This is a genomic window from Uliginosibacterium sp. H1 (assembly GCF_036017065.1).
Taxonomy (GTDB): Bacteria; Pseudomonadota; Gammaproteobacteria; order Burkholderiales; family Rhodocyclaceae; genus Uliginosibacterium.
On record NZ_JAYXHR010000002.1, the window covers coordinates 391,657 to 503,870 of the forward strand.

Below are 112,214 nucleotides of genomic sequence, written 5' to 3' on the forward strand. Positions count from 1 at the left end.
GCAGCCAGGTGCAAGGGATAGGGCCACTTCTGCCCCTCCGCGTCGAAGCCCGCGAGGTCCAGCAGGCGGCGCACGTCCTGCACGTCACCGCGCTGGATGGCGTTGAACAGTTCCAGCGTCGGCTCCGGCTTCTCCGGGCAGGGCTGCGTCTTGCCGTCCCGGCCGATCTCCGTGCAGGCGCGATAGGCGCTGGCGTGCCCCCACTGCTTCGCGGTCAGCCCGCTGAAATCCAGCCGTGTCGAAGCGGAGGACGGCCTGGTCGCAGCAGGAACCGCAGCCGCGGCGGTACAGGTATCCGTCCCCGCGCGACCCCAGGCCTTCAGCCGTGCGGCGACGCGGTCCATCCGCGTCGCGATGCCGTAGGGCGGCTGGTCGGCGCGGATGATGCCGACCAGGTCGCCGAAGGCGTTGAACAGCCCACCCCCGGAGTGCCCGTTCTCGATCAGTGCCGACTCGAAGGTGATCTGCGCGTCGTCGATCTTCGTCACCACGTCGGCGCGCACCGGCACGCGCCAGGCCACGCCCGCCGGGTTGCCCAGCGGATACACCGCATGGCCGCGGCGCAGTGCCGTCGGCCGCTCCAGCTTCATGGCGGGCAGCGCGCAGGGGTCGATGCCCTGCGCAGCCAGACCTTCCACGCGCAGCAATGCGAGATCGTCGGCGACATCCATCTGCGGCAGCGGCATGGCCTTCAACGAGAGGTCCGGCTTCGACTTCAACCGCACCGCCAGCGCGGTACTGGCGTCGCGCCCCTGGCGCAGCACGTGATTGGCCGTCACCACCAGCAGGGCGTCACGCTCGCGTGCCACCACCACGCCCGCACCGAAGCTGCTGCGGTCGCCGAACTGCGCCTCGATGGCGACCACGCCAGCCGCAGCGGCTTCCAGTTCGCGGGTGATCGCGTCCTGCGCGACCGCAAGCGCCGGCAGCAGGCAGGCGCCCGACAGGACGGCCAGCCGACGCCAGCTCATGGTCCGCCCCGCCACCAGTTGCGCAGCGACAGCAGCAGGCCGAACAGGGACAGTACCGAGGCCCACAACAGGGATACCGCGTGGTTGGCCTTCAGCCATTCCAGCCAGCTCGGCATCCAGCTGCGGCCGTGCGATTCGGACCCGCTCTCCATGCCACGCACATCCCCACGGAAGCGCAGTTCGATGCGATCCCCGTCGACCGCGATCGAACGGAATTCGCCGGCCACTTCACGGAAGCGCAGCGGCTCGGCCACCCGCAACACCCGCTCGCGCCCGTCCAGCGCCATGTAGTACAGGCGCCCGGCGCCCAGCGTGGAAACGTGGCGCACCATCAGGTCGCCGTCGTGCGCGATCTGCTCGACGCGCGCCAGTCGCAGTTCATCCACCGGCACCCAGCGCGCGAAGCGCAGGCGCTGCCCGGCCGCCGGTCCAAGCCCGAGATCGGCACGGTCGGCCAGCTTCAGCAGCAGCGTGCGCGTCGTGCCCGGCCACACGCTGCCACGCGCCGTACCGATGCGCACGCAACCGTCGATGACGACGCGCAGCCACATGTCCCCGGGCGACTCCAGTTGCATCGACAGGCGTCCGGCCGACGGCTCGCCCAGGCCGACCAGGGTGGAGGGCGGCAACACCAGCGGCTCCAGGCTGAGACGACCGCTGCATGCCGCGTCGAGGGCGTCCGCGTGCAGCGCCAGGGTGTCGCCCTGCAGGGCAGGCGGCAGCGTGTCGCCCGACAGCTCCGCACGACCGATGCCCGCCACGCCCAGGAAAGCGAGGCTCGCCGGTTCGGTCAGCGCCTGGCCCGTGGCAAGGCGGAAACGCAGCCCCTCCACCGTGGCTTCCAGCTCGATCTCGGTTTTGGAGACGCGCACGAACAGCAGCACGCTGACGACCGCAAGCGCCGCCAGCAGCAACAGAGCCATCGACCAGCGACGGGGGTTTGCGAGTCGATCCATCACGGCCCCTGCAGGTAAAGCCAGGCCTCGGCACTGGAGCTGGCGCCGCTGCGCAGGCGAGCGACGAGCTCCACGCGGAGCACACCGCCGGCGGCCACTTCCGCCGCAGCCAGGGGCACCGTGACCGGACGCTGCGCCGGGTAATAGCCCAGGCCGAGCGGCTCGCTGCGGCGAAGCGTACGACCGGGCCGGCCCGTGGCATCCACCTCGGTCAGCGAGACGAACAGCTCGTCCAGCTCGCCTCCGGGCACGACGACGAGACGAGGCGTGGCCGTCACGGCCGGCGCCCCCTCATGCGCCGCACGCAGCGGCAGGTGGACGTCCCGCTGCACGTCGCCCAGCTTCATCGGAGTCGTCGCCAGCAAACCGAACTCGGCGGCGGGCGGGTCCAGCGAGGCCAGCAACGATGTCGGCCACGCATAAGCCCCGGCGCGCGCCGGTCGCTCGGCATCCATGCGGTAATACACGCGCCGCGTCAGGCTCTGCGCCCGCAGCCGCACGTTGTCGGCAGCGGCCGGCGCACGCCAGGAGAGATTCAGGGGCGCCTTGGCCGCGCGGTCGACGGTGACCGTGGATTCGACGAAGGACACCACCGCCAGCGTGCTGCTGGAAACCTCGCGGATGTAGCGCCCCTCGCAGCGGTCACCGCGCTTGCGGTAACCCAGCGGATCGCCGGCCGACGACGGCAGCAAGGGGTCGCAACGGGGCGGAACATTCGCGGGCTGCGCGTCGACCGCCAGCGGCGACGCCAGCAGCGCGGCACACAGCAGGCTGGCTACGAATGAAGCGGCGGATCGATGAGCATGCAACAAAGGGACTCCTCCTGCGCTCTTCCCGGGCGCAGCAGAAGGATAGTCCACGCACCCGCCGCAGGGGCTCAGCCAGTCGGGCACACAGGGTCCGCCTGCGTGCCGTGAAGGAGGAAGCCCCTCAGGCCGCCGCCGTCGGCAGGCCGAACAGCCGGTCGAAGCACCAGTTGTACACCAGCCCGTACACCACGAAGAACACCACCAGCCCGATCTCCAGCACCAGGGCTTCGACGAGGCCGATGCCCAGCCACCAGGACACCAGCGGCAGCAGCAGCACGACGAGGCCGATCTCGAAGCCCAGCGAATGGGTGATGCGGCGGGCCAGGCTGCGGCCGCGCTTGGTCTGGCGGGCTTCCCAGCTCTCGAACAGGGCGTTGTAGGCCATGTTCCACAGCATGGCGACCACCGAGGTCATGACGGCCAGCGCGGTGGAGCGTCCGGCGCCGGTCCCGGTGGTGAGCATGAAGGCGGTGGTCACGCTGAGGATGGCGAAGAACTCGAAGAAGACGGCGTGGACGATCTTGCGCTTGATGCCTTGCATGGTCGGTAGGGCGGCGGACGGAACGGAAGGTGGTGCACTCTAGGCCAGGCGGACGGCAGCAAGAAGTTACCTGCTGTCAGCATTGCTGATAGGTAACACTGAACTGGCATAAGCTCCATCTTCCCGCCCAGATGAGGATCATCCGTGAGTCGCCCCTCCCCCGTGCTGACCGCGCTGCAGCCGACCGCCGCGCTGACCGCGCAGGACTGGGACGACGTCTGGGCGCTGACCTGCCGCTTCTACGAGACGGAGCGCGCCTACGTGGAGCTGAACCTGCGGCGGCACGCGGAGGTTGCGCTGTTCTGGCGCGGCGGCGCGCTGGTGGGCATGGCGGCGGTGGACGTCTACAGCCTGCGCTTCGAGGAGCGGCCGCGGCGGGTGATCTTCACCTCGCAGGCACTGCTGGACGAGTCGGTCCGCGGCCACAACCTGCTGCAGTGGCTGGGGCTGAGGGTGTTCCTGCGCGAGCGGCTGCGCCATCCGCTGCAACGCATCGACTGGTTCTTCGATACCTTCAGCTACAAGAGCTACTACCTGCTGCCGCGCAACTTCGCCGAGTACTGGCCGCGGCACGACCGCGCGACACCGGCGGACATTGCGACCCTGATGGACCACCTGGCGCTGCGGCGTTACGGGCGGGACTGGCAGGCCGACAGCGGCGTGGTGCGCGGCAGTGGGCACAAGCGCTTGCGCAGCGAGGTGGCCCCGCTGAGCGAGGCTGCCCTGCGCGACCCGCACATCCACTTCTTCGCCAGCCGTAACCCGGGCCACGCCCAGGGGGACCTGCTGGTGTGCCTGTGCCCCCTGCACCTGGCCAACTGGCTGAGCCTGGCGCGGCACGCCCTGCGCCGCGCCTGGCGATTCACGCCCGCTACTTCACGGTGACGTTGGTGGTGGTGCAGCTGGCCACCGGATAGCTGCCGTAGCACACCTGCTTCACGTTGCTGAGCACGCTGTTGCTCAAGGCCGCGGTGGACGCGCTGCTGTCGGCGCGGAACACGTAGCCCGAATCGGCGATGTCGCAGCGGTCGCAGTACAACTGGGTGCGGAAGGTGGTGCCACCGTTCTGGCGGAACACCGCATTCGGCACATTGCGTGCGACGAGGTTCGACACGCGCAAGGTGCCCGGCTGGTTGATCTGGAAGGCACGATCCACCGACTGCGCCACCGTGACGTTGCTGACGGTGACCGTGCCCGAGGCCGCCATACGCACCGCACCGGTATCCGACAGCCTGTTGATGCGCACGTTGTCGAGCGTCGCATTGCCGTAGATGTTGATCCCATCTTGCGGGCCGTCGATGATGACGTTCTTCAGCGTCGCGCCCGCATTGACGCGGAAGATTGGCTGTATGTCCTCGCAGAAGGGACAGCCGCTGGTAGCCAGGTAGGTCTTGCAGCCACCGTCGAAGGTGCTGCCCTCGGCGACGACGATCGGGCCGTTGTCGATTTTCACGCTCACGGTGCCGGTCGACACGCAGCTCGACCCGGTGATGCCGCCGCCGGACGAGGATGTGCTGGAAGACGAGCCCGACGATGAACTCGAGGATGAGCCGCTCGACGAGCTGCTGGAGCTCGACGAGGAACTGCTGGAACTGCTGCTGGAGCTGCTGGAAGAGGAGCTGCTGCCCGGCGGCAGGTCCGGCAGCGGCACCGAGCACTCGTTGGTGCCGCCCGGAAAGCGGTAGCCGTAGAAAGTGGCGGCATTGCAGATGAAGGTGCCGCCCAGTTGCTTGTAGACGAACTGGCCTGCGCGTCCGAAGGCCACGTTCGTCGTGGGCGAACCGGGCAACGTGCAGGTCTTGTTCTCGGTGCACAGGGTCTTGTAGCCGGCGGGGCGGTTGGCGGCGTGGGCGGGCAAACAGGCGAACACCGTCGCCAGCATGGCCGCAGCGATGCTGAAGTACTTCATGGTGTCTTGTCTCCGTTGGGTGCTGCGTTCTGGTGATTCCCTGCGATTCAGTCGCAGGGCGGCGCGTTTCTGACAGCTTTGCCGGCTGTGTGCAGCATCAGCACGGCGCGCGCGCCATTCGTTGTAGCACTGCGCGCGGCGAGGTCAACGGAGATGACAGAAGATACGAGAGCGACGCGGAGCCGGACGCTGCGGGTCCGGCTCCGCACTGTCTCAGCGGTTCTCCAGACGGTTGAAGTCGAGGATGCCGGAGAACACCGGCTCGGTCCGCCGGTAGTCGTCATGCAGCGCGTCGCTGAAGTCCCAGAAGCGCGGGTTGGTCCGGCGCACCGCGAAGCGCTCGGAGAAGCGCGCGTAGTCCGCCTCGGACGACAGCGCCGCCAGTGCCGTGGTGAAGGCCGGCAGCTGCTCCTCGCGCACGCGGTAGAACGCATTGGGGTAGGCCCCAACGATGCCGGGCGCGACGGTCAGCGTGTGCTCCGCCGGCAGTATCTGTTGCGCCTCCAGCATCAGGTGCGACACGTTGAGGTGGCCGGTGTTGCGCAGCAGGCTGACGTAGCGCAGCGGCCGGCCGGCCTGTTCGATGGTCAGGACGCTGTTCTCCGGCAGCCAGCTCAGGGCGGGGCCGTGTACGGCGGCCAGCTTTTCCAGCGTGCCCTGCAGCTTGCCGTCGCCCATCGCCGGTAATCCATACCGGGTATTCACCGCCGGACCCACGTGCTGGCGCAACAGGCCCAGCAACTCCGGCATCGGCTGTTTGGTCTGGTAGCGGATGCCGCTGTCGACCGGCACCTTGGCAATGTCGCCATATACCTGCTCGCGCACCGCCGGCTCGCTGCCGCGATACCAGTGGTCGCGCAGGCGGATGCGTTCGGCCTGCGGCAGCAGCAGCAGGAAGTTGAACTCGCCCTCCATGCGCAGGAAGTCCATGTACAGCCGCGAGTTGATCTGGTGGCCGAGGTTGCCATACACGTCGTAGTTGGCGACCAGCAGGTAGTGGATGCGCTCCAGCAACGGGTACTCGATGAGCCAGGCCGTCTTGGGCGTGTCGCCCACCATGCCCTTCACCACGGTGGCGCTGTCGTTGTGGCGGAAGATGCTCAGCACCGCGTTGTCGTTGCGCTGGCTCGTACCGTCCAGCGCGCCGCCGTCCCACACGTCGCCCAGGCCCGGCAGCCTGCCGTCGGTGAAGTAGCCGGTGAGCGCCTGCGACTTGGCCAGCAGGTAGTTGCGCTGCCGCCCGGCGTACTCGGCCCACGGAATGAGGGCGGCGCTGGTGCTGCGCCCCGTGGGCAGGCTCAGGTGGTCCTGCTCGCGCGCCAGGAAGTCGGTCAGCGTGTCGGTGGGGATGGCGCCGGGTTGCGCGAACACCACCCAGAACTGGTCCTCGATGACGTTGAGCGCCATCTGGCCGCGGCACACCGGCCCCTTGATGAAACCGGAGATGGTGAAGTGCGCCTCCTGCAGCATGAAGCGGTAGCGCGCACCGGCCGGCAGTTCCGCAAAGGTGGCGAAGGGGTTCGCCGCGGTGCTGGCGGAGTAGCCCGGCAGCTTCGTCACGGAGTAGGGCGCATCGAGGAAGAGCTGGCGCCAGAAGGCCATGCGCGCCGCATCGAGGCGGTAGGGCATGTGGGTCTTGACGACGATGCTCTCGCGCTCGGCGACAAGGCGGTAATACGGTCGGTCGACGCCGGGGTCATCCACCGGGCGTGCCGCGCGCACCTCGCGCACCGGCTGCCCCGGCGGCGTGGTGGAGCGCACCAGGCGGAAGAAGCGGCGGCCACTGGCGGCCTCCTGGTCGTCGAAGTACAGCGCGGCGAGGAACAGGTGTTCGTAGGCGTAGCGCGCGAACAGCCGCTCCTTCAGCGAGTCGCCATTGAAGAAGGCCTCCCATTCGGCGACCTTCCGCACCAGGCCGGGTGTCAGCGGCGCCACGCCCTCGTAGGGCGCGCCCATCTCCAGCCACCGGGTGAGTTGCTGGTGCTCCTGCTCCGCCAGACCGGGCAGGCCGTAGGGCATGCCACCGAGCGGGAAGGCACGTTCGTAGGCTTCGATCTCGCCCTCGGCGGGGCAGATCTGCGCGCGGTCGATACGGAAGTCCAGCCCGCCGCCCACGGTGCCGTTGTCCGGCAGCGGGTGCTGCTGCTTGAGCGTCAGCAGGCGATACATGAGGCTGGCCTCGCGCTGGGTCGGCACGTCCTGCGCATGTTCGTTCAGCACCGGCGAGAAACCCAGCTTGCGCCACTCCGAAGCTTTCTCGGCATCGACGTACAGGCGCGCCGGCGTGGCCGCCAGCAGGCGGATGGGGTCATACACCAGGGTCTTGCTGGCGCCGCGGGCCAGCCCCTCCCAGCTCGTCGTCTTCAGCTGGCAGGCGGCGTCGTAGCAGGCGTGGCACACCACGCAGCGCTTGTCGAGGATGGGCTGGATGTCATGCGCATACGACATGCCCACCGGCGGCGTACGCGGATGGTCGAAGCGCGTCGGATCGGCCGGGCCGAACAGGGTGTTGAAGTTGGGGACGAGGTAGTAACCCAGGCTGGCACAACCTGCCAGCAACAGGACGGCGAGCACGGCAGGCAGGCTGCGGAGGCGGGCACGGAGATGACGCATGATTCACCAGGGCGGCAGGGCAATGCCGCCATCTTAGTGCGAGTGCGGTGCTTCGTCCGTTGCGCGCGTGTGACAGGTTGTCCGGCTGGCGACGCCACGACCCTGCTGGCACGAGCCGCGTCCGCCATACAAACGGCTAGCCGGTAAAATCGCGGTCGTTGCCGCCGCCTGCCACCCCGCCATGACGCCCCCTGCCGCCCCGACCTCCACCGCCACGCCCGCCTCTGCGTTCGCCGACTGGCCCGCCCTGCGCACCGCATTGGAGCGCACCGACGGCCGCTACCCCGCCGCCGCGGTCGACGCGCTGCGCGCCGACCGCGCGCGCTACCTGCCCGACATGCTGGTCGAACTGGAACGCCTGGCCGCCGACCCCTCGCCCCTGCTGGCCGATGCGGACGTCATCCTGCACTTCCACCTGATCGCCCTGCTGGCGGAGTTCCGCGAAGCGGCGGCGCTGGCACCGGTCATCGCCCTGGCCCGGCGTGGTGACGAGGACATCGAGGCCATCTTCGGCGACTTCGTCGGCGAGTTGCTGGGCCGCGCGCTGGCCAGCCTGGCCGCCGGCCGCACCGACGAGCTGTCCGCGCTGGCCGGCGATGCCGGCGTGGACCCCTGGGTGCGTTCCGCCGCCGTGGAGGCCATCGCCGTGCTGGCGCTGGAGGGCAACCTGCCGCACGACGAGGCCGTGCGCCGCATCCTCGCCGTCGGTGAAGCGGCAGCGGCGCAGGCATCCGGCGACGGGCCGGACACCCTGGTCACCCTCATCGCCGGCACGCTGGGCGACATGGCGGCCGCCGACGCGCTGCCCACCGTGCGCGACTGGTTCGCGCGCGGCCTGGTGGATCCGCAGGCGCGGGGCGAGCTCGCCGCCATCGAACCCGAATTCGCGGTGCCGCTGGAGGAACGCCGCCGCCAGTTGCAGGCGCTGAAGCGCGGCTACGTCACCAGTGCGTCCGAGGCACTGGCCGAATGGCCGATGTTCAAGCTGCCGGCCGCCGTGGGCGACGTGCTGCACATCGACAACGGCACGCCCTATGCCCGCACCGACGCCAGGGTGGGGCGCAATGACCCCTGCCCCTGTGGCAGCGGCAAGAAGTACAAGAAATGCTGCGGTGCCTGAACCCGGGCAGCTGCCCGCCTGCGGGCCGCGCATGGCGGTCATCCGGCTGGCACAAACTTGCGCCAACCCGGTCATGACCGGCGGGCTCAGCCACTAAAATACCCGCTCGGGCGAACCTTCCCGCCCCGGCCCGCTCCACTCATAGTCCTGTCCGCCCCGCGCGGGTCGGGCGTCCGCTCCATCGGGATACAACAGGAATAACCCAATGCACCTTGGCCCGCTGCTCGCCACCCTCGTCGGTGGCCTCGTCCTCGCCTTCATCTTCGGCGCGCTGGCCCACAAGGCAAAACTGTCACCCCTGGTGGGCTACCTGCTTGCAGGCGTGATCATCGGCCCCTACACACCGGGCTTCGTCGCCGACACCTCACTGGGCATGGAGCTGTCCGAGATCGGCGTCATCCTGCTGATGTTCGGCGTCGGCCTGCACTTCTCCTTCAAGGACCTGCTGGCGGTGCGCAACATCGCCCTGCCCGGCGCCGTGGTGCAGATCGGTGCCGCCACCGCGATGGGCATGGGCCTCGCCCACTTCCTCGGCTGGAGCCTCGCCGGCGGCTTCGTGTTCGGCCTGTCGCTGTCGGTCGCCAGCACGGTGGTGCTGCTGCGCGCCCTGCAGGAACGCCGCCTGGTGGACACCGAGCGCGGCCGCATCGCGGTGGGCTGGCTGATCGTCGAGGACGTGGCGATGGTGCTGGCCCTGGTGCTCATCCCGGCGATTGCCGGCAGCGGTGAGGAAGGCGGCTTCAGCGTGCCAGTGGTGCTCGGCATCACCGTGCTGAAGGTGATCGCCTTCGGCGTGTTCATGATGGTCGTCGGCCGCCGCGTCATCCCCAGCCTGCTGCACTGGGTGGCGCACACCGGCTCGCGCGAGCTGTTCAGCCTGTCGGTGCTGGCTGTCGCGCTGGGCGTGGCCTTCTGCGCCGCCACCCTGTTCGGCGTGTCCTTCGCGCTGGGCGCCTTCTTCGCCGGCATGATCCTGGCGGAATCCACGCTGAGCCACCGCGCGGCGGAAGAATCACTGCCGCTGCGCGACGCCTTCGCGGTGCTGTTCTTCGTCTCCGTCGGCATGCTGTTCGACTGGCGCATCGTGATGCAGGCACCGGTGGCCGTGGCCGCCACGCTGGGCATCATCATCGTCGGCAAGTCGATCGCCGCCTACCTCGTGGTGCGCATGCTGGGCCACAAGCGCACCACGGCGCTGACCATCTCGGCCAGCCTCGCGCAGATCGGCGAGTTCTCCTTCATCCTCGCCGGCCTGGGCGTCACGCTGGACCTGTTCGGCAACGAAGGGCGCGACCTCATCCTCGCCGGCGCCATCTTCTCCATCCTCGCCAATCCGTTCATCTTCAGCCTGTGCGAGCGCATCGCCGGCCGCGAGAAGTTCAACGCCGTGGAGGAGAAGGACAGCGACCCGCGCACCAAGCCGATCGAAGTCGCCGACACCAGCCTGTCCGGTCACCCCGTCATCGTCGGCTACGGCCGCGTCGGCCGCATGATCGGCGAGCGCTTCAAGGCCATGGGCCAGCCCTTCGTGGTCATCGAGGACCGCGACCGCCCCGCCGACGCCGCCCGCGCCGACGGCGGCTTCGTGGTCTTCGCCAACGCCGCCAACCCGCGCGCGCTGCAGGCCGCCAACGTCGTCGATGCCAAATGGCTGTTCGTCGCCATCCCGCAAAGCTTCGAAGCCGGCCAGGTCGTCATGCAGGCCCGCGAAGCCAGCCCCGCCCTGCAGATCATCGCCCGCTCGCATTCGGACGACGAGACGACGCACCTGATGAAGTGCGGCGCCACCGAGACGATCATGGGCGAGCGGGAGATTGCGAAGGGGATGCTGGCGTTGAGCGTGGGGACGGCGTGAGCCCTCTTATGCCGTCGCTCATTGGTTCCAAACCTGGCCAGCCGTCGAAGAAGCGAGAAGGCGATCTATAGCTTCCACCAAATTCGCCACGGTGGATTCTGTGCTTTCAATTTCACTAAGAAGCCGGTCTAAATTATCCGTGACGGCTCGTTTTGACTTATTGAGATCTTTACTCACTCTTGGCAGCCCGGCCGCCGCCTGCCTCATCCCAAGCAATCCTGATTTGGCGGTCACCGCACCCTCTATTGTTCTCAAGAGAGTTTTCCGAAGAGAATGCAATTGCAGTTTGTCCGATTTAAAGTCTTCCATCAGCACGACCGCGCTACTTAATGCTGCGAATGCCTCCTGGCGCGCAGAAGAAAGAAGTGGAATACTCGCCTCTAAAATACTTGCGTACCTAAACATATCCTCGGAGGCACGCTTAACAAGCCGTTTAGCGTGGCCCGGGTCTGATGCATCTCGCGCGTTAATTTCTATAGTCCGCTGAGAAAGCTGCTCGCCTATTCGCACAGTTGCGTCGCTGATAACCTCCATCGCCGCAGTCATATCCTGCGTCCGCATAGTGTAGATTTCTAGACAGTCGAACAGTCCATCTTCTTCATCAGCAATTAATGCTTCAGGCAGGAGCTCTGCGGATTCGAGAGAGATGCTTCTCTCAGGCACCTTTACAAACTGCTGAGCAATTGCAGCAAGATGAGCGCGTAGCGACGCTTCGAAACCCGCAAGGTCCTCAAAAGAGGAATATAGGCCTCCTTTTTCTGGCAGAGAACTTTTGAATTCTTGGAGTGCCAACAACTGGCCCGCCTCAATCCTGGAAGGAGAGAGAGGCGCCTCTTTAAAATAGAGCATTATTTCTGGAACAGACCCTGTTTCCCTGAAACGTTGATAGGCCCGCTCAAACTCCTCCACTGTTCCAGACGCAGCACGACTAGTCCGCGTCCCTAGCCTCGACCAGAATATCCCAATGAATACATCGTAGTCATCAGGAATCTGCGAATTAATTACGGCCTGCGCATCATCAGAAAACCCAGGGCGAACGCTGGTTTCCCACTTTAGGACCTCGAATGAGACTCCAATGCTATTCGCCCAAGTTCTATTCAGCTCTGCAACTACGGAATCTAATACTCCTCGCTCTTCCTCTACATCAGATGGAGAGGCTACGAATACTTGGAGTATTAGATTTTTTCTAGGCATGGTTGCGGTCGGCACTTATTTGAATAGATGGAACAGCACTTCGAGCTTGCGAGCCTCAAAGAAGAGTGTGCAAATTATTCTATCTAATAGTCTCAATAACTTGGGGAAGAATTGACCTTCAGCACACCACTAGCACTAGCGACGAACCCAATTGACTCTCAACAATCAAGAGAACATTCGTCTTGTTACCACCCCAACGGATCCAGCCTGTAATACCCGCTCAAAACCCGGTACAACTCCGGCGCCTGCCCGAACAGACGCGCCGGTCGCTCGAAGAACGCCTCCGTCGCCACCGCGAAGAACTCCGCCGGGTCGGTTGCGCCGTAGGGGTCGATCAGCGGTTCTTCACCATCGAAGCCCATCGCCAGCGTCTGCTCCCGCAGGCGTGCGAATTCGCGGCTGAGCACCGCTGACCACTGCGCGTAATTGCCTCGCCGGCCCAGCAGCGGGGCACCGTTGGCGTGGCCTTTTTCCTGGTCGAGCTGGTGGGCGAATTCGTGCAGGGCGACGTTGTGGCCGTCGTCGATGACGGCGGCGCCTTCCTGGGTGTCGTGCCAGGACAGGATGACCTGGCCATGGCTCCAGGATTCGCCGGACATGACTTCCTCGCCTTCGTGCACCAGGCCGTTGGCTTCGGTGCGTTTGCGTTGCACGCGGAAGCTGCCGGGGTAGACGAGGACCTGGCGCAGTTGCGGGTAGAAGGGCGCGGGGCGGTTGAGGGTGAGCAGGCAGGCGTGGGCAGCGATGGTGACGCGGACGTCGTCGTCGATGTCCTGGCCGGCGCAGCCGATGAAGTCCTTCTCGGCGATGAACACCTGGATGTGTTGCTTGAGGCGCAGCTGCAGTTCGACCGGGAGCTGACGGAACCAGGGCACGCGGTTGCGCAGGATGTGGCGCCAGGCTTCCGGAAACGGCCGGCGGCCGATGCGACGACGGCGGTGCGCGGTGCGCAGCGGTTCGCTGGCGAGCCACAGCACCCACAGCAGGGCGAGACAGGACACCACGACGATCGGCACGGCCGGCTCCTGCTCGTGAAGGGAACGGCTTGTAGCTGGGAGCGGCGCAGGCGGATTTCAAGCCCGCGACCCGGCCCGCCACGACGGACGCGACATCGCCGCCGCCGTCGATCGCGCCGATGGGCCTGCACGCGATTCATGCGCTGGATCAAATGACCAAGGGTTAACCCTCAAGCGCTGGCGAGGCGGACCGTAAGCCCACGTTCACCCGCAGCGGCGCGGGCTGGTGGTCTCTGGTTCATCTTCACGGAAGGTTCTCCCATGTTGTCCAGACTGAGCATCGCCCAGCGCGTCGGCGCGGGCTTTTCCATCCTCATTGCGCTGATGGTGGCGGTGGGCGCCGTCGGCATCTTCGGCATGCATCGCCAGTACACGGAAGTGCGTGGCCTGCTGGAGCGCGACCTCGCCCTCTACCGCACGATCCGCCAGGGACAGTTGCAGCTGGGGCAGATGCACCGCGACGAGAAGGACGTGTTCCTGTCGCTGGGCAGCGAGCAGGAGGTGATGGCCTGGCAGGAAAAATGGCAGGCCTCCTACGACGCGGTGACGGCGACGCTGGTGAGCCTGCGCGAGCTGGTGTCGGCGCAGGACCGTACGGCACTCGAAGCCGCGGAGAAGGCGCTGGGCCAGTACAAGGACGGCCTCGGCGACATGGTGGCGAGCATGATGGGCGCGGAGTATCCGTCCTCGCTGGAAGTGAACCGCGCCTTTGCGCCGCACGCGCAGGCGGCCGGCCAGATGCATGCCGCGCTGGAGGGCGTGGCCCGCCAGGCGGAAGAGCGGGTGCAGGGCATCGAGGGGCAACTGGCGGGCATCCGCAACCGGCTGACCGCGGTGTGTGCCGGCCTGCTGGCACTGGCGGCGCTGCTGGGTGGCGCGGGTGGCTGGGTCGTGAGCAGGCAGGTACGGGTGCCGCTGGCACGCATGCAGTCGGCGATCCAGGAGATCGAGCGCAGCGGACGCATCGGCGTGCGCATGACGGTCGGGTCGCAGGACGAGATCGGCGCGACCTCGCAGGCCATCAACCGCCTGCTGGAGGGAATGTGCACGGTGATCGGCGGGGCCAACCGCGATTCGGAACAACTGGTGGTGGCCGCCCGCACCCTGCACGTGGCGGCCGAGAAGGTCACCGAGGCATCCGGCCAGCAGGCCGGTGCGGCACACGCGACAGCCGCCGCCATCGACGAGCTGACCACCAGCATCGCGCACGTGGCGGAGCGTGCCCACAGCGTGGAGGAGGTGGCGGGCCATGCCGCCGGCACCGCCAGCCGCAACGTGGAAGCCGCGCAGCAGACGGCGGCGCAGATCACCGAAGTGGCCGAGGCCATCCAGCGCTCGGCCGAGCTGGTGGTGTCGCTGAACCAGCGCTCCGACGAGATCGGCGGCATCGTCCAGGTGATCAAGGAGATTGCCGACCAGACCAGCCTGCTGGCGCTCAACGCCGCCATCGAGGCGGCCCGCGCCGGTGAGGAAGGCCGCGGCTTCGCGGTGGTGGCGGACGAGGTGCGCAAGCTGGCGGAGCGCACCACCGCCGCCACGGTGGACATCCAGAGCCGCATCGAAGGCGTGCAACGCGACACCGGCGTGGCCGCCGACGACATGCACGCGGCCAGCGCCGCCATGGCGGCCGGCGTGAGCAGTACCGCCCGCGTGGTGGACGGCCTGCGCGAGATCGAGCAACTGTCGCGCGAAAGTGCGCGCCACACCGCCGACATCGCCCTGGCGATCAAGGAGCAGAGCGCGGCCAGCCAGGACATCACCCGCCACGTCGAACGCATCGCGGCGGCGAGCGCGGCCAACAACGAGGCCGCCGGGCAGACCCACCGGCTGTCCGAACAGCTCGGCGGGATCGCCCGCCAGCTGGACGACACCATCCACCGCTTCACGGTGTGAGCACGGACATGATGCAGCCGGGTTTGTCCTCACCGCGCTGGCGGGGGACAATCCGTGCCGCATCATGAGCACACCTGAAAGACCGGCGCCCACGCGCGTCATTCCCATCCAGCCCCGCGCGGCGGTTGCCACGGCCGACGCGCAGGTGAAGCTGCAAGCGCCGCCCCCGCTCGCGCTGTACATCCACTACCCGTGGTGCGTGCGCAAGTGCCCGTACTGCGACTTCAACTCGCACGCGGTGCGCGACGAAGGCATCCCGGAGGACGCCTACGTCGATGCGCTGATCGCCGACCTGAGCGCCGCGCTGCCACAGGTGTGGGGCCGCCGCGTGGTCAGCATCTTCATCGGTGGGGGCACGCCCAGCCTGATTTCCGCTGCCGGGCTGGACCGCCTGCTGGGCGCGGTGCGCATGCTGCTGCCGCTGGAGCCGGGTTGCGAGATCACCCTGGAGGCCAACCCCGGCACGGTGGAAGCCGGCAAGTTCGCCGACTTCCGCGCCGCCGGGGTGACGCGCGTGTCGCTGGGCATCCAGAGCCTGGACGATGCGCGCCTGCAGGTGCTGGGCCGCATCCACGACAGCCGCGAGGCGCATGCGGCGATGGAACAGGCCGCGCGCCACTTCGACACCTGGAACGCCGACCTGATGTACGCCCTGCCGCAGCAGACGCTGGCACAGGCGCTGGCCGACCTGGACGGCGTGCTGGCGCACGGGCCGAAGCACCTGTCGGCCTATCACCTGACGCTGGAGCCGAACACGCTGTACTACCGGCACCCGCCGGAGCTGCCGGACGACGAGCTGTCGGCCGACATGCAGGAGGCCATCGAGACGCGACTCGCAGGCGCCGGCTTCCAGAACTACGAGACGTCCGCCTTCGCCCTGCCCGGCCACCGCTGCCGCCACAATCTGAACTACTGGCAGTTCGGCGACTACCTGGGCATCGGCGCCGGCGCGCACGGCAAACTGAGCTCGCACGAAGGCATCCGCCGCGAGATGCGCCACAAGCATCCGCAGGCCTATCTGCAGGGTGCCGCGCGTGGCGACTTCGTGCAGGAGGCCAGCAGCGTGGGCGCGGCCGAACTGCCCTTCGAGTTCATGATGAATGCGCTGCGCCTGACCGAGGGCGTGCCGACCAGCCTGTTCGCCGAGCGCACCGGCCTGCCGCTGGAAGCCGTGGCGACGCGCATCGTGGCGGCACGGAAGCAGGGCCTGCTGGAAGCGGACGCCAGCCAGTTGCGCCCCACCCTGCGCGGCAAGCGCTTCCTGAACGACCTGCTGGAACTGTTCCTGGCAGACTGAGCCTGGCGGACTGAAGGGCAGGGGGCGACGGAAGGCGACACCAATTTGCCCGTTGCCACAAACATGGCTGACGGCCCTGGCATATGATGCTGCGTCACCTGCCCATGGGTCGCCCATGCCACAGCATCACAGCCTTCGTCAGCGCTGGTTGATCGCAGTCTGCATCGTCACGGCCCTGATGCCCCTGGTCGTCTGCGCGGTGCTGGGCGTATGGCGCGGCATCCACAGCGCCGAGGTGGACAACCGGCGGCGCGCCGAGCAGTTGCTGCAGGGCACCGGTCGCATCCTCGACCACACGGTGCAGCGCTTGCAGGAACTGCGCTGGACCGCCGCCTCGGCCTGCGAGGACGACGTCATCGAGAAGCTGACCTACGGGGTCTACAACTCGATCTACATCCGCGAGATGGGCGTCTTCGATCCCGACCTCGCCCTCCTGTGCACCAACTTCGGCCGGCTCTATATCAAGGTCTACCAGGACATCAAGCACCGCCTGCCGGAGAGCGGCCTGTTCTACAACGTCATCCAGACGGTGGTGATGAAGGAGCGCTCGGTCATCGTGAACCTGCGCTTCCCGGAAGGCGGCGGCGTCAATGCGCTGATCGACCCGATGGTCTTCGAGGAGCTGGCGCGTACCGCCGGCGTGGCGCGCGTGCGCAGCCTGCAACTGGGCTTCGTGCCCGGCGACAGTATCCTGGAGCGCGACCAGCCGGCGCTGCCGGACAGCCTCTTCAAGCTGCACACCACCGCCGCGCTGGACAAGCACCCGGTGCGCATCGAACTGCATGGCAGCGACGAGGAAGTGTGGGAGGCCATCGAGGACCAGCTGCCCCGCTACCTGCTGGCCGGCGTGGCGCTGTCCCTGCTGGCCGCGTGGTGCCTGCGCCAGGTGTGGAACCGCCTGCAGGCGCCGGAGGAAGCCTTGCGCCAGGCGCTGGCGCGGCGGGAGTTCCTTCCCTACTACCAGCCGATCATCAATCTGGAGACCGGGCTATGCGATGGCGCCGAAGTGCTGATGCGCTGGCGCCATCCGGGCATGGGCCTCATTCCGCCGGACAGCTTCATCCCGATCGCCGAGCGCACCGGCCTCATCAAGCCGATGACCGCCCTGCTGCTGGAACGCGTGTGCGCACAGCTCGGCCCGCTGCTGCGCAACCGCAACCTTTACGTATCGATCAACCTGTCGCGCAGCCACCTGGACGATCTGGACATCGTCGACAGCCTGCTGACCTACTGCCGTCGCTACGAGGTGCCGCCGGCCACCTTCGTGTTCGAGATCACCGAACGGGGCCTGCCCGACGACCCCGGCCATGCCGAAGTAGTGGTGGACGCGCTGCGCGGCCTGGGCTGCCGGGTGTTCATCGACGACTTCGGCACCGGCCACAACGGCCTGGCGCTGCTGCAGCGCCTGACGGTGGACGCCCTGAAGATCGACCGCAGCTTCGTCGAACCGATTGGCGACGAAAGCGCCAAGGCCCGCGTCATCGATTCCATCATCGAACTGGCCGACCGCCAGGGCCTGGCCTTGGTGGCCGAGGGCGTGGAGACCGAGCAGCAACAACGCTACCTGGCCGACCACAAGGTCGCCCACGCCCAGGGCTACCTGTTCGCCGCACCGATGGAGGCCGCGGACCTGGTGCTGTTCCTCGAACGCACCCAGCCGTGGATGCGGGCGGTGACGCGGGACTGAGCCCGGCGAAACGCGACGGACCCGCTCAGGATTCGCCGTGTCCGGTCTTTGCCGGCGCCAGCAACAGCTTGCTGGTGGTCTGTTCGCAACTCTCCGGCTTGACGCCGTAGCGGGGGAGCAGTTCCTGCGATGCCGGCAACAGGGTGCGCTCCAGCGTGGCCAGATGCGGGCTGCCGCGTCTTACCCACACCTCGTTGTGGGCGAAGCACTCCGGCACCATCACGAAATCACGCAGCAAGGCCTCGCCGATTTCCTCCGCACCGAATTCCGTCGGCTTGCTGTTGACCACCACGACGTCGAAGCGCGCTTCCTTGAACTGCGCGATGGCGTGTGCCAGCAGCGCCGGCGAATACTTGTTGTCGTTGAACCAGCGCACGTAGATCTTTCCATTGACGGCGCGCAGGCCGCCGTACAGGAACAGGCCCGGATCGCGACCGAAGAAGAACACCGGCTCGGCGCGCGGTAGCCCGCGTGCGAGCGCTTCGCCGATGGCGCGCGACTCGTTGAAACGATCGCCGGGGTACTTCTTCGCCGACCACTGCCAGGCCTGGTAGGAAACATGGTCCTTGAGCCGCACGCCGGTATAGCCCAGCGCGGCCAACAGGACACTGGCCGCGAGGGCCACGCCGACGGGACGCGGCAGGCGCAGCAGGTAGTGGACACAGAACGCGGTGCCCACCAGCAGGGGGGGAATCCATAGCTGGTAGTAGTGCGCGAAGAAGCGCCCCGGCACCACCACGATGAGGAAGGTCGACCCCAGCCAGGCAAGCATGACCAGCAGCGGCTTCCAGTGGCGGCTCAGCAGGGCGCCGAGCACCCCGACCGCCGTGACAGGCAGGTAGGGATAGAGCGCCCCGGCCGACCAGGCGGGAAAGATCCCCATCCAGTAGGCGCGCTTGATGTTGTACAGCCAGTTGCCGCCATACCCCTCGTTGTAGAGGAAGGCCGCTTCGAAAAAGGGTTTCAGGCTCCCCTGCAACCAGAACACGGCGAAGACCAGCAGCCAGCCGACGCAGCCGACCGCCCCGGTCCATACGGCGATCCGCAGCTGGCGGACGAAGTCCGGTCGCGCAAACAGGGCGGCATGCGTCAGGAATGCCAGCGCGATGGCAATCGGCACGAACACGAAGTGTTGCTTGAAATACGTGGTGACGAAGAACAGGAAGCCCGCCAGGAAGGCCCAGCGATCGCTGACCCAGCGTTCGCTGACGGCGTACCAGAGCAGGATGCCGCCAGCGAACATCGGGTTCACCAGTGCTTCGCTGTTCGGCTGATTGGCCTGCATGTCCATGTCGAAGGACAGCAAGGCCCACAGCACGGCAGCACAGACCGCCGCGAAACGGTTGCGCGTCAGCGCGAGGCCGAGGCCGAAGATCGCCAGCAGGGTGGCCGTGTTGAACACCAGGTTCATCGCCAGGATGTACTGCGGCCCGAAGCCGAAAACCTGGTTGAACGCGGCGTGGATCAGGAAGCTCGCCGGCGGCTTGTGGTTCCACAGGTCCGAATAGAGGGAGCGGCCGTGCAGGAACTCGTTGCCGATGATGGCGTGGATGACGATGTCGCGTTCCAGCGATTCGTCGGCCGTGTGCAGGCGCAGCAGCACCAGCACGGCGACGGCGGCCAGCAGGGCCAGCGCGGTCCACAGCGTGGAGCGCGACAGCAGCGGCCTGGGCAGGGATATCGGGCTGGCTACGGCGGGCATGGATCCAGACATGGGCGGTGCAGCAGGCTACGGATGAAACGGCCTGCCAGTATGCGGTCGTAACGATGCGTCATTCTGAACAGCACCCTCAGGTACGGGCAAGCATCAGGTGCGTAACGGTCATTTCACCGGCATGGCGAGCCCGCCCCCGGGCACTTCAGCTTCCGCCCGCCCGGGCCGTTACCCCGACCACCGCCCGCGTATGCCGGCGCCTGTACCTGTCCTACGGATCCTGATCGCCCCATGTTTCACAGCTTGTGGTCCAGCCTCAGCCGCCTGTTCGCTGACGCTCCGCCGCCCACCGATCCCTCGGCCCGCCGGCGTGATCCGCCCGCTACGGGCACGTCCGCCCCCAGCTCCGTCTTCACCACCGAAAGGCAGGACGAGGGCGCCCCCGGCCTGCTGACCCGCACCGAGGTCATGGATGCGGGGCTGAACATCCGCGGCTACGAATTCGCCCTGCGCGGCGACCTGCGTGAACGGATCCGCGCCCAGGGTCGTCCGGTGCGCGACTTCCTCGACGACATGCTGATCAGCCAGCTCGACACCCATGCCGGCGAGCTGCTGCGCGAACGGCGCGCCTGGCTGCAGCTGTGGGAAGGCAGCCTGCAGCGCGGCATCGCCGAACGCCTGCCGCCGCGCACCTGCCTGTTGCTGGCGCCGGACAACGCCACGCGCCCGGCCCCGCCAGAGACGCGCTCACGCATCGCCAGCCTGCGGGCAGCCGGGTTCGAAGTGTGGCTGGACGACTGTTTCGGCACGCCCTGGTTTGCCAGCGTGGCGGACCACGCCAGCGGCATCGTGCTGCGGATGGCCTGGCGCACGCCCAACGAAACCGGGGCGATGCTCGGCAAGCTGCGCCAGGACTGGCCCGGCCTGCGCCGCGCGGCCTGGGAGGTGGCGAGCTACGAGGACCAGGCGCTGGTCGCCAAGCTGGGCTGCAGCCTGTTCTCCGGCGGCTTCGTGACCCATCGCGGCAACTGGGCGGGCAACCAGCTCTCGCCGCAGGTGCTGCATGTCGCCACCCTCATCAACAAGGTGCGCGCCGACGCCGACAACCGCGAGATGGCTGCGGTGCTGAAGCAGGACCTGGCCATGTCCTACCGCCTGCTGCGTTTCGTGAACACCTCGACGCAGGGCCTCAACCACGCCATCTCGTCGATCGAACAGGGCTTGATGGTGCTGGGCCAGTCGCAGCTCGACCGCTGGCTGACCCTGCTGCTGCTGACCGGCAGTGCCGGAGGTGGCGGCGCGCTGACCGAGATGGCGCTGAGCCGCGCACGCTTCCTCGAACTGCTGGGCCAGGGCCGCTTGAATGCCGCCGATTGCGAACGCCTGTTCGTGCTGGGCCTGTTCTCGATGCTGGACGTGGCGCTGAAGGTGCCACTGGAGGACGCCATCACCCCGCTACGCCTGCCTGATGACATGAACCTGGCCCTGCTGAAGCACAAGGGCCCCTTCGGCGCCTGCCTGGCGCTGGCGGAGGCCTGCGAACGGGGCGAGGCCGCGCGGGTCGAGCAACTGGCGGTGAACATGCGGCTGTCCACCGCACGCATCAACGCACGCCAGATGGAAGCGCTGGCCTGGGTGGCAGCCAACAGCCGCGACACGACCGCAGCCTGAGGCCACCACGGCCTCGCCCGGCAAGAGCGGCTACAGCAGGCTCCCGGGCACGTTGCCGCCGTTGTCGGCGATCTTCTGCAGCACGGTCTTGTGCAGCCACATGTTCATCTGTGCCGAGTCGCCCATCTTGTCCGGCGGGCAACCGAGCTCGACGGCCAGCTCCTTGCGCGCGCCCAGGGTGCTGTCCAGGCCGAGCAGCTTCATCAGGTCGACGATCGAGGTCTTCCAGTTGAGCTTCTCGGGGTTGGCCGCGGCCATGGCTTCCAGCTTGCTCACCACGTCGACGACGCTGACGGCGGCGGGCGCTGCCGGCGCGACGGGCGTGGTTGATACGGGTGCCGCGGCCGGCGCAGGCGCCGGTGCCGGTGCCGGTGCCGGTGCCGCAGGGCTGGCCGGTGCTTCGTCACCGAAGCCGAGTTTCGCCAGGATCTTGCCGAAGATACCCATGACCATGCCCTCCAGTGCGCGCCGCAATATCGCGGCCGAGGTATCGGTATAGCACCGCGTGCCCCGCCTGGAGCATCAAGTTTTCATGACACCCGCAAGACCGGCCCGAGCCGACCGACGCAGTGCGGCTGCCGGGTACTACAGCTTGTCGCCGAACAGTCCCAGCAGGCCGATGATGATCAGGTACAGCGCCACGATGTAGTTGAGCAGGCGCGGCACCGCGAGGATGAGGATGCCGGCGACGAGGGCCACGAGCGGGCCGATGGCAAGGTGTACGTTCATGTTCTTCTCCTTCGTTGCACGCCCGGCGGGCCCGGGCGTGTTGCAGGAGAATTTTCCGACGGCCTGCTGGCGACATCAGCCAGCGGACAGGCCGCCCTGGCGTAAGCCGCAACCTACGCGCGCTCAGCGCGCCACGGCCAGGTCGCTCGCCTTCAGGTTCAGCAGCACGTTGAGCGCCAGGCACACGCCGCCGAACCACACCGCGAAGCTGCCGATGCCCACCAGCGGTGCCAGTTGCGGCTGGCCGAGAAAGACGAGGGCCAGCGCCAGCATGGAGACCGGCACCGCGATGTTGTAGGTCCAGAAGAACGCCTTCGCCAGCTTGGTTTCCGCAAGCTGCGGGAAGCGCGCGAACAGCAGGCCCGCCAGCAGCAGGCAGACCCAGCCCAGCAGGTTGATGTGCGCATGCACCGGCGACAGAGTGTGGTTGTGGGTGGCGCCCATGTACACGCCCAGCGACATGCCGGCGATGAGGTACAGGGCACCCAGTTTGAAACAACGGTTGGCCATCATGGCGAAGACTCCATTCTTGTTGCGGATGCTGCGCCGGCCACACCGCGTGGCCGGCAAGGGGCGCATCGTATGCAGCCTGCGGCAGGGCCACGGTTAAATGATCCGTAAGGGCACCCTAAGAATTTCCTAAGGGCGCCTGGTTGGTGCGCGGCACTATTGCGGCGTGCCGGCCATGACCAGCGCAGGCGCCTGCCTGCCACAGTCCAGCGGCAGGCCGCGGGCCTGCAGCGATGCCGCCGATCTGCCGGGCAAGCCGTCTGCCAGCGCGGGCTGCAGGGCGCTGCCGCGGCGCACCCACACCTCGTTGTGGGCGAAGCAGTCCGGCACCGCCACGAAGTCGCGGTTCAGGGCGTCGTTGATGTGCGTGGCGTTCAGCGTCATCAACGGCGCATTGACGATGACCACGTCGAAGCCGCCCCCCATGAACCGCTCGGTGGTGTCGGCCAGCAAGCGCGTCGACATCAGCGGGTTGTCTGCGAACCAGCGCGCGTAGAGCTTGCCGTTGACCGGACGTAGCCGCCCGTAGAACAGCACCTGCTGGTCATGGCCGAAGAAGAACACCGGGCTGTCCGGCGGCAGGATGGTCGCGAGGTCTTCGCCCAGCAGGCGCGCTTCGCCGAAGCTCTCGGTCGGATACTTGATCCCGGCCCAGTTCCACGCCGGCTGTGCGAACTGCACGGCAAGCCGGTAGGTCGTCAGGCACAGGCATGCGATCACCACGGCCATGGCGAGGCGCCGGCCACCGGGCGGCCACGCCAGCAGGCAATCCAGCAGCAGCGCCACCCCGATGACCATGACCGGCATCCACAGCTGGAAGTAGTGCGGAAAGAACTTGCCCGGCAGTGCCACCATCAGCTCGGTGCTCAGCACCCAGAACAGGAACAGCAACAGCAGCTTCCAGCGTCGCAGCCACAGCATGGCCGCCACGGCCAGTGCGCCGGTGACGACGTAGGGCAGCAGGCCAGCGGCGAACTGCGAGGGGAAGAACCGCTGCCAGTACCAGTGGGCGCCCTTCAGCGTGCGCAGGATGTCGCCGCCGTAACCACGGTTGTAGGTGACGAGGGCGTCGATCAGATCATCCAGCGTCCCCTGCATCCGGAACACCAGCAGCGTGGCCAGCCAGCCGACGAGGCCGACGCCGGCGATGGTCAGTGCCGTGCGCAACTCGGCACGCAGGGCCGCCCGGTCCAGGCATGCGGCATGGATCAGGAACGCCGCCGCCATGCCGGCCGGCATCAGCACGTAGTGCTGCTTCAACAGGCTGGCGGCGAAGAACAGGCCGCCGGCGAGGATCGCCCATTGCGACGGCAGCCTGCGTTCGCTCACCTGGTACCAGCAGTACGCGCCGAACAGCAGCAGTGGCGCCGCCATGGCCTCGCTGTTGGGCTGGTTGGCCTGCAGGTGGATGTCGTCCGACACCAGTACCCACAGCAGGGCCGCGACGAGACCGCAGACCTGCCGACCCGTCAGTGCCCAGGCCAGTGCATGGATGCCCAGCATGGCACCCACATTGAGCAGGATGTTCATGACAAGGAGGTAGTGGGGGCCGTAGCCGAACAGCGCGTTGAACGCGGCGTGCATGAGGAAGGTGCCCGGCGGCTTGTGGTCCCACAGGTCCGAGTACAGCTCGCGGCCCTGCAGGAACTCGTGGCCGATCACGGCGTGGATCGCCAGATCGCGCTCCACCGGCTCCTGCCAGCCATACAGGCGCAGGCCGGTGGCCAGCAGTGCGAGGATCGCCAGCGCGGCGCTGGTCCACCAGCCCGGTTCGCGCACACCTGAAGTCGTTGCCATGGAAAGCCCCTCCCCACCGGGGCGATATCGATTCCGCGACTCGACGATTCCCACGACTCGATTCCCGCGACCCCGCTGGACATAAGCAGAAGCCATGCCGCTGGGCCACGAACCTGGCAACCCTGCCCGACTGTACGAGCAGCGCGCTGTCACAAAGCAGGCGTCCGGTACGTCTGGCATCTGGAGAGCCGGACCGCTCTCCACAACCCCTCATCAGGATGCAAGACTGTCGCCATGGACCGAACCAGACTGGACACCTTCAACTCCCACCGCAAACGCCTGCTCGGTGTCGCCTACCGCATGCTGGGCTCGCGCAGCGACGCCGAGGATGTCGTGCAGGACGCCTGGCTGCGCTGGAACGCCGCGGACGCCGGTACGCTGCAGTCGGCCGAAGCCTGGCTGGTCACCGTGACCACCCGCCTGTGCATCGACCGCCTGCGGGCGGTGCGCCAGGAGCGCGAGCATTACAAAGGCCCCTGGTTGCCGGAGCCGGTCATCGAGACCGAAGACCCCGCGCCCTCGCCCGAGCAGGTGGTGGAACTGGCCAGCGACGTGTCGATGGCTTTTCTCGCCGTGCTGGAACGCCTGTCGCCGGACGAACGCGCGGCCTTCCTGCTGCGCGAGGTGTTCGACCTGGACTACCCCGACATCGCCCGCATGCTGGAACGCAACGAGGCCAGCGTGCGCCAGCTGGTCAGCCGCGCGAAGACCCGCGTGCGCGAGGACCGCCCGCGCATCAGCGTGAGCCGCGACGCGCATCGCTCGCTGCTGGACCGCTTCATCGAGGCCACCCGCAGCGGCCAGCAGGCTGCGCTGCAGGCGCTGTTCGCGGCCGATGCGCAGTTCGTCGCGGACGGCGGCGGCAAGGTGCTGTCGGTGCTCAAGGAGCTGCACGGCGCGGCGCGCATCGTGCGCTTCTTCGAGATGGTCGCCCGCCAGGTCGGCCCGCGCCTCGACTACCGCCACGCGCAGGTGAACGGCGAACCGGGGCTGCTGCGCTACCTGGACGGAAAGTTCGACGCGGCACTCAGCTTCGTCACCGACGGCGACCGCATCCTGGCGTGCCACGTCGTGCGCAATCCGGACAAGCTGCGGCAGGTGCCCGCCGCCCTGCAATCGCTCGCGCCCGCCTCGCCGGACTGACCGCAGCCTGCGCGGCAGTTGTGCCGGCCGCGCCGCGGGTGTTGACTCTCACCTTACGTGAGGCTTCACAAAGCACCCCATGCGCGACGACCCTGCACATTCCGCCCGCCACTACACCGTCAGCCAGGTCGCCCGCCTGTCCGGCGTGTCGGTGCGCGCACTCCATCACTACGACGAGATCGGCCTGCTCAAGCCAGTGGCCGTCGGCACCAACGGCTACCGCTACTACGGCCGCCAGGATCTGTTGCGCCTGCAGCAGATCCTCTTCCATCGCGAGCTGGGCATGCCGCTGGCGGAGATCGGCGCCATCCTCGACGCGCCGGGCTTCGACCGGCTGGACGCCTTGCGCGCGCAGCGGGCACGCGTGGAAGCGGAGGCCGAGCGCCAGCGGCAGTTGCTGGAAACCATCGACCGCACGATCGCCGACCTGGAGGGCGACACCGCCGTGACCGAGAAGCACCTGTTCGAAGGCTTCGGCAGCGAGCGCCAGGCCGAGTACGAAGACTGGCTCATCGACAAGCTGGGCGAGGACGCCCGCCCCCGCATCCGCCGCAGCGCCGCCTTGTTCGCGGACATGGATGTCCATGAGAAGTCCGCCCGCCTGCAGGAATTCGAGCGCATCGCCCACGACCTCGCCGACAGGATGCGCAGGGGTGTGGCGGCCGACGACACCCAGCTCGACCCCTTGCTGCGCGAGCACCACGCCTGGATCTGGCAGGCCTGGGGAACGCGCCCCACCGCGGCGGCCTATGCCGGCCTGGGCGAGCTGTACGCCAGTGCCCACGATTTCGCCAGCCGCTTCGACGCCTGCTCGCCCGGCATGTCCGCGTGGATGCGCGAGGCGATGAAGGCCTACTCGCAACGCGCCCTGTAGGGAGCCGCCAAGATGCAGACGGCATCCATACAAGCGCTCGTGTTCGACACCCTGCTCGTGCTCGCCACGCTGGGCAGCGCGCTGATCGCCGGCGTGTTCTTCGCGTTCTCGAGCTTCGTCATGGGGGCGCTGGCGCGCGTCGCGCCGGAACAGGGCATCGCCGCCATGCAGTCGATCAACGTGGTCGTACTGCGCTCGTGGTTCATGGTCGCGTTCGTGGGGACGGCAGCCATCTGCCTGGCGCTCGCCACCTGGGTGATCGTGGACTGGAATGCGGGGAACGGTGCTGCGGGCATGGCCGTGCTGCTGGGCTGCGCGCTCTACGTGCTGGGCACCTTTGGCAGCACGATCGCCTTCAACGTGCCGCTCAATGACCTGCTCGCCCGCCAGGACATCCGCGACGATGCCGCCAAAGCGGTGTGGGCACGCTACCTGCGCGACTGGACCCGCTGGAATCACCTGCGCAGCCTCAACGGCACGCTGGCGGCCGCGCTGTTCGTGGTGGCTGCCATGCAGCCGGCGGCCTAGTCGGGCGGGAGCGCACCCGCCATGCATCGCCGTCACGTCGCCCACGGCACTGTTTCGGTGGTGCGCCTGCTGCCGGCCACGCCGGGGCAGGTATTCGCGGCCTGGGCGGACAAGAACGCGCGCCAGCGCTGGGACCTGCCCGGCGAAGACTGGCCGGTGGAGTACGAGCGTTTCGATTTCCGGGTCGGTGGGCGTGACCGCCTGCGCTTTGGCAACCCCGGCGGGCCGCTGTATGTCGCCGAGCACTGCTACCACGACATCGTGCCCGACGCCCGCATCGTGGCGTCCCGGGTGACCACCCGTTTCATGACGCACGCAGGTGGGCACCTGGGCGATGGCGCCCGCATGGATGGCCAGCGCGTTTTCGTCGGCCTCGTGACGGCGGAGTTCTATCCAGCGGAGCAGGGCTGCAGGCTGGTGGTGACGGAACAGGGTGCGCAGCTGGACGACACTGTCGCGCCAGCCGGCCTCGCCGAGGCCAGCTTCGCGACGTCGCCCCTGTTCAGCAGTACTGTCTGAGACAGGGAGCGCCGCGGCTTTCGCACCGCGCGATCAAAGCCCGCGCGGTGCGAAAGCCAATGCCGATTCCGTCAGGCAGCGCGAGCGGTCTCGCTGACTTGCGGCAGCTTGCGCGGGGTCAGATCCAGCAGCCGGTTGCGGAACCAGCGGTGGCCCAGGTCATTCTCGCGGGCGCGGTGCCACACCAGGCAGGCATTCACCTTGGGCATGTCCAGCGGCAGGGGCAGGATCTGCAGGCCCAGCATGTCGGCCATCGACTCGGCCAGTTTGCGGGAGATGGCACCCACCAGGTCGGATGCAGCGACCTGGAGCACCAGTTCGTGCTGCGAGCGGGTCATCAGCAGCGGATGCTGCGGCCCCTGGCCGATGGCGACTTCCAGTTCATGCAGGTTGCCGGGGCCCTGGGGCTCGCCATGCACTGCGAAGGATTCGCCGGCGAGTTGCTCGCGCGTGCGCGGGCCGTCGATGCGCGGATGGTTGCGGGCAACGATCATCACCAGTTCGTCTTCCCACAGGGGGACATGCACCAGTTCGTCGTCGCTGGTGTGAACGTGGTCGAGCAGCAGGTCGATGCGGCCTTCGCGCATCAGGCGATGCACTTCCTGGCGGTCGTTGGCCGGATGCAGGACGAGCGAGATGTGCGGCGCCTCTTCGTGCAGGCGTTTCAGCAGATCGCTGCGGAAGCGCGGCCCCGGCGCATAGATGACGGCGAGACGGAAGGTGCGTTCGGAGTTTGCCGGCTCGAAGCCACGCAGGCCACCCACGCTGTCGCGGATCAGGTCCAGCGCCGACTTGATCGGCACGAACAGCTCCTGCGCTGTCGCGGTCGGGGTGATGCCACGTCGGCCGGCAACGAACAGCGGGTCGCGCAAGGCCACGCGCAATCGGCTCACGGCGTTGCTGACAGCCGGTTGCGTCATGCACAGGCGCAGGGCGGCGCGCGTCATGTTGCCCTCTTCGTACACCGCCTCGAAGACCGCGAGAAGATTCAGGTCAAGGCTGCGCAGGTTCACATCCGTCATGGCTACTCACCTCCCGGAAGGCATTGATCTTCAATGCTAGACCATATGCGGCCGTCCTGAGCCTGCCCATGCAGGCGTAATTTTTTCAGGTCAGCCGCAATGCAAGTGGCAGAGGCGACCGGTAGCCTCTATATTCGGTAAAACTGCCGGAGCCGCTGCCATGATCGAACTGCGCCCAGCCACCACACGCGGTCACACCCGGCATGACTGGCTGGAGCGCTGGCACAGTTTTTCCTGTGCCGACTACCGTGATCCTGCCCACCTCCACTGGGGGCCCCTGCGTGCCCTCGACGATGTGTGCATCGCGCCGGGGGCCGGCGTGTCGCCGCATGGTTACCGCGACACGGAAATCATCAGCCTGGTGCTGGCGGGCACACTCGAAATCCGCGACAGCCTGGGCCGCAGCCTGCGTGTCCGCCCCGGCGAAGTGCACCGCCTCAGCGCCGGACACGGCGTGGTGCAGGGAGAAATCAATCCCTCACCGGAGGAGCCGCTGCACTACCTGCAGATCTCGATCATCCCCGACGTGGTGGGCCTGCAGCCGAGCAGCGAACTAACCTGCTTCGGTGACCACGACCGCCACGACCGCCTGTGTCTCCTCGCCAGTTCCGATGGCGAAGCAGGCAGCCTGCATCTCAATCAGGATATTCGCCTGTTTGGCAGTGCCCTGGCTGTAGGAAGTTGCCTACAGCATGTCGTGGCACCGCATCGGCTCGCTTACCTGCATGTCCTGCGCGGAAAGCTCGCGGTGAACGGCCACCCGCTCGGCGCCGGCGATGCGCTGCGCATCGGCGAGGACATCGCGCTGCGGATCGTCGGTGGGGAAGCCGGTGGCGAGCTGTTGCTGTTCGACCTGCCGGCGCAGCGCGCAGGCTTTCAGCGCGAAGGAGCCAGCAAGGCTTCGTAGCGCGCCAGGTCAGCGGCGGAGAAACAGCAGAAGCAGACTTCTTCGACCACGCCCGCATCCGCCACCAGGCTGCGCACGGTATCCACCGCGATACGCGCGGCGCGGTCTGGTGGAAACCGGTACACGCCGGTGCTGATGCAGGGAAAGGCGATGCTGCGCGCGCCGCAGGTTGCGGCGAGTTCCAGTGCGCGTCGGTAGCAGGCTGCCAGCAGCGAGGCTTCGCCCTGCCCACCGCCTTGCCATATCGGCCCGACGGTGTGGATCACGAAGCGCGCAGGCAGGCGGAAGCCCGGCGTCAGTTTGGCGTCACCCGTGGCACAGCCACCGAGCGCGTGGCAGGCCGCCAGCAGCTCCGGTCCGGCAGCACGATGGATGGCGCCATCCACGCCACCCCCGCCCAGCAGCGTGCCATTGGCGGCGTTCACGATGGCGTCGACCGCCAGCGTGGTGATGTCGCCCTGGTGTGCGTACAACTGCGTGGGCGATTCAGACATGAAGCGTCTCCGCGTGGCTGCGCAGCCAGTGCCGGACCCACGCGAGCGCACGCTGGAACAGCGGATGCCACGAGGCATCCGTCGCTGCATCGAGCGGTTGCCAGAAGAACTCGAAGCTGTGCCCGCCGTCGTCGGAGGTACGCCAGCTCCAGCGTTCCGGCAATACGCGCGGCACCTCGCACAACTGGAAGGACCACAGCGCGCCGCCGGGCATGTCGCCGTGCTGGGACGCCCATACGCCCATGTCGGTGACGATCCGCGCGTCGGCGATGCCGGATTCTTCCCGCAACTCGCGCAAGGCCGCCGCCGCGGCCGCCTCGCCGGTTTCGATGCCGCCCTTGACGAGCTGGCAGCCGGCCAGCGGATGCATGAAGGCGAGGATTTCCAGGCCACCTTCGCGGCCACGTCGCAGCACGACCGGGCAGGCCTTGGCAGCGGTGGCGGCGGCTTGCATGCGGCTCAGCCTCCGCTCGGCCCTATCGTCGCCAGCCGCTGGGTCAGCGTGCCGCGGTCGCTGTCGAACAGCCGCGCGTAGATGATGGCGTTGGCCATCACCTTCTTCACGTAGTCGCGCGTCTCGCTGAAGGGGATGGTCTCGGCATAGATGGCGCCCTCCAGCGTGCGCTGCGGGTCGCGCCAGCGACGCGCGCGGCCGGGACCGGCGTTGTACGCGGCCGAGGCCAGCACCGGGCTGCCGCCCAGGTCGTCCAGCACGTTGCGCAGGTAGGCGGTGCCGAGGCGCACATTGCCCTCCACGTCGGTCAGCCAGCCCGCGTGGTAGCCGTCGAAGCCGGCCTTGTTGGCAATCCATTTGCCGGTGGCGGGCATCACCTGCATCAGGCCCTGGGCACCGGCGCTGGAGCGCACCACCGGCTGGAAGCGGCTCTCCTGGCGCACCAGGCCGTACACCCAGGCAATGTCGAGACCACGCGCCTTCGTCTCGACGCTGAACACGTCGTAGTAGGGCGCGAGGTAGCGCAGGCTGTAGTCGTGCTGGGCCTTGGTGCGGTCGGCGGTGTTGATGGCACGGTCATACAGGCCCTCGCGTCGGCCGTACTCGGCGGCGGCGAGCAGCAGGCGGTCATCGGCGTTGCGCAGGCCCCAGTTCCACTCGCGCACGCCCTCAGTGCGCAGGTCCAGGCGATACAGCGTCAGCGCACGTTGCAGCTCGGGCATGGCCTGCACCTTTTCCATCTCGCCGATCGACGCGGGCAGCGCCGGCTCCGGCCAGTCGAAGCGACGGCCCAGGGCCTCGGCGCTGAGGATGCCGTAGAAGTGCGGCTCGCCGGCCTGTCGTTGCAGCAACGTCGTGGCCTCGCGGCTGTGGCCGGTTTCGATGTGGGCACGGGCCAGCCAGTACGTCCACGCGGACTGCTCGCGCAGGCCCTGCGGCATGTGCTCGACCGCACGTCGCACGCGCGCCCAGTCCACGCTGCGCAGCGCCGCACGCACCCGCCAGGCGTGCTGTTCTTCCGCCATCACGATGTTGCCGGCACGGTCGTACCAGGTGTTGGCTTCCGGCAGCTGTCCCTGTGCCCCCAGCCAGGCGAGCTGGCCCCAGGCATAGGCGCGCTCCGGCGCCGGGAAGCGATCCTCGATCTCCTGCCAGCGCCGTGCAGCGTCGCGCACCTCGACACGGGCCTGCCGCGCCACCGCCGCCAGCACCAGCTCGCGCTGGGCGCGGGTGGCGGTCTGGCGCGCACGCGGGCTGGACAGGAAGCGGCCGGGGTTGTCCAGCACCGAGCCGAGCAGGTCCATGGTCTGCGCCGCGTCATTGCCGGTCCAGCCGGCGGCTTCGCGCGCGCCGGACAGGCGCTTGGCCTCCACCAGGCGGCGGAAGCGCGCCCATACGCTTTCCTCGCTGACATGGCCGGCCACCACCAGCGCGCGCAGCGGCGCGTCGCAGGCGTCCGGCGTGTCGGTGAGCGACAGCCATTGGGTTTCGATGGCGCGGGCGTTGCCGCCGGGCCGCTGCATGGCGTGGCACTGCAGCTCCTGGTCGGGCTGTGCAAGACGGCCGTAATGCTCGTCGAACAGACTCCACTGCCCTTCGCGGGCAAGGCGCTTGAGCCAGTCGCTACGCAGGCGCTCGGCCAGCACGCTGCCCTCGTTGTCCGACAGGAAACGCTGCACGCTGTCGACCGGCAGCGGCTCGGTATTGCGGGCGACCTGGGCGGACAGCAGCCAGTAGCCCACGTAGGCGTCCAGCACATGGTTGCTGCGCTGGGCCGCGAGTTGCTGCAGGCGCGGCAGGTTGCCGCGGCTGGCCGCCTCGCGTGCATCGAGGATGCGCTCGTCGCCGGGTGCGGCGAACGTGGCCTGGCTGGCGACGGCCAGCCAGCACAGGGCGGCGATTGCGCTACTGCGGTGAAGCCACAATCCCGGCCTCATGATTCCTGCCTCATGAGCTGCCTCATGACGTAACATCCCCCACCTTTGAGCGGCGCCCAGCTTAGCACGTGAGCCCATCCACCCCTGACGCACCGAACCCGCGCAAAGTTCTGCGCGAGCGCCTCATCGCGGCGCGCTGCGCACTCGATGTGCAGCGCCGTGAGCAGTTCACGGCAGCCATCGCGCAGCACCTGAGTGCACTGCTCGCGCGGCAGGCGCCGACGGTCGTGGGGTTCTGCTGGCCTTACCGCGGCGAGGTGGACCTGCGTGCCGCCGTGGCCGCCTGGCTGGCGGGCGGGCCGGGCCGCGTCGCCGCCTTGCCGGTGGTGGATGAGGCCGGCATGCATTTCAGCGCGTGGGCACCTGACACCGTCATGACGGCGGGGCGCTACGACATTCCGGTACCGGCCGAGGACCGCGCCGTGCAACCGGACTTGCTCCTGGTGCCGGTAAATGCCTTCGATGCGCGCGGCTATCGGCTGGGTTATGGCGGTGGCTACTTCGACCGTTCACTGGCGCGCTGGCTGCCGCGCCCGGTGACGGTGGGCGTCGGCTTCTCGCTGGCCGCTGTCGAGGATTTGCTGGCCGAGGCGCATGACATTCCGATGGACTGGATCGTCACCGAGAACGGTGTGGTAGTGGGGCCACAAGCATGAACCTGCTGGAAAGTATCGACCGCTATTGCGAACGCACCGATGCAAGCTGGTGGTCCGAGCCGGTCAACGCGCTGACCAACCTGGCCTTCGTCCTGGCCGCCTGGTGGCTGCTGCGCCGCCAGTACCCGGCCGACGTGCGCCCGGAGGTGCGGCGCCTGGCCGTGCTGCTGGGGCTGATCGGCGTGTGCAGCGGCATCTTCCACGTCAGCGGCACGGTGCTGGGCGCCATCCTCGACGTGGCCAGCATCGCGCTGTTCATCCTGTTCTACCTGTTCCGCTTCCTGCGACGGGTGCTGTACTGGCAGATGGCGCCGGCCTTCCTCGCCGTGCTGGCGCTGCTCGGCGCGGACCGGGCGGTGGCGGCCATCGGCTCGCTGGGGCTGAACGGCTCGGAGTCCTACATCCCGCCGTGGCTGGCGCTGGTGATGCTGGCCTTCGCCAGCCTGCGGCAGGCACCGTCCGCAGCCGGCTGGCTGTTCGGCGCGGCCCTGCTGTTCCTCGTGTCCTTCTCGCTGCGCGTGCTGGACATGCAGCTGTGCGCGGAATGGCCGCTGGGTACGCACTTCGGCTGGCACGTGCTGAACGCCGCCGTGCTGTACCTCTGCGTACGGGGACTGGCGGCGGGTTGCCGCGACAGGTTGTAGGTTTCTGCGGCCTACCGCGAAGGCACCAAGGGATACCGAGGGCCACGAAGAGAAACCAGCCGGGTGTCCTTCGTGGCCCTTCGCTTTTCTCCATGCCCTCTGCGGCAAGAGCGCGGCCCTTCAGGAACGCAGCCCTTCAGTCGTCCTCGCCCCAGCGCTTCATCAGCGCATGCGGCACGCCCACCTGGTCGAGGATGCGCGCGACGACGAAATCCACCAGGTCGTCGATGGACTGCGGGTGGTGATAGAAGCCGGGGTTTGGCGGCAGGATCACCACACCCATGCGTGACAGGCGCAGCATGTTCTCCAGGTGCAGGGTGGAGAACGGCGTCTCGCGCGGCACCAGCACCAGCTTGCGGCCCTCCTTGAGGCACACGTCGGCCGCACGCTCGATCAGGTTCGACGACAAGCCGGCCGCTATGGCTGCCAGCGTGCCCATCGTGCAGGGGCATACCACCATCGCGTCTGGCGGGTTGGAGCCGGAGGCCAGCGGCGCGAACCATTCCTCGCGGCCATACACCTGCAGGCGCGCCGCATCCACGCCGTAGCGCTCGCACAGCCAGGCCTGGGCGTCCTCCGCACGACCGGGCAGGGCCAGATCAAGCTCCTGCCGCGCCACGATCTGCGCCACCTGCGAGTACAGCACCTGTACCCGGCAGTCCGCCTGCAGCAGGCACTCCACCAGGCGCAGGCCGTAAGGCATGCCGGAAGCGCCGGTCAGGGCGACGGCGATGGTTCGTGGCGCAGTTCTCGGGCTTGCGGTCATGTTTCGTGCTCCCGCGGTCATCCTCCCGGACACTCGCGCGTTGATTTCACACCTTTTTGCGGTCCAACGTACGGGCCGCTGCGTCACCAGCCTCAGTTTGCAGCCAAGCCATCCGCCCACAGAGCGGTTGTCCGAACAGACCAGATCGTTCCATGCACGTCCGTCCGTCCCGTTCCCTGTCCATCGATGCGCTGAAAGCCATCGCCTCGCAGCTCATCGTGCTGCATCACCTCGCATTCTACGGGCCGATGTCCGACGCCGCGCTGGTGCTGGCGCCCGACCTGATTTCCTGGCTGTACGACTACGGCCGCGTAGCGGTGCAGGCCTTCCTCGTGGTGGGTGGCTACCTCGCCGCACAGACGCTGTCCGGCATGGGTGCCCTGCCCGCCGCCGGCCTGGGCCGCCTGCTGTTCCGCCGCTACCTGCGCCTGATCCTGCCCTACCTGGCGGCGCTGCTGCTGGCCATCGCGGCAGCGGCGCTGGCCAGCCGACTGATCGCCCACGAATCCATTCCGGCACCGCCCAGCCTGCCGCAACTGCTGGCCCACCTGTTCCTGATGCACGGGGTGCTGGGTTTCGATGCCTTGTCCGCCGGCGTCTGGTACGTGGCGATCGATTTCCAGCTCTTCGTATTGCTGGCGGTGTGCGCCTGGCTGGGCCGCCGCCTGCCGGGGCCGCTGTCGGGCAGCCTGCTGGTCGGCGCACTGGGCACGGCATCGCTGCTGGTGTTCAACCGTCACACCGCGCTGGACAACTGGGCCATCTACTTCTTCGGCGCCTACGCGCTGGGGGCGGCGGCCTGGTGGGGCAATGCGCAGGTGCTGCAGCCGGGACGGGCCACGCCGGTGCGCCGCCATGCGGGCTGGACGCTGCTGCTCGCCGCAATCGGCCTGCTGGCGCTGTGGGTGGAGTTCCGCCTGCGCATCGCCGTGGCCTTGACGGTGGCCCTGCTGCTGGCCGCCGCCAGCCGCGCCACGAGCTGGCAGGACATGCCGGGGCAGGCCTTGCTGGGCTGGCTGTCGCGCATCGCCTACGCGGTGTTCCTGGTGCACTTCCCGGTGGTGATCCTGTGCAACGCGCTGTTCGCGCGCTTCGCGCCGCCGGACCCGTGGCTCAACGCGGGCGGCATCGTGCTGGCCTGGGCCTTGTCGGTGCTGGCCGGCGCGCTGTTCCACCATTTCGTGGAGCAACGCCTGGGCCGCTGGCAGATGCCGCGCCCGGCAACCGCCTGAGCGGACCTTTATTTACCGCGAAGCACGCTTCACTTCAGCGAACGGTGCCGCACCAGCACGCGGGTGCTTTCGCCGAAATGCGCGGCCAGTGATTCGGCGAGGTACACCGAACGGTGCTGGCCGCCGGTACAGCCGATGCCCACCGTGAGATAGCTGCGGCCGTCGCGCACGAAGGACGGCAACCAGCGCCCGACGAAGTCGCGGATGTCCTCGTACATGCGCAGCACTTCCGGCGTCTTCTGCAGGAAGGCGATCACCGGCTCGTCGCGTCCGGTCAGCGGACGCAGCGCGGGGTCGTAGTAAGGGTTGGGCAGCACCCGCACGTCGAACACGAAGTCGGCGTCCACCGGGATGCCGTGCTTGAAGCCGAAGGATTCGAACAGCAGCGTCAGGCCGCGCTCGGCGTCACCCTGCAGCAGGTCCTTCACCCAGTTGCGCAGCGTGTTGGGATGCAGCTCGCTGGTGTCGATGCGATGGCCCAGCTCGCCGATGCGCGACAGCAGCTCGCGCTCGCGCGCGATGGCCTCTTCCAGCGTGATGCCGTCGTCCGACAGCGGGTGACGACGACGCGTCTCGGAAAAGCGCGCCACCAGTGCGTCGTCACGCGCGTCCAGGAACAGGAAGCGCACGTCCTCCACCATGCCACGCAAGCTGTTCGCCACCTGTGGCATGGCGGCGATGCTGGCGCCGGAACGCACGTCCGCCGCCACGCCGACCTTGGCATAGCCCGCCGCGCGCAAGTGGCTCACCAGTTGCGGCAGCAGGGTGACGGGAAGGTTGTCGACGCAGTAGTAGCCGGCGTCTTCCAGCACCTTGAGCGCAATGCTCTTGCCGGAACCGGACACACCGCTGATGAGGATGAGCTGCATGGGGGGGCGTTGTTGTCGTGCGTTGTTGTCGTTCTGCGGGGCCGCGTCCAGAGCATAGAGAAAAACCCCGACCTGCGTCACCTCGTTGCCGCTATCGGCGCGATACGGAAGGACGTATCGGCGGACACCAGTCCGGGTAGCGCTGCTGGTAGTCGGCGCGACGCGCCACGCACCGCTGCAGCACGGCCGCCCGCTGCGCATCGTCCGCCTGGCTCCAGCCGGTGATCTCGTCCAGCGTGCGGAAGCAACCGACGCAGACATCGCTGTCCGGGTCCAGGCAGCAGTGACGGATGCAGGGTGATGCGACGGTGGCCGGCGAGGGATCGGTCATGGGCAGGCAGGCGGTGCGGGGCACGCAGCATCGGCACGATGCGTGACGGATGCCGTGCCCAGACTGCGGCAAAGACTGTGGCAACAAGTATCGCCTGCCCGCGTGGACGCGGAAAGGCCGGGTGCGCGTCGCTATCATCGCGCAGCCCGCCGGGGGAGGCGGGCAACTCGTTTGCAAAGAACATAAAACATCAGGGGGAAGACCAATGTCCTTGTCCGTACGCATCAGGCAGGCGCTGTTTGCAGCCTGCCTCATCGCCGTGACCACACCGGCGCTTGCAGTGAACATCTTCGTCAACGGCGAGGAAATGATCGTGCATGGCACGCTGGTGGATGGCGATGCCGAGAAGATCCGCGAGGCAGCGAAGCCGGGCGTGAAGTACATCGTGCTGCGCAACCTGGGCACCACCGGCAGCGGCAAGCTGGCGGACGCGATGCAGGTGGCAGACGCCGTCAAGGACGCCGGGCTCGTCACCGTGCTGCATGGTGCTTGTGGCTACGCCTGCGTGCGCATCTTCCTCGCCGGCAGGGAACGCATGGTTTCCGCTGGCGCGCGCCTGGAAGCCAGCTACCTGATGCTCGGTGGCAGCTTCGCCGGCGCCAACGGCACGGCCAGCCCCACGGACTACGCCTACGTGTCCGACCGCACCGACATTCCGTTCGGCACGATGCTCTCCTACTTCCAGCGCCGTGACCGCAAGCTGATGATCTTCCACCCCAAGGCACAGACCTCGAAGGGCAGCGTGCTGGGTTGCCAGGAAACGGTCGCCGTGCCCGATTGCGAACGGCTGGATTCCTTCGATGCCCTGTCCGCCCGGATCATCACCACGGCGGACCTGTACGAATCGGCCAACACGAAGGAAGGCAGCGACCTCAAGCCGCCGGCCGCCAGCAACTTTGCCGCGCTGGCCGACGAGCCGCCCATCGCCACGCTGTCCGACAACTGCCGTGCGAAGTACTACCAGCGCTTCCTCACTTACGACAAGCCGCGCGCCTTCGTGGTCAGCAAGAACAACGGTTGCTACATGGCACCGGCGCAACGCCTGCAACCGCTGCGTGTCGCCATGGACGACTGTGTGAAAGCCCAGCGCAACAACGCCCAGGCCTGCCGCTTCTACGCGGTCGATGACGACGTGGTGTTCAAGCCTTTCTGAAGCTGGCGGACGTGAATGAAAAAGCCGACCCGCGGGTCGGCTTTTTCACGTCTTGCGGCGCCGAGGCGACGACTACTGTTCGCGCCGCAGCGCGATGCCCAGTTGCTTCAGCTTGCGGTACAGGTGGGTGCGCTCCAGCCCGGTCTTCTCCGCCAGCCGCGTGATGTTGCCGTCCTCGAGTTGCAGGTGGTGCTCGAAGTAGATGCGCTCGAAACTCTCGCGCGCTTCGCGCAGCGGCAGGTCCAGCGGCAGTGCGAAGGTGGCGGCAGGGCCGCGCGAGATGTGGCGGATGATGTCGTCACCATCGATCTGCTCTTCCAGCGCCGCCAGCGCCACCGACTTGATGGCCGAGCGCAGCTCCGCGAAGCCACCGCCCCAGGGGCGGTTGCGCAGTGCGTTCAAGGCACCGGTGCTGAGGCTGCGCGTCGGCACTTCGCCGGATTCGACGAGGTGCAGCAGCAACTGCGCGGCGATCTCCGGCACCTCGTCGCGCAGTTCCAGCAAGGAGGGCGGCACCAGCGCGACTTCGAAGACCCGGCGCAGCAGGCCCTCATCCCAGCCTTCGGCCAGCAGTTCTTCGGCGTTGCGCGTGCTGGCCGCCAGCAGGCGCAGGTCGTAGCGGTCCAGACGGTCCAGCGCGAAGGCCAGGTTCTTCTGCTGCGCACGGCCGAGTTGCCCCAGCTCTTCGACGAACAGGATGCCGCCGCGATGATCCTCCAGCAGCTGGATCTCCAGCGGTGCGTTGAGCGCACCGAGGTCCATCCAGTTGGCATTGTCGGCCTGCAGGCTGCGCGCGCACAGCTCGGCGAGCGAACCGGGGCCGACGCGCAGCAGCAGTACGCGCGAACGACCGGCCGCCTGGTCCAGACGTTTCTTGAGGTCGCGCAGCTGCGTGGAGCGCGTGAAGCTCGCCAGCGTCAGCTGGCTGCGCACGCGCGTGGGCTGGCGCTGCAGGCTGCGCTTCACGGTGGCCAGCAGCTTCTGCAGGGCGATGGGTTTCTCGAGGAAATCGGTCGCGCCGAAACGGATCGCTTCGACGGCGGTGTCTATCGTGCCGTGGCCGGACATCATCACCACCGGCATGGTGAGCTGACCACTGCTGGCCCACTCCTTCAGCAGGGTGACGCCGTCGGTGTCGGGCATCCAGATGTCGAGCAGCACGAGGTCCGGCCGCGCGCTGGCGCGCGCGCCGCGCGCCGCGGCGGCATTCTCGGCGAGCTGCACTTCGTAGCCCTCGTCCAGCAGGATCTCGGAGAGCAGTTCGCGGATGCCGATCTCGTCGTCGACAACAAGGATCTTCGTCATGGGGCGAGCCTACCACGGTGCCGGCTGCGCACAACACCGCGCGAGGCGCTTACTTCTGCGCCTCGGCGAGTCGCAGGCGCACACGCACTTCCGCACCACCACCTTCGCGATTGGCGATGTGGATTTCACCGCGGTGGTCCTCGACGATCTTGCGCACGATGGCGAGCCCGAGGCCGGAACCACGCGGCTTGCTGGTGACGTAGGGTTCGAAGGCGCGGGCCAGGATGGCGGCCGGGAATCCGCTGCCGTTGTCGCGCACCGTCAGCTCCACGCGGCGGCCGTCGTAGCGCGTCGCCAGCGTGATGAGGGCGTCGCTGCCACGCTCGGCGGTGGCGTCCTGGGCGTTCTGCAACAGGTTGTGAATGAGCTGCCGCAGCTGGCTGGCGTCGCAGTTGATGTGCGGCAGGCCGTCGGCCAGTTCCACGCGGATGCTGGCCTGTGCGCTCTCGTACAGCACCAGCACTTCGCGGATCAAGGCGTTGAGGTCCAGCTCGGCCAGCGAGGGCGGCGGCAGGCGCGCGTAGTCGCGGAAGCTGTTCACCAGGTTCTTCATCGCCTCCACCTGGTTCACGATGGTCTGGATGGAACGCGACAGCATGGCGCGCGCCTCGTCGCCCAGCTGGCCGGCGAGCTTGTGCTCCAGGCGCTCGGCGGCGAGCTGGATCGGCGTCAGCGGGTTCTTGATCTCATGCGCCAGCCGTCGCGCCACCTCGCCCCATGCCGCGGTGCGTTGCGCGGAGATCAGTTGCGACACGTCGTCGAACACCAGCACGAAGCCGCCGCCACCCGCCTCCGGCAGGCGCGAGCCATGCAGCAGCAGGGTCTGCATGCGGCCTTCGCCACGGTCGATCTCCACCTGGCCCTGCCAGTCCTCCTCGTGTTCCGCGAAGCCGCGCAACACCGCGTCGCGGAAGCTCTGGTGGCGTGGCCAGTCGGCGAGCGCGATGCCTTCGAAGCCGGACAGCTCGTCCTGCAATGCCGCCACCGCGCCACGATTGGCGGCGCGCAGCTGCCCCTCGCTGGAGAACGCCAGCACGCCGGAGGACAGGCTGGTCAGCACGCTCTCCAGGTAGGCACGGGCGGCGTCCACGGCGGAGCGGTTCTTCTCCGCCAGCGCGCGCGCGTCCTGCAGCTGCTGGGTCATGCGGTTGAAGCTCTGGGTGAGGACGCCCAGCTCGTCGCGCGCCGGCAGCGCCTGGCGTGGCGAGAAGTCGCCGGAGGCCACCGCCTGCGTCCCTTCGGCGAGGATGGACAGCGGCGCCGACAGCGCCCGCGCGAAGATCACCGCCACCGCGACGGCGGCGAACATCGCCAGCAGCAGCGCCAGCGTCAGGGTGACGAGATAGATGCGCTTGAGGCCCTGGCGGGCCAGCAGCAGCTCCTGGTAGTTCTGGTGCAGGGTCTGGATGGCCTCGGCGCTGCGCGCCAGCGCATCCGGCACGCGGCTGGTGACCTGCAGCAGCAGCGGGTCGGCGGTCAGCGTGCGGTTGGGGATGGGCAGCACCACCCGCAGGTTGAGGCTGCCGGCCTCGGCATCCACCACCCGCAGGCCAGTGCTCTGGCGGGCACGACGCAACTCGGCGCCTTGCGGGACCGGCGGCAGCAGGCCGCTGGTGGTCTCGCCGGCGCTGGCGACGACGCGGCCGGTGGCGGTGAAGACGGTCACCGTGTCGGCGTCCAGCCGGTCGCGGGCGCGGAGCAGCGTGGGCACGGTGGGCGCGTGGTCGGCGTCGCCGAGTTCCAGCGCCACTTCGCGGCTGCGGTCGGACAGCTGCTCCAGCAGCGCGTCCAGCGCGGCGCGGCCCAGGTTGAGGCTGTCCTGCAGCGCGTCGTCGGCCTGCACGTTGTACCAGGACTCGATGGCGCGCACCGCGAACTGCACCGACACCCCGTAGATGACGGTGCCCGGCAACACCGCCAGCACCACGAACATGCCGATCAGCTTGAGCTTGAGGCGCGAACCGAACTGGCGCTGGCGATACTCGGCCAGCAGCCGGCGGAACTGCAGGCCGACCAGGGTCGCCATGCTCAGCCCGATGAGTACGTTGGCGCCGAGCAGCCAGGGGTAGTGGCGCGCGAACAGGGACGTATTGGCGCCGGCGCTGGCCAGCAGGAACAGCAGCACGGCCGCGACGGCCAGCGTGATGATGACCAGCCCTCTCATCGGGCCCGCCTCCTTGCCGGCGGTCTTGCGGACGGTCTCATTTGGCGGCTTCGCGCGGCACGGTCTGGAAATTCCAGCGCTGCCAGCCGGAGGAGAGGTCCAGGTCCGAATCGCCCAGCGCGGCGATCTGGAAGGGCTTGGGCAACAGGCCCTGGTCGAGGCGCAGGCGCAGTTCGGCGCGGTAGACCTGGCGGGGCGGCAGCCGGTCGCGGTCGATCAGCGGCCAGTTGTGCACGCTCAGCATGGCGCGCAGCGTCTCGTCCAGCGTCGCGAAGCTGCGCTGCAGGCCGCCGGTGGACAGGCGGTACTGACGGGTGAGGGCGTGGTAGGACAGGCGGTACTCGGTGCGCTTCTCGACGATCACCGCGTCCCACCAGTACCAGCGCGGCGACTTGAGGTTGAACTCCAGCACGAAGGGCAGGGCCACCCCGCGGCTCACCAGTTCTTCCAGCCGCGGGCTGGGGGCCAGCGAGAAGGCCGCGTTCAGCACGTACTGGTCGTCGACCGGCAGGATCTCGACGAACTGGGTTTCCAGGTCCGCCGCCACGGCCGCACCGGGCTGCGGCAGCGCGCAGACGACAAGCAGCGCCAGCAGCAGGCCCCTCAGGGCCTGCCACAGCTCAAGTCTTTTCGAGCAGGGCGAAGTAGAAACCGTCATGTCCGGTGCCAGGCAGCCACTGTCTCTCCAGGGCGCCGTCCGGCATCGGGGCGCGCTTGCAGTCCGGGTGGCGCGCCGCGAAGCGCTGCACCTGCAGACCATTCTCGTCTGGGAACACAGAACACGTCAGATAAAGCAATTTTCCGCCGCGGGCCAGCGTCGGCCACAGGGCGTCAAGGATTTCGGCTTGCAGCGTTGCGAATCGCGCAACATCCTCCGACCGGCGTAGCCATTTGATGTCCGGATGGCGACGCACCACACCACTGGCGGAACAGGGCACGTCAGCGAGGATGCGGTCGAAGGCCCTGCCGTCCCACCAGTCGGCCGGGCGGCGCGCATCCGCCGCCTTCACGCTGGCGGAAAGGCCCAGCCGGTCAAGCTGTTGCGTGACGCGCCGGGCGCGCGCCGGCTCCGCGTCCAGGGCCAGCAGGTCGACGTCCGCCAGTTCCAGGATGTGGCTGGTCTTGCCGCCGGGGGCGGCACAGGCGTCCAGCACGCGCATGCCGTTGGCGAGCCCCAGCAGCAGGCCGGCCTGCTGGGCGCCCCAGTCCTGCACCGACACTTTGCCTTCGGCGTAGCCGGGCAGGCTGGCGACCGGCATGGGCTCGTCCAGCCGCAGGCCCCAGGGGTTGCGTTCGCCCAGCACGGTGCTGGCGTGGCCGCTGGCATCCAGCGCAGCGCGCGCTTCGGCCAGGGTCCAGCGGCGGCGGTTGACCCGCAGGCTCATCGGCGGATGGCTGTTGCCAGCCGTGGCGATGGCCTGCCAGTCCTGCGGGTAGTGTTTGCGAAGCGCCCGCAGCCACCAAGCCGGGTGGCGCCAGCGCGATTCGTCCTGCGCGTCCGCGGCGCCGACCAACGCCGACCAGTCGCGCAGCGCGCTGCGCAGCACGCCGTTCACCAGCCCCTTGAAGTTGCCGCCGGCCATGCGCGCGGCGGCTTCCACCGCCTGGTCGACGATGGTGTGGCTGGCGTCCGGCCGGGTTTCCAGGCGGTACAGCGCGACCCGCAGCAGGCCGTCGACGATCTCCGCCGTCAGCGGCTGACGCAGCAGGCGGCCGAGGAAGGCATCCGCCCGGCCATAGTCGCGCAGCGTGCCGAAGACGATGTCCTGCACCGCGGCGCGGCTGGCCGGCGGCAGTTCCGGATATGCCTGCCACAGGCTGACGAGGCCGTCGTTCAGGGCCTGGCCGACGCGCACCCGCGCCACGGCTTCGGCCGCGACGGCCAGTTGCAGGGCCAGCGAGTCAGCGGGCAGGGGCGGCAAGGCAGGGTTGCGTGTGCCGGACGGCCGCGCAGGGCGGCCTGCCCCCTCGCTGCTGCCGGTGTTGCCGCCGCTGCGGCGAGGGCCGCCCGGGCGCTGGGGCGCGCCGGCGCGGGAAGGTCCGCCGGGACGGCGGGGACCGGAACGCTCTGTCATGGCTGCAGGCCCTGGGTCGCGCTCAGGCGCGGTAACGGGTGGGGTCGGCGATGCCCGCCGACTTGAAGCCGTCCGCGCGCAGGCGGCAGGCCTCGCACAGGCCGCAGGCGCGGCCGGCGTCGTCGGCCTGGTAGCAGGTCACCGTCAGGCCGTAGTCCACGCCCAGCGCGTGCCCCAGGCGGATGATGTTGGCCTTGGACAGGTCGATCAGCGGCGCATGGATGCGCATCTGCGCGCCTTCCACCCCCACCTTGGTGGCGAGGTTGGCCATCGTTTCGAAGGCATTGATGAAGGCCGGCCGGCAATCAGGGTAGCCGGAGTAGTCCACCGCGTTCACACCGACGTAGAGGTTGTTGGCGCCCAGCACCTCCGCCCAGCCCAGGGCCAGCGACAGCATGACGGTGTTGCGCGCCGGCACGTAGGTCACCGGGATGCCGCCGCTGCCACCGTCGGTGGGCACCGCGATGTTCGCGTCGGTGAGTGCCGAGCCGCCGAACTGGCCGAGGTCCACCCGCGCCTCGCGATGTTCCTTCGCGCCCAGCGCAGCCGCCACGCGCTTCGCCGCCTCCAGCTCGGCGGCATGACGCTGGCCATAGGCCACCGACAGCGCATAGGTTTCGTAACCCTCGCTGCGGGCGATGGCGAGGCAGGTGGCGGAATCGAGTCCGCCGGAAAGCAGGACGACGGCGCGGCGTGTGGTCATGGGCTTACGCGAAGGTACTGAAGGGAACAGAAGAGGCTGGCCGGGTTCAGGCGGCGGTGTCGAGCGGCACTTCCCAGCCCGGAAAAACCAGCACGGCCGGGTGGCAGTTCAGCGCCCGCGCCAGTGTCTTGGCTCGTTCGACGCCCAGATTGACCCGGCCGTTCTCGATGGCGGAAATGGTGGCTTGCGGAATACCGGTCAGCGCTGAAAGCTGCGACTGACTCAGTTCCTGCAACTCGCGGACGATGCGGACGGAGTCGCCGACAGAGACTTCGATACGTTGCCTGGCAGGACGGAAATCTTTCATGTCATGGCCTCCTGTAGTCATGGGGCGTTACCTGCACGACCTGGATCAACAGGACATTGGCGACCACCTGGTAAATGACGCGCCATTGCAAGCCGAGCCGTGATGAGCGATGGCCCTTCCATTCACCAGCCAGGGCTTCGTCGTGAAAGCCCTTGATTGCCCGCAAACCCGGAGGGCCCGACAGACGGGCAATGTCCTTCCACTTTTCGTAGCGCTTGAGAACCTCGACAGGAACACTGGCGGCAGAGAGTTGCTTGTCCACCCGGCGATGTTCTTCAATCGTCCACATACCGGATTATGGACATACCAATTATGGTATGTCAAAGCGCCTCGGCTCAGGCGCGCCCCAAGCGGGCCAGCGCCGCGCGGAAGTCGCCGACCACCAGGTCGACCGGCACCGCCAGCATCAGGTTCAGCGGCAGGCCGAAGTCCTCCACGCGCATGCCGCTGCGGTCACAGCCGTCGTCCAGCGCACTGCCCTGCCAGCGCGCGACGCGCTCCTTCAGCAGCTCGGCGCTGTCGGCATAGCCGACGCAGCGCTTGCCCAGCGCGACGGCCACGCCCAGCTCGAAGCAGGTGCCGGAATCCGGCTCGGCGCCGCGGAAGGCGTTGAGGTTGGCGAGCACCGCGTCGGCGGCGCGGATCATCGTCAGGTTGCTGTCGAAGATGCCGGCCGCGCTGGTGGCGTCACCGTCCAGCGGTACCAGCGCCTGGTGGCCGGCGGCGGCGCAGGCGGCACGCACTTCGTCGGCCCAGGCCAGCACGTCGGGGCGGAACACGTCGGGGCCGGCGATGTAGATCTTCATGGCGACAACCTGACCCTTACTTGCCGCCCTGCAGGCCGCCCAGCGCTTCGATCAATGCGGGGATGAGGCGCGACAATTCGCCCGTCATCAGCGCGAAGTCGGCGTCGAAGCGTTCGGCCTGGTCGAGACTGTCCGGCACGCTGTCGCGCACCACGTCGAGGAAGTCCAGGCGCTTCACTTCCAGCTTGTCGTTGAGCGTGAAGCTGACGCGGTCGTCATAGGTCAGCGCCAGCTTGGTGACCTGCTTGCCGCCGCCCAGGTGCTCGCGCACGTCCTTGCCGTCCAGCGCGTGGCGCACGTAGCGCACGGCGGACTTCTCGTCGGTCACCGCGCGCAGTTCGCAATCCTGGTCGATGCCGAAGGCGCCCGGGCCGTCGCCATCGGCCAGCCAGCCGGTCATCGCCGCGGCGGGCGAGTTGGCGGTGTCCAGCAGCGTCACCGGCACGCTGTCGGCGGCTTTCAGCAGGGCTTCGATGAAGGGCTCGGCGCCCTTACGGCTGGCGGCGTCGATGACCAGCCAGCCTCCCTTGGGGTCGATCCAGCCGGAGGTGCGGCGGCGCTTGGTGAAGGCGCGCGGCATCAGCTCCTGCACCACCGCGTCGCGCAAGTCCTTCAACTGCTTGCGGCCGGGCTTGAAGCCCTGCTGCGCTTCCAGCAGCTCGGCGCGCTCGGCGACCTCCTGCTTCACCACCGAGCCGGGCAGCAGGCGTTGCTCGACCATCAGGGTCAGCAGCCAGTGGCCGCCCAGGCTGTGCGCGAAGGGGCCGTCGGCCACCGGCGCGATCCACCCGCGCGACAGGGGCTCCTGGCTGCCACAGGGCTGGAAGGGCAGGCGGGTGAGCTGCTCGGCGAGCTGATCGGCGGTCATTTTCCAGCCGGGCTCAAGGCGATAGATTTGAAGATTGCGGAACCACATGAGGCGATACCCGGCCAGGTGGGGAACCCGGCAAAAAGGGACGCATCATAACCCTGCCAACAGGAGCACAGAGACCATGAAATTTTTCAGCAAGGCTTGCATCGGCGGCGTCGCCCTGCTCTCGCTGGCGGGCTGCGGCCTCACCGAGACGGCCACCACGGCCGGCACCGTCGCCGCCGGCAAGGCGGAGGAGGTGAAACGCGGCCAGGAGCAGATCAAGCAGGTGCAGCAGCAACTCGACCAGATCAACGCGCAGGCCGCGCAACGCCTGCAGGAAGCCGACCAGGCGGCCGGCAAGTGAGCGTGCGGCAAGGGGTCGGGCGCATGTCAACGTCGCGGCACCCGCCGCGTTGATGTGCGTCGCCTCGGTCAAAACAGCCGCAGGCCGACCGCAATGGCCGAGCGCCATCGCACACCATTGATTCACGTTAAGGCGCAACCCGCGCAAGGAGCAGATGATGGAACGAAAACCCCGCAACCACGTCCATGTGGCGTTACTGAAACGCCAGGGCGGCGCCGGTGCGCATGACAAGAGCCACAAGCAACGTCGTGCCGCAGCGCGTCGCCAGTTGAGCAGGCAGCTGAAGAGCGGTCGGGACGAAGGCGGTTTTGCGCAGCGCGCCTGAACGGCGTCCTGCGCAAAACCGCTTACGCTCCGCCTGCTGCGACCCACCCACAGGAGGCATCATGAGCATTCGCCGGGTACTACTCGTCGGCGGCGCCGGATTCGTCGGCAGCCATCTGGCGCATGCGCTGTCCGCACGCGGCATCGAACTGCGCATTCCCACCCGACGGGTGGAGCGCGCCCGCCATCTCGCCTTGCTGCCCACCGCCGACGTCGTCGGCGCCGATGTCAGCGACCCGGCGGCGCTCGACGCCCTGTCGCGCGACGTCGACGCGGTGGTGAACCTCGTCGGCGTGCTGCACTCCCCTGAGGGCGTGCCGTACGGCCCCGCCTTCGCCAACGCCCATGTCGACGTCGCCGGCCGCGTCGCCGAAGCCGCGAAGCGCAACGGCGTGCAGCGCCTGCTGCATGTCAGCGCGCTGGGCGCAGCAAGCGACGCCCCGTCCGGCTACCAGCGCTCCAAGGCCGCGGGCGAAGCCGCCGTGCGCAGTGCATTCGGCACGGCAGGGCTGAGCATCCTGCGCCCCTCGGTCATGTTCGGGCCGGGGGACAGCTTCCTGCGCCTGTTCGGACAGCTCGCCCGCCGTTTCCCGGTGTTGCCGCTGGCCGGTGCCGGCGCGCGCTTCCAGCCGGTGTATGTCGGCGATGCGGTGGCAGTGATGCTGCGCGCGCTGGACGACGTGAATGCGCAGGGCCAGTGCCTCACGATGGTGGGGCCACAGGCCTACACGCTGGAGGAGCTGGTCGACTACGCCGCGCGGCAGGTCGGTTGCCCGCGCCGCATCATCGCCCTGCCGGAAGGCCTGGGCATGCTGCAGGCCCGGCTCATGGAGCTGGCGCCGGAACCGGTCATGAGCCGCGACAACCTGCGCTCGATGCGCCAGGACAACGTCGCACCGGACACGCCGCTGCCCTATGGCGTGACGGCGACCCGGCTGGAGGCAGTGGCGCCGCGTTATCTCGCCGACGTGTCGGTACGCGCCGGCTACTCGCCGATCCGCACCCGCGCCCGGCGTGGCGAAGGCTGGTACTGAGCGGACGGTACGGGTCGCATCGGCCCGCACACCCGCCTGGCGGAACGCGCCCGCCAGAGGCGCGGACCGGGGCGCCGGCGTCCGGTAACACATTGCCAAACTTCCCCGCGCGACAGGCCGCCCCGGTGCGGCTTTTCACGGGGCGCGGCAAGGGGCCTTGTGGCACTATCGCCGACATCCTCCAGCCCGTCTGCAAGCCATGAAGAAACTCGTTCTCGCCTCCAACAACAGCGGCAAGCTGCGCGAATTCGGCGCCCTGCTGCAGCCCCTGGGTTGGGAGGTCGTGCCGCAGGCGGCGCTGAACGTACCCGAGGCCGACGAGCCCTACGGCACCTTCGTCGAGAACGCACTGACCAAGGCACGCCACGCGGCGCGCATCACCGGCCTGCCGGCCCTCGCGGATGACTCCGGCATCTGCGTGCGGGCACTCGGCGGCGCACCCGGCGTGCACTCCGCGCGCTTCGCCGGCGAGCCGAAATCCGACGAGCGCAACAACGCCCTGCTGCTGGAAAAACTCACCGGCGTCGCCGACCGCCGCGCGCACTACGTCGCGGTGCTGGTGTGGCTGCGCAGCGCCGACGATCCGCAACCGATCATCTGCGAGGGCGAATGGCATGGCGAGGTGCTCACCGCGCCACGCGGCAGCGGGGGCTTCGGCTACGACCCGCTGTTCTGGCTGCCGCAGCTGGAGCAGAGCGCCGGCGAGATCGACGCCACGCTGAAGAACGCCGTCAGCCATCGCGCGCTGGCCTGTCGCGAATTGCTGGAACGTCTGCAACGCGAGGCCTGAGCACCACGATGGAAACGCTGAACAAACCCGCCATCCTGCGCCGCTGCCGCGAGCGTTTCGCCGACACGCTGCTGAAGGCCGCTGCCAGCCAGGGCATCCGCCTGCCGGAGCTGCTGCAGGCGCTGTCGGATGCTGCGGGCACCACTTTCGACGAGCTGTCCGGCATCAGGAGCCGCCGCGAGTTCGAGGCCAAGCGCAGCCTCACCGCCTCGCGCATCAGCCTGGTGCACCCCGAGGACATGGACCTCACGGTGGCGCTGATCAACCTGTCGCAGAAGCTGACCGACCGCGCCGAGCGCAACCTGTCCAGCCTGCACCTGCGCTTCATGACCCTGCTGGAGCAAGACGACGCCGACGTCGCCCAGCTGCCGGTCGGCCCGGACGCGGTGTGCGCGGCATTGCGCGAGATGCTGGACCACGACGCCATGCGTGGCCCCGGCCGCCTGTCCTTCCCGGCGCAGGCCGAAACCGCGCTGAGCAATACGCTGGCCGAGCTGTACGTGGAGCTGGACAAGCTGCTGGAAGATGCCGGCGTGGAGCAGAAATCGCTGCTGCGCACGTCCGGCGAACGCGCCCCGTTCGGCGGTGCAGGCCTCGAACGCGCGGCCTACGCCGGCAGCAGTGCCGATGGCGCCGCGCCACTGGACGCCGGTCCGCACATTCCCGGCTCGCTGGGCGCGCTGCGCACCGCCTTGTGGTCGCGATCCGCCACCGCCGGCGGGGACGGCCCGCGCGCCGGCATCGACCCGACGCTGGCCTCCGCCATCGCCGACCGCGTGCTCGGCTGGCTGACCGAGAAGCAGCGCGATGCATCCGCCGCCGGCGCATTGAACGTCGGCGAACTGAACCTGCTGCTGCCGCCCGCCTCCGCCGTGAGCCTGGACGCGCTGGGACGCGCCTTCGACATGGTGCTGGCGGATACGCGCCTGTGCCCGGCCCTGCGCCCGGTGCTGGCCACCCTGCGCGTGCCGCTGTTCAAGGCCGCGCTGATCGCCCCCGGCTTCCTGGCCGACGCCAGCCACCCGGCGCGCCAGTGCCTGGATGCGTTGCTGGGCCTCGCCATGAGCATCGACCCGCGCGAGGACGAACGCTATGCCATCGTCCGCTCGCTGCGCGAGCAGAGCGCCGAGTTCGTCGCCCATTTCGATCGCGACCTCGCTGCCTTCGAAGGCTTCCGCGGCCAGATCGACGCGCTGGCGGCCCAGCACATGGCGGCTGCCGTATCGCGCGCCACCGCGCTGATCCCGCTGGCCGAGCGCGAGGTACGCCGCGAACAGTCGCGCCGCCGCGCCGCGCAGGCCGTGCGCGCGCTGACTGTCGGCGACGTGCCGGAGCCGGTACGCGACTTCCTCGAACAGCTGTGGGTGCGCGTGCTCGCCACCCTGCTGCAGACCCAGGGCGAGAAGAGCCCGCAATGGATGCAGGGCCTGGCGACCGCCGACCGGCTCATCTGGAGCATGCAGCCGAAGACCGATCCGGCCGCGCGGGCCGAGCTGGTCGCCGCGCTGCCCCCATTGCTGGAGCAACTGCGCCAGGGCCTCACCCTGATCGGCATGCCGGAGGCGATGCGCGAGCAGGTGCTCAACCGCTTCGTGGCCTTCCACTCCGCCGCGCTGCGCGGGCGGGGCATGGAGGACATCGCCGGTTTCGGCATCCCGCGCCTGGCACCGCCGCGCGTGGACACCGTGACCGAACACCCCGGCCTGCGCCTGGTGCGCCTGCAGCCGGATGCCGAGGCCGACCCGCGTGCGCCGGACTGGATCGCCGCGCTGAAGGTGGGCGACTGGCTGGACCTCAAGCTGCCCGACGGCAGCGCGGCACGCGCCCGCGTCGCGTGGCTGGCCGGCCAGGCGCGCACGCTGCTGGTGACCCACCCGCACGGCGACTTCGCGGCGATCTTCCCCTTGCGCTGGTTGATCACCCAGGCCCAGCGCGGTGACGCTGCCAGCGTGCCGACCAGCCAGGTGCTGGAGCAGGCCGCCACCGAAGCGGCGCGCCGTCTCTGAGCCCATTCCGGATCCAACCTCGAACGACACGATGACCGAAGCTCCCCGGGTCGGCCTTTTCGCCACCTGCCTGATGAACGTCTTCCGTCCCAACCTGGGCCACGCCGCGCTGCACCTGCTGGAGCGCGCCGGTTGCGTGGTGGAGGTGCCCGCCGCGCAGACCTGCTGCGGCCAGCCGACGTACAACAGCGGCGACTTCGACGGTACCCGCGTACTCGCGAAGCAGGTGATCCGCCAGTTCGAGCGTTATGACTATGTCGTGGGTCCGTCCGGCTCCTGCATGGCGACGATCCGCAAGGACTACCCGCGCCTGTTCGACGACGAGCCGGAATGGCGCCGTCGTGCCGACGCGCTGGCCGCCAAGGCGCACGAGCTGCTGTCCTTCCTGGTCGACGTTCGCGGCCTGCAGCTGGACGACGTGCGTTTCGACGGCGTCGCCACCTACCACGACTCCTGCTCCGGCCTGCGCGAGCTGGGCGTGAAGCAGCAGCCGCGCAGCCTGCTCGCGGCGGTGAAGGGGCTGCAGCTCACCGAGATGCGCGACCCGGAAGTGTGCTGCGGCTTCGGCGGCACCTTCTGCGTGAAGTATCCGGAGATCTCCACCCGCATCGTCGACGACAAGCTGGCCGACATCGCCGGCACCGCTGCCGACACCGTGCTGGGCGGCGACCTCGGCTGCCTGATGAACATCGCCGGCCGCGCCGCGCGCGAGGGCAAGGCCTTGCGCGTCTTCCACGCGGCCGAGGTGCTGGCCGGCATGGCCGAAGGGAACGGGCTGTGCGGCGAAGCGGACGACACGAAAGACGCGAAGGAGCCGCGCTGATGCGCTTCGAGACCCCGCGCTTCAAGCAGGCTGCCGTCGTCGCCCTGCACGACGAACGCCTGCGCACCGCGCTGGCCCGCTCGCGCGTCGGCTTCATCGGCCATCGCCAGGCGGCGGTCGACGCGCTGCCGGAGTTCGAGCAGTTGCGCGACACGGCGGCGCAGATCAAGGACCACGTGCTCGACCACCTCGACTACTACCTGCAGCGCTACGAGCAGGCGGTGGTCGCGGCCGGTGGCAAGGTGCACTGGGCGCATGACGACAGTGAGGCGCAGCGCATCATCGTCGACATCTGCCGCGCCGCTGATGCCAAGGTCATCACCAAGGGCAAGAGCATGGTCAGCGAGGAGATCGGTCTCAACGACGCGCTGATCGCTGCCGGCTACGAGGTGGTGGAAACCGACCTCGGCGAATACATCATCCAGCTCGCCAAGGAGCCACCCTCGCACATCGTCGGCCCGGCCCTGCACAAGACCCGCGAGCAGGTCACCGCGCTGTTCGCCGAACACCACGGCCGCGCCCGCAAGGAGACGGTGGCCGAGCTGGTGACCGAGGCGCGCGAGATGCTGCGCGACAAGTTCTTCCGCGCCGACGTCGGCATCACCGGCGGCAACTTCCTGATCGCCGAGACCGGCACCAGCGTCATCGTCACCAACGAAGGCAATGGCGACCTGACGCAGACCCTGCCGCGCGTGCACATCGTGACCAGCGGCATCGAGCGCGTGCTGCCCTCGCTGGACGACCTGCCCGTCTTCCTGCGCCTGCTCGCACGCAGCGCCACCGGCCAGGACACCGAGACCTACACCACGCTGTCCACCGGCCCGCGTCGCGCTGGCGACCCGGACGGCCCCGAGGAATACCACGTGGTGCTGGTCGACAACGGCCGCACCCAGATGCTGGGCAGCCGCTTTCGCAAGATGCTGCGTTGCATCCGCTGCGGCGCCTGCATGAACCACTGCCCGGTGTACGGCAGCGTCGGCGGCCACGCGTATGGCTGGGTCTATCCCGGCCCGATGGGCGCCGTGCTGACACCGATCTACCAGGGCCTCAAGGACAGCTACGACCTGCCCAACGCCTGCACGCTGAACGGCCGCTGCCAGAGCGTGTGCCCGGTGAAGATCCCGCTGCCGGAGATGCTGCGCGAGCTGCGCCACCTGCAGCACGTGGAGCGCGTCGGCCCGCGCCTGCAGCGCAGCGCGCTGGCCGCCTGGCGTTTCGTCGCCAGCCAGCCCTGGCTGTACCGCATCGCCGAGAAGCTGGCGACGACAACGCTGGCGCGACTCGGCGGTGCCGGGCGTCGCGTGCGCAAGCTGCCCTTCGCCGAGGGCTGGACGCAGAGCCGCGACCTGCCCGCCCCGGCGGGCAGCACCTTCCTGTCGCAAGTGCCGCGGAGCAAGCGCGCATGAGCAAGCCTGCTTTCGATCCGGACGTGGACGACCGCCCCAGCTTCATGGAACGCCTCTTCCCGTGGAAGCAGCGCGTGTCGAAGAAGCCGCTGTACCAGCTGGGCGTCGGCCGCGACCTGATCCTCGACACCATCGCCGACCAGCTGGGCCGTGGCCCGCTGCAACCCGCCGCGCGCGCCGCGCTCGCCGAACGCATCAGCCGCGCGCCGCGACACCCGCGCCCCGCACTGCCGGACGATCTGGCCGAGGTGTTCACCCAGCGCATCACCCGCCGCGCCGCCACCGTGCAGACGCTCGCCGACATCGGCGACGTTCCCGCCGCCGTCGCGGCCCACCTGCGCACGCACTGCCTGCCGACGCACATCGCCGTCAGCGACCCGCTGGCGGCGCTGGCCTGGCCCGCGCCGCTACAGGTGCATACCGGTGCCGCGCAACGCAACGAGGCCGTCGCCGTCAGCCTCGCCCGCCTCGCCGTCGCCGAGACCGGCAGCGTGCTGCTGGGCTCCGGTTCCGACACGCCGACCACCCACAACTTCGTGCCGGACGACCATCTCGTCGTGCTGCACCGGCAGGACATCGTTGCTCACCTGGAAGACGCCTGGACCAGCCTGCGCAATCACGGCGGCATGCCGCGCGCGGTGAATCTCATCGCGGGCCCATCGCGTACCGGTGACATCGAGCAGACCATCCAGCTTGGCGCGCACGGGCCGCGGCGGCTGCATATCCTGCTGATCGGTTGAGCAGGACTTCCTGATGGGCGGACCCACTACGCCTGTGTCATGGACAGCCGTGCCCTGGACAGGCAGGCCCGTACCCAGAATCAATCCGTCGAATCCATGATCCCGTCTGACGTCCTGCTTCTCTTCGTCGCCGCCTCGGCCGCCCTGGCGGTTTCCCCGGGCCCCGACAACATCTTCGTCCTCACCCAGTCTGCAATGCACGGCCGCAAGGCCGGGCTGTTGGTGACGCTCGGGCTGTGCAGCGGGCTGCTCGCGCACATCGCCGCTGTTGCATTGGGCGTGGCGGCGCTGCTCCAGACATCTGCCATCGCCTTCACCGCGTTGAAGATCGTGGGAGCGGCTTACCTGCTGTACCTCGCATGGCAGGCATTCCGTGCGGGAGCGACGCAGAGCTTGTCCGCAGCTGAAGCGTCCCTGAGCGCCAGGTCGCTCTATGTGCGCGGTATCGTCATGAACGTGACCAACCCCAAGGTCGCAGTTTTCTTCCTGGCGTTCCTGCCGCAGTTCGTCGATCCGGCCCGCGGGGCGCCCAGCATCCAGATCATCACGCTCGGCGTAGTCTTCATGCTGACGGCGTTGGTCATCTTCAGTGGCATTGCCTGGGGCGCGAGCCGTATCGGCACCTGGCTGAGGCAGTCGACGCGGGCACAGATCGCCATCAACCGGCTGGCCGGAACGGTTTTCGTGTTGCTTGCATGCCGACTTGCCTTGAGCAGGCAAGCCTAGACTGCACCCGGACGCATCACGCAGAGGACTCGCACAGGACTGGATGGCCGCCATGACCCCCGCCACGACCCGTTACACCGCCTTCCTTCGCGGCGTCAGCCCGATGAACTGCAAGATGCCCGAGCTCAAGCGCTGCTTCGAGGCGGCGGGCTTCGAGGACGTGAGGACGTTGTTGTCCAGCGGCAACGTCGCCTTCTCCGCCAGGCCGGACATCGTTCCGGTGCTGGAGAAGCAGGCGGAAGAGGCGATGCAGCGGCACATGGACAGGATGTTCCACACCATCGTCCGCCCGTCCACCTTCCTGCAGTCGCTGATCGCGTCCGACCCGTTCGCGGCCTTCGAGCTGCCGGCAGACGCCAAGCGCATCGTCACCTTCCTGAAGCAGCCCTACGAAGGGCGGCTCGAATTGCCCATCGAGCGGGACAGGGCGTCGATCCTGCGCGTGGACAACACCGAAGTATTCTGCGCCTACGTACCGAACGAGACGGGGCCGGCATTCATGAGCCTGCTGGAGCGCACCTTCGGCAAGGCCGTGACGACGCGGACGCTGGACACCGTGCGGAAGTGTTCCACCGCCTAGCCTGAGCCACGCCCTTCAGGCGTCGCTGCCGACCGCCTGGCAGGCGGACGGGCGCCCGTCCCCGACGATCCGCCGCTGGTGGAAAAGTCCTCGTCCGGGGTCATGGCATGCGGAAAATCCGATCGGGAGCCATGCGTCAGCGGCTCCGTTTCCATCGATTTCCCCGGAGCCTTCCCGTGTCGTCAATCTCCCGCTCACCGCTGTTGCACGCCTTGCTGGCTTGCCTGCTGCTTGCGCTGGCGGGCTGCGGTGGGGGTGGTGGCTCATCGGGCGGCGGTGGCACCGCTGGCAGCGGAACGACTGGCGGCGGCACACCGGCAGCGCAGACGCCCACACCCGCGCCGCTGCCCGCCAACGAGACACCGCCCACCGAGGCAGATGCGGTGCGCTTCCTGACGCAAGCGACTTTCGGTCCCACGCAGACGGCCCTGAACACCGTCGTGGGCAGCGGTTACCGCAACTGGCTGGCGGCGCAGTTCCAGGCCACGGGAGGCGGCTACTCGCCGAATTACTCCTCCGCCATACACACCGCCGGGCTGGCCAACTTCTGCGGCAGCTTCCCCTTCCCCAGTGCCTACCTGCGCGACAACTGCTGGCAGGAGTACTACTCGGCCGAGCCGCTGTCGCGCGAGTTCTACCGCAATGCGGTGTTCGGCAGCGACCAGTTGCGCCAGCGCGTGGCGCTGGCACTCGGGCAGGTGTTCGTGGTGTCGAACGCCGAGGTCGAAGGCACCTACGGCCTGCGCGAGTACCAGCAGACGCTGCACGACAACGCCTTCGGCAACGTGCGCGAAATCCTGCGCAAGGTGACGCTGTCACCGGTGATGGGCACCTACCTGAACATGGTGAACAACGAGCGCGCGGACCCGAACGAGAATTTCGCGCGCGAGCTGATGCAGCTGTTTTCCATCGGCCTGTGCAAGCTGAATGCGGACGGCACGCTGCTGGGCGGCAACTGCCAGTCGACCTATGACAACAACGGCGTGCGCGACGTCGCCTTCGCACTCACCGGCTGGACCTATCCGGCCGGCGGCGTCAGCCCCTGGGGCAGCAACGGCTGGAAGAACTACACCTACCTGCGCGGCGACATGATTCCGGTACCCGCCCAGCATGACCAGACGGCGCGCACCCTGCCGGACGGCTCCACGCTGGCGGCCAGCCGCACGCCGCAGCAGGCGCTGGACCGCGTCATCGACGCGCTGTTCAACCACGCCAACGCGGCCCCCTTCCTCGGCAGGCAACTCATCCAGCACCTGGTGACCAGCAATCCGTCGCCCGCGTACGTGGGCCGCGTGTCGGCGGCCTTCGCCAGCGGCACGGCGCACGGCTTCGGCAACGGCCAGCGCGGCGACATGCGGGCCATCATCGCCGCCATCCTGCTCGACCCCGAGGCACGCGGCGACGACAAGAACGGCGACAACAACTATGGCCGCCTGCGCGAGCCGGCGCAGTTCATCGCCGGCATGCTGCGCGCCACCAACGCCAGCACCGACGGTGCCGGTTTCTATTGGTGGTGGGGCGGCCAGCTGGGGCAGATCGTGTTCAACGCCAACTCGGTGTTCAACTTCTATCCGCCCGACTTTCCGCTGCCGGGCACCACGCTGGTGGGGCCGGCCTTCGCCATCGAGAATGCCAACAGCACGCTTGCACGCGTCAACCTCGGCACCACCATGCTGTACTGGAACGGCATCGCCGCCGGCAGCATGCCCGGCGCCAGCGGCACGCAGGCCGACCTGGCGAACTGGCAGGCGCTGGCCGACAACGCCACCACGCTCGTGGAACGCGTGGAGCGCCTGCTGGTCACCGGCGGCCTGCCCGGCGACGTACGCAGCGGCATCGCGACCGCCGTGGCGGCCCACACCGCCACCAACAATCCCGCCAACTGGCGCAGGGAACGCGTGGCCACCGCGTTCTACCTGGTGCTGGCCAGCCCCGAATACCAGGTGCAGCGATGAGCCGGAGCACGCGCATGGACATGAAGCGACGCAGCTTGCTGAGGGGTGCCCTGTCCGGCACCGCACTCACCGCCGTGGGCGGCCTGCAGGCCCTCTATTCGACGACCGCCAACGCGCAGGCCACCGGCTACAAGGCGCTGGTGTGCGTGGCGCTGTATGGCGGCAACGACGGCGCCAACATGGTGGTGCCGCGCGATGGCCGTCATGCGCAGTACGCCGCCACGCGCGGTGCCCTGGCGATCCCCCAGGCTTCGCTGGCGGCGATCGGGCCGCTGTACGGCCTGCATCCCTCGCTGGCACCGCTGGCTCCGATGTGGACGCAGGGCAAGCTGGCCGCGGTGCTCAACGTCGGGCCGCTGGCGCGGCCGACGACACGCGCGCAGCTCGTCGCGAAAACCGCGCAGCTGCCGGACAACCTGTTCTCGCACTCCGACCAGCAGAACCTGTGGGAGTCCGCCGGCAGTTCGGTGCTGGGCCGCACCGGCTGGGGTGGCCGTCTCGCCGAGGCGCTGGGGCCGGACCCGGTGTTCGCCTTCGGCGGCAGCGGCCGGATCGGCATCGGTGCCACCCGCTCCACCCTGGCCCTGCCGGGCCCCGGCTCCGACTTTGCGCCGGCCGGCTATTTCGGCGGCCCTAACGCGCAACGCCGCGCGATGCTCGATACCCTGGCCACCCGGACACGCAGCAACCACCTGCTGAACGCCTTCGCCGGCATCCAGCGCACCGCGCTGACGCGCAGCACCACGCTGGCGCCGATCCTGAAGATCTCGCCGACGAACACCCCGGCCGAGGTGTTGAACACCCACTTCAACAACCTGCAGGGCGCGCTGGACACGAGCATTGCGGAACAGCTCTACCAGGTGGCGAAGATGATCGCCAACCGCAGCACGGTGGGCGGCAACCGCCATGTCTTCGTGGTGTCACAGGACGGCTACGACACGCACAACGACCACCTGGCACGGCAAGGCGACCTGTTCGCAGAGCTGGCGCCGGCGCTGGTCGCCTTCCGCAACGCCATGCAGGCGCTGGGGGTGGACAACGATGTCACCACCTTCACCCTGTCGGACTTCGGCCGCACGCTGAAACCCAACTCCAGCGGCGGTACCGACCACGGCTGGGGCAACCATCACCTCGTGATGGGCGGGGCGGTACAGGGCGGGCAAACATACGGAACCTACCCCTCGCTGAACCTGGGTGGCACGGACGACTACGGCGTGCAGAGCTGGGAATACCAGGGCCGCTGGATTCCCACCCTGTCGGTGGACCAGTACATGGCGACGCTGGCGGCGTGGATGGGGCTGAATGCCAGCCAGGTCAGCGCGCTGCTGCCGAATCTGTCGAACTTCGGCAGCAGCAACCTCGGCTTCGTCTGAAGCCTGTTGCCGGGGCGCTGCGCTAGCGCAGGTGCACGGCGACGAACCTGGCCAGCACGGCGCCCTGGGCGTCGATCAGTTCCAGCTGACCCGCATCGACGCGCCAGCGGGTGGTCGCGGACAAGGTCTTGAGGAAGGCCGCCTCGTACTCGCCACCCTGCACGCAGGCCATCAGGGTGCCGGCCACCCGGGAGAAGCTGAGGGCCTGCCCGTCGAGGGTGTAACCACCCGTGAAGCGGTTGCATCCACCCGACCCGGCCACGCGCCGCTCCCGGGCCTGCAGGATCAGGTGCGGTTCGCGCCGGGCATCGGCCACGGTGACGGTCTCGTTACCCAGGGAGACCAGTTTCCAGTAGGTGTTCTCCAGCGGCGCATCGGCCACCGGCTGGGCAGGTACCGGCCTGAGCAGGATGTCGGCATGCGTCAGCCCCGAACTGCCCAGCACCGGATAGACGGTGTCGCTGGTGTAGAGCAGTCGATCACCCAGGGTGATGCGTGCGCGCAGGCTGTAGCGCCCGTCACGCGTGAGGCGTGAGGCTTCGACCGGGATGGAGAATCTGACCGGCACGCCGGCAAGCGGCATGCGGATTTCGCCCACGCGTACCGAAGGCGCACCGACGCGCGACACGTCCTCCACGCTCGCTTCGAACTCCGCCTGGGGCGGCAGGGCGATGCGCTCGCGGTAAGTCGCCGTACCGGTAACGAGGGTCGGACCGGCTGCCGGCGTCGTGGCACAGCCGTTCAGGATCAGCAGGGCGCCAAGGCCCGACAGCAGTGCGGTGAGACGGTGACGGATGTGCATGAAGCGGCCCCGGTCTGATCCAGCCGTCATGCTCACCCAGGGCCTTGTTGCTGTCCAGCTTGCGGAACGTCCTCAGCCGCGGCCCAGCATGCTCACGACCTTCACGCGGTCCTCATCCGCATGGTCGCGCCCGTTGCGCGAGCCGCGCAGCGCGCGGTACCACTGGCTCATCGCCTCCCGCGCGGCATCGTGGCTGTCGGCGTGCTCGATCCGGTCGATGAGGTCCGCCGCGGCCACGCCGAGGCTCTCGCGGGCTCGCGACATCATGAACTCGGAGGCGGTCTCCCAGCCCTCCGGCAGTTCGTCGATGACCATCGGCTTCGTCGGCCGCCCGGTCGCGCCGTCGTCGATCATGCCGAGATCGGCCAGGTGGGACAGCAGCCGCGGCACGTCGTGATCGATCAGCAGTTGCGACAGCGTGAAGACCGTGCGGTGCCCGTCGGTGAGCAACAGCAGGCGCCGCAGCGAGGGGCTCAGGCTGCCGTCACGCACCAGCAGGGCCTGGGCGCCGGCGTGGGTCTTGCGGGGGACGGTGGCATCGTCGAATGGCATGTTGGGCATGGCGCTTCTCCTGCAGTGGCTACGTGAAATCTGTCACAAATTGCGGCGCTGCGGTACAAGCCTTGAGGCCGCCTGACCCTTAGTACATCGGCATGGCGACGAACGGCGCCCGGCGCCCACTCCCTGCGTGGTGGCGGCCCGCCGGAATGCCTTGCACTGCAAGGCGGCTGCGGTTGCCGGCATGGCCGGAGGCCGTTGGTCACGACATTCGCCACAAACGTCGAAGGCAGCAAAAACCGCATCGAGAAAGAGCGGTCGGGAATTCCTCTCAAGCCAGGTATTTCCGGTTTTTTGCGGGCCGGGGGCGCCCCTCCCGGCTGCGTTAAAATTGCGGCCGTTCCCCGCCCGTCGTGCCCCCAATGCTTGACCGCCTCAACACCCCCCAGCGCGACGCCGTGAAGTACCTCGACGGCCCCTGCCTCGTGCTGGCCGGCGCGGGTTCGGGCAAGACGCGGGTCATCACCCAGAAGATCGCGTACATGGTGCGCGAATGCGGCATGCAGGCCCGCAACATCGCCGCCATCACCTTCACCAACAAGGCCGCGCGCGAGATGCAGGAGCGCGTCGGCAAGCTGTTGGAAGGCGGCCACGGCAGCGGCCTGACGGTGTGCACCTTCCACGCGCTGGGTGTGCGCATCGTGCGGCAGGAGGCGAAGCTCGCCGGGTTGAAGCCGCAGTTCTCCATCCTCGACTCCTCCGACATCCTGCAGATCATCGGCGAGATCGCCGGTGACGCCGACAAGGCGCGGGTGAAGGCGATGCAGTGGGCCATCTCGTCGTGGAAGAACGCGATGGTGACGCCGGCCGAAGCGGAAAAGCTGGCCAACGATGAAGTCACCTACGCCGCCGCCAAACTGTACCCCGCCTACGAGCAGACCCTGCGTGCCTACCAGGCAGTGGATTTCGACGACCTCATCGGCCTGCCGGTGACCTTGTTCGAGCAGCACCCGGAGGCGATGGAGCGCTGGCAGAACAAGCTGCGCTACCTGCTGATCGACGAATACCAGGACACCAACCGCGCCCAGTACAAGCTGCTACGCCAGCTGGCCGGCGTGCGCGGCGCCTTCACCGCGGTGGGCGACGACGACCAGGCCATCTACGCCTGGCGCGGCGCCGACGTGGAGAACCTGCGCCAGCTGCAGGTGGACTACCCGAAGCTGAAGCTGATCAAGCTGGAGCAGAACTACCGTTCCAGCAACCGCATCCTCGGCGCCGCCAACACGCTGATCGGCAACAACGAGAAGCTGTTCGAGAAGAAGCTGTGGAGCGAGCACGGCCTGGGCGATGCGATCGCCATCAACGTGTGCCGCGACGCGGAGAACGAGGCCGAGTGGGTGGCGACGAAGATCTCCGCGCACCGCTTCGAGACGCGCAGCAAGTTCAGCGACTACGCCATCCTCTACCGCGGCAACCACCAGGCGCGGCTGATCGAGCAACAGCTGCGCAACCACAAGATCCCTTATGTCATATCCGGCGGACAGAGCTTCTTCGACCGCGCGGAGATCAAAGACATCCTGTGCTACCTGCGCCTGATCGCCAACGCGGATGACGACCTGGCCTTCATCCGCGCCATCACCACGCCGCGGCGCGGCATCGGCGCCGCGACCATCGAATCGCTGGGACGCTACGCAGGGCAGCGTCACATCAGCCTGTTCGCCGCGGCCTTCGAGGAAGGCGCCGAGCAGCACGTGAATGCGCGCCAGCTGGAAGCCGTGCGCGAGTTCGGCAACTTCATCAACCGGCTGGAGTTCCGCGCCGCGAAGGAGCCGGCCAAGCGCCTGCTGGAAGAGCTGCTGACCGAGACCGGCTACGAGACCTGGCTGCTGGAAAGCTGCGAGGGCCGCGAGGCCGAAACGAAATGGAAGAACGTGCGCGACCTGGTGGACTGGCTGGGCCGCAAGGGCGAAGAGGACAATAAGAACCTGCTGGAACTCACCCAGATGGTGGCCCTGATCACCCTGCTCGACAAAGGCGAGGAAGGCGCGGACGCGGTGCAGCTCGCCACCCTGCACGCCAGCAAGGGGCTGGAGTTTCCACACGTGTTCCTGGTCGGCGTGGAGGAAGGGCTGCTGCCCCACCAGAGCAGCATCGACGAAGACAAGATCGAGGAAGAGCGTCGCCTCATGTACGTGGGCGTGACCCGCGCACAGCGCGCGCTGACCATCACCTACTGCGAGCGCCGCAAGAGCGCCGGCGAATTGCGCACGGTGGAGGCCTCGCGCTTCATTGCCGAGCTGGGCGAGGGCACGAAACACAGCGGCGGCAGGAACGCCGCGCCGGTGGCCAAGGAAGACGCGCAGGCGCGGCTGGCCAACCTGCGCGCGATGCTCGGCAACAAGCCGGCCTGATCCGGTCCACGCAGCAGGTGCTGCAATGCGGCAGGTACAATGGCGGCCGCAGCGCCCGAGAAAAACCTAGAAGCTGGCGACAAGAAAGAGAGAGCCGTCATGAATCGTCCCCTACACGAACTGCTCGCGGGCAACCGCGCCTGGGCCGAGCGCATGCTCGACAACGACCCGGAGTTCTTCTCCCGCCTCGCCACCCAGCAGGCACCGGAGTACCTGTGGATCGGCTGCGCCGACAGCCGCGTGCCCGCCAACGAAATCACCGGCCTGATGCCAGGCGAAGTCTTCGTCCATCGCAACATCGCCAACGTGGTGGTGCACGCCGACCTCAACGCGCTGTCGGTCATCCAGTTCGCGGTGGACGTGCTGAAGGTGAAGCACATCCTGGTCGTCGGCCACTATGGCTGCGGCGGCGTGCGCGCCGCGCTGACGGACACCCGCGTCGGCCTCGCCGACAACTGGCTGCGCCACGTCGCCGACGTGCGCGACAAGTACCGCGGCAAGCTGGCCGCCATCGACGACCTGCCGACCCAGGTCGATCGCCTGTGCGAACTCAACGTGGCCGAGCAGGTGCTCAACGTCTGCGAGACCACCGTGTTGCGCGACGCCTGGGCGCGCGGCCAGGAGGTGCTGGTGCACGGCTGGATCTACGGCGTGGCCGACGGCATCCTGCGCGACCTCGAGGTCAGCGTGGCACGCGACACCGACGCCACCGACGCCTACGTGGCAGCGGTGGACAACATCCTGCGCTGAGCACGTCGGGCACTGAAACCCCGTACCGGGAGGGCCTGCGCGCAGGGTTATACTCGCGCACGCCTTTCTGACCGCGAGGTTTCGCGCATGTCGCAACCGTTTTTCCACGTCCGTCTTTCCGACTTTCCGGCCTGTCCGCGCGCACAGCGTGGCAACACCCTTACCGGCGTCATGCTGGGTCTGGTGCTGGGGGTCATCATCGCGGTGGGCGTGGCGCTGTACATCAACTTCGGCCGCACGCCACTGCGCGACACGCCCGCGCCGATCAGCTCCCCGGCGACACCGGCCCCGGTCGCGCCGGCGGCCAGCGGCCCGGCCGCACTGCCCGGCAAGCCGGGCGACCAGGCCAACACCGCCCAGCCGCCGAACTTCGACTTCTACAAGATCCTGCCCGGTGGCGATGCCGCCTCGGTACCGGCACCGGCCAAGCCGGCCATCGACAACACCGAACGCATGTTCGTGCAGGCAGGCGCCTTCCAGGATCCCTCCGACGCTGACAACCTGAAGGCGCGTCTTGCGTTGATGGGAATCGAGGCCGGCGTGCAGAAGGTGGATGTGACCGACAAGGGCACCTTCCATCGCGTACGTGTCGGCCCCTTCACTGCCTTCGGCGATGCCGAGGCGGTGCGGGCAAGACTGGCGACGGAAGGGATCGAATCTTCCATCGTGCGGTCGAAGCCGCAGGCTGCCACCAGTGCCGTCAATCCGGCCCGGCCGTGACAGCTCTTTCGAAAGACCACGGAGACCCAAAGAAATGAATCGTCGCAGCCTGTTGCAAACCCTCACCGCCGGCGCCGCGCTGGCCACCCTGCCTGCACTGTCGCAGGCGCAGCAGAAGGGTAAGGACTACGTTGACATCACGCCGCCGCAGCCCGGTGGCACCGGCGGCAATGTCGAGGTGCTGGAGTTCTTCTCCTTCATGTGCCCGCACTGCCATGAGTTCGAACCGCGCCTGCAGCCCTGGGTGAAGAAGCTGCCGCCCTACGTGAGTTTCAAGCGCGTGCCGGTCGGCTTCGGTCGTCCGGACTGGACCGCGCTGGCGCGCATGTACCTGACGCTCAACGTGATGGGCCTCAACGAGAAGCTGGACGCCAAGGTCTTCGAGGCCATCCACACCCAGCGCGTCGCCCTGCACGACGAGAAGACCCGCAACGAGTGGCTGGCCAAGCAAGGCGTAGACGTTCCCAAGTTCAACGACACCTGGCGCAGCTTCGGCGTCGAGTCCCAGTTCAAGCGTTCCGAGCAACTGGCGCGCGACTACAAGGTGCCGGGCGTGCCGGCGCTGGCCATCAACGGCCGCTGGATGGTGAACGCCGGCGAGAACGTCTTCAAGGTCTCCGACCAGTTGATCGCCCAGGCCCGCGGCAGTAAGTAAGCCCGCGCCACCTCCTGAATGACCGCCCCTCGCGTCTTCCTCACCGGTGCCGGTAGCGGCATCGGTGCGGCGCTGGCGCGCCATTACGCAAAGCAGGGGGCGGTCATCGGCCTCGTCGGGCGGCGCGCGTCCGTGCTGGACGCGCTGGCCGCCAGCCTGCCCGGCCGGCATTTGTGCCTGCCGGCGGACGTCGCCGATCCAGCCTCGATCCAGCAGGCTGCGGCCCGCTTCATGGACGAAGCCAGTGTGCCGGACATCGTCATCGCCAACGCCGGCATCTCGGTCGGCACCCTGACCGAAGAGCTGGACGACCTCGGCGCCTTCGCGGCCGTGCTGCGCACCAATGTGCTGGGCATGGTGGCCACCTTCCAGCCCTTCGTGACCGCCATGCGCGAGCGAGGCAGCGGGCGGCTGGTGGGCATATCCTCGGTGGCCGGGGTGCGCGGCCTGCCGGGCGCGGGCGCCTACAGCGCCTCGAAGGCCGCCGCCGCACGCTATCTGGAGAGCCTGCGCGTGGAGTTGCACGGCAGCGGCGTGCGGGTGGTGGAGATCCGCCCCGGCTACATCGCCACGCCGATGACGGCTATCAATCCCTACCCCATGCCGTTCATGTTGCCGGCCGACGAAGCCGCACGCCATTTCGCGCGCGCCATCGAGCGCGGTTGCGCACGCGCCACGATTCCCTGGCAGATGGCACTGGTGGCGCAAGGGCTGGCGCACCTGCCGGCCTGGCTGTACGACCGGCTGTTCGCGCGGGCGCAGCGCAAGCCGCGCGGGTTGCCGCTATGACGCTCAACGCTTGAGCTGGATGGCGGCGACGCGCGCTTCCGGATTGACCTGCGAGGCACCGAAGTAATGTCTGTCGCCGAGGCTGAAGACGAACTGGCACCAGGCCTCCTTGCGCGTGAACCAGTCGATATTGACGCAGTAGGCACCACGATCATCAATGCGCCAGGTTCCGGCGCCGTTTTGCACTGGCGCCTTGGGTAGACGCGGGTTGCTCGCGCGCGCCACGAAACTACCATCTTCAAGGTTGGTCCAGTGTCGCTCCATGCCCGTGTCGGCCATGCTGACGACCTCGGTTTTCGGCAATAACTGGCGCACTTGCTCGGAGTTCAGCGCCGTGGCACCCGCCGCGCGCAGTTCGGCGACGGTGGTGGGTTCGGCCAGCGCACCCAGCGACAGCAGGGACAGGCAGAGACAACTGGCAAGACGACAGGTCGCAGGCATGGCGGCACTCCGGTAGGGAGGTCGCATGCTAGGTACGCCACCTGTTGCCTGCAAGCACCCCGACGGGCGGGTCAGCCCCGGTCGCGCATCAGGCCTTGCGGGTGAAGACGAGATCCCACACACCATGCCCCAGGCGCAGCCCGCGCGCTTCGAACTTGGTCAGCGGGCGGTAGTCCGGACGCGGCGCATAGTCGGACGCGGTGTTCTGCAGCAAGGGTTCGGCCGACAGCACTTCCAGCATGTGCTGCGCGTATTCCTCCCAGTCGGTGGCGCAATGCAGGTAGCCGCCGGGCGCCAGCCGCGCCGCCAGTTCATGCACGAAGGCAGGTTGCAGGATGCGCCGCTTGTGGTGACGCTTCTTCGGCCAGGGGTCGGGGAAGAACACATGCACGCCGGCCAGCGAGTCCGGCGCGATCATGTCGCGCACCACCTCGGTGGCATCGTGCTGCATGACGCGCAGGTTGGTGAGCGCCTGCGCCTCGATCAACTTGCACAGGTTGCCGACGCCGGGGCCGTGCACCTCGATGCCGATGAAGTCACGCTCCGGTTGCGCAGCGGCGATCTTCGCGGTGGTGTCGCCCATGCCGCAGCCGATCTCCAGCACCACCGGCCCCTGGCGGCCGAAGGTGCTGGCGTAGTCCAGCGGCGCCACCGCGTAGCGGATGCCATGGCGCGGCAGGCCTTCCTCGATGGCGCGCTTCTGCGCGTCCGACATGCGGCCCTGGCGCAGCACGAAACTGCGGATCGGCTGGCGCGAGAAGCGCGGCGCGGCCTCGGGCTCGGCGGCTTCCGGGGCGGGCGGGACGTGGTCGGGCGGCGTGGCGGACATCGTGCTGCGGGCGGGGAAAACAGGGGCGCCATTGTGCCCTGCCGTGCGTCGCGGCGCGAGCATCGCCCTCCCGGCACCGACAGACAATGCAGTGCAGCAGTGCTAGGCTGGCGACCCGTTCATCGTTGCCGATACCCGATATCGATGACCCAGCCCGCCCGCATCGCCTGCCTCGTCGCCGCATTCGCCCTCCCCGGTGTGTTGTCGGCCTGCCGGGCGGCCCCGCCGGCCGCCGAGATCGAGCAGCCCGTCATCCTTGCGGTAACCAGTCCTGCCCACCTGCAGGACCCGCCCTGGCTGCAGCAGACCGCCACCCGTGCAGGCGGCCGCCTGCGCTTCCGTGCCGCCATTTCGCCCGATACGGCCGCTTTTGTCCTGAGCTGCAGCGCGACCGACACCGGCTGCGGCCAGACCATCGCCCGCCTGCGCAGCCAGCCCGGCGTGCGCCTTGTCGAACCCGACCAGAAGGTACGCGTACCGTGACCCTCACACGCCTTCCCGCCCTGCTCGCCCTGTCATTGCTCGGCCTGCACGCCCTGCCCGCCGCGGCGCAAGCAGAGTCCGCCCGCGTCATCGTCAAGTACCGCAACGGGGATGCGATGGCCGTTGCCGCCAGCGCCCAGGTGCAGGGCGTGAGCGCCGCTGCCAGCCAGCTCGGGGTTCGTGCAGGCGTCGCCCTGCGTGGCAAGCGCTTCGTCGCCCCGACCACCCAGGTGGTGGTGGCCGATGGCATGAGCTCGCGGGCGCTGGCCGACCAGTTGATGCGCCAGGGGCTGGTGGAGTACGCCGAGCCGGACCTGAAGGCGCAGGCGATGGCCACCGCCGGCGACCCGATGTACAACAACCAGTGGTACCTGCAGAGTGCGCAGTTCGCCGCCATCCGTGCCGACCAGGCCTGGGACGTCACGACCGGGAGCAGCGGTGTCGTCGTGGCGGTGCTGGACACCGGCGTGCGGCCGAACCACCCGGACCTGACAGGCAAGTTCCTGCCCGGCTACGACTTCATCAGCGAAGACCCGAATGGGGGTTTTGCCACCGCCAACGACGGTGACGGTCGTGACCCGGACCCTGCCGATCCCGGCGACTGGGACGCCAGCGTCGCCGGCAGCCGCAGCAGCTGGCACGGCACGCGGGTGTCGGGCGTGCTGGCGGCGCAGACCAACAATTCGCTCGGCGTCGCAGGCGTCGCCCAGCAAAGCCGCATCCTGCCGGTGCGGGTGCTCGGCGTGGTGGGCGGCTACGTGTCCGATATCGTCGCGGGGATGCGCTGGGCTGCGGGGCTGCCGGTGCCCGGCGTGCCGGATAACGCCAACCCGGCGCGGGTGCTGAACCTGAGCTTCGGCGGTCAGTCGGAGTGCAGCCAGACCTACCAGTCGGCGATCAATGACATCAATGCGCGCGGCGCGACCATCGTCGCGGCAGCCGGCAACTTCACCGGGCCGGTGCTGAGCCCCGGCAACTGCAGCGGCCTGCTGACCGTGGCGGGCGTCCGCCACACCGGCAGCAAGGTGGGCTACAGCAGCCTCGGGCCACAGGTCGGCATCTCGGCACCTGCCGGCAACTGCGTGAACCTGGCGAACAACCAGGAGTGCATCTACCGCATCGACACCACCACGAACGTCGGCACCACATCGCCCGGCGCCGACGGCTACACCTCCAGCACCAACCCGAACGGCAACGTCGGCACCAGCTTCGCCGCGCCGCAGGTTTCCGGCGTGGCCGCCCTGATGCTGGCGCTCAACCCCAACCTGCAGGCTGCTGAAGTGATCGCGCGCATCAAGGCCGGGGCCCGTGGCTTCCCTGCCTCCGACCCGCAGCAACCCGGCCTGCCGGTGTGCCCGACAGTGGGCGCGACCGGCAGCAGCACCGAGGGGCAATGCCTATGCACCACCAGCACCTGTGGCGCCGGCCTGCTGGATGCCAGTGCGGCGGTGGGCCTCGCCCGCAACCCGATGGCGCGCATCGCGGCGCTGCCGGCCAGCGTGACGCCGGGTGCCGTGCTGACGCTGGACGCCACGAGCTCGGGCGCGATGCCGGGCGCCACCGTGCAGAGCTACGCCTGGTCGCTGAGCGGCACCGCCGGCACCCTGACCAGCCCCGCACAGTCCACCACCAACCTGGCCTTGCCGACGGCGGGCAGCTACACCGTGACCCTGACCGTCACCGACAGCAATGGCCGCACGGATCAGCAGCAGACGACCGTACAGGCCGTCAGCCCGGCGCCGCCACCGGCCAGCGGTGGGGGCGGCGGCGGAGGCGCCTTCGGTTGGGTGGGCCTGGCCGGCCTGCTGGGCGCGGCCTACGCCGCACGGCGGAGCAGCCGCTCCGTGACGGCCCAGGCGCTGCCGCCCAGATAGCCGTAGAGGTGGGCGGCCAGCGCCAGCGGGAAGCCCATCGGGCCCAGGCTGCCGGCGGGCACCTGCATCTCGGCGAGCGCTTTCGCCAGGCCGCCGATCCACAGCAACCAAGGCAACACGCCCCCCCGCGCACGCGTCAGCCGCAGGCACAGCCAGGCGAAGCCGCCGTGCAGCACGCCCGACAGGCCGACGTACCACTCCACCGGCCACACCTGCAGGATCAGCCCGGCGTCCACGGTCATTGCGGCACACAGCAAGGCCAGCAGGAAATCACCGAAAGACCGGACGCGCTGCGCGGCCCAGCCCAGCACCGCCAGGGCGGCAAGGTTGATGGCGAGGTGAGCGGGGCCGAGGTGGGCGAAATGGGCACCGATCAGGGGTAGCGGCGCCCACGGCGCTTCGCGCTGCCAGCCCAGCATGGACACGGGATTCGCTGGCGCCAACGTCGCCAGCAGGGCCAGCACGCCGAGCGCGCACAGCGCCAGCAGGGCCGGGCGCGTCACGCGGTCGGCGCCAGGCGTGCCTGCCACGGCCGGCTCAGCCGCCGATGAGGCCGGTGGTCGGCGAGCTGGGCGACGCGGAGTACAGCTTCTTCGGCATCCGGCCGGCGCGGAAGGCCTCGCGGCCGGCTTCCACCGCCTTCTTCATGGCGCCGGCCATCAGCACCGGGTCCTGCGCCAGGGCGATGGCGGTGTTCATCAGCACGCCATCGCAACCCAGCTCCAGCGCAATGGCGGCATCCGACGCGGTGCCCACGCCGGCATCCACCAGCACCGGCACCCTGGCCTGCTCGATGATGAGCTTGAGGTTCCACGGGTTGAGGATGCCCATGCCGGAGCCGATGAGGGACGCCAGCGGCATCACCGCCACGCAGCCGATGTCTTCCAGCATCTTCGCCTGGATGGGGTCGTCGGAGCAGTACACCATCACCTGGAAGCCCTCGCGCACCAGCGTCTCGGCGGCCTTCAGGGTCTCCGGCATGTTGGGGAACAGGGTGTGCGGATCGCCCAGCACCTCCAGCTTCACCAGGGTGTGGTCGTCGAGCAGCTCGCGCGCCAGGCGCAGGGTGCGCACCGCGTCGTCGGCGCTGTAGCAGCCGGCAGTGTTGGGCAGATAGGTGAATTCGGAGGGCGGCAGCGCATCCAGCAGGCTGGGGGCGTTGCGGTCCTGGCCGATGTTGGTGCGGCGGATCGCCACGGTGACGATCTGCGCGCCGCTGGCAATCACGGCGCGGCGGGTCTCGTCGAAATCCTTGTACTTGCCGGTGCCCACGAGCAGGCGGGAGCCGTACTCGCGGCCAGCGATGATCAGCGGGTCGTTCATCAAAGTCTCGCGAAGGTCAGCCGCCGCCGACAGCCACCACGATCTCCAGCCTGTCGCCGTCGGCGAGTGCCGTACCGGCATGCAGGCCGCGCGGCACGATGTCGCCGTTGCGCTCGACGGCCACGCGCTTGCCGGTCAGCGACAGCTCGTCCAGCAAGGTGGCGACCGTCGCGCCGACGGGCGCCTGGCGGGCCTCGCCATTGACCTGTAGTTGCAGCATCGGAGTCGGGTATTCGGGGCGGGGAAGCATGCTTCCGGCGGCTGCCATGAAGCGTGTCGAGGATAGCACGCGCGCCCCGCGCCGATGTCCGGCGCCAGGGCCCGCGGAGGGTTTTGCTTGAGACCGCGCAAGCCTTGCGGGCCGGCTTGCCGACCACGGCCCCGACGCACGGACGAGAACACCCGCAAGGAGCGTTTCCCATGCCTGCCGTAAACCCTTACAGCGAAATGAAAGTAAACGATTAACCTTGTTAGTGCCTGATAACAGGCTTTGATTTAGAAATAACTAAAAACCAACGAGGAGAATCAGGAATGAATTTAAGGAAATCGTTTGATTTCAGACAAGGCGTACTCGCACTTGTCGCTTTTGGCGGTTTGCACGCCATCGGCGCACAGGCCGTCACGGTGGACTTCCGCGTGAAGAGCAGTTCCACCAACAGCTACACGACGGACGTCTTCGTCACCAACGACACCGCGGCGACCATCAACGGCTGGACGCTCAACTTCCGTCTCGGCAACGTGATCAAGAGCCACTACAGCGCCACGATCACCGGCAGCGATCCTTACACCGTCAAGCCGGTGAGCTTCAACAGCAGCATCAAGCCGGGCGCGAATGCCAAGTTCGGCTTCACCGCCAACGGCTCCCTCACGCCGGCAGCGCTGTCCGGCTGCAACTTCAACGGCCAGGCCTGCACCTTCCTGGTCAACGGCCAGCCGGTCGGGGGTGGGTCGAGCAGCAGCTCCAGTTCGTCGAGCTCTTCCAGTTCTTCCAGCTCGTCCTCTTCTTCGTCCTCGTCGTCTTCCTCCTCCTCGTCGAGCTCCTCCAGCTCCTCATCCAGCAGTTCGTCGTCCAGCTCCAGTTCGACCAGTTCGTCCAGCAGCTCCAGCTCGGGCGGCACCGGCACGCCGGTGGCCCGCAACGGCCAGCTCAGCGTCTGCGGCACCAAGCTGTGCAACAGCCGCGGCGAACAGGTGCAGCTGCGCGGCATGAGCACGCACGGCATCCAGTGGTACGGCTGGGGCTCCTGCCTGACGCCGGCTTCGCTGGACGTGCTGGCCAACGACTGGAAGTCGGACATCCTGCGCATCTCGATGTACGTGCAGGAAGACGGCTACGAGACCGACCCGGTCGGCTTCACCAACCAGGTGCACCTGCTGATCGAGGAAGCCACCAAGCGCGGCATGTACGCGCTGGTCGACTGGCACCAGCTCACCCCGGGAGATCCCAACTACAACACCGAGCGTGCGAAGAACTTCTTCCGCGAGATCGCCACGCGGCACAACGGCAAGAACAACATCATCTATGACATTGCCAACGAGCCGAACAACGTGACCTGGGCCAAGGTGCGCAGCTACGCCGAAACGATGATCCCCTTCATCCGCAAGTACGACCCGGATGCGGTGATCCTCGTCGGCACGCACGCCTGGGGCTCGATGGGCATCTCGGACGGTGGCAGTGCACAGGAGATCGTCAACGCCCCGGTGCGCGCCAGCAACTTCATGTACACCTTCCACTTCTACGCGGCCTCGCACGGCCAGGTGTACCTGGACAACCTGATCTACGCCGCCGAGCGTCTGCCGGTGTTCGTCACCGAGTTCGGCACGCAGCAGGCCTCGGGGGGCGGTGGCAACAACTTCACCATGGCGCAGAAGTACCTGGACACGCTGGCCCAGTACAAGATCAGCTGGACCAACTGGAACTACTCCGACGACGGCCTCTCCGGCGCGGTGTGGAAGCCGGGCACCTGCAGCAGCGGCAACTGGAACGTCGGCAACCTGAAGGAAGCCGGTGTGTGGATCCGCGAGCGCATCCGCAATCGCTGATGAACCGCTGAAGTATTGATGCAGGTAAGGACGCCGCGCGGCGAGGGCTGCGCGGCGTCCTGTGTCGCGCTAAACTACGCCCCGATCGCGGGTGTAGTTCAATGGTAGAACTTCTGCTTCCCAAGCAGATAGCGTGGGTTCGATTCCCATCACCCGCTCCAGTTTTCCTCCTGTACGTCCTGGCTGCTTCCCACCGTCAGGCACGCGCCTTCCGTAATGTCCGCCAGCGTGTCGCGCGTATGCAGATCCGGCAGCGCCGGGCGGCAACATCGGAAATCCGCGCCATGACCACCGCAAGCACCACCAAGCTGATCGACGCCATCGCCAACCAGGCCGACTACCTGAAGTCGGTGCGGCGTGACATCCACGCCCACCCCGAACTCTCCTTCGAGGAAACGCGCACCGCCGACCTGGTGGCCGGCCTGCTCACCGACTGGGGCATCCCGGTACATCGCGGCATGGGCAGGACCGGCGTGGTAGGCATCGTGAAGAACGGCAACTCCTCGCGCGCCGTCGGCCTGCGTGCCGACATGGACGCGCTGCCCATCCAGGAGGCCAATCACTTCGCGCACGCCAGCCGCCACCCGGGCAAGATGCACGCCTGCGGCCATGACGGCCACACCACCATGCTGCTGGGCGCCGCGCAATATCTGGCGAAGCACCGCGACTTCGACGGCACGGTGTACCTGATCTTCCAGCCCGCCGAGGAACACGGCGGCGGTGCGCGCGAGATGATGCGCGACGGCCTGTTCGAACGCTTCCCCGTGGAGGCGGTGTTCGGCCTGCACAACATGCCCGGCATTCCCGCCGGCACCGTCGCGCTGTCGCCGGGCGCGGTGCTCGCCTCCAACAACGAATTCAAGCTGACCATCCACGGCAAGGGTGGCCACGCCGCCATGCCGCACCTGGCCATCGACCCGATCCCGGTCGCCGGCCAGATCATGCAGGCCTTCCAGACCATCATCACGCGCAACAAGAAACCGCTGGAAACGGCGGTCCTGTCGGTCACCATGCTGCGCGCGGGTGACACGCCCAACGTCATACCCGACAGCTGCGAAATGCAGGGCACGGTGCGCGCCTATTCCGCCGACACGCTGGACCTGATCGAACGGCGCATGCGCGAAGTTGCCGAGCAGACCGCCGCCGTCTTCGGCGCCCGCGTGAGCTTCGAGTTCCGCCGCAACTACCCGGCCACCCTCAACCATCCCGCCGAAACCGAATTCGCCCGCGAAGTGTTGCGCGGCATGCTGCCGGCCGAGCGCGTCGTCACCCAGACGCCGATCATGGCGGCGGAGGACTTCGCCTTCATGCTGGAAGCGGTGCCCGGCTGCTATGCCTTCATCGGCAACGGCGACGGTGAGCACCGCCTGCCGGGACACGGCGGAGGCCCATGCCTCGTGCATAACGCCAGCTACGACTTCAACGACGCGCTGTTGCCGCTCGGCGCCAGCTTCCTGGTCGAACTGGCCACCCAATGGCTGCGTCGCGAGGCAAGCCCGGCCGCCTGACGCCAGGCACCTGCCGCGCAGGTCGCCACGGATTGCTGCCCTTGTGCTGCCTCCGTGTTGCGGTGCATTGTTCACCCATGCGATGCGCTCACCGATGCGGTGAAGCGCCGTCCTGCAAGACCATCCCTGGATGGCTTGCGTCACCCGGATGCAGCGGAGGTGCGTGAATGCGACTAGCAGTGATTGGCCTGGGCCGGATGGGCGGCAACATCGCCCGCCGCTTGATGAAGGGCGGACACGAGGTGGTCGTCCATGACCGCACGCAATCCGTCATCGACGGCATGGTCGGCGAGGGCGCCATCGGTGCCAGCACCGTCGAGGATCTCGTCACCCACTTCGATGGCGTCCGCATCTTCTGGATCATGCTGCCGGCCGGACAGGTCACCGAGGACATGGTGGAACGGCTGCTCGGCATCACGAAGCCGGGAGACATCATCATCGACGGCGGCAACAGCTTCTTCAAGGACGACATCCGCCGCGCAAGAACCTGTGCGGAGAAGGGCGTGGCCTACGTCGACGTCGGCACCTCCGGCGGCATCTGGGGCCTGGAGCGCGGCTACTGCATGATGATCGGCGGGCCGAAAGCCACGGTGGACCTGCTCGACCCCGTCTTCGAAACGCTGGCGCCCGGCATGGGCGACATCGGCAGGACGCTCCACCGCAAGCCCGAACAAGGGCACGACCCGCGTGCCGAGAAGGGCTACATCCACGCGGGCCCGGCCGGCGCAGGCCATTTCGTGAAGATGGTTCACAACGGCATCGAGTACGGCCTGATGCAGGCCTATGCCGAAGGCTTCGACGTGCTGAAGAGCAGGGCGTCGGCGCGCCTGCCGGAAGACGAACGATTCGATCTCAACCTGACCGACATTGCCGAAGTCTGGCGGCGCGGCAGCGTCATCTCGTCGTTCCTGCTCGACCTGACCGCCGCCGCGCTGTCCCAGGACGAGGACCTCGCCGCCTACAGCGGCAGGGTGGCGGATTCGGGAGAAGGGCACTGGACCGTGGAGGCCGCCATGGAGGAGGCCGTCCCCGTGCACGTCCTCGCGGCCGCGCTGTTCGCCCGTTATCGCAGTCGATCCGACACCACGTACGGCGACAGGCTACTGTCGGCGATGCGGTTCGGCTTCGGCGGCCACGTCGAGATCCCCCAGTAAGCCATCGAGGCTGGTGGCTACGCTGTCGGCAGAAAAGGGCAGCGCGGAACCGGCCGCCATTGCGGATCTCCACGCTGTCATGGTTCAGGCCCATATTTGATTTCCCGTGTCACCACGCACGCCACCGCTCAGTCGCAAACGGAGATTCACATGGCAATTCCTCACGCCAAGTCGGGCGATGTTGTTTCAATCGGAGCGCCCCTCGGCGCGGGCCAGGCGATCGACGACCTGCAGCCCGGCACCCTGATACGCGACGAGCATATGGAGGTGTTCCGCCTCGTCCTCCAGCCCGGCACCCGGATGCAGGATCATCAGGCAAGCGGCGTGCTGACCATCCAGTGCCTGCACGGCTCCGTGCAGATGACTGCACACGGCAGGACGCAGACGATGGTGCCCGGCAGCCTGATGCATCTCCGGGACGGGGAGACCCATGCGGTGGCCACCGATGAACTGAGCGTCCTGCTGCTGACGCTGTTCCTGCGTCGCGTATGACGCACGACGCGCTGCGCCTGCTCCGGCGATAGCGCGTTCTTCGAGCAGCGCCGTTCGACCGACCACCCGTTGTCCCGGGTGGATGCCGAGGAAACAATGCCATGGGCAACACCCGCAAACTCTGGACTGCACTCGCAGTGCTGCTGGTCACCTCCTTCTCCCTGCTCCTGTGGTCCGGGACGGAGATCCAGCGCAACGCGGCCCCCATGCCGGAACGCGTGGTGTCGGAGGATGGCTCGGTCCTCTACACGCGGAGCGAGATCGAACGCGGCCGGCAGGTGTGGCAGTCCATGGGCGGCATGCAGCTGGGCTCGATCTGGGGACATGGCGCCTACGTCGCGCCGGACTGGAGTGCCGACTGGCTTCACCGCGAGGCGGTCAGCATCCTCGACGCCTGGGCCGCCAGGGCCAGCGCCGGCGCAAGCTTCGCCACCCTGCCGGTCGATGCCCAAGCAGGGCTGCAGGGCCGCTTGCAGCAGATGATGCGCAGGAACACCTACGACGCGGCCACCGGCACCATCGTCCTGACCCCGGACCGCGCCGCCGCCGTGGCGAAGGTGGCGCAGCACTACATCAGCCTCTTCGGCAACGATCCCGCGACGGCCGAGCTGCGCGAAGCCTACGCGATGAAGAACGACACGGTGCCGGACGCGGAGAACCGTCGTCTGCTGAGTGCGTTCTTCTGGTGGACCGCGTGGGCGACGACGACCGAGCGGCCAGCCGAGGCGGCCGATGCGCTGTCACCGGACAAGCCAGCGATGCAGCCGAAGCAGGCGACCTACACCAACAACTGGCCCGGCGAGCCGCTGGTGGGCAACGCCCCACCCGCCAGCACCTGGGTCTGGTCGGCCTTCAGCGTGCTGTTCCTGATTGCCGGCATCGCCCTGCTCGGCTGGCATCACGCCGTCACCAAGGACGAGGGCGGCCACACGCTGCCGCAAAGCGATCCCCTGGCCTCGCTGGTCGTCACGCCTTCCATGCGAGCCACCGGCAAGTTCTTCTGGCTGGTGCTCGCCCTGTTCCTCGTGCAGATATTCTTCGGCGCGATGACGGCGCACTACCAGGTGGAAGGCCAGGAAGCGTATGGCATCGCCCTGGCCGACGTGCTGCCGTATGCGATCACACGCACCTGGCACACCCAGCTCGCCGTACTGTGGATCGCGACGGCCTGGCTGGGTACCGGCCTCTACATCGCACCGGCCATCTCCGGCCATGAACCGCGCTGGCAGCGCCTGGGCGTCAACGTGCTGTTCACCTGCCTGGTGATCATCGTGGTGGGCGCCTTCACGGGTCAGTGGTTCGCGGTGATGCAGAAGCTGGGACTGGACTACAACTTCTGGTTCGGCCACCAAGGCTGGGAGTACGCGGACATCGGGCGCTTCTGGCAGATATTCCTGTTCATCGGCCTGCTGCTGTGGCTCACCCTCGTCGGTCGGGCGCTGTGGCCGGTCCTGACCGGCCCGGCGCAGGAGTCCAAGGCCATCGTCGCGCTGCTGTTCCTGTCCACCCTGACCATCAGCATCTTCTACGCGGCCGGCCTCATGTGGCGCGAACACAGTCACCTGTCGGTCGTGGAGTACTGGCGCTGGTGGCTGGTGCACCTGTGGGTGGAGGGCTTCTTCGAGGTGTTCGCCACCGCGGTGATCGCCATCATCTTCACGCGGCTCGGCTTGCTGCGCACATCCACCGCGACGGTGGCCGTCCTCTTCGCCACCATCGTGTTCATGACCGGCGGGGTGCTGGGTACCCTGCACCATCTGTATTTCGTCGGCAGCCCGACCGCGGTGATCGCGCTCGGTGCCAGCTTCAGCGCACTGGAAGTCGTGCCACTGGCCTATCTCGGCTTCGAGGCCTACCACACCTACAAGCTCGGCCGGGCGACACCCTGGATGCAGCGCTACCGCTGGCCCATCAATTTCTTCCTCGCCGTCTCGTTCTGGAACCTCGTCGGCGCGGGGCTGTTCGGCTTCCTCATCAATCCGCCGCTGTCGCTGTACTACATGCAAGGCCTCAACCTGACGCCGCTGCACGGGCACACCGCGCTGTTCGGCGTGTACGGCATGCTGGGCATCGCGCTGGTGCTGTTCTGCGTGCGGGGATTGCGGCCTCATGGGGTCTGGGACGACAAGTCGCTGCGCGTGAGCTTCTGGACGCTGAACATCGGCCTCGCGATGATGGCGCTGCTGACCCTGCTGCCGCTCGGCACGATGCAGCTGCTGGCCGCCATCGAACACGGCTACTGGTACGCGCGCTCCGCGGAGTTCATGCAGAAGCCGATCGTCGACATCCTTGTGTGGATGCGCGTACCCGGCGACGTGGTGTTCAGTGTCGGCGCGGTGACGCTCGCCTGGTTCGTCGTCAGTCTGTGGATCAGGCCGGGACGCGGGGCCCAGCCCCGCGTGCGGGACGGCGAGCGCCTGATCTGAAATGACCGGACCGGCGCGCGGCGGAATGGGCGGCGCTGCCGGGCGCGTCGGTAGGCGCGTCGGCAGGCACATTGGAGTGCCGCGTCCGCACACCGCCAGCCTGTCCGACGGACAAGCGGGTGCTGGCAGGTAAGCCAACTCCTACAGCCTCTTCAGTCCGCTCCGACGCAAGCGCCGCGCCCTGCGGCCTAGCATGGGTCACCCTTCAGCCGAGCTGCGGCCGCGGGTCGCTGCGGCGACCGTCGAACGGACGCGCGCTCGGGCGCCTGACCCGACCCCTGCGGATGAACGAGGACCTTCCGGCCGTGAGCTGCCTTTCCGACCCGCCGCGTACGGCCGGGTGCCTCGCAACGCGTCAGCCCCTCTTCAGTGGGTGAGGCCGCCATGGACTGGTTCCAGCAACTCCAGTGGCTCGACTACCTGCAATGGCCGGCGATGCTGACCAACGTCATCGCGGCCTGGATGGTGGCGTCGCGCGACGGCGGCAGGCGCACCGCGGGCTTCTGGTGGTTCACCGCCGGCAACGTGTTGTGGACGGCCTGGGGACTGCACACCCAGGCCTATGCGCTGATCCTGCTGCAGCTCGCCCTGTTCGCCCTCAACATGCGCGGCATCGCCAAGAACGACGATGCGGCATGACGTCATCCCGGCCGCTGCGCTAGCGCTGCTCCGCGAGGTAACGCGCCATCAGCCTGGCATGCTCGGTACTGACGTCGAGGTCCGGCATCGCGGTGTGAGGGTCCAGTTGTTGCGGGTCGCGCAGCCAGCGCACCAGGTTGTCCGGCGTGTTCGCCAGCCGGCCGGCGATATGGCTGCGGGCGCCGAAGCCGGTGAGTGGCGGCCCCACGTGCGCATCCGGCCCCACCACGCCGGGAATGACGTGGCAGCTGTTGCAGGCGTACTGGCCGAAGGCGGTACGCGCCTGCAGCTTCCAGTCCACGATGCCGGTGCCTTCCCGCCCCGGCCCGCCCACCGGACATTGCTCGCCCTCGCAGCGCGTAGTGGCGAAGCAGTCGACGCGCGGCAGCACCGCCGCCCGCCTTGCATACTCGGCCGGGGTCATCTCGCCGAGCCGTCCCACGAAGGCGACGACCGCCCACAGGTCCTCGTCCGCAAGGCGGTACTCCCAGGCGGGCATGCCGGTCATCTTGATGCCGTAGCGGGTGATCCAGTACAGGTGCCGTGGCTCCCAGCGACGCGCGGCGTCGACCAGCGGGCCCGGCAGCGGCTGCAGCCCCAGCCCGACCGGCCCCGGCGCCACGCCCGGCGCGCCATGGCACTGCGCGCAGGCGTCGCGGTAGCACACGGCGCCACGCTGCAGCATGCCGGGCGCATCCAGCGCGGGCACCGCGATGTCGCGCGAGCGCATCTCCACCGAGCGGTGCATGACGCGCTCCAGCACCGAATGCACCACCTGGGTGTGCGGTACGGTGGCGGCAATGTCGTAGGACTGCCGCAGGGCGTAGGCCACGCCGCCCGCCACCGCGACCAGTGCCACGATCAACAGGAACAGGGGTTTGCTGCTGCCGTGCGAGGGGAGGGTTTTCATCGGAATGCGGATTCCTGTCTGCGCGGCCGGTGCAATGCCGGACGGTGTCCTTCCATTGAAAGCTGGATGACGATGCGAGTTCCCGCAAGGCGGGGGGACACGCGATGAAATCCGGCGCCGCGGCCCTGTGCATCCCCTTCTGCGTGCTGTTGGCCGCTTGCCACCAGCAGGGCGTCGACTCGCACGCGCCCCGTTATACCCGCGTGGCCGGCGCCAACCCCGAGCGGGGCGCGCGGCTGCTGGAGCAGTACCAGTGCGGCAGCTGCCACCTCATCCCGGAGGTGCCCTCCGCCACCGACGGCATGGGACCGACGCTGGCGTCCTACGGGCGTCGCAGCTACATCGCAGGTCATATCCCCAACACGCCGGACACGCTGGTGGCCTGGCTGCAGCAACCCTCGGCGCTGCTGCCCGGCACGCTGATGCCGGACAGCGGCGTCTCGCAAGCCGACGCGCGCGACATGGCGGCTTACCTGATGAGCCTGCAATGACGGCGCCCGCACCCCCACCGACGATCGCGACGACGGGCGCGCGCACATGAGCAACCGGCCGTCCTTCGAGGTGGGTGCGCTCAGCGTGCTGCGTCCTGCGGGCGACGAGGCCGCGGTGCTCAACGAACTGAGCTGGGTGCTGATGATCGTCTGCCTGACGGTCTTCATCGGCGTGATGGTGTTGCTCGGCCTCAGCCTGCGACGCAACAGGCCGAAGCTGCCGGCGTCCTGGCTGGTCATCGGCGGCGGCATCGTCTTTCCGGTGGTCGTGCTCACCGGCCTGCTGCTGTACGGCACAGCGCGCACGGTCGGGCTGGACCGGGCGCGGCCGCCCGATGCGCTGATGATCAGCGTCACCGGCCACATGTGGTGGTGGGAAGTCCGCTACCAGCAGGCCGACGGCAAGCAGGCGCGCAAGGACGTGGTGCTCGCCAACGAGTTGCGCATTCCGGTGGGACGCCCGGTGCTGCTCAAGCTGGAGAGTGCCGATGTCATCCACAGCTTCTGGGTGCCGGCGCTGGGCGGCAAGATGGACACCGTGCCCGGCCGCAGCAACCGCCTGCTGATCACCGCGCGCGCGCCCGGCGTCTACCGCGGCGTGTGCGCGGAGTACTGCGGCATCCAGCACACGCGCATGGGCATGGTGGTGGTGGTGCAGACGCCGCAGGAGTTCCAGGACTGGCTGGCGCGGCAGGCGCGACCCGCGGCGCCGGCCTCGGGCGACGCTGCCTTGCGTGGCAGGGGCCTGTTCATGTCGGAGGGCTGCGCGGCCTGCCACACCATTCGTGGTGTCACCGGGACCAGCGGGACCACCGCAGCCAGCCAGCGCGGGCCGGATCTCACCCACATCGGCAGCCGGCTGGAACTCGGCGGCGTGCTGCGCAACCATCGCGGTGCCATGAGCCACTGGATCGCCAGCGTGCAGGGCGTGAAACCCGGCGCGCGCATGCCGTCCTTCTGGCACCTGGAGCAGAACCAGCTGGACGACCTGTCCACCTACCTGGAGCAGTTGCGATGAGCGCGCCGGACCCGCTGCTGCCCAACACCCTGCCACGCCCGGCCGACGAACTGGTGCGCCTGCGCGCGGCGTGGCGGCCACGCTCCGGGCTGGGCGCGCTGTCGGTGGTGAACAACTCGCAGGTCGGCCTGCTGTACATCGTCGCCGCGATGCTGTTCCTGCTGCTGGCGGGCGTACTGGGACTGCTGATCCGCGCGCAGCTCGCGGTGCCGGAGAACAATCTCATCCTGCCCGGCACCTACAACCAGATCTTCACGATGCACGGCACGGTGATGATGTTCCTGTTCGCCGTGCCCATCGTGGAGGCCATCGCGGTGTTCCTGCTGCCGGCGATGCTGGGCGCGCGCGACCTGCCCTTCCCGCGGCTGAGCGCCTATGCGTTCTGGGCCTATGCCTTCGGTGGCGTCGGCTTCTTCTGCACGCTGTTCGTCGGCCTCGCGCCGGACGGTGGCTGGTTCATGTATCCCCCGCTGACCGGGAGCGAGCAGTCGCCCGGACTCAACGCGGACTTCTGGCTGCTGGGCATCGGCTTCATCGAGATTTCCGCCATAGCCGGCGCCATCGAGCTGATCGTCGGCATCCTGATGATGCGCGCGCCGGGTATGACGCTGGCACGCATGCCGGTGTTCGCCTGGGCGATGCTGGTAACCGCCTTCATGATCATCTTCGCGTTCCCGGCGGTGATCGCCGGCACCACGCTGCTGGAGATGGAGCGCGCCTTCGACTGGCCCTTCTTCATCGCCGAGCGCGGCGGCGACCCGCTGCTGTGGCAGCACCTGTTCTGGTTCTTCGGCCACCCGGAGGTGTACATCATCTTCCTGCCGGCCACCGGCCTCATCTCGACGATGCTGCCGGCGCTGGCACGGACCCGGCTGGTCGGGCACGACGCCATCGTGGCGGCGCTGTTCGTCATCGGTGCGCTGAGTTTCCTGCTGTGGGCGCACCACATGTTCACCGCCGGCCTGGGCACGCTGTCGATGAGCCTGGTGTCGGTGGCCAGCCTCGCCGTGGCGGTGCCCACCGCGGTACAGGTCTTCTCGTGGATCGCCACGCTGTGGCGCGGCCAGCTCGCCATCAACACGCCGTCGCTGTTCCTGCTCGGCTTCCTGTTCACCTTCGTGCTCGGCGGACTCACCGGCGTGATGGTGGCGGTGCTGCCGTTCAACTGGCAGGTGCACGACACCTACTTCATCGTCGCCCACCTGCACTACGTGCTGATCGGCGGCGTGCTGTTCCCGGTGTTCGCGGCGCTGTACTACTGGATGCCGGTGGTGCACGGCCATCTGCTGAGCGAGCGGGCGGGGCGCTGGGTGTTCGGCCTGATGTTCGGCGGCTTCCACCTGGCCTTCTTCCCGATGCACATCTCGGGGCTGCTGGGCATGCCGCGGCGCATCTACACCTATGCCGACGGCCTGGGCTGGAACACGCTCAACCTGCTGTCCACGATCGGCGCCTTCGTGCTCGCCGCCGGTGTCCTGCTGTTCGTCATCGACCTGCTGCGCATCTGGTTGCGGCCAAGACAGGAGCACGACAATCCGTGGAATGCGCCGACGCTGGAATGGCTGCCGACGGAAAGCTACTCCACGCGCAGCATTCCGGAGGTGAGCTCGCGCTACCCCTTGTGGGACCAGCCCGGGCTGGCGGGGCAGGTGGAGCGTGGCGAGCACTGGCTGCCGGGCACCATCACCGGCTTCCGCGAGACGCTGGTGATCACCCCGCGCGGCACCCGGCCGCATCACCTCGCCATCCTGCCCGGCGACAGCTGGCTGCCCTTCCTCGCTGCCTTCGGCACGGCGGGCTTCTTCCTGCTGATGACCATCAAGGCGGTGGTCGCGTCGGTCGCCTGCGGCGTGCTGGCGGTCGTCTGCATCGTGGCCTGGCTGTGGCAGACCGACCAGGGCGGCTCGCGCACCGTGGCGGACATCGGCGAGCGGGTGCAGGTGCCCATCGGCGCGCGCGGCCGGTGGTCGCATTCCTGGTGGGGCGTGGTGCTCCTGCTGGTGGTGGACGCCACCATCTTCGCCGCCATCGCGTTCTCGCACATCCATGTGGCCATGCTCGCCGTCGTCTGCCCGCCGCCGGGCGCGGCGCTGCCGGCGGAGCGGGCTGTGTGGCTGGCGTGTGCGCTGTTCGGCGGCAGTTCGCTGGCCTGGTGGCTGGGCGGAATCGGGCGCACGCGCCGCGTGCTGTCGCACTGGCAGGTGCTGCCGGTGCTGGCGGCGGTAGGGCTGGGAATCCTGGGCAGCTACGTGCTGGTCGATGCGCACCTGCTGGCCGGCCTGTCGCCGCGCCGCGATGCATGGAGTGCGACGGTGGCGGCCATGCTCTCCCACCTCGGCCTGCATGGCGTGCTGCTGGGGTTGATCGGCAGCTACATGTGCGTGCGCGTGTGGCAAGGCTTGTGCGGGCCACGCAGCGTGGCGAGCTACGACAACAGCAGCCTGCTATGGCACTTCAGCTCGGTGCTGGGCGTGGTGGTGGCGACGCTGCCGTTCATCGTCACCTGGTGGATGCGCTGAGCGCTGTGCGGGCGGCCGGACCGTCGCGGCTCACGCGGCGCAGATCATGCAGCGCGGGTAATGCCGCGCGAGCGCTCGGCGAGGTGCTCATGCGACAGCCGGAGCACGGCGCGCAGGCCGCGCGGCGGATTGTCGTCCAGCGCCAGCGTGCCGCCGTGCAGGGTCGCGATCGCGCTCACCAGCGCGAGGCCGAGGCCGTAGCCGGGCTGCGCCTGCACGTTGCGGCCGACACGGCGGAAACGCTTCACCGCCTCGCTGCGCTCCTCGGGCGGAATGCCCGGCCCGTCGTCGCTGACGCCGACTTCCACGTCCTGCCCGGTGGCGCGCACCAGCAGGGTGATGGCGGAGGCGCCGGCGGCGTACTTCATCGCGTTCTCCAGCAGGTTGGCCAGCGCCTGGAACAACAGCGCACGGTCGCCGTAGAGCTGCAGCGCCTGCGGCGCCTGGACGAGCAGCCGGATGCCGGTGTCCTCCGCCATCGGCTGGTAGTAGTCCACCACGTCGTCGAGCAGGGCCTGCGGCTCGAACCATTCGAAGAAGTGGGCGCAACGCCCGGCTTCGATCTCGCCGATGCGCAGCACCGCGCGGAACAGCTTCTGCACGCGCTCCGCTTCCTCCACCGCGGCGAGGATCTCCTCGCGCACGCCGGCATCCGCGCGCTCGGCCGCACCGACCAGCCGCGTGTGCAGGCGGGTCAGCGGCGTGCGCAGCTCGTGCGCGATGTGGCCGCTGACACTCTTCACCTCGTCCATCAGGTGATTGGTGCGGTTGAGCATGTAGTTGATGTCCACGCCGAGCAGGTCGAACTCGTCGCCGGACCCACCGGCCGGCACGGTGACCTTGCGGTCGCCGCTGGCATAGCGGCGCAGCGCGGCGCGGATGTGGTCCACCCGGCGCATGCTGCGCAGGCTGGAGTACAGGCCGATCGCCAGGCTGGTGAGCAGCACGGCGAACAGGCCGGAGCCGGCCACCAGCGGAATCACGCGGACCCGTTCCAGCATGGGCAGGATGTCGTAGCCGCTGAAGTAGGTGCCGCCATCGGCCAATGTCACCAGCATGCCGAACATCTGCATGAGCTGTCCGTCCGGCCCGTCCATCGCGGTGTCGTGCCAGCCGGCCACGCAATGCTGCGGGCAGCCCAGGGCGCGCTCCAGGCCGGTGTGGCCGAACAGGACGTTGCCCTGTGCGGACAGCACCAGCGCCTGGCTGCCTTCGCGCTTGTCTTCCCGTGCCAGCGCGCTGGCCAGCGCCGCGGCACCTTCCAGGCCGCGGTCCTGGTGGCCCTGGATGTCGGCCAGCACCATGTCGCGCACGTGGTCGTGCAGCAGGTTCTCGATCTGCCGGCTGCTGACCAGTACCGAGCCACCCGCCACCAGCAGGAAGATGAAGGCGATCAGCGATGCGTGGCGGAAGGTGCTGGTTTCGAGCAGGCTGACCAGCCGCTCAACCCAGGACATAGCCGACAGCCCTGACCGTACGCAGCAGCGAACGCGGGTGGTTGCGATCGATCTTGCCGCGCAGCTTGGAGACGTGGACGTCGATGAGGTTGGTCTGCGGATCGAACTGGTAGCCCCACACCTTCTCCAGCAGCATCGCGCGCGTGACGATGCGGCCGAGGTTCTCGGCCAGCACGACGAGCAGCGCGAACTCCTTGTCCGTCAGGTCGATGGCCTGGCCGGCGCGCACCACGCGACGGTGGCGCAGGTCGATGCTCAGGTCGTCGAGCTGCAGCAGGTGATCGCCGTCGCCGGCGGCCGGGCGACGCCTGACCAGGCCTTCGAGGCGCAACAGCAGCTCGGTGAAGTCGAAGGGTTTGCCGAGGTAGTCCTCGGCGCCTGCGCGCAGACCTTCGATGCGGTCACCGGGCTGGTCGATCGCCGACAGCACCATGACCGGCGGACGCGGCCGGTCCTTCAGGCTGTTGAGCACCTGGATGCCGTCGATGCCCGGCAGCATGCGGTCCAGCACGATGACGTCGAAGGCTTCGGTGCTCATGAGCTGCAAGGCAGCTTCGCCGTTGTCCACCAGCCGACAGCTGTGCCCGCTTTCCTGCAGCTTGCAACTGAGCCAGTAGCTGACTCGCGGATCGTCTTCGACTATCAGGACACGCATGCGATGGCTCCTTGCCACGCGCACCCGATGCACGGGTGCGCAGCCCGGACAACAACCGGGCCCGGAATTTTATATGAGAATAATTCCCATTACCATGTCAAATCTGCCAGATCTGTGAATTTGTCGAGGCAGGCAAAGCGTCGCGGATTCCATGGGCGTACTGGCGTCGGGAAAGGGTAAATCGCTGCGGCAGCAGCCTTCGTGAAGATTTCTTAATCTTCTAACCGCCGCATCTTCAATGGCTTATGAAGATAATGCGAGTCGCTATCGACTGAGAGTCGTTCCTGATTACCCCATGTCCGCGCTGCCCCTGTCCGGTCTCATCCTCGCCCTGCTGCTTGGCTGGGCCGTCGTGGCCGAGCTGATCCATGGCCGCATCGGCAACGCGCCGACCTGGGGCGTGCTGGCGCTGTGGGCGGCCGGACTCGGCGCCGCCGTGGTCCTGCCGGGGAGTGCCGGTTTCCCGTGGCCTGCCCTGTGGATCGGCGCCGCATACGCCGCGGTGGTGCTGGTGACGGGGCGCGCCATGCAGGCCCTCCGCTGGGCCGAGCGCTGGGAGGTCCACCTGTGTGCCGCCGCCTGCCTGTGGTTCGGTGCCCAGGCGGACGGCTTCCTGCTGGCGACCGCCGTCGCAGGCGGCGTGATGTCGCTGGCGATGCCGATGCTGGCGGCCGTGCCGGCCCCCTCGCTGCCGGCAGTCGCCGCGCGCTGGCGTCGCCCTCCCTCCAGGGCCAGCAGCATTCCCTACGCGCCCGCCATCGCCACGGGCGCCGTGTTCGCGTCATGGATGCGATGAGCCGGGCTCGGCCGCGCCTTCGCCGCCATCAGGCCGGTGCCCTTGCACCGGAGGCGGCGCTGGTGCTGCCGGTGGTGATCACCGCCGCGATGATGGCCATCGAACTCGCCAACATCGGCCTGAGCATCCATCGCGGCAGGACCGCCTTGCAGCAAACCGTCACCCAGTTGCGCGAAGGCGGCGTGTTGCCCCGGCTGGCCGGTGTCAGCGACGCCCAGCTGGAACTGCGGCTGCGACAAGGCATGCTGGCGGCGGCGGACGGCAAGCTGCGCCCGGCGCAGATCGCCAGCCTGGCGATCGAGCGCTTTCCGGTGCCCGGCAGCGTCGCCGCGCCGGCCGGCCCGCAATGGATGCCGGCCTGGCGCGTCACCGTGGACGTGCGCCAGGCTTTCGTGACGGTCCTGCCGCGGCTGGTGATCGGCAACGGTGCCTTCCGCTACCGCCACCAGCAATGGCTGGCAGACCCGCAGGGCGACGCGGATGCCGCCGCGACGCAGGCGCCCGGGTCCATGAAGACAACTTAACGTGCATGCCGGATGCGCTTGCCGTAGAACGGCGGCCTGACCATCCATTCATCCATACGGACATTCTCCCGATGACCGCCACCGTTGCCACCGCCAGCCTGTCGGCCAGGCTGAAACAGGAAACCGCCTCCCAGCACGAGCGCATGCACCGCCTGATGGAAAGGGCGCAGCCCTTCTCCAGCCGCGAGAGCTACGCGCGCTTCGTCGCTGCGCAATACCTGTTCCAGCGTGACGTGGAGCACCTGTTCGGCGATCCCGCGGTGCAGGCCGCCGTGCCGGACCTGGCGCAACGCGGACGGGCCGATGCATCGAGTGCCGATCTCGTCGACCTCGGCGCCGCCGTTCCGGCCGAAGCCGTCACCAGCCATGGCGTCGGCATGCCGGAGGCATTGGGCTGGCTGTACGTGTCGGAGGGCTCCACCCTCGGCGCCGCCTTCCTGTTCAAGGAAGCGCAGGCGAAGCTGGGGCTGTCGGCGGAGTTCGGTGCCCGCAACCTGGCGGCGTATCCCGACGGCCGCGCCATCGTGTGGCGTCGCTTCGTCGCCTCGCTGGACAGCGATGAGCTGGCGCCGGCACTGCACGACGGCGTGATCGCCGGCGCCAATGCCGCCTACGACCGTTTCGGCCGCCTGCTCGAACGCTTCTTCCCGGCCTGAAGCGCCGGCTGGCTTGCCCCGCCACGGCGTGCCAGCCCGACGGATCGCCGACGCAGCAAGGCGTCCGGCGATTCATTAAGAAAAGTTCATGGTTCTCATTCGCAAATGAGAGTCTGTTGCAACTATGATCCAGATCAAATGATCACAGTTGCAGCTGGCGCGGCCGGCAGCACGACCCACTGCGCCGACCATGCCATCGCCATCCCCTGTCGTCTCCCGCCCCCTTGCCGGCACCTGCCTGCGCAGGACAGCCTTCGCGGCCGCGCTCGGTGGCGCCTTGTCGCCGTGGGCGGCCCTGGCGGCTGAGCCGGTCCAGCTCGCCCCGGTGGTCGTCACCGCGACCCGCAGCGAAAAGACGGTCGAAGACACGCCCATCCGCACCGAGGTGGTCAGCCGCGAGGAGATCGAGCGCACCAACGCACGCACCCTGCGCGATGCGCTGGAGAACGTGCCCGGCCTGCAACTGCGCGAGGTGCACGGCAAGTCCGGCTACGAGATCTCGCTACAGGGCCTCACCAGCGACCAGGTGCTGGTGCTCATCGACGGCCTGCCGGTGGCGGCCAGCACCGGGTCCACGGTGGACGTCGGCCAGTACCTGCTGAGCGAAGTCGAACGCGTCGAAGTGGTGAAGGGCGCCAGCTCCGCGCAATACGGCAGCGCGGCGATGGGCGGGGTGGTCAACATCATCACCCGTCGCATCCGGCCCGGCCTCGCCGCCGCCGCGACCGTCGACATCGGCAGCTACGGCGACCAGAACGTGTCCGGCCGCGCCTTCGACATCGGCAGCAAGCATGCGCAGGCCAGCGTGGAGGGCGGCAACGAGCAACTGCGCGCCCGCCTGAGTGCCGACGCCCTGCAGAGCGATGGCTTCTCCACCGACCCGGACAGCTGGCCTCGCCAGGGCGACGCGGTCGAACGCCAGCAATACGGCGGCCGCCTCACCTGGCTGCCGCGCCGAGGCAGTGAATTCTGGATCGACGCCAGCGCCTACCGCGAGGACGACGAACAGCGTTACCTGTACTTCGCGCCGCCCAACTACATCCCGCAGCGCAAGACCGAAAGCATCGAGCGCAACCGCTACGCCGGTGGCGGCCAGTGGCGTTTCGACAACGGACTGCGCACCGAAGTGAAGCTGCTCGACGAGCGTTACGACAGCAACTCGCAGGAGTTCTCCAACAGCTTCCGCACCGCCAGCCGCTTATCCGGACAGCATATCAACCACGCCGGCCTGCAGGTGGACCTGCCGGCTTGGTACGGCCAGCTGTGGCAGTTCGGTGCCGACTATCACCGCGAGACGCTCACCCAGACCATCAACGGCCGCAGCGAGCTGGACGACACCGACGCGGTGCGCAGTTCGCGCGAACTGTTCGCGCAGAACGACTACATCATCAATGACACCTGGGAGTTGTTGCTCGGCCTGCGCTGGCAGGACGACTCCGACTTCGGCACCCACCTGGCGCCCAAGCTCGGCCTCAGCATGAACCTGCCGGCGATGGGTGGCTGGCAGGGCAAGCTGCGCGCCAGCGCCGGCGAGGGCTACCGCGTGCCCAACCTGAAGGAACGTCACTACGTCTTCGACCACAGCTCGCTGGGCTACATGGTCATGGGCAACCCCGAGCTCAAGCCGGAGTCCTCCACCAGCCTGCAGTTCGGCGGCAGCTTCCGCTTCCGCGAGCGCCTGACGGTCGACCTCAACCTGTTCCAGAACCGCCTGAAGGACCTGATCCAGACGGATCTCGACAACTACACCGTGGTCAACGGCATCGCGGTGTACAGCTACCGCAACGTCGCCCGCGCCCGCACCCGCGGCGTGGAGGCCGGCGCCCGCTGGCAGGCGCTCGACAGCCTGGCGCTGAACGCGGCCTACACCTGGACCCAGGCACAGGATCTGGACAACGGCCAGGACCTGACCCGCCGCCCGCGCAACATGGCGCGCCTGGGGCTGGACTGGGAGGCCACCGCCAGCACCGCACTCACCGTGCGGGCGCGCTACCAGAGCGACGAACTGGTCAGCACCGCCACCGGCGCGCGCTCGCCGGCCTGGACGACGATGGACCTCGCGCTCAGCCACGCGCTGGGGCAGGGCCTCAGCATCTTCGGCGGCGTGAACAACCTGTTCGATCGCCAGCGCGATTTCACCGACGGCAACGACTTCAGCCCGCTGGTCGGCCGCTACGTCTACATCGGCGCCCGCTACGCGCTGGACCGCACGCGCTAGCCGCGACCCATTTCAGCAGTTGTCCTTCCGGACCACTTTCCCAAACACGCACTCATTCTCACGGGAGCCTCGCATGACCACTCACAAGAACCTCGCAACGGCAGGCAGCCTGCTGCTTGCCCTGACGCTCGCCGCCTGCGGTGGTGGTGGTAGCGACGCCCCGGCCACCGCCGGCGGTGGCGGCTCCACTTCCTCGTCGTCCTCGTCCAGCGGCGGCGCCACCACCAACGCCTTCACGCAGGAAGCCACCTGGGCCTTCCAGCTACCGGCCACCGGCCAGTCGGTCTGCTACGACTTCAACGCCAGGCAGGAAGTTGCCGGCTGCACCGGCACCGGCTGGGACCTCAAGGTCACCAGCGGCGGCCGCAGCGCCAGCCTGTTCACCAACAGTGGCACCAGTGGTGCCGGCAACGGCGCGGCACTGGGCTCGCCCTTCGCCTACACCTGGGCGCAGCTGCAGACCTGGCTCAATGCCACCATCGACCCGGTGAACGGCGCCGTGCCGGCACAGGCCTGGATCAAGGACTCCGCCAGCTCCGTCTTCAGCAGCAACAACACCATCGGCTCCTCGGTCTTCGAGTACGGCCTGGCCAGCAGCACCGACCACCTGCTGTACCCGACCTACCGCCGCTTCCTGATCACCACCGACAACACCAAGGCCACCGCCGTCACCAGCGCGCCGACCACCGTGTATGCCCTGCAGGTCATCGGCTACTACGGCGGCCCCGGCGGCACGGCCTCCGGCTATCCGAAGTTCCGCTGGGTCGACACCGCGCCGTCGTCCACGGTGCGCGAAGCCACGGTCAATGCCAGCGGCTCGGCCTGGGTGTACTTCGATCTCGTCAGCGGCACCGAGTCGTCCGAAAGCGGCGTGTGGCAGATCGCCTTCAACCGCTACAACATGAAGCTCAACAGCGGCATTTCCGGCAGCGGTACCGCCGGCGGCTTCCTGTCCGCCACGCCGACCGGCTTCTACGATGCCGATGGCAAGGCGGTGGCTTCCGCGATCACCAGCGCCACACCCGCCTCGACCCTGGCCACGTTGTCCACGGGTTCGAATCCGGCGAGTGCGTCCGCCTGGAAGAAGGACAGCGCCGGCTCGCTGCTGAGCCCGACCCAGACCGGCACCTACCCCAACCCGCTGAACTACGGCTGGTACACCTACTACCCGACCGACGCGGCAGCCGCACCGGTCGGCCTGACCCAGCACATGCTCAAGGCCAACCCGGACAGCGGCACCATCATCCGCGGTGGTGAAGGCAACACCTACGCCAAGGTCCGCGTGAACAGCATCAGCTATGCCCCGGCGACGCCGGCCTACAACGGCGCACAGACCTGGACCGTCAATTTCCAGGTGCAGCCCTGAGCCTGGCCTGAGTTGATGCAAGGGCCGGTTCCCTGACGGGGCCGGTCCTTGCAGCGCTTAGTCGCCTTCTTTTTTTGCCGTCCCGTCTCCGTTCCAAGCATTCGCCGAGCACGCCATGAATCACCCACAAGAAGCCTCCAGCGCGTTGCGCGCACGTCACGACGCGCTGGTCGCGGTCGAGCCGAAACTCCGCATCCGCGACCGTGCCGCCCGCCTGGGCGTGAGCGAGGCCGAACTGCTGGCCGCCGGCTGCGGCGTGCAGGCGGTGTCGCTCGGCACCGACCTGCAGGCCGTGTTCCGCGAGCTGGGCAGCCTCGGCGAAGTGATGGCACTGAGCCGCAACGACTGGTGCGTGCATGAGCGCCACGGTGCCTACACCGGCATCGAGGCGGACGGCGGGCCGATGGGCATCGTGCTCGGGCCCGACATCGACCTGCGCCTGTTCTTCGGTGCCTGGCGCTATGTCTTCGCGGTCACCGAGAACGAGCGCCACAGCCTGCAGTTCTTCGACAAGAGCGGCACCGCCATCCACAAGGTGTACCGCAGCGCCGACACCGATGGCGCCGCATGGGACGCGCTGGTCGCCCGCTTCGCTTCGCAGGCACCGGTCGAGGTGGCTCCCGAGGCGTTCGCGCCGTCGCAGGACGCTGCGCAACCACAGGATTCCGCAGCCCTGCGCGCGCACTGGCTGGGCCTGCAGGACACCCACGATTTCTTCGCCATGCTGCGCAAGTTCAAGGTCACGCGCGTCGGCGCCCTGCAGTCCGCCGGCCGCGACCTCGCCCAGGCCGTGCCGGCCGGCGCCGTCGAGTCCATGCTGCAGGCCGCTGCGCAGCAGGCGCTGCCCATCATGTGCTTCGTCGCCAACCGCGGCATCGTGCAGATCCACACCGGCACCGTCGAGCGGCTGGTGCGCACCGGGCCGTGGTTCAACGTGCTGGACCCGAAGTTCAACCTGCACCTGGACACCACGGCCATCGCCTCCTGCTGGGTGGTCAACAAGCCCACCCGCGATGGCTGGGTGACCTCGCTGGAAGCCTTTGCCGCCAACGGCGAAATGATCGTGCAGTTCTTCGGCGAACGGAAACCGGGCAAGGCCGAGCTGCCCGCCTGGCGCGCCCTGCTGCAGGGCCTGTGCAGCGAGCCGCTCGCCGCCTGATGCCCGTGCCGGCGGCGCAACGCCAGCCGGCCCCGGCCTTGCCAACGTCATTCCCGCACCCCGAACAGATGCCCGCACTTTCCGCCTCCTTCCGCTTCCTGTCCCGCCGTGTCGGCGCCTTCACCATCCTGCTGTGCGCGCTGGCGGCCTACGCCCAGGCACAGGCCGCGGGGCCGCAGCGCGTGGTGAGCCTCGGCGGCCCGCTCACCGAGATCGCCTTCGCGCTCGGCGGCGGTGACCGCCTCGTCGGCGTCGATGCCTCCAGCGTGTATCCCGCCGCTGCCGCCCAGCTTCCCAAGGTGGGCTACTACCGCAGCTTCTCGGTGGAAGGCGTGGTCAGCCTGCAACCCCAGGTGGTGCTGGCGCTGGATCACGCCGGCCCGCCGCCGGCCATGGAGCAGCTACGCAAGCTCGGTGTGCAGGTGGTCGTGCTGCCGTCCGACCCGACCCTCGATGCGCTGGAGCTGCGCATGGACGGCGTGGCCCGCGCCCTCGGCCTCGGCGACGCCGGCAAGCGCGCGGCACTGGCGCTGCGCGACGAGATTACGAAGCTGACGCGCGCCCAGTCGACCCAGCGCGTACTGCTGGTCAGCGCCCACACCGGCAAGCTGCAGGCCGCCGGCCGCGGCACCGCCGCCAATGCACTGCTGCGTCTGACCGGTGCCCGCAACGCCTTCGACGGCGAGGGCTACAAGTCGCTATCCGGCGAGGCGGTGGCCGCCCTGCAGCCGGATGTCATCGTCACCACCACCCTGTCGGCGGAGGCCAGCGGTGGCGTCCAGGGCTTCGCCGCCCAGCCGGGCCTGGCGGTCACGCCGGCAGCGCGCGAGCGCCGCATCATCGTGATGGACGACCTGCTGCTGCTGGGCTTCGGCCCGCGCCTGCCGGAGGCGGTGCGCCTGCTGCAGGCGGGACTCGCGAAGCGCTGATGGGCGCGAACACCGCGCGTCCGTCCGCAGCATGAACGGCGACCAGACCCGCGACGCACCGGCAGCGTCCGCCCACCTCCGGCTGCGCGGCGTCCTCGCGCCCGGCTGGCGCCCCCAGCCGCGGCAGGTCTTCGCCAGCCTGTGCGTATTGCTCGCCGTGCTGGCGCTGGCCTCGGCGGCCAGCGGCGCGCTGCACATCCCGCTGTCACGCTTCGCGCTGCTGTGGCAGGCGCCGACGGACCCGACGGACATCTTCTGGCGCAACGTGCTGCTGGAAGTGCGGCTGCCGCGCGTCCTGTTTGCCATTGTCATCGGTGCCGGCCTGGCCGTGTCCGGCGCGGTGATGCAGGCGCTGTTCCGCAATCCGCTGGCGGAGCCCAGCCTCATCGGCGTGTCGCTGGGCGGCGCGCTGGGCGCGGTGGCCGCCATCGTGCTGGGTGCCGGTTCGCTGGCGATCATTGCCGGCGCCGCGTTCGTCGGCAGCCTGGCGGCCACGGCGGCGGCCTATCGCCTGGGCAGCCTGCAACCGGGCGTGGCCAACCTGCTGCTCGCCGGCATCGCCATCAATGCCATCTGCGCCAGCTTCATCGGCCTGTTCACCTGGCAGGCCACCGACGTGCAGCTGCGCAACCTGACGTTCTGGAACATGGGCAGCCTGGCGGGTGCCAGCTGGAGCATGCTGGCCTGGCTGACGCCCTGGGTGTTGCTGATGAGCGTGCTGCTGATCCGCGACTGGCGCGCGATGAACGCCCTGCTGCTGGGTGAGCGCGAGGCCCAGCATCTCGGCTTCGCGCTGCACCGCCTGCGGCGCCGGCTCATCGTCGTCACCGCCCTGCTGGTCGGTCCGCTGGTGGCGGTCGCCGGCACCATCAGCTTCGTCGGCCTGGTGGTGCCGCACCTGGTGCGCATCCCGCTCGGCGCCGACCACCGCTGGCTGCTGCCCAACACGCTGGTCGCGGGCGCCATCGCGCTGACGCTGGCCGACTGGCTGGCGCGCATCGCGGTGAGCCCGGCCGAACTGCCCATCGGCATCGTGACCGCCCTGGTCGGCGGACCCTTCCTGCTGTGGATGCTCACGCGGAGGCGGCCCTGATGCTGCGGGCGAAGGACCTGCATTGCGCGCGTGGCAACCGCGTCGTGCTGCGCGGCCTGACGCTCGACCTTCCGGCGGGACGGGTCGTCGGCGTGCTGGGTGCCAACGGGGCGGGCAAGACCTCGCTGCTCACCACCCTGGCAGGCGAACTGCCGACGCATGCCGGCGAGGTAGCGCTCGGCGACCGTCCGCTGACGGCCTGGACGATGGGCGGACTGGCACGCCAGCGGGCGGTGCTGCCGCAGTCGCCATCGCTGTCCTTCGACCTGTCGGTAGGCGAAGTCGTGGCGATGGGGGCCTACCCCTTCGGCGAGCTGCCGGCTGCGGACCGCGACGCGCTGGTGACGCGTGCGCTGGCGCTGGCCGACGTGGCCGGACTGGCGGCGCGCCGCTACCTCACGCTGTCCGGCGGCGAGCAGCAGCGCGTGCACTTCGCCCGCGTGGCGGTGCAGACCCTCGCCGCGCGCCAGCCCGGCGAGTACCGCGTGCTGATGCTCGACGAACCCACCGCCAGCCTGGACCCCCGGCACCAGATCCTGCTGCTGCAAGGGGTACGGCACCTCGCGCGGGAGGAGGGCATAGCGGCCCTGCTGGTGCTGCACGACGTGAACCTCGCCGCGCAGTGGTGCGACGAGATCGTGCTGCTGGCCGGCGGGCAGTGCCTGGCGCGCGGCGCCCCGCGCGAGGTACTCACCGCCGCCACCCTGATGAGCACCTACGGCCTGCCGGCCTTCGTCATGGACCACCCGGCGCAACCCGGCACGCCCCTCGTGCTGTTCGCACCGGCTGCAGGCTGACCGCTGCGTCGTACTGGTCTGGCAGGGGCCGGCTGATCCGGCTAGCCTGACAGGTACATACCCGGCCGCGAGAGGGCGAAGCTCATGGACACACTGGCATTGCTGCGGACTGCGCTGTGCGCAGCCTGCCTGCCCCTGGCGACAGCGGCAGCCGAGAGCGGGCGCGACGGCGCGGTACAGGTGCGCTACGAACAGCCGGAGGGCTTCACCGAGAGCCGCCGCAGCTTCGAAAGCGAACGCCAGCGCTCGGGCTGGCTCACGGAGCTGGCGCGGCATGTGGAGAAGCGGGCGGCGGTCCGGCTGGCCGACGGACAGCGCCTGGAGATCACCGTGACCGACATCGACCGTGCCGGCGAGACGGAGCTGTGGCGCGGCGGGGCGCAGGCGTCGGATCTGCGCATCGTGCGCGACCTGTATCCGCCGCGCATCGATCTGCATTTCGTCCTGCGCGATGCGCAGGGCGGCGTTCTGCGGCAGGGCGAACGCCGGCTGCGCGACATCGATTTCATGTCGCGGCCGGGCCGCCTGCGCGACGACGACCGCCTGCGCTACGAGAAGGCCCTGCTGGACGACTGGCTGGACAGGGAATTCGGCCGCGCCGGCTGACCTCGGCGCACCGGCGACCGGCTTCAAGGCCGGTTGTGCGCCGCCGCTTGGCGAATTTGTATGACTGGCTTACAAATACAGGGTGGCACCTGCGCGCGTGCCGCCCGGAGACGGGCTTCCGGCACGCCGCGCACTACAACGACAAAGACAGGAGACAACCATGAAGACCAGCACCATCCTGCTGGGCGTGCTCGCGGCCGTGTCCGCCAGCAGCGCCTTCGCAGCCAACCGGCCCAAGGGCTGGGTCACCATCTGCAAGGAAGGCGCCAGCTGCTCGGTGGCCGCCAACACCCAGGTGGCCTTCGGTCGTAACGACCAGTTCTTCTACAAGACGCTGAGCGGCAGCTTCACCTGCAACGAAGCCACCTTCGGCGGCAAGGTGGCCGGTGGCAACAACGAGTGCTCGGTCGCCAGCGGCAGCGGTTCGTCGAGCTCCTCTTCGAGTTCGTCTTCATCCAGCTCCTCGTCGAGCAGCTCCAGTTCGAGCAGTTCGTCGTCCAGTTCATCGAGCTCGTCTTCCAGCTCGTCGTCCTCGTCCTCCAGTTCCTCGTCAGGCACCGGCAGCTCGTCGAGCAGTTCCTCCAGCAGCTCGTCGTCGAGCTCCTCCAGCTCCAGTTCGTCCTCGGGTGGCAGCCCTTGGGTGACCGGCTGCGGCACCGAGACCAGCAACCTCACCGCGTCGAAGGTGTACTACGTGACGCCGACGGCTGCGAGCAACGGCGCCGGCACCAGCTTCTCGGCGCCGATGAGCTTCAACGCCGCGCTGTCCGCCGTCACCGCGGGCCAGATGATCCTGCTGCAACCGGGCAAGTATTCGATCCCCTACAGCGCGGGTGCGAAGAACACCATCACCCTGTCGAAGTCCGGCAGCGCCAGCGCCAAGATCTACATGGTGGCCGCCAACTGCGGCAAGGCCGTCATCGACTTCCAGTTCCCGGCCAACACCTGGGTGCAGGACTCCTACGGCTTCTACCTGACCGGCAGCTACTGGTACTTCAAGGGCATCGACGTGACCCGCGCCGGCTACCAGGGCGCCTACGTCACCGGCAAGTACAACACCTTCGAGAACGCCGCCTTCTATGACAACCGCAACAGCGGTCTGGAGATCAACAAGGGCGGCGCCTACACGACGGTGATCAACACCGACGCCTACCGCAACTACGACCCGAAGAAGCTGGGCAGCATGGCCGACGGCTTCGCGCCGAAGCAGACGCAGGGCCCGGGCAACCGCTTCATCGGCTGCCGCGCGTGGGAGAACTCGGATGACGGCTTCGACACCTTCGACAGCCCCGAGGCGGTGATCATCGAAGACAGCTGGGCCTTCCGCAACGGCGTGGACGTGTGGGGCTACGGCGGCTTCACCGGCAACGGCAACGGCTTCAAGCTGGGGGGTAACGGTGCCGTGCAGCGCAACGTCATCCGCAACTCGGTCGCGTTCGGTCACCCCAACAAGGGCTTCGACCAGAACAACAATGCCGGCGGCGTGACGCTGTACAACAACACCGGCTACCAGAACAGGCTGAACTTCAGCTGGGGCGGCACGCTGACCTCGGGCGAGAAGAACACCCTGCGCAACAACGCCTCGCTGGCCGGCAGCACCGCCGACGTGATCGCCAATTCCAACCATTCGCACAACACCTGGAACGGCATCAGCACCGGCAGCGGCGACTTCCTGAGCCTGGACACCAACCTGGCCCGTCAGGCCCGCAATCCCGACGGCACCCTGCCGTACAACGGCCTGTTCCGCCTGGCCCCGGGCAGCCGCCTGATCAACGCCGGCACCAACGTCGGCCAGCCCTTCCTGGGCTCGGCGCCGGACCTGGGCGCCTTCGAGCGGGAGTAAGACCGGGCCCGCGGGGCACAGCAGCGTCCCGCCATCGCCTGCAAACGCACGCCGTGACCCGGCGTGCGTTTTTCTTTTGCCCGGCGCATCCGGGACCGGCTCGCACATCCCCCACATCACCGTTAAGATACGTTAAGATGCGATTCATTCTCATTTGCGATTCAGGGCGTGCCGCGGGCTCGGTCTTGACGGGGGAACGCCATGGCGGCCGGCGAGCTTGTCTTTCACAACGAAGTCCATGCGCTGTACAGCGACCATCACGGCTGGCTGTACGGCTGGCTGCGCCGCAAGCTGGGCTGCCCGCACCGCGCGGCCGACGTGGCGCAGAACACCTTCATGCGGGTGCTGTCGGCGCGTGACGCCTTGTGCGGCGTCGAGCAGCCGCGCGCCTGGCTCACCACCACCGCCACGCGCCTGATCGTCGATGAAGAGCGGCGCCGGCGCATCGAGCAGGCCTACCTCGCCGAGCTCGCCCTGTGGGCGCAGGATAGCGACGGCTACCCTTCGCCGGAACAGACCCTGGTGGCGCTGCAGGCGCTGGAGCAGCTGAGCGCCGTGCTGCAGGCGGTGTCGACCAACGCCCGCCTTGCCTTCGTCCGCCATTACCTGGACGGCGAAACCCACGCCACCGTGGCCGCCGAGCTGGGCGTCTCCACGAAGATGGTGCAGAAGTACCTCGCCCAGGTGCTGCTGCAATGCCGGTGCGTGGAGCAATGATCGCCACGCGGCCCGGCAAGACACGCGGTGCCACGCCGCGTCACGCGGCCTGAGCCCCGACCCATTCGTCATGTCCGGCCACCCGCCCGCCTCCCGCCACGACGACGACATCGCGCAGTGCGCTGCCGACTGGATCGTGCACCTGTCCTCCGACGACCCTGCCGAACGCGACGCCGCGCGCGCCGGCTTCGAAGCCTGGAAGCGTGCCGACCCACGGCATGCGGCGGCCGCTGCCGGCATGGAGCGCTTCGTCGACCAGGCCCGCAGCCTGCGCAGGAATGCGCCTGCCGATCCGGCGGAGGCCGACGCCAGCGCGGCACGCGCTGCGCTCGACACCGTGCTGGACGCCGGTGCCCGGCGTTCGCGCGAGCTGGCGCGGACCCGGCGCATCACCGGCCTGCTGGGCTTCCTCGTCGTACTGGTGGCCGCCGCGGCGCTGACGCTGCATGCCGTCCCGCCGGCCGCGCTGTTGTCCGGCCTGCTGGCCGATGCGCGCACCGCCACCGGTGAGCAGCGCAGCCAGGTGCTGGCCGATGGCACGCGCCTGACACTGGGCAGCGCCAGCGCGGTGGACTTCAGCTTCTCGCCCGGGCTGCGGCAGGTCACCTTGCTGAAGGGCGAGATCCTCGTCCAGGTGGCCAGCGACCCCTCCCGCCCCTTCGTGGTGGACACCGCCGACGGCCGCATCCGTGCGCTCGGCACGCGCTTCATCGTGCGGCGCGAGGCCGGCTGGACCCGGCTGACGATGCTGGAGTCGCGCACCGCCGCCAGTGCAAGCGGAGGCGATCCGTCCGGGATCACGGTCACCGCCGGACAGCAGGCGCGCCTGTCGGCGAGCGGCGTGGAACTGCTGGATGCCATCAACCCCGGCCTGACCGAGGACGCCTTCCTGCGCCAGCGCCTGCTGGTGCAGGGACGCACGCTGCCCGAGGTGCTGGACGAGCTGGCGCGGCATCGCAGCGGCCTCATCCGCTATGACCGCGCGCAGATCGAAGGCATCCGCGTGTCCGCGGTGCTGCCGCTGGACGACACCGATCGCGCCCTGCAGCTGCTGGTCACCAGCTTCCCGCAACTGCGGGTGCGCAGCCTCACCCCCTGGCTGGTGCTGGTCGATTCGACGGAGTGAGGCCAGCGCCCGGAAAGACTTCGGGCGGCTGGTTCCACTTTCCGGTTCTCGTACGTCAACGCCAGTGAAGACGATGAAACCGGGTCCGCGGCCAGCCTCGTCGGTGGCCTCACGGCGACCCGCAGGCGTGCCGCACGCATGACGCGCCTCGACGGCCTCACCACCGGTTCCGGTTCTCGTCACAGGGCCCGCAAGCCCTCGCTTGCGGGTTCGATCCGTCATTCGTCTACAGGAACCGATTCATGAACACGTGCTTCCGCAAGGCTGCCTTGCAACACACCGTCCGCCCCGTCGCCATGGCGGTCCATATGGCCTGCGTGGCACTGGCTGCCGGCTGGGCCCTCGCACCCGCCGGCGCCTACGCACAGGCCGCCAGCCCAACCGCCGTGGTGAACGCCGACGTGCCGGCAGGCCCGCTGGCCGATGCGCTGAACCGCTTCGCCCTGCAGGCCGGCGTCGCCATCGTGGTGGATGCCGAGAAGGTGAAGGGCAAGACCTCGCCCGGCCTGAAGGGCTCGGTGTCGGTGGAGGAAGGTTTCCGCCAGTTGCTGGCAGGCAGTGGCTACCAGCTGGGTCGCACCGCGGCCGGCTACGTGCTGGTGGCACCGTCCGCCGGCGCGACGGCGACGCCCGGCGCGGCCACGGCGGCCAACAACCTGCCGCTGGTCACGGTCACCGCATCGGCCGAATCCCTCACCGAAGGCACCGGTTCCTTCACCACTGCCGGCCCGGTCAACGCCGCCACCGGCATGGACCTGACGCTGCGCGAGACGCCGCAGTCCGTCACCGTCATCACCTCCGAGCGCATCGAGCAGCAGGGCCTGAAGTCGCTGGTGGAGGTGGCCAACCAGGTGCCGGGCGTCTTCTACGCCGGCAGCGGCACCCCGGTCGGCGGCCGCACCGAGATCTACGCCCGCGGCTTCAACATCGACAGCTACATGATCGACGGCGTGAACGTGCCCTGGGAGGCGCTGGGCGAGTCGGAACGCTACGGCCAGTCCACGCTGGACACCGCCATCTACGACTCGGTGACGGTGGTGCGCGGCGCAACCGGCCTGCTGTCCGGCGCGGGCGACCCCAGCGCGGCCATCAACCTGACGCGCAAGCGGCCCACCTCCACCTTCCACGGCTCGGTGGAAGGCACGCTGGGCAGCTGGAACCAGCGCCGCGCGGTGGTGGATGCCGGCGGCCCGCTCAACACCGCAGGCAATGTGCGCGGCCGCGCGGTGGCGGCGTACGACCAGGGCGACACCTGGGTGGACAACTACGACTACCAGCGCGGCATCGTGTACGGCGTGCTGGATGTCGACCTCACCCCCGCCACGCTGCTGAGCCTGTCGCTGGAACACGGGCGCAACGAAAGCACCGGCGCGCCCTGGGCCTCGGCCTACGGCATCCCCCTGCTGTACAGCGACAACCGCACCTACACCCAGGCCACCCGCAACACCACGGCGGCGCCGCACTGGGCCTACCTGGACACCGACCGGACCACCGTCAGCACGTCGCTGAAGCATCGCTTCAGTGACGACTGGTCGGCCGCCGTGACCTACATCCACAGCGAGTTCAACTCCGACATGCGACGCGGCATGGTGAACTCGATTCCCATCAGCGGCGCGGCCTCCACGGTGCGCGTGCTCGATCTGGACATGGGCAATTCGGTGGATGCCTTCGATCTGCGCATCGACGGCAAGTACGACCTGTGGGGACGCAAGCACGAGGTGGTGGCGGGCTTCAACGCCTCCGATGCCACGCAGGTGTACTCCCGTTCGGTCTACACCGTGATCCCCGGCGCCGCGCAATGGACGGGCAGCCAGCTGGTCTACCGTGATCTCGACTGGGCCAACCTGCCGGACGACTATCCGACGCGCGACAACGTCACCCAGCAGGGCATCTACGCCGCCACCCGCCTGCGCCCCACCGACTTCCTGTCGGTCATCGCCGGCGGCCGCGTCAGCTCGTGGAAGACACGCTACGTCGAGTTGCAGGCCCCCTACGCGGTGATCGACGAGCGCAGCTACAGCAATGAGGTGGCGCCCTATGTCGGTGTCGTGGTGGATCTCAGCCAGTCGCTGTCGGCCTACGCCAGCTACACCGAGATCTTCAAGCCGCAGACCACCCGCGACATCAACGGCAACCTGCTCGACCCCGAGCAGGGCAAGAACTACGAGCTGGGCCTGAAGGGCGCGTGGTTCAACGGCCGCCTCAACGCCGCCGTGGCGGTGTTCGAGACGCGCAAGGACAACCTGGCGGTGCGCGACGGCAACAACTTCACGCCCACCGGCGACCCGGCCTACCGCGCCGAGAGCGAGACGGAAGGGCGCGGCTGGGAGCTGGAAGTCGCCGGCCAGCTCATGCCCGGCTGGCAGCTGCAGGGCGGCTACTCGCAGTTCTCCATCAAGGATGCCAAAGGCGAGCGCCTCAACACTTCGCGGCCCAAGCAGCAGTTCAAGCTCTACACCAGCTATACCCCTGGCATGCTGCCGGCGCTCACCGTGGGCGGCGGCATGCGCTGGCAGAGCGAGACCTGGGGCGAGGGCTCCACGGGCTTCCTGCGCGAGGCCTACACCATCGACAGCTACACCGTGTTCGACCTGAGCGCGCGCTACGAACTGAACAAGCGCCTGTCGGTCTCAGCGAACCTGAACAACGTGTTCAACAAGTCGTACCGCATCAGCTACTACGACCACTCCTACGGCGCCGAGCGCAATGTCACCGCAACACTGAAGTACCAGTTCTGAGGAAGCACCATGCATCAACTGCCACGACGACTCACTCTTTCCATCACCGTCGCACTCGCCGCGCTGTCCGGCGCGGGCGCTGCGCTGGCCGACACCGCGGCGATGCCCAGCTTCGCCACCAGCGGCGCCGGCTGCGACACCATCGCCCTCTACGACCCGGCGTGGGCCAGCTACGGCGACAACTTCGGCCAGGCCCTCACGCGGGGCAAGGACTACTTCATGTCCGGCTTCTACCAGCTCGCCGGCCGGGGCAACGAGATCTACGTCGCCTATGGCGGCGCCATGGCCAACAAGGACCGCCAGCAGGCCAAGGGCATCACCCCGGGTGCGCTGGTGGTGCTCGACGCCGACACCCTGGCGCACAAGCGCAACATCGCCCTGCCCTTCCTGCCGCACTCCGTCGCCTTGCAGGCCGGGCACGACCGCGCCATCGTGTCCTACACCCGGGCCGGAGCCTTCAGCCTGGTCGACCTGGCCAGCGGCACGCAACGCTGCTTCAGGCCGGACACTACCGCCGGCAAGGACACCTACCGCAACCGCTACGTGACGCCGGGCGATGACGGCAGCTTCTACGTCAGCTACTACTCCGGCTGGGGCGAAGGTGTCCGCTCCACCGTGGCGAAGTTCGGCGCGGACGCCCGGCCGGCACCCGGCTACACCCCCGCGGTCACCGAGCAGGGCATGGCGCTGCCCGCGTTCTTCCAGGACGGCCGCGTGTTCACCGGCGGCAAGGGCACGAAGACCGTCGACGGTCGTGACGGCCGCGTGCAGACCGTCCTGCCCGACCATGATGACTGGAGCATCTACACCTACGGCGACGGCCCGGGCCAGTCGGTGCTGGCCGCCAACTACCGCAACGACGGGACGCCCAACCTGCTGTTGATCGACCCGGCCGGCCGCAAGGCCAGCGCGCTGATGACCGGCTCCGGCGGGCTGGAGACCGCCTACGTGGCACAGGGCGCTCAGGCCTTCATCTCCAACTTCCATTCCGGCACCGTCACGGTCGCGGAACTGCCCGCCGACGGCGGCACGCTGGCGCCGGAGCGCTTCGTGAACATCGTGCTGGAAGGCATGCCTCAGGGCCTGTATGCGCGGCGCACCGACAAGGGCACCGAACTGTTCGTGACGCCCAAGTGGAAGGGTGACGTGGTGCAGAAGATCACCATCGCGGCCTCCGTGCGCGGCATCGCCGGCATCTCGCGACCGGGTGCCTGCAGCGTCATCCGCTTCGACATGGCCGATCGCTCGGTGTCGAAGCCGCAGGCCTGCAAGGTCCTCGACGCGCGCGCCAGCTACGGCCACGAACTGGCGCTGGCGAAGAAGACCCTGGGCAAGCTGAAGGCGGACCGGCAGGAGGTTCAGACCGAACTGCCCGCCGCCCGCGCCGCCCTGCACCGCGGCGAGTCCGGCAAGACTACGGAAGCCCTGAAGGCGGAAGTCGCCCGGCTGGAAAGCGAACTGGCCTACATCGACAAGACCACGACGGCCGTGGAACAGGGCCAGCAGAAGCTGCAGGCGCTGTCGGCAGCACGACGCTGACACCGCCCGCCGCCATGCCGGCCATTGCCGGCATGACCGGACCGGCCTGAAGCGCCACCCGTGTGTGAACAAAAAAACGCACGCCCTCACCGGCGTGCGTTTTTTCTTTCCGTCGCGGCGGTGGCACGTACAGCCACCGCGATGCGCCTCACTTCTTCAGCACGCTGATCGCGCCATCGTTCTCCAGGAAGGCGCACTTCAACTCGGACAGCGCGCAGTCGGCCTCCCGCAGCGCCTTCTCCAGGTCGCCACGGCTGACGTGGTTGGCGCGCATCACGTCGTCGAACACCACGCCGTCGCGCGCCACCAGCACCGGGGCGCCCTCGGTCAGCCGCTCCATGGTGCGGCTGCGCGCGGACGCGAACGCCAGCACGAGGTTGAGGACGATGAGCGTGGCCGCCGCGATCAGCCCGCCGGCCAGCGACTGGTCGCCGCCGGTCAAGGCGTTCGACACGCTCTCGCTGAGCAGCATCACCACCAGCAGGTCGAAGGGCGTGAACTGGCCGAGCGTGCGTTTGCCGGACAGGCGCACCATCACCAGCAGCAGTCCGTAGACGACGGTGGCGCGCAGCACGAACTCGTACCAGGGCAGTTGCATGTCGAGCATGGGGATCCTCCGCGCCGAGCATGTCGCCCCGGGGCCCGGCGGCGGAATCAGCGGCCGGCCCGTCCTGCTGTCGGCTGCCTCCGACATCGCCCGCCAGCCCGGGCCGCCTCTGCCCAAAGGCACAGACGGCGCGTGTCATCTGACACCTGCGTGTGGCCGGTGGTTACGGGACGGACATCTGGCCCGCCGAAGCTGCGCTCACCCTCTTCGACGGAGCGCCTGGCAGCCAGCCGGGCAGTGCGCATCAGCGCCGGTCGGCGAGGAATGCCTGTCCTGACCCGAGGGGATACGCCATGTTCGCCACTGCCATTGCACCCGTTGCACCCGTTTCACCCACTGCATCCACCATCGCCACCCGCGCTTCGACCACGGTCCTGGTGTCGCTGTCCTCGCCATTGCTGGCGTCGGGCGTCGCCTCCGTGCTGCAGGGCCAGCCCGGCCTGTTGGTACAACTCGGCGCGACACCCCCAGAGTCCCTGCAGGACGCGATCGCCGACATTGTCGTGACCGACTATGACGCCGGCCTGCTGATGATGGAGCGCCAGCGGCGCACGCACGGCGAGGGGCGCGGCGCCAGGGTCATGGTGCTGACCAGCCAGCACGGCGAACGCGCGATCCGCACGGCGCTGGACAAGGGCGTGCACGGCTACGGCCTGGTCGGTTGCTCCCGCCAGGAATTCGTCACCGGGGTGCACCGACTGCGCGATGGCGCGCGCTGGTTCTGCCCCAGCTCGGCGCGCTGCCTCGCCGAGAGCCTGGCGCACGAGAAGCTGACGCCACGCGAGCTGGACGTGCTGGGGCGGCTGGCCCACGGCGAGTCCAACAAGGACATCGCCCGCCGGCTGGGCGTCGCGCTCGGCACGGTGAAAGCCCACGTCAAGGCCATCCTCGAAAAGCTGCACGCCACCAGCCGCACCCAGGCGGTCGTCATCGCCGCGCGTCGCGGCCTGGTGACGCAGGACGCCCTGGCCTGAACGGCGGCCACCGCGGCGCGGCCGGCAGCGTCGCACGTCCGTCCGACCGCCCGCACCACATGCATACGGAATTTTCATCAGACGACCAGCAGGTCAGGGAATGCACATGGATCAAATGGACAAGCAGGTCGACCACGGACGGCGGGCGCTGCTCGCAGGATCGGCCGGCATCGTGGCGACGGCTTCGCTTCCACTCGCCGTAACGCTCGTCTCCTCGCTCACCTCCCCGTCTTCCACCGCGGCAACTCCGGCCGCATCCACCGCCGAAAGGAAAATCATGAGCTTCATCACCACGCAGGACGGTACCCAGATCTACTACAAGGACTGGGGCCCCAAGGACGGTCGCGTCGTCACCTTCAGCCACGGCTGGCCGCTGAGCGCCGACGCCTGGGAGGCGCAGATGTTCCACCTCGCCTCCAACGGCTTCCGCTGCATCGCGCATGACCGCCGTGGCCATGGCCGCTCCAGCCAGCCGTGGAACGGCAACGAGATGGACACCTATGCCGACGACCTCAACGCGCTGTTCACCCAGCTCGACATCAAGGGCGCCATGATGGTCGGCCACTCCACCGGTGGCGGTGAAGTCGCCCGCTACATCGGCCGCCACGGCAGCAAGCGCGTGTCCAAGGCGGTGCTGATGGGCGCCGTGCCACCCATCATGCTGAAGTCGCCCAACAACCCCGGCGGCCTGTCGATGGAAGTGTTCGACGGCTTCCGCAAGGCCTACCTCGCAGACCGCGCGCAGTTCTTCCTGGACGTCGCCAGCGGCCCCTTCTTCAACTTCAACCGCCCGGGTGCCAAGGTGTCGCAGGGCCTCATCCAGTTCTGGTACATGCAGGGCATGATGTCCGGCCACAAGAACGCCTACGACTGCATCAAGGCCTTCTCCGAGACGGACTTCACCGAGGACCTGAAGCGCTTCGACGTGCCGACGCTGATCATCCACGGCGACGACGACCAGATCGTGCCGATCCAGGGTTCCGCGCTGCTGTCGGCCAAGCTGGTGAAGGGCGCCGAACTGAAGATCTACAAGGGCGGCAGCCACAGCCTCGGCGACACCGCCAAGGAGCAGCTCAACGCCGACCTGCTGGCCTTCGCCCGGGGCTGACGCCCCGCCACCGCGCCTCCGGCGGAGGCGCGGCCCGCACACCCGGAGAACGCCATGCGACACCTTGTCACCTCGCTCGTCCTCGCCCTGGGCTGTAGCACGCTCGCCTCGCCGGGCAGGGCGGCAGAACCGAAGGGCCCGCAGCGGATCGCGGTGCACACCGCCGTGACCCTGCCTGCCGACGTGCGCCATCCCGAGGGGCTGGCCACCAACCCGGCGAACGGCGACCTGTACGTCGGCACCTTCGACGCGCGCGAGCCGGCGAGCGCACGCAACAACCAGGTGCTGCGCTACTCGGCGGCGGGCAAGCTGCTGGCCCGCTACGCCTTCGGCCCGCAGCCGCTGACCGGCCTCGCCTTCGCCGACGGCAAGCTGTACATCCTCAACTTCGGCGCGTCGAAGCTGCAGCGCCTGGACGCCGACTTCACGGAGCGCAGCAAGCTCGAGGACGTGGCGCAGTTCGGCGCGCTCGAACCGCCGGCGGTCAAGCCGCGCACGGTGGCCAATCCGGACGGCAGCGCCGACCAGGTGGTCTACGCCGCCAGCGGTTTTGCGGCCATCAACGGCATGGTGTTCGATACGGAGATGAACCTGTACGTCTCCGACTCCTTCCAGGGGGCGATCTACAGGATCGCGCGTGCGACCAGCTGTGCACCGTGCACGGTATCGGTCGTCTCGCGCGATCCGCTGCTCGCCACCGCGGGTTATCTGCCCTTCGGTGCCAACGGCCTAGCCTTCGGCAAGGCGCCGGGCGTGCTGTACGTATGCAATGCGGGTGACAACCGCCTGCTTCGCATGGACCTCGCCAGCGGACAGCTCACCGTGCTGGCGGAGAGCCTGCCGGGGGCGGACGGGCTGATGTTCCACGACGGCCTGCTGTGGATCGCGGCGAACCAGGCGGACGTCGTGCTCGGCCTGGACGAGAGCGGGCTGGTCCGCGTGCGCGCCGGCGAGTTCACCGGCATCGGCGCCGACGGCAGCCCGGGCGGCTTGCTGTTCCCGGCATCGACTGCCGTGTCGGGCCAGTACATGTTCGTCACCAACCTCGCGCTGCCGCTCACCGCCGCGGCGGGTGACGAGTGGGAGGAGCGCGTCGGCCGCTGGAACCTGGCGCGCTTCCGGCTGCCCTGAACCCGCCTTCGCTCAGCCTTTCAGGCTGGCGACCAGCTCCGCCGTGGTGAGAATGGCATGCGCATAGGTCGGGCCGTTGATGTCGTGCGCGGCGGTCATGGCCTGCGGGCTGAAGGCGGCCGTCGCGTCCCGCCAGGGTGACGTGGTAGCCCAGTTCGGAAGCGAACCTGGCGGTGGTCTCGATGCAGGTGTTGGCCAGCAGGCCGACCATGATCACCCGTGACACGCCGTGCTGTTTCAGCAGCAGGTCGAGGTCGGTGTTGGCAAAGCCACTGCCACCCCAGTGCTCCTTCACGATGACATCGCCCGGCTGTGGCCGGAAGTCGGGATGCCACTCGCCGCCCCAGCTGCCTTCGGCAAACACCTGGTGCTTGTGGGCACCCAGCGCATAGGGCGTGGGGTGACGCCAGCCTTGCAGGTCGTCCGGGCGGGCGCGGTGATGCGGCACGTAGAAGATGGGCAGGCCCGCCTGCCGTGCCCTCGCCACCACCGTGCGCATGTGGGCCACGGTGTTGACCGACTCCGCGACGGGCCGTGCCATCTCCGCGAGCTTGCCGCCCGCGCTCAGGAAGTCGTTGTACGGGTCCACGAGCAGCACTGCGGTCGTGGTGGAACTGTACTGGCTGGCGGTATCCATGGCTCTTCTCCCGGTGGAGCTGCGGTGATGCGCGCGGCGCGTGCCTAGCGCAGGAAGCGCAGCACGTCGTCGCCGAATTCGAGGGGGTACTGGAAGAGGAAGCCGTGGCCGGAATCGGGATAGACCTTCAGCCAGCCGTTCGGCAACTCCTGCGCCATGGCGAACGAGGCGTAGGTGGGCGCCATGATGTCGTGGCGCCCATTGGCGACCAGCACCGGCTGCTGGATCTCCTTCAACCGCTTCAGCAGCGTGGTGGCCGGGTCGTGCACCCCCATGGCCGACTTGAGTTGCGCCTGCCAGGCCGTGGCGTCCACCTGCCTGGCGAATGCGTCCTTGCGCTTCGTCAGCCGCGCGAGGTAGTCGCGGCCGGCGCGCTGGCTGCTGGCCGACGGCTCGAAGAACAGGAACAGGAAATCCTCGTCCACGTTCACCGCCTTGGTGGCCACGCCCCATACCTCGGCGCCGGCCGGTGTGTTCGCCGGCACCTCGCCCGGCACATGGCCCGGTGCGGAGCCGGCAATGACCGCGCGACGCACCGCCTGCGGATGATCCAGCAGGACCTGCAGGGCGACCGTTCCACCCATCGAGAAGCCGAGCAGGTCGAATTTCTCGATGCCCAGCTGCTTCGCCACCGCCACCGCGCTCGCCGCGAAGGTCTTCAGCGAATCCGGCGGCGTGCCTTGCGAACGGGCGAAACCGGGCTGGTCGAACAGGATGACGCGGCGCTCCGTGGCCAGCCTGTCGATCAGCGCCGGGTCCCAGTGGTCCATCGTCCCGCGGAAGCGGTTCAGCAGCAGCAGGGGCATGCCGCGCTGCGGCCCGATCTCGCGGTAGGCGATGGCGTTGCCCGCCACGTTGACGATGCGGGTCTCGGCGTCGAGGGTGCCCGTGCCATCCGCCGCCGTCACGGCTGCGCTGACGAGCAGGGTGGTCACCGAGGTCAGCAGGTGGCGGAGCCGCCGTGCCGGTTTGCGTGGCAGGGGTGAGCGAAGGGTGGTGGCAGGCATGAGGGACTCCATGACGAATGGAAGAGGGACGGACGCGTGAGGGCACGCGTTCGTACATGCTGCCCCAGGCCCGCGCGGCTGCCGCCTGTCGAACGGATCATTGCGCCTCGCTCTTACGACCAGTGCCACGCCCATGCCGGCAGCGATGGCCCGTGGTGATCCGATGCGAGCGGCGTCCATCCGGTAGCAGCCCGGTGGACGGCCCGCCGCGGGCCTACCCCTTCCGGATGATGGCAGCGCCCGGCCGCGCTCCTAAGCTGACTGCAAGCGGTACGTCCCGCAGTGGCGATGCCTCACGTACTAACCGCGGTATCCCCGCGGCGTCCCAACCCGCGCACCCCCGCGTTGCCGCGCGATGGCGCCCACGATGCGCAATGCGTGGGTGGCCGGGGCGTGCAGCCCCCGACCGGAGAGATGGCCATGCCGAACAGCCCCGCGCCCACGAAGACCCCCGTGGGCACTGCCACCGCCAGCAACGTCGCCACCCGCTTCGTAGACAGCGGCAACCGCCGCCTCGCCTACCGCAGGATCGGCCACGGCAAGCCTGTCCTGCTGTGCACCCGCTTCCGCGGCACGATGGACGTGTGGGACCCGGCCTTCCTCGACGCGCTGGCCGACGAAGGCTTCGAGGTCATCACCTTCGACTATGCCGGCCTCGGGCAATCCACCGGCGAGCGCACGCTGGACCCGGCGCAGCTGGCCATCGACGCGCGCGACCTCATGGAAGCGCTGGACCTGCGCGACGTCGCCATCGGCGGCTGGTCGCTGGGCGGCATGGTGGCGCAGATCGTCCTCGCGCGGTATCCGCAACGCATCAGCCACGCCGTGCTGATCGGCACCACGCCGCCCGGCCCCAACGTCAAGCCGGCCGAACAGCTCTTCTATGACACGGCGGTGATTCCCGAATACGGCCTCAAGGAAGAGACCATCCTCTTCTTTGAACCACGCTCGGCGGCCAGCCGCGCCGCCGCCGAACTGTCCGTCGCCCGCATCGCCGCGCGCCAGGGCGACCACAGCCCGCCGGTGCCGGCCGACTGGGCGGCGGAGAACCTCGGCAGCACGCCACGCAGCCCCCTGTTCCCCGCCGACGCCATCCTCGAAGCGCTGAAGCACACCCGCATCCCCGTGCTTCACGTCGGGGGCGACCACGACATCATCTTCCCGGTGGAGAACTGGTACGCCCTCAACCAGGCGCTGCCGACCCTGCAACTGGTGAGCTTCCCGCAGTCGGGACACGGCCCGCACCACCAGTACCCGGAGGCCGCCGCCGCACACATCGCCACCTTCCTTCGCCACACCCCACTGTCCTGAAGCGCCATCGAAAGGAACCACCATGTTCGGCCTGACCTCCATCGGCACCCTGCACACGGCCTTCGGCCTCGTCGCCCTCATCAGCGCCTTCACCATGCTGCTGCGCTACGGCGAGATCGCCACGCGGCGACCGCTCGCCACCGTGTACATCGTGTGCACCGCCATCACCTGCATCACCGGCTTCGGCATCTTCCAGCGCGGTGGCTTCAACATCGCCCATGCGCTGGGGGTCATGACGCTGATCGTGCTGGCCGCCGCGACGCTCGCCGGCCGGCGCCAGCTTTTCGGCGGCCTGTCGCCCTACGTGGAGACGCTGGGTTTCTCCACCACGGTGTTCTTCCACATGATTCCCGGCATCACCGAGACCTTCAGCCGTTTCCCGCGCAGCGGCCCGCTGTTCACCGGCCCGGAAGACCCGACGCTGGCCAGGGTGATCGGCGTGGTGTTCCTGGTCTACCTCGTCGGCGCGATCCTGCAGTTCCGCCGTCTGCGACAGGGGAACCAGGGTGTCGTCTCCAGCCTGGCCTGAAGCGCGCACGGCGCCCACAGCGCCCATTCCGTACCTCGCCACCGGACACGGCGGCGAGGGCAGCCTGGTCGACACCATCCTGGCCGTGCATGCGGAAGCGCTCGGGCCGGACATGCGGGGCTACCGCAACCACATCCACCGCGTGCTGGCCTTCTACCAGGCCCTGTCGCCCGACGGCGAGGCGCCACCGGCAGCGGTGCTCATCGCCGCCGCCTTCCACGACATCGGCATCTGGACGGACCAGACCTTCGACTACCTGGCGCCGTCCGCCGCGCGCGCACAGCACTACCTGCAACAGCATGGCCTGGCCGCGGAACTGGGCGCGCAGGTGCACGCGCTGATTGTCCACCACCACAAGCTGCGCCCCTTTGTCGACGACGCGCCCTGGGCCGCCAGCGTCGAGCGCTGGCGCCGGGCGGACCTCGTCGACCTGTCGCTGGGTCTGATCCGCAGCGGCCTGTCGCGCGCACAGGTAAGCGCGATCCGCGAGCGCTTTCCGGACGCCGGCTTCCATCGTCGCCTTGCGGTGCTGACGCTGCGCCAGTTCTGCCGCACACCCTGGCGTCCCCTGCCGATGCTGCGCTGGTAAGCGATGCCGGCAGCGGCTGGCGCGATGAACGAGACGAACTGCAGCGCCGGGTTGCGGCAACGCGGGCTGTAACAACGAGCGTTGTGGCAGCGAGAGTTTTAGCAACGACCTCGCAGCGCATAGCCCTTCCGGTCTAGACCCGCTCGCACCCTCCGGCAGATTCCGCCCGCGCGCCGCATTCCTATGCTCAAGGCGTCGACCGAGCGTCGATCCACAACGCCCAACGCCATTCCTTCACCGTGCAGAGGAGCCGCCATGAGCCGCCCCGCGATACCCGGTTACACCTACGGCAGCACGCAAGTTGCCAGGTCCCCGATGAGTGACGAGGACTTCGCCGTCCTCAAGCAGACCGTCCTGCTCGGCGACGCGGATCTCGCCGCGCTGCGCCAGACCGGCGAGGTGCTGGCCGACCAGGTCGAGGCCATCCTCGACGTGTGGTACGGCTTCGTCGGCGCCCACCCGCACCTGGTGCACTATTTCAGCGGTGCCGACGGCCAGCCGGACCCGGCCTACCTGGCCGGCGTGCGCCGCCGCTTCGGTCAGTGGATCGTCGACACCTGCGCCGCCCGCTACGACCGCGACTGGCTGGACTACCAGTACGAGATCGGCCTGCGCCACACCAGCGCGAAGAAGGGCAAGACCGATGGCGTGGCATCTGCGGCATCGTCCATCCACCTGCGCTACCTGATCGCCTTCATCGTGCCGATCACCGCCACCATCAAACCCTTCCTCGCGAAGAAGGGTCACAGCCCCGAGCAGGTGGAGGCCATGCACACGGCATGGTTCAAGTCCATCACCCTGCAGGTCACGCTGTGGAGCGAACCCTACGTCGCCCCGTCGACGTTCTGAGCCTCGTCGCCCCGTCGAAGTCCTGAATCACATTCCGCTAACGGAGTCATCCCTCATGGCAAGCAAGATTTCCCACGCCACCGGCGCACCGGTGGTCGACAACCAGAACATCATGACCGCCGGGCCGCGCGGGCCCGCCTTGCTGCAGGACATCTGGCTCATCGAGAAGCTGGCCCACTTCGACCGCGAGGTGATTCCGGAGCGGCGCATGCACGCCAAGGGCTCCGGCGCCTACGGCCGCTTCACCGTTACGCAGGACATCAGCCGCTACAGCAGCGCGAAACTGTTCTCGCAGATCGGCAAGCAGACCGACGTGTTCGTGCGCTTCTCCACCGTCGCCGGCGAGCGCGGCGCGGCGGATGCCGAACGCGACATCCGTGGCTTCGCCGTGAA

At 68.5% G+C, this 112,214-nt stretch carries 109 protein-coding genes and 1 tRNA gene (2 of these 110 only partly in view); 68 read left to right on the forward strand and 42 right to left on the reverse strand.

Annotated features, from left to right (window positions below; all coding sequences use genetic code 11):
• From VVD47_RS11375 to VVD47_RS11390, 4 genes are all read right to left on the reverse strand, one after another.
• Window positions 1-971 carry the 5' portion of an ankyrin repeat domain-containing protein gene (locus VVD47_RS11375; protein WP_327603579.1) on the reverse strand. Its footprint begins 787 nt before the window's first position, so only the first 971 of its 1,758 coding nucleotides appear in the window; its start codon is at window positions 969-971; its stop codon lies off the left edge, out of view.
• Entirely contained in the window at window positions 968-1,927 is a 960-nt protein-coding gene (locus tag VVD47_RS11380; RefSeq protein ID WP_327603580.1) for a hypothetical protein, read from the reverse strand. Before VVD47_RS11380 ends, VVD47_RS11375 begins: the two co-directional genes overlap by 4 nt.
• Window positions 1,927-2,736, reverse strand: coding sequence for a hypothetical protein (locus VVD47_RS11385; RefSeq protein WP_327603581.1), 810 nt, complete (start codon window positions 2,734-2,736; stop codon window positions 1,927-1,929). Before VVD47_RS11385 ends, VVD47_RS11380 begins: the two co-directional genes overlap by 1 nt.
• 121 nt (window positions 2,737-2,857) lie before the next feature.
• Complete coding sequence (locus tag VVD47_RS11390; protein WP_327603582.1) at window positions 2,858-3,277, reverse strand: PACE efflux transporter; 420 nt, start codon at window positions 3,275-3,277, stop codon at window positions 2,858-2,860.
• Window positions 3,278-3,421: 144 nt separating this feature from the next.
• Here VVD47_RS11390 and VVD47_RS11395 point away from each other — a divergent pair, with 144 nt between their 5' ends.
• Window positions 3,422-4,162, forward strand: coding sequence for a hypothetical protein (locus tag VVD47_RS11395; protein WP_327603583.1), 741 nt, complete (start codon window positions 3,422-3,424; stop codon window positions 4,160-4,162).
• Here VVD47_RS11395 and VVD47_RS11400 read toward each other — a convergent pair.
• Entirely contained in the window at window positions 4,149-5,186 is a 1,038-nt protein-coding gene (locus VVD47_RS11400; protein WP_327603584.1) for a pectate lyase, read from the reverse strand. The genes VVD47_RS11395 and VVD47_RS11400 overlap by 14 nt on opposite strands.
• A gap of 213 nt (window positions 5,187-5,399) precedes the next feature.
• Window positions 5,400-7,799, reverse strand: a complete 2,400-nt coding sequence (locus VVD47_RS11405) for a fatty acid cis/trans isomerase (RefSeq protein WP_327603585.1) — start codon at window positions 7,797-7,799, stop codon at window positions 5,400-5,402.
• A 181-nt stretch (window positions 7,800-7,980) separates the two neighbouring features.
• On the opposite strand from VVD47_RS11405, the gene VVD47_RS11410 reads away from it, so the two are divergent.
• Together VVD47_RS11410 and ybaL are read left to right on the forward strand one after the other, a co-directional pair.
• Complete coding sequence (locus tag VVD47_RS11410) at window positions 7,981-8,919, forward strand: DUF1186 domain-containing protein (protein WP_327603586.1); 939 nt, start codon at window positions 7,981-7,983, stop codon at window positions 8,917-8,919.
• 205 nt (window positions 8,920-9,124) lie between these two features.
• Window positions 9,125-10,774, forward strand: coding sequence for a YbaL family putative K(+) efflux transporter (gene ybaL, locus VVD47_RS11415; protein ID WP_327603587.1), 1,650 nt, complete (start codon window positions 9,125-9,127; stop codon window positions 10,772-10,774).
• Window positions 10,775-10,792: 18 nt separating this feature from the next.
• On the opposite strand, the gene VVD47_RS11420 is transcribed toward ybaL, so the two are convergent.
• The gene (locus VVD47_RS11420; RefSeq protein ID WP_327603588.1) at window positions 10,793-11,968 is read right to left on the reverse strand and encodes a hypothetical protein; all 1,176 of its coding nucleotides are present in this window, start codon (window positions 11,966-11,968) and stop codon (window positions 10,793-10,795) included.
• 185 nt (window positions 11,969-12,153) lie between these two features.
• Entirely contained in the window at window positions 12,154-12,984 is an 831-nt protein-coding gene (locus VVD47_RS11425; protein WP_327603589.1) for a zinc-dependent peptidase, read from the reverse strand.
• 261 nt (window positions 12,985-13,245) lie between these two features.
• Here VVD47_RS11425 and VVD47_RS11430 point away from each other — a divergent pair, with 261 nt between their 5' ends.
• The 3 genes from VVD47_RS11430 (at window position 13,246) to VVD47_RS11440 (ending at window position 17,861) form a co-directional block, all read left to right on the forward strand.
• Window positions 13,246-14,877, forward strand: a complete 1,632-nt coding sequence (locus VVD47_RS11430; RefSeq protein WP_327603590.1) for a methyl-accepting chemotaxis protein — start codon at window positions 13,246-13,248, stop codon at window positions 14,875-14,877.
• 64 nt (window positions 14,878-14,941) lie between these two features.
• On the forward strand, window positions 14,942-16,174 hold the full coding sequence (gene hemW, locus VVD47_RS11435) for a radical SAM family heme chaperone HemW (protein WP_327603591.1): 1,233 nt from the start codon (window positions 14,942-14,944) through the stop codon (window positions 16,172-16,174).
• A gap of 115 nt (window positions 16,175-16,289) precedes the next feature.
• A complete protein-coding gene (locus tag VVD47_RS11440) occupies window positions 16,290-17,861 on the forward strand; it encodes an EAL domain-containing protein (RefSeq protein WP_327603592.1) in 1,572 nt (523 codons plus the stop codon).
• A 25-nt stretch (window positions 17,862-17,886) separates the two neighbouring features.
• On the opposite strand, the gene VVD47_RS11445 is transcribed toward VVD47_RS11440, so the two are convergent.
• Window positions 17,887-19,563, reverse strand: a complete 1,677-nt coding sequence (locus VVD47_RS11445; protein WP_327603593.1) for an ArnT family glycosyltransferase — start codon at window positions 19,561-19,563, stop codon at window positions 17,887-17,889.
• A 243-nt stretch (window positions 19,564-19,806) separates the two neighbouring features.
• Here VVD47_RS11445 and VVD47_RS11450 point away from each other — a divergent pair, with 243 nt between their 5' ends.
• Window positions 19,807-21,186 carry an EAL and HDOD domain-containing protein gene (locus VVD47_RS11450; RefSeq protein ID WP_327603594.1) on the forward strand — a complete coding sequence of 460 codons (1,380 nt, stop codon included), beginning with the start codon at window positions 19,807-19,809 and terminating at the stop codon, window positions 21,184-21,186.
• A gap of 30 nt (window positions 21,187-21,216) precedes the next feature.
• Here VVD47_RS11450 and VVD47_RS11455 read toward each other — a convergent pair whose 3' ends face one another.
• From VVD47_RS11455 to VVD47_RS11470, 4 genes are all read right to left on the reverse strand, one after another.
• The gene (locus tag VVD47_RS11455; protein WP_327603595.1) at window positions 21,217-21,633 is read right to left on the reverse strand and encodes a DUF3597 domain-containing protein; all 417 of its coding nucleotides are present in this window, start codon (window positions 21,631-21,633) and stop codon (window positions 21,217-21,219) included.
• A gap of 138 nt (window positions 21,634-21,771) precedes the next feature.
• On the reverse strand, window positions 21,772-21,915 hold the full coding sequence (locus tag VVD47_RS11460) for a DUF3096 domain-containing protein (protein WP_327603596.1): 144 nt from the start codon (window positions 21,913-21,915) through the stop codon (window positions 21,772-21,774).
• Window positions 21,916-22,038: 123 nt separating this feature from the next.
• The gene (locus VVD47_RS11465) at window positions 22,039-22,428 is read right to left on the reverse strand and encodes a DUF2871 family protein (protein ID WP_327603597.1); all 390 of its coding nucleotides are present in this window, start codon (window positions 22,426-22,428) and stop codon (window positions 22,039-22,041) included.
• A 153-nt stretch (window positions 22,429-22,581) separates the two neighbouring features.
• Entirely contained in the window at window positions 22,582-24,222 is a 1,641-nt protein-coding gene (locus VVD47_RS11470; protein WP_327603598.1) for an ArnT family glycosyltransferase, read from the reverse strand.
• 234 nt (window positions 24,223-24,456) lie between these two features.
• On the opposite strand from VVD47_RS11470, the gene VVD47_RS11475 reads away from it, so the two are divergent.
• From VVD47_RS11475 to VVD47_RS11490, 4 genes are all read left to right on the forward strand, one after another.
• The gene (locus VVD47_RS11475; RefSeq protein ID WP_327603599.1) at window positions 24,457-25,365 is read left to right on the forward strand and encodes an RNA polymerase sigma-70 factor; all 909 of its coding nucleotides are present in this window, start codon (window positions 24,457-24,459) and stop codon (window positions 25,363-25,365) included.
• Between the two features lie 79 nt (window positions 25,366-25,444).
• Window positions 25,445-26,239 carry a MerR family transcriptional regulator gene (locus tag VVD47_RS11480; protein ID WP_327603600.1) on the forward strand — a complete coding sequence of 265 codons (795 nt, stop codon included), beginning with the start codon at window positions 25,445-25,447 and terminating at the stop codon, window positions 26,237-26,239.
• A gap of 12 nt (window positions 26,240-26,251) precedes the next feature.
• A complete protein-coding gene (locus tag VVD47_RS11485) occupies window positions 26,252-26,767 on the forward strand; it encodes an anthrone oxygenase family protein (RefSeq protein ID WP_327603601.1) in 516 nt (171 codons plus the stop codon).
• A 21-nt stretch (window positions 26,768-26,788) separates the two neighbouring features.
• Window positions 26,789-27,286, forward strand: coding sequence for an SRPBCC domain-containing protein (locus tag VVD47_RS11490; RefSeq protein ID WP_327603602.1), 498 nt, complete (start codon window positions 26,789-26,791; stop codon window positions 27,284-27,286).
• Window positions 27,287-27,357: 71 nt separating this feature from the next.
• Here the strand turns inward: VVD47_RS11490 and VVD47_RS11495 are convergent, their stop codons facing one another.
• Complete coding sequence (locus VVD47_RS11495) at window positions 27,358-28,308, reverse strand: LysR substrate-binding domain-containing protein (RefSeq protein ID WP_327603603.1); 951 nt, start codon at window positions 28,306-28,308, stop codon at window positions 27,358-27,360.
• Between the two features lie 160 nt (window positions 28,309-28,468).
• Here VVD47_RS11495 and VVD47_RS11500 point away from each other — a divergent pair, with 160 nt between their 5' ends.
• On the forward strand, window positions 28,469-29,215 hold the full coding sequence (locus VVD47_RS11500) for a pirin family protein (RefSeq protein WP_327603604.1): 747 nt from the start codon (window positions 28,469-28,471) through the stop codon (window positions 29,213-29,215).
• Here the strand turns inward: VVD47_RS11500 and VVD47_RS11505 are convergent.
• The 3 genes from VVD47_RS11505 to VVD47_RS11515 are packed head-to-tail and all read right to left on the reverse strand — an operon-like array spanning window position 29,185 to window position 32,100.
• On the reverse strand, window positions 29,185-29,709 hold the full coding sequence (locus tag VVD47_RS11505) for an O-acetyl-ADP-ribose deacetylase (protein WP_327603605.1): 525 nt from the start codon (window positions 29,707-29,709) through the stop codon (window positions 29,185-29,187). The genes VVD47_RS11500 and VVD47_RS11505 overlap by 31 nt on opposite strands.
• Window positions 29,702-30,163: an NUDIX domain-containing protein gene (locus tag VVD47_RS11510; RefSeq protein WP_327603606.1), complete on the reverse strand. Its 462-nt coding sequence runs from the start codon at window positions 30,161-30,163 to the stop codon at window positions 29,702-29,704. The genes VVD47_RS11505 and VVD47_RS11510 overlap by 8 nt, the downstream gene beginning before the upstream one ends.
• A gap of 5 nt (window positions 30,164-30,168) precedes the next feature.
• Window positions 30,169-32,100, reverse strand: a complete 1,932-nt coding sequence (locus tag VVD47_RS11515) for a lytic transglycosylase domain-containing protein (RefSeq protein ID WP_327603607.1) — start codon at window positions 32,098-32,100, stop codon at window positions 30,169-30,171.
• Between the two features lie 68 nt (window positions 32,101-32,168).
• On the opposite strand from VVD47_RS11515, the gene VVD47_RS11520 reads away from it, so the two are divergent.
• Both VVD47_RS11520 and VVD47_RS11525 read left to right on the forward strand, forming a co-directional pair.
• Complete coding sequence (locus tag VVD47_RS11520; protein WP_327603608.1) at window positions 32,169-32,756, forward strand: 5-formyltetrahydrofolate cyclo-ligase; 588 nt, start codon at window positions 32,169-32,171, stop codon at window positions 32,754-32,756.
• Complete coding sequence (locus tag VVD47_RS11525; RefSeq protein ID WP_327603609.1) at window positions 32,753-33,400, forward strand: hypothetical protein; 648 nt, start codon at window positions 32,753-32,755, stop codon at window positions 33,398-33,400. Before VVD47_RS11520 ends, VVD47_RS11525 begins: the two co-directional genes overlap by 4 nt.
• A gap of 136 nt (window positions 33,401-33,536) precedes the next feature.
• Here VVD47_RS11525 and VVD47_RS11530 read toward each other — a convergent pair whose 3' ends face one another.
• Window positions 33,537-34,166, reverse strand: coding sequence for a flavin prenyltransferase UbiX (locus VVD47_RS11530; RefSeq protein WP_327603610.1), 630 nt, complete (start codon window positions 34,164-34,166; stop codon window positions 33,537-33,539).
• A gap of 152 nt (window positions 34,167-34,318) precedes the next feature.
• Here VVD47_RS11530 and VVD47_RS11535 point away from each other — a divergent pair, with 152 nt between their 5' ends.
• Window positions 34,319-35,398 (forward strand): acyltransferase family protein, encoded by a 1,080-nt coding sequence (locus VVD47_RS11535; protein ID WP_327603611.1) that lies wholly within the window; start codon window positions 34,319-34,321, stop codon window positions 35,396-35,398.
• 29 nt (window positions 35,399-35,427) lie between these two features.
• Here VVD47_RS11535 and rapZ read toward each other — a convergent pair whose 3' ends face one another.
• Together rapZ and VVD47_RS11545 are read right to left on the reverse strand one after the other, a co-directional pair.
• Window positions 35,428-36,267, reverse strand: a complete 840-nt coding sequence (gene rapZ / locus VVD47_RS11540; RefSeq protein WP_327603612.1) for an RNase adapter RapZ — start codon at window positions 36,265-36,267, stop codon at window positions 35,428-35,430.
• Between the two features lie 91 nt (window positions 36,268-36,358).
• Entirely contained in the window at window positions 36,359-36,622 is a 264-nt protein-coding gene (locus tag VVD47_RS11545; RefSeq protein WP_327603613.1) for a DUF1289 domain-containing protein, read from the reverse strand.
• A 181-nt stretch (window positions 36,623-36,803) separates the two neighbouring features.
• On the opposite strand from VVD47_RS11545, the gene VVD47_RS11550 reads away from it, so the two are divergent.
• A complete protein-coding gene (locus tag VVD47_RS11550; protein ID WP_327603614.1) occupies window positions 36,804-37,751 on the forward strand; it encodes a hypothetical protein in 948 nt (315 codons plus the stop codon).
• A gap of 72 nt (window positions 37,752-37,823) precedes the next feature.
• Here the strand turns inward: VVD47_RS11550 and VVD47_RS11555 are convergent, their stop codons facing one another.
• From VVD47_RS11555 to VVD47_RS11595, 9 genes are all read right to left on the reverse strand, one after another.
• The gene (locus VVD47_RS11555; protein ID WP_327603615.1) at window positions 37,824-39,056 is read right to left on the reverse strand and encodes a sigma-54-dependent transcriptional regulator; all 1,233 of its coding nucleotides are present in this window, start codon (window positions 39,054-39,056) and stop codon (window positions 37,824-37,826) included.
• 49 nt (window positions 39,057-39,105) lie between these two features.
• Window positions 39,106-41,220 (reverse strand): sensor histidine kinase, encoded by a 2,115-nt coding sequence (locus VVD47_RS11560; RefSeq protein ID WP_327603616.1) that lies wholly within the window; start codon window positions 41,218-41,220, stop codon window positions 39,106-39,108.
• Window positions 41,221-41,257: 37 nt separating this feature from the next.
• A complete protein-coding gene (locus VVD47_RS11565; protein ID WP_327603617.1) occupies window positions 41,258-41,878 on the reverse strand; it encodes a DUF4390 domain-containing protein in 621 nt (206 codons plus the stop codon).
• Window positions 41,841-43,142 carry a 16S rRNA (cytosine(967)-C(5))-methyltransferase RsmB gene (gene rsmB / locus VVD47_RS11570; RefSeq protein WP_327603618.1) on the reverse strand — a complete coding sequence of 434 codons (1,302 nt, stop codon included), beginning with the start codon at window positions 43,140-43,142 and terminating at the stop codon, window positions 41,841-41,843. Before rsmB ends, VVD47_RS11565 begins: the two co-directional genes overlap by 38 nt.
• Window positions 43,143-43,317: 175 nt before the next feature.
• Window positions 43,318-43,998 (reverse strand): 7-cyano-7-deazaguanine synthase QueC, encoded by a 681-nt coding sequence (gene queC, locus VVD47_RS11575; protein WP_327603619.1) that lies wholly within the window; start codon window positions 43,996-43,998, stop codon window positions 43,318-43,320.
• Between the two features lie 46 nt (window positions 43,999-44,044).
• Window positions 44,045-44,305, reverse strand: a complete 261-nt coding sequence (locus VVD47_RS11580; RefSeq protein WP_327603620.1) for a helix-turn-helix domain-containing protein — start codon at window positions 44,303-44,305, stop codon at window positions 44,045-44,047.
• A 1-nt stretch (window position 44,306) separates the two neighbouring features.
• Window positions 44,307-44,594 carry a type II toxin-antitoxin system RelE/ParE family toxin gene (locus VVD47_RS11585; RefSeq protein WP_327603621.1) on the reverse strand — a complete coding sequence of 96 codons (288 nt, stop codon included), beginning with the start codon at window positions 44,592-44,594 and terminating at the stop codon, window positions 44,307-44,309.
• 46 nt (window positions 44,595-44,640) lie between these two features.
• Window positions 44,641-45,111 carry a nucleoside 2-deoxyribosyltransferase gene (locus VVD47_RS11590; protein WP_327603622.1) on the reverse strand — a complete coding sequence of 157 codons (471 nt, stop codon included), beginning with the start codon at window positions 45,109-45,111 and terminating at the stop codon, window positions 44,641-44,643.
• 16 nt (window positions 45,112-45,127) lie between these two features.
• Window positions 45,128-46,027, reverse strand: a complete 900-nt coding sequence (locus VVD47_RS11595; protein WP_327603623.1) for a recombination-associated protein RdgC — start codon at window positions 46,025-46,027, stop codon at window positions 45,128-45,130.
• A 76-nt stretch (window positions 46,028-46,103) separates the two neighbouring features.
• On the opposite strand from VVD47_RS11595, the gene VVD47_RS11600 reads away from it, so the two are divergent.
• The 12 genes from VVD47_RS11600 to VVD47_RS11655 all read left to right on the forward strand — a co-directional run bounded on the left by VVD47_RS11600 (window position 46,104) and on the right by VVD47_RS11655 (window position 58,085).
• Window positions 46,104-46,328, forward strand: a complete 225-nt coding sequence (locus VVD47_RS11600; RefSeq protein WP_327603624.1) for a hypothetical protein — start codon at window positions 46,104-46,106, stop codon at window positions 46,326-46,328.
• 157 nt (window positions 46,329-46,485) lie between these two features.
• Window positions 46,486-46,653 carry a hypothetical protein gene (locus VVD47_RS11605; RefSeq protein WP_327603625.1) on the forward strand — a complete coding sequence of 56 codons (168 nt, stop codon included), beginning with the start codon at window positions 46,486-46,488 and terminating at the stop codon, window positions 46,651-46,653.
• A 61-nt stretch (window positions 46,654-46,714) separates the two neighbouring features.
• Window positions 46,715-47,686, forward strand: coding sequence for a complex I NDUFA9 subunit family protein (locus VVD47_RS11610; protein WP_327603626.1), 972 nt, complete (start codon window positions 46,715-46,717; stop codon window positions 47,684-47,686).
• 199 nt (window positions 47,687-47,885) lie between these two features.
• On the forward strand, window positions 47,886-48,476 hold the full coding sequence (gene rdgB, locus VVD47_RS11615; protein ID WP_327603627.1) for an RdgB/HAM1 family non-canonical purine NTP pyrophosphatase: 591 nt from the start codon (window positions 47,886-47,888) through the stop codon (window positions 48,474-48,476).
• An 8-nt stretch (window positions 48,477-48,484) separates the two neighbouring features.
• The gene (locus VVD47_RS11620; protein ID WP_327603628.1) at window positions 48,485-50,482 is read left to right on the forward strand and encodes a DUF1631 family protein; all 1,998 of its coding nucleotides are present in this window, start codon (window positions 48,485-48,487) and stop codon (window positions 50,480-50,482) included.
• A gap of 31 nt (window positions 50,483-50,513) precedes the next feature.
• Entirely contained in the window at window positions 50,514-51,305 is a 792-nt protein-coding gene (locus VVD47_RS11625; RefSeq protein ID WP_327603629.1) for a (Fe-S)-binding protein, read from the forward strand.
• Window positions 51,305-52,711 (forward strand): LutB/LldF family L-lactate oxidation iron-sulfur protein, encoded by a 1,407-nt coding sequence (locus VVD47_RS11630; RefSeq protein ID WP_327603630.1) that lies wholly within the window; start codon window positions 51,305-51,307, stop codon window positions 52,709-52,711. The genes VVD47_RS11625 and VVD47_RS11630 overlap by 1 nt, the downstream gene beginning before the upstream one ends.
• Complete coding sequence (locus tag VVD47_RS11635) at window positions 52,708-53,451, forward strand: LutC/YkgG family protein (RefSeq protein WP_327603631.1); 744 nt, start codon at window positions 52,708-52,710, stop codon at window positions 53,449-53,451. Before VVD47_RS11630 ends, VVD47_RS11635 begins: the two co-directional genes overlap by 4 nt.
• A gap of 39 nt (window positions 53,452-53,490) precedes the next feature.
• Window positions 53,491-54,177 (forward strand): LysE family translocator, encoded by a 687-nt coding sequence (locus VVD47_RS11640; RefSeq protein ID WP_327603632.1) that lies wholly within the window; start codon window positions 53,491-53,493, stop codon window positions 54,175-54,177.
• A gap of 52 nt (window positions 54,178-54,229) precedes the next feature.
• The gene (locus VVD47_RS11645; protein WP_327603633.1) at window positions 54,230-54,757 is read left to right on the forward strand and encodes a DUF1697 domain-containing protein; all 528 of its coding nucleotides are present in this window, start codon (window positions 54,230-54,232) and stop codon (window positions 54,755-54,757) included.
• A gap of 176 nt (window positions 54,758-54,933) precedes the next feature.
• Window positions 54,934-56,712 carry a DUF1800 domain-containing protein gene (locus VVD47_RS11650; protein WP_327603634.1) on the forward strand — a complete coding sequence of 593 codons (1,779 nt, stop codon included), beginning with the start codon at window positions 54,934-54,936 and terminating at the stop codon, window positions 56,710-56,712.
• A gap of 14 nt (window positions 56,713-56,726) precedes the next feature.
• On the forward strand, window positions 56,727-58,085 hold the full coding sequence (locus VVD47_RS11655; RefSeq protein WP_327603635.1) for a DUF1501 domain-containing protein: 1,359 nt from the start codon (window positions 56,727-56,729) through the stop codon (window positions 58,083-58,085).
• A gap of 22 nt (window positions 58,086-58,107) precedes the next feature.
• On the opposite strand, the gene VVD47_RS11660 is transcribed toward VVD47_RS11655, so the two are convergent.
• Window positions 58,108-58,887, reverse strand: a complete 780-nt coding sequence (locus tag VVD47_RS11660; RefSeq protein WP_327603636.1) for an META domain-containing protein — start codon at window positions 58,885-58,887, stop codon at window positions 58,108-58,110.
• A gap of 72 nt (window positions 58,888-58,959) precedes the next feature.
• A complete protein-coding gene (locus tag VVD47_RS11665) occupies window positions 58,960-59,448 on the reverse strand; it encodes a hypothetical protein (protein WP_327603637.1) in 489 nt (162 codons plus the stop codon).
• Between the two features lie 359 nt (window positions 59,449-59,807).
• Here VVD47_RS11665 and VVD47_RS11670 point away from each other — a divergent pair, with 359 nt between their 5' ends.
• From VVD47_RS11670 to VVD47_RS11690, 5 genes are all read left to right on the forward strand, one after another.
• Window positions 59,808-61,796 carry a UvrD-helicase domain-containing protein gene (locus VVD47_RS11670; RefSeq protein WP_327603638.1) on the forward strand — a complete coding sequence of 663 codons (1,989 nt, stop codon included), beginning with the start codon at window positions 59,808-59,810 and terminating at the stop codon, window positions 61,794-61,796.
• Between the two features lie 99 nt (window positions 61,797-61,895).
• Window positions 61,896-62,546 (forward strand): carbonate dehydratase, encoded by a 651-nt coding sequence (can, locus tag VVD47_RS11675; RefSeq protein WP_327603639.1) that lies wholly within the window; start codon window positions 61,896-61,898, stop codon window positions 62,544-62,546.
• Between the two features lie 87 nt (window positions 62,547-62,633).
• Window positions 62,634-63,266: an SPOR domain-containing protein gene (locus VVD47_RS11680; RefSeq protein ID WP_327603640.1), complete on the forward strand. Its 633-nt coding sequence runs from the start codon at window positions 62,634-62,636 to the stop codon at window positions 63,264-63,266.
• 34 nt (window positions 63,267-63,300) lie between these two features.
• Complete coding sequence (locus tag VVD47_RS11685) at window positions 63,301-63,921, forward strand: thiol:disulfide interchange protein DsbA/DsbL (RefSeq protein WP_327603641.1); 621 nt, start codon at window positions 63,301-63,303, stop codon at window positions 63,919-63,921.
• A gap of 18 nt (window positions 63,922-63,939) precedes the next feature.
• The gene (locus VVD47_RS11690) at window positions 63,940-64,710 is read left to right on the forward strand and encodes an SDR family oxidoreductase (protein ID WP_327603642.1); all 771 of its coding nucleotides are present in this window, start codon (window positions 63,940-63,942) and stop codon (window positions 64,708-64,710) included.
• 3 nt (window positions 64,711-64,713) lie between these two features.
• On the opposite strand, the gene VVD47_RS11695 is transcribed toward VVD47_RS11690, so the two are convergent.
• Together VVD47_RS11695 and trmB are read right to left on the reverse strand one after the other, a co-directional pair.
• Complete coding sequence (locus VVD47_RS11695) at window positions 64,714-65,151, reverse strand: hypothetical protein (RefSeq protein WP_327603643.1); 438 nt, start codon at window positions 65,149-65,151, stop codon at window positions 64,714-64,716.
• Window positions 65,152-65,239: 88 nt separating this feature from the next.
• Entirely contained in the window at window positions 65,240-65,980 is a 741-nt protein-coding gene (trmB, locus tag VVD47_RS11700) for a tRNA (guanosine(46)-N7)-methyltransferase TrmB (RefSeq protein WP_327603644.1), read from the reverse strand.
• A 144-nt stretch (window positions 65,981-66,124) separates the two neighbouring features.
• Here trmB and VVD47_RS11705 point away from each other — a divergent pair, with 144 nt between their 5' ends.
• Both VVD47_RS11705 and VVD47_RS11710 read left to right on the forward strand, forming a co-directional pair.
• Entirely contained in the window at window positions 66,125-66,463 is a 339-nt protein-coding gene (locus VVD47_RS11705) for a hypothetical protein (RefSeq protein WP_327603645.1), read from the forward strand.
• A complete protein-coding gene (locus VVD47_RS11710; protein WP_327603646.1) occupies window positions 66,460-68,337 on the forward strand; it encodes a S8 family serine peptidase in 1,878 nt (625 codons plus the stop codon). Before VVD47_RS11705 ends, VVD47_RS11710 begins: the two co-directional genes overlap by 4 nt.
• Here the strand turns inward: VVD47_RS11710 and VVD47_RS11715 are convergent.
• The 3 genes from VVD47_RS11715 to thiS are packed head-to-tail and all read right to left on the reverse strand — an operon-like array spanning window position 68,280 to window position 69,880.
• Window positions 68,280-68,867 (reverse strand): rhomboid family intramembrane serine protease, encoded by a 588-nt coding sequence (locus tag VVD47_RS11715; RefSeq protein ID WP_327603647.1) that lies wholly within the window; start codon window positions 68,865-68,867, stop codon window positions 68,280-68,282. The two genes, VVD47_RS11710 and VVD47_RS11715, sit on opposite strands and share 58 nt — an antisense overlap.
• A gap of 7 nt (window positions 68,868-68,874) precedes the next feature.
• Window positions 68,875-69,660: a thiazole synthase gene (locus tag VVD47_RS11720; RefSeq protein WP_327603648.1), complete on the reverse strand. Its 786-nt coding sequence runs from the start codon at window positions 69,658-69,660 to the stop codon at window positions 68,875-68,877.
• A 16-nt stretch (window positions 69,661-69,676) separates the two neighbouring features.
• On the reverse strand, window positions 69,677-69,880 hold the full coding sequence (thiS, locus tag VVD47_RS11725; protein ID WP_327604645.1) for a sulfur carrier protein ThiS: 204 nt from the start codon (window positions 69,878-69,880) through the stop codon (window positions 69,677-69,679).
• A 311-nt stretch (window positions 69,881-70,191) separates the two neighbouring features.
• Between thiS and VVD47_RS11730 the strand changes: the two genes are divergently transcribed.
• The 7 genes from VVD47_RS11730 to VVD47_RS11760 all read left to right on the forward strand — a co-directional run bounded on the left by VVD47_RS11730 (window position 70,192) and on the right by VVD47_RS11760 (window position 77,922).
• Window positions 70,192-71,703 (forward strand): cellulase family glycosylhydrolase, encoded by a 1,512-nt coding sequence (locus VVD47_RS11730; RefSeq protein WP_327603649.1) that lies wholly within the window; start codon window positions 70,192-70,194, stop codon window positions 71,701-71,703.
• 87 nt (window positions 71,704-71,790) lie between these two features.
• Window positions 71,791-71,864: transfer RNA gene (locus VVD47_RS11735), tRNA-Gly, on the forward strand.
• A gap of 123 nt (window positions 71,865-71,987) precedes the next feature.
• Window positions 71,988-73,211 (forward strand): M20 aminoacylase family protein, encoded by a 1,224-nt coding sequence (locus VVD47_RS11740; protein ID WP_327603650.1) that lies wholly within the window; start codon window positions 71,988-71,990, stop codon window positions 73,209-73,211.
• A 167-nt stretch (window positions 73,212-73,378) separates the two neighbouring features.
• The gene (gene gnd / locus VVD47_RS11745; RefSeq protein WP_327603651.1) at window positions 73,379-74,365 is read left to right on the forward strand and encodes a phosphogluconate dehydrogenase (NAD(+)-dependent, decarboxylating); all 987 of its coding nucleotides are present in this window, start codon (window positions 73,379-73,381) and stop codon (window positions 74,363-74,365) included.
• Between the two features lie 150 nt (window positions 74,366-74,515).
• On the forward strand, window positions 74,516-74,857 hold the full coding sequence (locus VVD47_RS11750) for a cupin (protein ID WP_327603652.1): 342 nt from the start codon (window positions 74,516-74,518) through the stop codon (window positions 74,855-74,857).
• Between the two features lie 101 nt (window positions 74,858-74,958).
• Complete coding sequence (locus VVD47_RS11755; protein ID WP_327603653.1) at window positions 74,959-77,283, forward strand: nitric-oxide reductase large subunit; 2,325 nt, start codon at window positions 74,959-74,961, stop codon at window positions 77,281-77,283.
• Window positions 77,284-77,667: 384 nt separating this feature from the next.
• Window positions 77,668-77,922, forward strand: coding sequence for a hypothetical protein (locus VVD47_RS11760; protein WP_327603654.1), 255 nt, complete (start codon window positions 77,668-77,670; stop codon window positions 77,920-77,922).
• A 19-nt stretch (window positions 77,923-77,941) separates the two neighbouring features.
• Here the strand turns inward: VVD47_RS11760 and VVD47_RS11765 are convergent, their stop codons facing one another.
• Window positions 77,942-78,832 carry a c-type cytochrome gene (locus VVD47_RS11765; protein ID WP_327603655.1) on the reverse strand — a complete coding sequence of 297 codons (891 nt, stop codon included), beginning with the start codon at window positions 78,830-78,832 and terminating at the stop codon, window positions 77,942-77,944.
• Window positions 78,833-78,936: 104 nt separating this feature from the next.
• On the opposite strand from VVD47_RS11765, the gene VVD47_RS11770 reads away from it, so the two are divergent.
• Genes VVD47_RS11770 through ctaD form a run of 3 tightly spaced genes read left to right on the forward strand, consistent with a single transcriptional unit; the run spans window position 78,937 to window position 82,860 of the window.
• The gene (locus VVD47_RS11770; RefSeq protein ID WP_327603656.1) at window positions 78,937-79,323 is read left to right on the forward strand and encodes a c-type cytochrome; all 387 of its coding nucleotides are present in this window, start codon (window positions 78,937-78,939) and stop codon (window positions 79,321-79,323) included.
• Window positions 79,324-79,369: 46 nt separating this feature from the next.
• Window positions 79,370-80,341 carry a cytochrome c oxidase subunit II gene (gene coxB / locus VVD47_RS11775; protein WP_327603657.1) on the forward strand — a complete coding sequence of 324 codons (972 nt, stop codon included), beginning with the start codon at window positions 79,370-79,372 and terminating at the stop codon, window positions 80,339-80,341.
• Window positions 80,338-82,860, forward strand: a complete 2,523-nt coding sequence (ctaD, locus tag VVD47_RS11780; protein ID WP_327603658.1) for a cytochrome c oxidase subunit I — start codon at window positions 80,338-80,340, stop codon at window positions 82,858-82,860. Before coxB ends, ctaD begins: the two co-directional genes overlap by 4 nt.
• Before the next feature lie 44 nt (window positions 82,861-82,904).
• Here ctaD and VVD47_RS11785 read toward each other — a convergent pair whose 3' ends face one another.
• Together VVD47_RS11785 and VVD47_RS11790 are read right to left on the reverse strand one after the other, a co-directional pair.
• A complete protein-coding gene (locus tag VVD47_RS11785) occupies window positions 82,905-84,317 on the reverse strand; it encodes a sensor histidine kinase (RefSeq protein WP_327603659.1) in 1,413 nt (470 codons plus the stop codon).
• Complete coding sequence (locus VVD47_RS11790; protein WP_327603660.1) at window positions 84,304-84,972, reverse strand: response regulator transcription factor; 669 nt, start codon at window positions 84,970-84,972, stop codon at window positions 84,304-84,306. Before VVD47_RS11790 ends, VVD47_RS11785 begins: the two co-directional genes overlap by 14 nt.
• A gap of 295 nt (window positions 84,973-85,267) precedes the next feature.
• Here VVD47_RS11790 and VVD47_RS11795 point away from each other — a divergent pair, with 295 nt between their 5' ends.
• From VVD47_RS11795 to VVD47_RS11865, 15 genes are all read left to right on the forward strand, one after another.
• On the forward strand, window positions 85,268-85,768 hold the full coding sequence (locus tag VVD47_RS11795; RefSeq protein WP_327603661.1) for a hypothetical protein: 501 nt from the start codon (window positions 85,268-85,270) through the stop codon (window positions 85,766-85,768).
• Window positions 85,765-86,292, forward strand: a complete 528-nt coding sequence (locus VVD47_RS11800) for a TadE/TadG family type IV pilus assembly protein (RefSeq protein WP_327603662.1) — start codon at window positions 85,765-85,767, stop codon at window positions 86,290-86,292. The genes VVD47_RS11795 and VVD47_RS11800 overlap by 4 nt, the downstream gene beginning before the upstream one ends.
• A 71-nt stretch (window positions 86,293-86,363) precedes the next feature.
• A complete protein-coding gene (locus tag VVD47_RS11805) occupies window positions 86,364-86,948 on the forward strand; it encodes a biliverdin-producing heme oxygenase (protein WP_327603663.1) in 585 nt (194 codons plus the stop codon).
• A 190-nt stretch (window positions 86,949-87,138) separates the two neighbouring features.
• Entirely contained in the window at window positions 87,139-89,166 is a 2,028-nt protein-coding gene (locus VVD47_RS11810) for a TonB-dependent receptor plug domain-containing protein (RefSeq protein ID WP_327603664.1), read from the forward strand.
• A gap of 73 nt (window positions 89,167-89,239) precedes the next feature.
• Complete coding sequence (locus VVD47_RS11815) at window positions 89,240-90,532, forward strand: HmuY family protein (RefSeq protein ID WP_327603665.1); 1,293 nt, start codon at window positions 89,240-89,242, stop codon at window positions 90,530-90,532.
• Window positions 90,533-90,647: 115 nt separating this feature from the next.
• Window positions 90,648-91,691, forward strand: a complete 1,044-nt coding sequence (locus VVD47_RS11820) for a hemin-degrading factor (protein WP_327603666.1) — start codon at window positions 90,648-90,650, stop codon at window positions 91,689-91,691.
• 68 nt (window positions 91,692-91,759) lie between these two features.
• The gene (locus VVD47_RS11825) at window positions 91,760-92,620 is read left to right on the forward strand and encodes a heme/hemin ABC transporter substrate-binding protein (protein WP_327603667.1); all 861 of its coding nucleotides are present in this window, start codon (window positions 91,760-91,762) and stop codon (window positions 92,618-92,620) included.
• A 31-nt stretch (window positions 92,621-92,651) separates the two neighbouring features.
• On the forward strand, window positions 92,652-93,713 hold the full coding sequence (locus tag VVD47_RS11830; RefSeq protein WP_327603668.1) for a FecCD family ABC transporter permease: 1,062 nt from the start codon (window positions 92,652-92,654) through the stop codon (window positions 93,711-93,713).
• Window positions 93,713-94,510, forward strand: a complete 798-nt coding sequence (locus VVD47_RS11835) for a heme ABC transporter ATP-binding protein (protein ID WP_327603669.1) — start codon at window positions 93,713-93,715, stop codon at window positions 94,508-94,510. The genes VVD47_RS11830 and VVD47_RS11835 overlap by 1 nt, the downstream gene beginning before the upstream one ends.
• 84 nt (window positions 94,511-94,594) lie before the next feature.
• Entirely contained in the window at window positions 94,595-95,116 is a 522-nt protein-coding gene (locus VVD47_RS11840) for a DUF3016 domain-containing protein (protein WP_327603670.1), read from the forward strand.
• Between the two features lie 160 nt (window positions 95,117-95,276).
• Entirely contained in the window at window positions 95,277-96,959 is a 1,683-nt protein-coding gene (locus tag VVD47_RS11845) for a right-handed parallel beta-helix repeat-containing protein (protein ID WP_327603671.1), read from the forward strand.
• 201 nt (window positions 96,960-97,160) lie between these two features.
• A complete protein-coding gene (locus VVD47_RS11850) occupies window positions 97,161-97,676 on the forward strand; it encodes a sigma-70 family RNA polymerase sigma factor (RefSeq protein ID WP_327603672.1) in 516 nt (171 codons plus the stop codon).
• 70 nt (window positions 97,677-97,746) lie between these two features.
• Window positions 97,747-98,802 (forward strand): FecR family protein, encoded by a 1,056-nt coding sequence (locus VVD47_RS11855; protein ID WP_327603673.1) that lies wholly within the window; start codon window positions 97,747-97,749, stop codon window positions 98,800-98,802.
• A gap of 242 nt (window positions 98,803-99,044) precedes the next feature.
• Entirely contained in the window at window positions 99,045-101,540 is a 2,496-nt protein-coding gene (locus VVD47_RS11860) for a TonB-dependent siderophore receptor (protein WP_327603674.1), read from the forward strand.
• Window positions 101,541-101,549: 9 nt separating this feature from the next.
• The gene (locus VVD47_RS11865; protein WP_327603675.1) at window positions 101,550-103,079 is read left to right on the forward strand and encodes a hypothetical protein; all 1,530 of its coding nucleotides are present in this window, start codon (window positions 101,550-101,552) and stop codon (window positions 103,077-103,079) included.
• 148 nt (window positions 103,080-103,227) lie between these two features.
• Here VVD47_RS11865 and VVD47_RS11870 read toward each other — a convergent pair whose 3' ends face one another.
• Window positions 103,228-103,686, reverse strand: coding sequence for a DUF421 domain-containing protein (locus VVD47_RS11870; RefSeq protein WP_327603676.1), 459 nt, complete (start codon window positions 103,684-103,686; stop codon window positions 103,228-103,230).
• A gap of 293 nt (window positions 103,687-103,979) precedes the next feature.
• Here VVD47_RS11870 and VVD47_RS11875 point away from each other — a divergent pair, with 293 nt between their 5' ends.
• The 3 genes from VVD47_RS11875 (at window position 103,980) to VVD47_RS11885 (ending at window position 106,899) form a co-directional block, all read left to right on the forward strand.
• Entirely contained in the window at window positions 103,980-104,660 is a 681-nt protein-coding gene (locus VVD47_RS11875; RefSeq protein WP_327603677.1) for a response regulator transcription factor, read from the forward strand.
• A gap of 277 nt (window positions 104,661-104,937) precedes the next feature.
• Complete coding sequence (locus VVD47_RS11880) at window positions 104,938-105,768, forward strand: alpha/beta fold hydrolase (RefSeq protein WP_327603678.1); 831 nt, start codon at window positions 104,938-104,940, stop codon at window positions 105,766-105,768.
• A gap of 54 nt (window positions 105,769-105,822) precedes the next feature.
• Window positions 105,823-106,899 carry an SMP-30/gluconolactonase/LRE family protein gene (locus VVD47_RS11885; protein WP_327603679.1) on the forward strand — a complete coding sequence of 359 codons (1,077 nt, stop codon included), beginning with the start codon at window positions 105,823-105,825 and terminating at the stop codon, window positions 106,897-106,899.
• Here the strand turns inward: VVD47_RS11885 and VVD47_RS11890 are convergent.
• The gene (locus tag VVD47_RS11890) at window positions 106,826-107,536 is read right to left on the reverse strand and encodes an isochorismatase family cysteine hydrolase (protein WP_327603680.1); all 711 of its coding nucleotides are present in this window, start codon (window positions 107,534-107,536) and stop codon (window positions 106,826-106,828) included. The two genes, VVD47_RS11885 and VVD47_RS11890, sit on opposite strands and share 74 nt — an antisense overlap.
• A 44-nt stretch (window positions 107,537-107,580) precedes the next feature.
• Complete coding sequence (locus VVD47_RS11895; RefSeq protein ID WP_327603681.1) at window positions 107,581-108,543, reverse strand: alpha/beta fold hydrolase; 963 nt, start codon at window positions 108,541-108,543, stop codon at window positions 107,581-107,583.
• A gap of 420 nt (window positions 108,544-108,963) precedes the next feature.
• Between VVD47_RS11895 and VVD47_RS11900 the strand changes: the two genes are divergently transcribed.
• The 5 genes from VVD47_RS11900 to VVD47_RS11920 form a co-directional block, all read left to right on the forward strand.
• Window positions 108,964-109,854 carry an alpha/beta fold hydrolase gene (locus VVD47_RS11900; RefSeq protein WP_327603682.1) on the forward strand — a complete coding sequence of 297 codons (891 nt, stop codon included), beginning with the start codon at window positions 108,964-108,966 and terminating at the stop codon, window positions 109,852-109,854.
• A 22-nt stretch (window positions 109,855-109,876) separates the two neighbouring features.
• Complete coding sequence (locus tag VVD47_RS11905) at window positions 109,877-110,383, forward strand: hypothetical protein (protein ID WP_327603683.1); 507 nt, start codon at window positions 109,877-109,879, stop codon at window positions 110,381-110,383.
• Complete coding sequence (locus tag VVD47_RS11910) at window positions 110,361-110,972, forward strand: hypothetical protein (RefSeq protein WP_327603684.1); 612 nt, start codon at window positions 110,361-110,363, stop codon at window positions 110,970-110,972. Before VVD47_RS11905 ends, VVD47_RS11910 begins: the two co-directional genes overlap by 23 nt.
• A gap of 255 nt (window positions 110,973-111,227) precedes the next feature.
• Window positions 111,228-111,821, forward strand: coding sequence for a protoglobin domain-containing protein (locus tag VVD47_RS11915; RefSeq protein WP_327603685.1), 594 nt, complete (start codon window positions 111,228-111,230; stop codon window positions 111,819-111,821).
• Between the two features lie 55 nt (window positions 111,822-111,876).
• Window positions 111,877-112,214, forward strand: the 5' end (the start) of a protein-coding gene (locus tag VVD47_RS11920) for a catalase (RefSeq protein WP_327603686.1). It continues 1,099 nt past the right edge of the window; only the first 338 of its 1,437 coding nucleotides appear in the window; it begins with the start codon at window positions 111,877-111,879; its stop codon lies beyond the right edge, outside the window.

Coding starts and splice junctions, on each gene's coding strand:
- VVD47_RS11380 (WP_327603580.1), bottom strand. CDS start 1,927: ATGGATCGACTCGCAAACCCCCGTCGCTGGTCGATGGCTCTGTTGCTG.
- VVD47_RS11390 (WP_327603582.1), bottom strand. CDS start 3,277: ATGCAAGGCATCAAGCGCAAGATCGTCCACGCCGTCTTCTTCGAGTTC.
- VVD47_RS11400 (WP_327603584.1), bottom strand. CDS start 5,186: ATGAAGTACTTCAGCATCGCTGCGGCCATGCTGGCGACGGTGTTCGCC.
- VVD47_RS11405 (WP_327603585.1), bottom strand. CDS start 7,799: ATGCGTCATCTCCGTGCCCGCCTCCGCAGCCTGCCTGCCGTGCTCGCC.
- VVD47_RS11410 (WP_327603586.1), top strand. CDS start 7,981: ATGACGCCCCCTGCCGCCCCGACCTCCACCGCCACGCCCGCCTCTGCG.
- ybaL (WP_327603587.1), top strand. CDS start 9,125: ATGCACCTTGGCCCGCTGCTCGCCACCCTCGTCGGTGGCCTCGTCCTC.
- VVD47_RS11420 (WP_327603588.1), bottom strand. CDS start 11,968: ATGCCTAGAAAAAATCTAATACTCCAAGTATTCGTAGCCTCTCCATCT.
- VVD47_RS11430 (WP_327603590.1), top strand. CDS start 13,246: ATGTTGTCCAGACTGAGCATCGCCCAGCGCGTCGGCGCGGGCTTTTCC.
- hemW (WP_327603591.1), top strand. CDS start 14,942: ATGAGCACACCTGAAAGACCGGCGCCCACGCGCGTCATTCCCATCCAG.
- VVD47_RS11440 (WP_327603592.1), top strand. CDS start 16,290: ATGCCACAGCATCACAGCCTTCGTCAGCGCTGGTTGATCGCAGTCTGC.
- VVD47_RS11445 (WP_327603593.1), bottom strand. CDS start 19,563: ATGCCCGCCGTAGCCAGCCCGATATCCCTGCCCAGGCCGCTGCTGTCG.
- VVD47_RS11450 (WP_327603594.1), top strand. CDS start 19,807: ATGTTTCACAGCTTGTGGTCCAGCCTCAGCCGCCTGTTCGCTGACGCT.
- VVD47_RS11455 (WP_327603595.1), bottom strand. CDS start 21,633: ATGGGTATCTTCGGCAAGATCCTGGCGAAACTCGGCTTCGGTGACGAA.
- VVD47_RS11460 (WP_327603596.1), bottom strand. CDS start 21,915: ATGAACGTACACCTTGCCATCGGCCCGCTCGTGGCCCTCGTCGCCGGC.
- VVD47_RS11465 (WP_327603597.1), bottom strand. CDS start 22,428: ATGATGGCCAACCGTTGTTTCAAACTGGGTGCCCTGTACCTCATCGCC.
- VVD47_RS11470 (WP_327603598.1), bottom strand. CDS start 24,222: ATGGCAACGACTTCAGGTGTGCGCGAACCGGGCTGGTGGACCAGCGCC.
- VVD47_RS11475 (WP_327603599.1), top strand. CDS start 24,457: ATGGACCGAACCAGACTGGACACCTTCAACTCCCACCGCAAACGCCTG.
- VVD47_RS11480 (WP_327603600.1), top strand. CDS start 25,445: ATGCGCGACGACCCTGCACATTCCGCCCGCCACTACACCGTCAGCCAG.
- VVD47_RS11485 (WP_327603601.1), top strand. CDS start 26,252: ATGCAGACGGCATCCATACAAGCGCTCGTGTTCGACACCCTGCTCGTG.
- VVD47_RS11490 (WP_327603602.1), top strand. CDS start 26,789: ATGCATCGCCGTCACGTCGCCCACGGCACTGTTTCGGTGGTGCGCCTG.
- VVD47_RS11495 (WP_327603603.1), bottom strand. CDS start 28,308: ATGACGGATGTGAACCTGCGCAGCCTTGACCTGAATCTTCTCGCGGTC.
- VVD47_RS11500 (WP_327603604.1), top strand. CDS start 28,469: ATGATCGAACTGCGCCCAGCCACCACACGCGGTCACACCCGGCATGAC.
- VVD47_RS11505 (WP_327603605.1), bottom strand. CDS start 29,709: ATGTCTGAATCGCCCACGCAGTTGTACGCACACCAGGGCGACATCACC.
- VVD47_RS11510 (WP_327603606.1), bottom strand. CDS start 30,163: ATGCAAGCCGCCGCCACCGCTGCCAAGGCCTGCCCGGTCGTGCTGCGA.
- VVD47_RS11515 (WP_327603607.1), bottom strand. CDS start 32,100: ATGAGGCCGGGATTGTGGCTTCACCGCAGTAGCGCAATCGCCGCCCTG.
- VVD47_RS11525 (WP_327603609.1), top strand. CDS start 32,753: ATGAACCTGCTGGAAAGTATCGACCGCTATTGCGAACGCACCGATGCA.
- VVD47_RS11530 (WP_327603610.1), bottom strand. CDS start 34,166: ATGACCGCAAGCCCGAGAACTGCGCCACGAACCATCGCCGTCGCCCTG.
- VVD47_RS11535 (WP_327603611.1), top strand. CDS start 34,319: ATGCACGTCCGTCCGTCCCGTTCCCTGTCCATCGATGCGCTGAAAGCC.
- rapZ (WP_327603612.1), bottom strand. CDS start 36,267: ATGCAGCTCATCCTCATCAGCGGTGTGTCCGGTTCCGGCAAGAGCATT.
- VVD47_RS11550 (WP_327603614.1), top strand. CDS start 36,804: ATGTCCTTGTCCGTACGCATCAGGCAGGCGCTGTTTGCAGCCTGCCTC.
- VVD47_RS11555 (WP_327603615.1), bottom strand. CDS start 39,056: ATGACGAAGATCCTTGTTGTCGACGACGAGATCGGCATCCGCGAACTG.
- VVD47_RS11560 (WP_327603616.1), bottom strand. CDS start 41,220: ATGAGAGGGCTGGTCATCATCACGCTGGCCGTCGCGGCCGTGCTGCTG.
- VVD47_RS11565 (WP_327603617.1), bottom strand. CDS start 41,878: ATGACGGTTTCTACTTCGCCCTGCTCGAAAAGACTTGAGCTGTGGCAG.
- queC (WP_327603619.1), bottom strand. CDS start 43,998: ATGACCACACGCCGCGCCGTCGTCCTGCTTTCCGGCGGACTCGATTCC.
- VVD47_RS11580 (WP_327603620.1), bottom strand. CDS start 44,305: ATGAAAGATTTCCGTCCTGCCAGGCAACGTATCGAAGTCTCTGTCGGC.
- VVD47_RS11585 (WP_327603621.1), bottom strand. CDS start 44,594: ATGTGGACGATTGAAGAACATCGCCGGGTGGACAAGCAACTCTCTGCC.
- VVD47_RS11590 (WP_327603622.1), bottom strand. CDS start 45,111: ATGAAGATCTACATCGCCGGCCCCGACGTGTTCCGCCCCGACGTGCTG.
- VVD47_RS11595 (WP_327603623.1), bottom strand. CDS start 46,027: ATGTGGTTCCGCAATCTTCAAATCTATCGCCTTGAGCCCGGCTGGAAA.
- VVD47_RS11600 (WP_327603624.1), top strand. CDS start 46,104: ATGAAATTTTTCAGCAAGGCTTGCATCGGCGGCGTCGCCCTGCTCTCG.
- VVD47_RS11605 (WP_327603625.1), top strand. CDS start 46,486: ATGGAACGAAAACCCCGCAACCACGTCCATGTGGCGTTACTGAAACGC.
- VVD47_RS11610 (WP_327603626.1), top strand. CDS start 46,715: ATGAGCATTCGCCGGGTACTACTCGTCGGCGGCGCCGGATTCGTCGGC.
- rdgB (WP_327603627.1), top strand. CDS start 47,886: ATGAAGAAACTCGTTCTCGCCTCCAACAACAGCGGCAAGCTGCGCGAA.
- VVD47_RS11620 (WP_327603628.1), top strand. CDS start 48,485: ATGGAAACGCTGAACAAACCCGCCATCCTGCGCCGCTGCCGCGAGCGT.
- VVD47_RS11625 (WP_327603629.1), top strand. CDS start 50,514: ATGACCGAAGCTCCCCGGGTCGGCCTTTTCGCCACCTGCCTGATGAAC.
- VVD47_RS11630 (WP_327603630.1), top strand. CDS start 51,305: ATGCGCTTCGAGACCCCGCGCTTCAAGCAGGCTGCCGTCGTCGCCCTG.
- VVD47_RS11635 (WP_327603631.1), top strand. CDS start 52,708: ATGAGCAAGCCTGCTTTCGATCCGGACGTGGACGACCGCCCCAGCTTC.
- VVD47_RS11640 (WP_327603632.1), top strand. CDS start 53,491: ATGGACAGCCGTGCCCTGGACAGGCAGGCCCGTACCCAGAATCAATCC.
- VVD47_RS11645 (WP_327603633.1), top strand. CDS start 54,230: ATGACCCCCGCCACGACCCGTTACACCGCCTTCCTTCGCGGCGTCAGC.
- VVD47_RS11655 (WP_327603635.1), top strand. CDS start 56,727: ATGGACATGAAGCGACGCAGCTTGCTGAGGGGTGCCCTGTCCGGCACC.
- VVD47_RS11660 (WP_327603636.1), bottom strand. CDS start 58,887: ATGCACATCCGTCACCGTCTCACCGCACTGCTGTCGGGCCTTGGCGCC.
- VVD47_RS11665 (WP_327603637.1), bottom strand. CDS start 59,448: ATGCCCAACATGCCATTCGACGATGCCACCGTCCCCCGCAAGACCCAC.
- VVD47_RS11670 (WP_327603638.1), top strand. CDS start 59,808: ATGCTTGACCGCCTCAACACCCCCCAGCGCGACGCCGTGAAGTACCTC.
- can (WP_327603639.1), top strand. CDS start 61,896: ATGAATCGTCCCCTACACGAACTGCTCGCGGGCAACCGCGCCTGGGCC.
- VVD47_RS11680 (WP_327603640.1), top strand. CDS start 62,634: ATGTCGCAACCGTTTTTCCACGTCCGTCTTTCCGACTTTCCGGCCTGT.
- VVD47_RS11685 (WP_327603641.1), top strand. CDS start 63,301: ATGAATCGTCGCAGCCTGTTGCAAACCCTCACCGCCGGCGCCGCGCTG.
- VVD47_RS11690 (WP_327603642.1), top strand. CDS start 63,940: ATGACCGCCCCTCGCGTCTTCCTCACCGGTGCCGGTAGCGGCATCGGT.
- VVD47_RS11695 (WP_327603643.1), bottom strand. CDS start 65,151: ATGCCTGCGACCTGTCGTCTTGCCAGTTGTCTCTGCCTGTCCCTGCTG.
- trmB (WP_327603644.1), bottom strand. CDS start 65,980: ATGTCCGCCACGCCGCCCGACCACGTCCCGCCCGCCCCGGAAGCCGCC.
- VVD47_RS11705 (WP_327603645.1), top strand. CDS start 66,125: ATGACCCAGCCCGCCCGCATCGCCTGCCTCGTCGCCGCATTCGCCCTC.
- VVD47_RS11720 (WP_327603648.1), bottom strand. CDS start 69,660: ATGAACGACCCGCTGATCATCGCTGGCCGCGAGTACGGCTCCCGCCTG.
- thiS (WP_327604645.1), bottom strand. CDS start 69,880: ATGCTGCAACTACAGGTCAATGGCGAGGCCCGCCAGGCGCCCGTCGGC.
- VVD47_RS11730 (WP_327603649.1), top strand. CDS start 70,192: ATGAATTTAAGGAAATCGTTTGATTTCAGACAAGGCGTACTCGCACTT.
- VVD47_RS11740 (WP_327603650.1), top strand. CDS start 71,988: ATGACCACCGCAAGCACCACCAAGCTGATCGACGCCATCGCCAACCAG.
- gnd (WP_327603651.1), top strand. CDS start 73,379: ATGCGACTAGCAGTGATTGGCCTGGGCCGGATGGGCGGCAACATCGCC.
- VVD47_RS11750 (WP_327603652.1), top strand. CDS start 74,516: ATGGCAATTCCTCACGCCAAGTCGGGCGATGTTGTTTCAATCGGAGCG.
- VVD47_RS11755 (WP_327603653.1), top strand. CDS start 74,959: ATGGGCAACACCCGCAAACTCTGGACTGCACTCGCAGTGCTGCTGGTC.
- VVD47_RS11760 (WP_327603654.1), top strand. CDS start 77,668: ATGGACTGGTTCCAGCAACTCCAGTGGCTCGACTACCTGCAATGGCCG.
- VVD47_RS11765 (WP_327603655.1), bottom strand. CDS start 78,832: ATGAAAACCCTCCCCTCGCACGGCAGCAGCAAACCCCTGTTCCTGTTG.
- VVD47_RS11770 (WP_327603656.1), top strand. CDS start 78,937: ATGAAATCCGGCGCCGCGGCCCTGTGCATCCCCTTCTGCGTGCTGTTG.
- coxB (WP_327603657.1), top strand. CDS start 79,370: ATGAGCAACCGGCCGTCCTTCGAGGTGGGTGCGCTCAGCGTGCTGCGT.
- ctaD (WP_327603658.1), top strand. CDS start 80,338: ATGAGCGCGCCGGACCCGCTGCTGCCCAACACCCTGCCACGCCCGGCC.
- VVD47_RS11785 (WP_327603659.1), bottom strand. CDS start 84,317: ATGTCCTGGGTTGAGCGGCTGGTCAGCCTGCTCGAAACCAGCACCTTC.
- VVD47_RS11790 (WP_327603660.1), bottom strand. CDS start 84,972: ATGCGTGTCCTGATAGTCGAAGACGATCCGCGAGTCAGCTACTGGCTC.
- VVD47_RS11795 (WP_327603661.1), top strand. CDS start 85,268: ATGTCCGCGCTGCCCCTGTCCGGTCTCATCCTCGCCCTGCTGCTTGGC.
- VVD47_RS11800 (WP_327603662.1), top strand. CDS start 85,765: ATGAGCCGGGCTCGGCCGCGCCTTCGCCGCCATCAGGCCGGTGCCCTT.
- VVD47_RS11805 (WP_327603663.1), top strand. CDS start 86,364: ATGACCGCCACCGTTGCCACCGCCAGCCTGTCGGCCAGGCTGAAACAG.
- VVD47_RS11810 (WP_327603664.1), top strand. CDS start 87,139: ATGCCATCGCCATCCCCTGTCGTCTCCCGCCCCCTTGCCGGCACCTGC.
- VVD47_RS11815 (WP_327603665.1), top strand. CDS start 89,240: ATGACCACTCACAAGAACCTCGCAACGGCAGGCAGCCTGCTGCTTGCC.
- VVD47_RS11820 (WP_327603666.1), top strand. CDS start 90,648: ATGAATCACCCACAAGAAGCCTCCAGCGCGTTGCGCGCACGTCACGAC.
- VVD47_RS11825 (WP_327603667.1), top strand. CDS start 91,760: ATGCCCGCACTTTCCGCCTCCTTCCGCTTCCTGTCCCGCCGTGTCGGC.
- VVD47_RS11830 (WP_327603668.1), top strand. CDS start 92,652: ATGAACGGCGACCAGACCCGCGACGCACCGGCAGCGTCCGCCCACCTC.
- VVD47_RS11835 (WP_327603669.1), top strand. CDS start 93,713: ATGCTGCGGGCGAAGGACCTGCATTGCGCGCGTGGCAACCGCGTCGTG.
- VVD47_RS11840 (WP_327603670.1), top strand. CDS start 94,595: ATGGACACACTGGCATTGCTGCGGACTGCGCTGTGCGCAGCCTGCCTG.
- VVD47_RS11845 (WP_327603671.1), top strand. CDS start 95,277: ATGAAGACCAGCACCATCCTGCTGGGCGTGCTCGCGGCCGTGTCCGCC.
- VVD47_RS11850 (WP_327603672.1), top strand. CDS start 97,161: ATGGCGGCCGGCGAGCTTGTCTTTCACAACGAAGTCCATGCGCTGTAC.
- VVD47_RS11855 (WP_327603673.1), top strand. CDS start 97,747: ATGTCCGGCCACCCGCCCGCCTCCCGCCACGACGACGACATCGCGCAG.
- VVD47_RS11860 (WP_327603674.1), top strand. CDS start 99,045: ATGAACACGTGCTTCCGCAAGGCTGCCTTGCAACACACCGTCCGCCCC.
- VVD47_RS11865 (WP_327603675.1), top strand. CDS start 101,550: ATGCATCAACTGCCACGACGACTCACTCTTTCCATCACCGTCGCACTC.
- VVD47_RS11870 (WP_327603676.1), bottom strand. CDS start 103,686: ATGCTCGACATGCAACTGCCCTGGTACGAGTTCGTGCTGCGCGCCACC.
- VVD47_RS11875 (WP_327603677.1), top strand. CDS start 103,980: ATGTTCGCCACTGCCATTGCACCCGTTGCACCCGTTTCACCCACTGCA.
- VVD47_RS11880 (WP_327603678.1), top strand. CDS start 104,938: ATGAGCTTCATCACCACGCAGGACGGTACCCAGATCTACTACAAGGAC.
- VVD47_RS11885 (WP_327603679.1), top strand. CDS start 105,823: ATGCGACACCTTGTCACCTCGCTCGTCCTCGCCCTGGGCTGTAGCACG.
- VVD47_RS11890 (WP_327603680.1), bottom strand. CDS start 107,536: ATGGATACCGCCAGCCAGTACAGTTCCACCACGACCGCAGTGCTGCTC.
- VVD47_RS11895 (WP_327603681.1), bottom strand. CDS start 108,543: ATGCCTGCCACCACCCTTCGCTCACCCCTGCCACGCAAACCGGCACGG.
- VVD47_RS11900 (WP_327603682.1), top strand. CDS start 108,964: ATGCCGAACAGCCCCGCGCCCACGAAGACCCCCGTGGGCACTGCCACC.
- VVD47_RS11905 (WP_327603683.1), top strand. CDS start 109,877: ATGTTCGGCCTGACCTCCATCGGCACCCTGCACACGGCCTTCGGCCTC.
- VVD47_RS11915 (WP_327603685.1), top strand. CDS start 111,228: ATGAGCCGCCCCGCGATACCCGGTTACACCTACGGCAGCACGCAAGTT.